This is a genomic window from Segatella sp., from assembly GCF_977051555.1.
The window spans coordinates 1-93,843 of sequence record NZ_CDRSSE010000008.1 but is presented as its reverse complement, the minus strand read 5'-3'; the positions used below and the strand labels follow the sequence as shown (position 1 = coordinate 93,843).

Annotated in this window: 75 protein-coding genes and 9 tRNA genes; 46 read left to right on the top strand and 38 right to left on the bottom strand. The window is 43.9% G+C overall.

The features are described 5' to 3' along the window. Positions 1–120 precede the first annotated feature (120 nt). Together ACWJAO_RS03540 and ACWJAO_RS03535 are read left to right on the top strand one after the other, a co-directional pair. The gene (locus ACWJAO_RS03540; protein ID WP_287799070.1) at positions 121–210 is read left to right on the top strand and encodes a smalltalk protein; all 90 of its coding nucleotides are present in this window, start codon (positions 121–123) and stop codon (positions 208–210) included. 16 nt (positions 211–226) lie between these two features. Next, complete coding sequence (locus ACWJAO_RS03535) at positions 227–664, top strand: N-acetylmuramoyl-L-alanine amidase (RefSeq protein WP_287838689.1); 438 nt, start codon at positions 227–229, stop codon at positions 662–664. 307 nt (positions 665–971) lie between these two features. Here ACWJAO_RS03535 and ACWJAO_RS03530 read toward each other — a convergent pair whose 3' ends face one another. Further along, positions 972–2,564 carry an AAA family ATPase gene (locus ACWJAO_RS03530; RefSeq protein WP_449139281.1) on the bottom strand — a complete coding sequence of 531 codons (1,593 nt, stop codon included), beginning with the start codon at positions 2,562–2,564 and terminating at the stop codon, positions 972–974. Positions 2,565–2,741: 177 nt separating this feature from the next. Beyond that, entirely contained in the window at positions 2,742–3,641 is a 900-nt protein-coding gene (locus ACWJAO_RS03525; RefSeq protein ID WP_006846749.1) for a YitT family protein, read from the bottom strand. A gap of 181 nt (positions 3,642–3,822) precedes the next feature. On the opposite strand from ACWJAO_RS03525, the gene ACWJAO_RS03520 reads away from it, so the two are divergent. Then, on the top strand, positions 3,823–4,419 hold the full coding sequence (locus ACWJAO_RS03520) for a phosphoribosyltransferase (protein ID WP_449139280.1): 597 nt from the start codon (positions 3,823–3,825) through the stop codon (positions 4,417–4,419). A 61-nt stretch (positions 4,420–4,480) separates the two neighbouring features. Here ACWJAO_RS03520 and ACWJAO_RS03515 read toward each other — a convergent pair whose 3' ends face one another. The 4 genes from ACWJAO_RS03515 to dapA all read right to left on the bottom strand — a co-directional run bounded on the left by ACWJAO_RS03515 (position 4,481) and on the right by dapA (position 9,245). Continuing rightward, positions 4,481–5,800: a YihY/virulence factor BrkB family protein gene (locus tag ACWJAO_RS03515; RefSeq protein ID WP_449139279.1), complete on the bottom strand. Its 1,320-nt coding sequence runs from the start codon at positions 5,798–5,800 to the stop codon at positions 4,481–4,483. 104 nt (positions 5,801–5,904) lie between these two features. Beyond that, positions 5,905–7,308, bottom strand: coding sequence for a glucuronate isomerase (uxaC, locus tag ACWJAO_RS03510; RefSeq protein WP_022121060.1), 1,404 nt, complete (start codon positions 7,306–7,308; stop codon positions 5,905–5,907). 137 nt (positions 7,309–7,445) lie between these two features. Further along, positions 7,446–8,333 carry an AraC family transcriptional regulator gene (locus ACWJAO_RS03505; RefSeq protein ID WP_449139278.1) on the bottom strand — a complete coding sequence of 296 codons (888 nt, stop codon included), beginning with the start codon at positions 8,331–8,333 and terminating at the stop codon, positions 7,446–7,448. A 24-nt stretch (positions 8,334–8,357) separates the two neighbouring features. Continuing rightward, a complete protein-coding gene (dapA, locus tag ACWJAO_RS03500; protein WP_449139277.1) occupies positions 8,358–9,245 on the bottom strand; it encodes a 4-hydroxy-tetrahydrodipicolinate synthase in 888 nt (295 codons plus the stop codon). A 223-nt stretch (positions 9,246–9,468) separates the two neighbouring features. On the opposite strand from dapA, the gene truA reads away from it, so the two are divergent. Then, positions 9,469–10,212, top strand: a complete 744-nt coding sequence (truA, locus tag ACWJAO_RS03495; protein WP_449139276.1) for a tRNA pseudouridine(38-40) synthase TruA — start codon at positions 9,469–9,471, stop codon at positions 10,210–10,212. A gap of 67 nt (positions 10,213–10,279) precedes the next feature. Next, positions 10,280–11,197, top strand: coding sequence for an EamA family transporter (locus ACWJAO_RS03490; protein ID WP_449139275.1), 918 nt, complete (start codon positions 10,280–10,282; stop codon positions 11,195–11,197). A gap of 60 nt (positions 11,198–11,257) precedes the next feature. On the opposite strand, the gene ACWJAO_RS03485 is transcribed toward ACWJAO_RS03490, so the two are convergent. The 11 genes from ACWJAO_RS03485 to ACWJAO_RS03435 all read right to left on the bottom strand — a co-directional run bounded on the left by ACWJAO_RS03485 (position 11,258) and on the right by ACWJAO_RS03435 (position 20,021). After that, positions 11,258–13,285 carry a M13 family metallopeptidase gene (locus tag ACWJAO_RS03485; protein ID WP_449139274.1) on the bottom strand — a complete coding sequence of 676 codons (2,028 nt, stop codon included), beginning with the start codon at positions 13,283–13,285 and terminating at the stop codon, positions 11,258–11,260. After that, a complete protein-coding gene (locus ACWJAO_RS03480) occupies positions 13,285–14,721 on the bottom strand; it encodes a sodium:solute symporter (protein WP_449139273.1) in 1,437 nt (478 codons plus the stop codon). Before ACWJAO_RS03480 ends, ACWJAO_RS03485 begins: the two co-directional genes overlap by 1 nt. Positions 14,722–14,779: 58 nt before the next feature. Then, positions 14,780–14,853: transfer RNA gene (locus tag ACWJAO_RS03475), tRNA-Asp, on the bottom strand. A 41-nt stretch (positions 14,854–14,894) separates the two neighbouring features. Next, positions 14,895–14,968 (bottom strand) — tRNA-Asp (locus ACWJAO_RS03470). Positions 14,969–15,003: 35 nt separating this feature from the next. Further along, positions 15,004–15,077: transfer RNA gene (locus ACWJAO_RS03465), tRNA-Asp, on the bottom strand. Between the two features lie 99 nt (positions 15,078–15,176). After that, positions 15,177–15,686, bottom strand: a complete 510-nt coding sequence (locus ACWJAO_RS03460; protein ID WP_118065578.1) for a GNAT family N-acetyltransferase — start codon at positions 15,684–15,686, stop codon at positions 15,177–15,179. Positions 15,687–15,745: 59 nt separating this feature from the next. Then, complete coding sequence (locus tag ACWJAO_RS03455) at positions 15,746–16,858, bottom strand: glycosyltransferase family 2 protein (protein ID WP_119227420.1); 1,113 nt, start codon at positions 16,856–16,858, stop codon at positions 15,746–15,748. Between the two features lie 30 nt (positions 16,859–16,888). Then, positions 16,889–17,323, bottom strand: a complete 435-nt coding sequence (locus ACWJAO_RS03450; RefSeq protein WP_144155377.1) for a hypothetical protein — start codon at positions 17,321–17,323, stop codon at positions 16,889–16,891. A 14-nt stretch (positions 17,324–17,337) separates the two neighbouring features. Next, positions 17,338–17,949: a recombination mediator RecR gene (gene recR / locus ACWJAO_RS03445; RefSeq protein ID WP_449139272.1), complete on the bottom strand. Its 612-nt coding sequence runs from the start codon at positions 17,947–17,949 to the stop codon at positions 17,338–17,340. Positions 17,950–17,958: 9 nt separating this feature from the next. Next, complete coding sequence (locus tag ACWJAO_RS03440; RefSeq protein WP_449139271.1) at positions 17,959–18,450, bottom strand: hypothetical protein; 492 nt, start codon at positions 18,448–18,450, stop codon at positions 17,959–17,961. A gap of 38 nt (positions 18,451–18,488) precedes the next feature. Then, positions 18,489–20,021, bottom strand: coding sequence for a carbon starvation CstA family protein (locus ACWJAO_RS03435; protein ID WP_449139270.1), 1,533 nt, complete (start codon positions 20,019–20,021; stop codon positions 18,489–18,491). A gap of 135 nt (positions 20,022–20,156) precedes the next feature. Here ACWJAO_RS03435 and ACWJAO_RS03430 point away from each other — a divergent pair, with 135 nt between their 5' ends. The 5 genes from ACWJAO_RS03430 (at position 20,157) to ACWJAO_RS03410 (ending at position 22,309) form a co-directional block, all read left to right on the top strand. After that, positions 20,157–21,857: a glycoside hydrolase family 10 protein gene (locus tag ACWJAO_RS03430; protein ID WP_449139269.1), complete on the top strand. Its 1,701-nt coding sequence runs from the start codon at positions 20,157–20,159 to the stop codon at positions 21,855–21,857. A gap of 94 nt (positions 21,858–21,951) precedes the next feature. After that, a tRNA-Lys gene (locus tag ACWJAO_RS03425) sits at positions 21,952–22,024 on the top strand. Positions 22,025–22,039: 15 nt separating this feature from the next. Further along, positions 22,040–22,113: transfer RNA gene (locus ACWJAO_RS03420), tRNA-Arg, on the top strand. 36 nt (positions 22,114–22,149) lie between these two features. Then, positions 22,150–22,226, top strand: a tRNA-Arg gene (locus ACWJAO_RS03415). 10 nt (positions 22,227–22,236) lie between these two features. Further along, a tRNA-Lys gene (locus tag ACWJAO_RS03410) sits at positions 22,237–22,309 on the top strand. Between the two features lie 210 nt (positions 22,310–22,519). Here ACWJAO_RS03410 and ACWJAO_RS03405 read toward each other — a convergent pair. Both ACWJAO_RS03405 and ACWJAO_RS03400 read right to left on the bottom strand, forming a co-directional pair. Further along, positions 22,520–22,669, bottom strand: coding sequence for a sulfate transporter (locus ACWJAO_RS03405; RefSeq protein WP_449139268.1), 150 nt, complete (start codon positions 22,667–22,669; stop codon positions 22,520–22,522). 44 nt (positions 22,670–22,713) lie between these two features. Beyond that, complete coding sequence (locus ACWJAO_RS03400) at positions 22,714–23,661, bottom strand: RluA family pseudouridine synthase (RefSeq protein ID WP_449139267.1); 948 nt, start codon at positions 23,659–23,661, stop codon at positions 22,714–22,716. A 230-nt stretch (positions 23,662–23,891) separates the two neighbouring features. Between ACWJAO_RS03400 and ACWJAO_RS03395 the strand changes: the two genes are divergently transcribed. The 16 genes from ACWJAO_RS03395 to rpiB all read left to right on the top strand — a co-directional run bounded on the left by ACWJAO_RS03395 (position 23,892) and on the right by rpiB (position 45,399). Continuing rightward, entirely contained in the window at positions 23,892–25,508 is a 1,617-nt protein-coding gene (locus ACWJAO_RS03395) for an ABC-F family ATP-binding cassette domain-containing protein (RefSeq protein WP_118151544.1), read from the top strand. Between the two features lie 143 nt (positions 25,509–25,651). Further along, positions 25,652–26,272: a nucleotide exchange factor GrpE gene (locus ACWJAO_RS03390; RefSeq protein ID WP_449139266.1), complete on the top strand. Its 621-nt coding sequence runs from the start codon at positions 25,652–25,654 to the stop codon at positions 26,270–26,272. A gap of 84 nt (positions 26,273–26,356) precedes the next feature. After that, complete coding sequence (gene dnaJ, locus ACWJAO_RS03385) at positions 26,357–27,520, top strand: molecular chaperone DnaJ (protein WP_449139265.1); 1,164 nt, start codon at positions 26,357–26,359, stop codon at positions 27,518–27,520. Positions 27,521–27,620: 100 nt separating this feature from the next. Then, the gene (locus ACWJAO_RS03380; RefSeq protein WP_449139264.1) at positions 27,621–28,859 is read left to right on the top strand and encodes a bifunctional folylpolyglutamate synthase/dihydrofolate synthase; all 1,239 of its coding nucleotides are present in this window, start codon (positions 27,621–27,623) and stop codon (positions 28,857–28,859) included. 111 nt (positions 28,860–28,970) lie between these two features. Further along, positions 28,971–30,056 (top strand): aldose epimerase family protein, encoded by a 1,086-nt coding sequence (locus ACWJAO_RS03375; RefSeq protein ID WP_449139263.1) that lies wholly within the window; start codon positions 28,971–28,973, stop codon positions 30,054–30,056. Positions 30,057–30,312: 256 nt separating this feature from the next. Beyond that, a complete protein-coding gene (locus ACWJAO_RS03370) occupies positions 30,313–31,638 on the top strand; it encodes an MFS transporter (protein ID WP_449139262.1) in 1,326 nt (441 codons plus the stop codon). Between the two features lie 94 nt (positions 31,639–31,732). Then, positions 31,733–32,893: a galactokinase gene (galK, locus tag ACWJAO_RS03365; RefSeq protein WP_449139261.1), complete on the top strand. Its 1,161-nt coding sequence runs from the start codon at positions 31,733–31,735 to the stop codon at positions 32,891–32,893. Between the two features lie 210 nt (positions 32,894–33,103). After that, positions 33,104–34,291, top strand: coding sequence for an aldose epimerase family protein (locus ACWJAO_RS03360; RefSeq protein ID WP_449139260.1), 1,188 nt, complete (start codon positions 33,104–33,106; stop codon positions 34,289–34,291). Positions 34,292–34,399: 108 nt separating this feature from the next. After that, a complete protein-coding gene (locus ACWJAO_RS03355) occupies positions 34,400–36,124 on the top strand; it encodes a sodium:solute symporter (protein WP_117693124.1) in 1,725 nt (574 codons plus the stop codon). Between the two features lie 204 nt (positions 36,125–36,328). Then, the gene (locus tag ACWJAO_RS03350; protein WP_117727018.1) at positions 36,329–37,009 is read left to right on the top strand and encodes an NUDIX hydrolase; all 681 of its coding nucleotides are present in this window, start codon (positions 36,329–36,331) and stop codon (positions 37,007–37,009) included. Between the two features lie 27 nt (positions 37,010–37,036). Then, positions 37,037–37,735: an L-ribulose-5-phosphate 4-epimerase gene (locus ACWJAO_RS03345; RefSeq protein ID WP_006846778.1), complete on the top strand. Its 699-nt coding sequence runs from the start codon at positions 37,037–37,039 to the stop codon at positions 37,733–37,735. A 66-nt stretch (positions 37,736–37,801) separates the two neighbouring features. Further along, a complete protein-coding gene (gene araA / locus ACWJAO_RS03340) occupies positions 37,802–39,343 on the top strand; it encodes an L-arabinose isomerase (RefSeq protein ID WP_449139259.1) in 1,542 nt (513 codons plus the stop codon). Between the two features lie 81 nt (positions 39,344–39,424). Continuing rightward, positions 39,425–41,017, top strand: a complete 1,593-nt coding sequence (locus tag ACWJAO_RS03335) for a xylulokinase (RefSeq protein ID WP_119237337.1) — start codon at positions 39,425–39,427, stop codon at positions 41,015–41,017. A gap of 79 nt (positions 41,018–41,096) precedes the next feature. Further along, positions 41,097–42,671, top strand: a complete 1,575-nt coding sequence (locus ACWJAO_RS03330) for an alpha-N-arabinofuranosidase (protein WP_006846781.1) — start codon at positions 41,097–41,099, stop codon at positions 42,669–42,671. Positions 42,672–42,777: 106 nt separating this feature from the next. Then, positions 42,778–44,799 (top strand): transketolase family protein, encoded by a 2,022-nt coding sequence (locus tag ACWJAO_RS03325; RefSeq protein ID WP_449139258.1) that lies wholly within the window; start codon positions 42,778–42,780, stop codon positions 44,797–44,799. A 156-nt stretch (positions 44,800–44,955) separates the two neighbouring features. Beyond that, positions 44,956–45,399, top strand: a complete 444-nt coding sequence (gene rpiB / locus ACWJAO_RS03320; protein WP_006846783.1) for a ribose 5-phosphate isomerase B — start codon at positions 44,956–44,958, stop codon at positions 45,397–45,399. 97 nt (positions 45,400–45,496) lie between these two features. Here rpiB and ACWJAO_RS03315 read toward each other — a convergent pair whose 3' ends face one another. The 3 genes from ACWJAO_RS03315 to gyrA form a co-directional block, all read right to left on the bottom strand. Then, a complete protein-coding gene (locus ACWJAO_RS03315) occupies positions 45,497–45,730 on the bottom strand; it encodes a DUF2442 domain-containing protein (RefSeq protein WP_449139257.1) in 234 nt (77 codons plus the stop codon). 1,076 nt (positions 45,731–46,806) lie between these two features. Beyond that, a complete protein-coding gene (locus tag ACWJAO_RS03310; RefSeq protein ID WP_449139256.1) occupies positions 46,807–48,015 on the bottom strand; it encodes a hypothetical protein in 1,209 nt (402 codons plus the stop codon). A 52-nt stretch (positions 48,016–48,067) separates the two neighbouring features. Beyond that, positions 48,068–50,704, bottom strand: a complete 2,637-nt coding sequence (gene gyrA, locus ACWJAO_RS03305; protein WP_449139255.1) for a DNA gyrase subunit A — start codon at positions 50,702–50,704, stop codon at positions 48,068–48,070. Between the two features lie 287 nt (positions 50,705–50,991). Between gyrA and ACWJAO_RS03300 the strand changes: the two genes are divergently transcribed. The 12 genes from ACWJAO_RS03300 to ACWJAO_RS03245 all read left to right on the top strand — a co-directional run bounded on the left by ACWJAO_RS03300 (position 50,992) and on the right by ACWJAO_RS03245 (position 65,869). Beyond that, positions 50,992–53,670: an ATP-dependent Clp protease ATP-binding subunit gene (locus tag ACWJAO_RS03300; RefSeq protein WP_449139254.1), complete on the top strand. Its 2,679-nt coding sequence runs from the start codon at positions 50,992–50,994 to the stop codon at positions 53,668–53,670. A gap of 169 nt (positions 53,671–53,839) precedes the next feature. Continuing rightward, a tRNA-Thr gene (locus ACWJAO_RS03295) sits at positions 53,840–53,912 on the top strand. 32 nt (positions 53,913–53,944) lie between these two features. Further along, positions 53,945–54,015 (top strand) — tRNA-Gly (locus tag ACWJAO_RS03290). Positions 54,016–54,144: 129 nt separating this feature from the next. Beyond that, the gene (locus tag ACWJAO_RS03285) at positions 54,145–56,748 is read left to right on the top strand and encodes an SLBB domain-containing protein (RefSeq protein ID WP_449139253.1); all 2,604 of its coding nucleotides are present in this window, start codon (positions 54,145–54,147) and stop codon (positions 56,746–56,748) included. 34 nt (positions 56,749–56,782) lie between these two features. Next, positions 56,783–58,321 carry an AAA family ATPase gene (locus ACWJAO_RS03280; RefSeq protein ID WP_449139252.1) on the top strand — a complete coding sequence of 513 codons (1,539 nt, stop codon included), beginning with the start codon at positions 56,783–56,785 and terminating at the stop codon, positions 58,319–58,321. Between the two features lie 206 nt (positions 58,322–58,527). Continuing rightward, positions 58,528–59,976 (top strand): flippase, encoded by a 1,449-nt coding sequence (locus ACWJAO_RS03275; protein WP_449139251.1) that lies wholly within the window; start codon positions 58,528–58,530, stop codon positions 59,974–59,976. A 5-nt stretch (positions 59,977–59,981) separates the two neighbouring features. Beyond that, positions 59,982–60,695 (top strand): CDP-alcohol phosphatidyltransferase family protein, encoded by a 714-nt coding sequence (locus ACWJAO_RS03270; RefSeq protein WP_449139250.1) that lies wholly within the window; start codon positions 59,982–59,984, stop codon positions 60,693–60,695. A 121-nt stretch (positions 60,696–60,816) separates the two neighbouring features. Continuing rightward, positions 60,817–61,836, top strand: coding sequence for a Wzz/FepE/Etk N-terminal domain-containing protein (locus tag ACWJAO_RS03265; RefSeq protein WP_449139249.1), 1,020 nt, complete (start codon positions 60,817–60,819; stop codon positions 61,834–61,836). Between the two features lie 236 nt (positions 61,837–62,072). Beyond that, a complete protein-coding gene (locus ACWJAO_RS03260) occupies positions 62,073–63,032 on the top strand; it encodes a ligase (RefSeq protein WP_449139248.1) in 960 nt (319 codons plus the stop codon). 7 nt (positions 63,033–63,039) lie between these two features. Next, on the top strand, positions 63,040–63,939 hold the full coding sequence (locus ACWJAO_RS03255) for a glycosyltransferase family 2 protein (protein WP_449139247.1): 900 nt from the start codon (positions 63,040–63,042) through the stop codon (positions 63,937–63,939). A 2-nt stretch (positions 63,940–63,941) separates the two neighbouring features. Continuing rightward, positions 63,942–64,730: a glycosyltransferase family 2 protein gene (locus ACWJAO_RS03250; protein WP_449139246.1), complete on the top strand. Its 789-nt coding sequence runs from the start codon at positions 63,942–63,944 to the stop codon at positions 64,728–64,730. Between the two features lie 26 nt (positions 64,731–64,756). Continuing rightward, the gene (locus ACWJAO_RS03245; protein WP_449139245.1) at positions 64,757–65,869 is read left to right on the top strand and encodes a glycosyltransferase family 4 protein; all 1,113 of its coding nucleotides are present in this window, start codon (positions 64,757–64,759) and stop codon (positions 65,867–65,869) included. Positions 65,870–66,100: 231 nt separating this feature from the next. Here ACWJAO_RS03245 and ACWJAO_RS03240 read toward each other — a convergent pair whose 3' ends face one another. Beyond that, a complete protein-coding gene (locus tag ACWJAO_RS03240; protein WP_449139244.1) occupies positions 66,101–67,663 on the bottom strand; it encodes an AAA family ATPase in 1,563 nt (520 codons plus the stop codon). A 116-nt stretch (positions 67,664–67,779) separates the two neighbouring features. Between ACWJAO_RS03240 and ACWJAO_RS03235 the strand changes: the two genes are divergently transcribed. Together ACWJAO_RS03235 and ACWJAO_RS03230 are read left to right on the top strand one after the other, a co-directional pair. After that, positions 67,780–68,883: an MraY family glycosyltransferase gene (locus ACWJAO_RS03235; RefSeq protein ID WP_449139243.1), complete on the top strand. Its 1,104-nt coding sequence runs from the start codon at positions 67,780–67,782 to the stop codon at positions 68,881–68,883. After that, the gene (locus ACWJAO_RS03230; RefSeq protein WP_449139242.1) at positions 68,880–69,509 is read left to right on the top strand and encodes a sugar transferase; all 630 of its coding nucleotides are present in this window, start codon (positions 68,880–68,882) and stop codon (positions 69,507–69,509) included. The genes ACWJAO_RS03235 and ACWJAO_RS03230 overlap by 4 nt, the downstream gene beginning before the upstream one ends. An 89-nt stretch (positions 69,510–69,598) precedes the next feature. Here ACWJAO_RS03230 and ACWJAO_RS03225 read toward each other — a convergent pair whose 3' ends face one another. Further along, the gene (locus ACWJAO_RS03225) at positions 69,599–69,751 is read right to left on the bottom strand and encodes a hypothetical protein (RefSeq protein WP_449139241.1); all 153 of its coding nucleotides are present in this window, start codon (positions 69,749–69,751) and stop codon (positions 69,599–69,601) included. A 1,226-nt stretch (positions 69,752–70,977) separates the two neighbouring features. Here ACWJAO_RS03225 and ACWJAO_RS03220 point away from each other — a divergent pair. Next, positions 70,978–72,141 carry a DegT/DnrJ/EryC1/StrS family aminotransferase gene (locus ACWJAO_RS03220; RefSeq protein WP_449139240.1) on the top strand — a complete coding sequence of 388 codons (1,164 nt, stop codon included), beginning with the start codon at positions 70,978–70,980 and terminating at the stop codon, positions 72,139–72,141. Here the strand turns inward: ACWJAO_RS03220 and ACWJAO_RS03215 are convergent. The 13 genes from ACWJAO_RS03215 to ACWJAO_RS03155 form a co-directional block, all read right to left on the bottom strand. Beyond that, positions 72,138–72,863, bottom strand: a complete 726-nt coding sequence (locus ACWJAO_RS03215) for a hypothetical protein (protein WP_449139239.1) — start codon at positions 72,861–72,863, stop codon at positions 72,138–72,140. The two genes, ACWJAO_RS03220 and ACWJAO_RS03215, sit on opposite strands and share 4 nt — an antisense overlap. Continuing rightward, positions 72,844–73,659 (bottom strand): metallophosphoesterase family protein, encoded by an 816-nt coding sequence (locus tag ACWJAO_RS03210; protein ID WP_449139238.1) that lies wholly within the window; start codon positions 73,657–73,659, stop codon positions 72,844–72,846. Before ACWJAO_RS03210 ends, ACWJAO_RS03215 begins: the two co-directional genes overlap by 20 nt. Positions 73,660–73,705: 46 nt before the next feature. After that, the gene (locus ACWJAO_RS03205; RefSeq protein ID WP_259297323.1) at positions 73,706–74,419 is read right to left on the bottom strand and encodes a tetratricopeptide repeat protein; all 714 of its coding nucleotides are present in this window, start codon (positions 74,417–74,419) and stop codon (positions 73,706–73,708) included. A gap of 202 nt (positions 74,420–74,621) precedes the next feature. Further along, positions 74,622–75,683 carry a 3-isopropylmalate dehydrogenase gene (leuB, locus tag ACWJAO_RS03200; RefSeq protein WP_006846817.1) on the bottom strand — a complete coding sequence of 354 codons (1,062 nt, stop codon included), beginning with the start codon at positions 75,681–75,683 and terminating at the stop codon, positions 74,622–74,624. 110 nt (positions 75,684–75,793) lie between these two features. After that, complete coding sequence (locus ACWJAO_RS03195) at positions 75,794–77,392, bottom strand: alpha-isopropylmalate synthase regulatory domain-containing protein (RefSeq protein WP_449139237.1); 1,599 nt, start codon at positions 77,390–77,392, stop codon at positions 75,794–75,796. Between the two features lie 2 nt (positions 77,393–77,394). Next, entirely contained in the window at positions 77,395–77,985 is a 591-nt protein-coding gene (leuD, locus tag ACWJAO_RS03190) for a 3-isopropylmalate dehydratase small subunit (RefSeq protein WP_006846819.1), read from the bottom strand. A gap of 112 nt (positions 77,986–78,097) precedes the next feature. Next, a complete protein-coding gene (leuC, locus tag ACWJAO_RS03185) occupies positions 78,098–79,492 on the bottom strand; it encodes a 3-isopropylmalate dehydratase large subunit (protein ID WP_118141592.1) in 1,395 nt (464 codons plus the stop codon). A 23-nt stretch (positions 79,493–79,515) separates the two neighbouring features. Beyond that, a complete protein-coding gene (locus ACWJAO_RS03180) occupies positions 79,516–81,018 on the bottom strand; it encodes a 2-isopropylmalate synthase (RefSeq protein WP_200757576.1) in 1,503 nt (500 codons plus the stop codon). A 457-nt stretch (positions 81,019–81,475) separates the two neighbouring features. Further along, entirely contained in the window at positions 81,476–82,975 is a 1,500-nt protein-coding gene (gene dnaB, locus ACWJAO_RS03175) for a replicative DNA helicase (protein ID WP_022120959.1), read from the bottom strand. Positions 82,976–82,977: 2 nt separating this feature from the next. Next, positions 82,978–85,449: a hypothetical protein gene (locus ACWJAO_RS03170; protein ID WP_449139236.1), complete on the bottom strand. Its 2,472-nt coding sequence runs from the start codon at positions 85,447–85,449 to the stop codon at positions 82,978–82,980. Between the two features lie 7 nt (positions 85,450–85,456). Next, positions 85,457–86,368: an ABC transporter substrate-binding protein gene (locus tag ACWJAO_RS03165; protein WP_449139235.1), complete on the bottom strand. Its 912-nt coding sequence runs from the start codon at positions 86,366–86,368 to the stop codon at positions 85,457–85,459. Positions 86,369–86,389: 21 nt separating this feature from the next. After that, positions 86,390–87,571 carry a class I SAM-dependent rRNA methyltransferase gene (locus tag ACWJAO_RS03160; RefSeq protein WP_144151436.1) on the bottom strand — a complete coding sequence of 394 codons (1,182 nt, stop codon included), beginning with the start codon at positions 87,569–87,571 and terminating at the stop codon, positions 86,390–86,392. 56 nt (positions 87,572–87,627) lie between these two features. Beyond that, on the bottom strand, positions 87,628–88,245 hold the full coding sequence (locus tag ACWJAO_RS03155) for a 3'-5' exonuclease (protein ID WP_186292203.1): 618 nt from the start codon (positions 88,243–88,245) through the stop codon (positions 87,628–87,630). Positions 88,246–88,358: 113 nt separating this feature from the next. On the opposite strand from ACWJAO_RS03155, the gene ACWJAO_RS03150 reads away from it, so the two are divergent. The 4 genes from ACWJAO_RS03150 to ACWJAO_RS03135 all read left to right on the top strand — a co-directional run bounded on the left by ACWJAO_RS03150 (position 88,359) and on the right by ACWJAO_RS03135 (position 93,092). Continuing rightward, positions 88,359–90,986, top strand: coding sequence for a DNA translocase FtsK 4TM domain-containing protein (locus ACWJAO_RS03150; protein WP_449139234.1), 2,628 nt, complete (start codon positions 88,359–88,361; stop codon positions 90,984–90,986). Positions 90,987–91,164: 178 nt separating this feature from the next. Beyond that, a complete protein-coding gene (locus ACWJAO_RS03145; protein WP_144151441.1) occupies positions 91,165–91,764 on the top strand; it encodes a LolA-like putative outer membrane lipoprotein chaperone in 600 nt (199 codons plus the stop codon). A 273-nt stretch (positions 91,765–92,037) separates the two neighbouring features. Further along, positions 92,038–92,487, top strand: coding sequence for a Fur family transcriptional regulator (locus ACWJAO_RS03140; RefSeq protein WP_449139233.1), 450 nt, complete (start codon positions 92,038–92,040; stop codon positions 92,485–92,487). 44 nt (positions 92,488–92,531) lie between these two features. Beyond that, a complete protein-coding gene (locus tag ACWJAO_RS03135) occupies positions 92,532–93,092 on the top strand; it encodes an NADH peroxidase (protein ID WP_022120967.1) in 561 nt (186 codons plus the stop codon). 131 nt (positions 93,093–93,223) lie between these two features. On the opposite strand, the gene ACWJAO_RS03130 is transcribed toward ACWJAO_RS03135, so the two are convergent. Continuing rightward, positions 93,224–93,364, bottom strand: a complete 141-nt coding sequence (locus tag ACWJAO_RS03130; RefSeq protein ID WP_449139232.1) for a hypothetical protein — start codon at positions 93,362–93,364, stop codon at positions 93,224–93,226. A gap of 19 nt (positions 93,365–93,383) precedes the next feature. Here ACWJAO_RS03130 and ACWJAO_RS03125 point away from each other — a divergent pair, with 19 nt between their 5' ends. Further along, positions 93,384–93,521: a hypothetical protein gene (locus tag ACWJAO_RS03125; RefSeq protein ID WP_449139231.1), complete on the top strand. Its 138-nt coding sequence runs from the start codon at positions 93,384–93,386 to the stop codon at positions 93,519–93,521. Positions 93,522–93,843: the final 322 nt, after the last annotated feature.

The window sequence follows — 93,843 nt, the reverse complement described above, 5'->3', positions numbered from 1 at the left end:
CAGTTCCTCCCCCGCCCTTCTTCATTCCAAAGACGCTTACTGAAACTAAATTTCAACCACTAAAACAAGCATGTGACTATCATTATCCACTTAGTATTAATCATTAAAAAACAAAGCAAAATGAAAAAAGTAAATTGGAAAGCCATCATCAACTTCCTCATCACGGTATTAACAGCTGTAGCCAGCTCATTCTGTGTACAGAACTGCTAAAAGAAGGGAGGTTGCCATGACACAGAAACATCGTAGCATTTCACTCATCGTGATTCATTGTTCAGCCACGAGAGTGACTCAGGATTTCACATTCGAGCAGTTGGAGGCCTGCCATCTTGCCCGCGGTTTCAAGAGTATCGGTTATCATTATTACATCACGAAGGATGGTGTGGTATATCCGGGTCGTCCGGAATCGGAAGTCGGAGCCCATGCCCGTCATTACAATGCCCACAGCATCGGCATCTGTTATGAGGGAGGTCTCGACAAGAACGGCAAGCCTGCCGATACGCGTACTCCAGCCCAGAATCAGGCTCTGTATTCGCTTCTGGAGAGCCTCTGCCTCTCCTATCCTGATGCAGAGATACTGGGCCACCGCGATTTGCCGAACGTTCACAAAGACTGTCCGTCGTTTGATGTCAAGCGATGGCTGAAGGTGGTAGATTTCCACATCTAGCCGATTTTCGGAAAGGATTTCATCATATTTATTTTTTTAAGTTGATTCAAGCCCGACAGGAAGCTGCAACGCTCTCCTATCGGGCTTTAATTATTGTGTAAAGAAGAGAAATTCAAAAAAAATATGGAAAAGGATTGCATTGTATTTATTTTTTTAGTTGATTCAAGCCCCACAGGTAGTATTCCTGCGGGGCTTTTTCATCGGAGTTATATGAACTGTTTTTCAGAAAAATTACTGAGCTTTCGCAAGTTTTCGCCACACGCCCTGAAGGGCAAAAGCCTTATAAATGACTCGGTTCTTTAAAGCTTTAGCCCTTAGACTTCCAGTCGTCAATCGTCCCAGTCTTAGACGAGAAGTTGCAGCCTATCAGGTAAATCGTTCTGTTGTCTGTAGCATATTCACGGGCATATCCTTTTTCCTCGATTTGTTTCAAGGCTTCAGTTGCTGACCCATCACGCTTAAATTCGAAGATATACACAAACATTGGGGTCTCAATAATGCAATCAACCCGTCCTTCACTTTGCTCCTTTTCTATTAGAACGGTAAAACTGCTTATCATGCGAATCACCAGATAGAAGGTATATTGGAAGTATCGCTCTTTTTCCCGCTCGTCATCTTTGCGTCGCTGACTATATGGTATACTGGCGAAGAAGGAGGTGAGTAATTTCTCCAATTTGTCGCAATCTCCTGTCTTCATCGTGTTAACAACTTCTACGACCCATGCATCAGGCGATTCCTTGGGCTTCAGATAGTTGGCTGCCACCATGGTTACGAAACCAGCTTTTACTTCATCGTTTGGAAAATCCAAGAGATAAGAATCGGTATCCATGTTCCAATCCTTAATGGTGAGATAACCACTCTGGTAAATCATTGGCAATGGTGCCTCTGTATCCGCCTTGTAATCTATAAAACTGCTGGTAGGATAAAATTTCCCTGTCAATTCATTGAGGTTTTCGTCGAAGTGAGCTAATAGGCGAACCAGGTAGGTAGGCGAACCAGTACGGAACCAGAAATCACTCAGGATTTTCTTGCTCTGTGAGTTCAATATACTGAAAGGATTGTAGATATCGAGCATGTTTGGGCTAAAATGGTAACCATCGTATTTACGTTTGAGCCGGTATTTCATCTCATCCTCAGATACTTTATATCTTGCAGCCATAGCCTTGATTTGCTCATCAAAGACAGAATACAGTTCCTCTTCCGTGATGCCGCAAAGAGCCTCGTAGCGGTCGTCCATGCTGATATCATCTGGTTGGTTGAAACCGCTGAATACACTTACTTGCGAGAACTTGGTAACACCTGTCAACAGCACGAATTTCAAATCTTTGTCAGCAGCCTTGAAGACACTGTAGAAACCTTTCATGATTTCACGATGTCGGTCTTCCAACAAACGTTCGTTGCCTTCAGAATCGAAGGTCTTTAACCCTGTGTCTAAAACATCCAATAAAGGTTTGTCATATTCATCTATCAGGACAACGGCGCCCAATCCTGTCTTTTCGTGGGCAGCTTTCAAAACAGCCATGAATCGGTCTCCCAAGGTGTTGGCCAATGGGTTTCTGCCATAAATCAGTTCTTGAGTTTCAACAAAAGTCTGCAAGGTTTTTTCCAATTCGCCAGCCTGCGTAAAATCCTTGCCGTTGAAATCTATATGAAAAACAGGATATTGTTTCCATTCTTTTTCTAACGGTTCGATGGCAAGTCCTTTAAACAGTTCTTTCTTTCCTTGGAAGTAGCATTCCAAGGTAGAAATCAACAACGACTTTCCGAATCGTCTTGGACGACTCAGAAAATATATATTCCCATTGTGTACTAAATCATAAACCAAGTCTGTCTTGTCAAGATAGACATAACCATCATTTCTGATTTTTCCAAAGTCTTGTATTCCTATAGGATATTTCATATTGTTGCTTTATTTGATTTTTTGGCAAAGTTACGAAAAAAGTTGGTATCTGCAAAATAATGCGGAATAAAATGTCTTATTTTCAGATAAAAGCAATTTTGGAAAGGCTTGCATTTTATCTTAAGTAGTTAAAAGAGGGTGTGTCATGGATTTATGACACACCCTTTTTCTGTTTATCTATTTCTTCTTCGGCAAACCAATCTTCTTGCCTACCTTGAAACGGTCGAAACCTTCGCCATAAACACCGATGACGGCACTCTGGCTAACAAAGGCGGTAGGATCAATCTCATCGATAAGACGGAATATCTTCTGAGACTCACGCTGACGCGCCAATACAAAAAGCATGTGGACATCCTTGCCACTGTAACAGCCATGACCATCCATCACCGTACAACCTCGGTCGGCGGCGGTATTGATGGCAGCACTGAGCTCCAGATACTTGTCACTGATGATGAAGAACTGAACCGAACGGCGCAACGCATTCACCACATGATCTACACAGAGCGACTGCACAAAGAGGCAGACATAACCGTAAATCACCATCTCCCAATCGCGCAATACCAGATAAGAACTGGTGATGATACACAGGTCGCAAATCATGATGGCATGACCCAGGGAAATGTTCCAATACTTGTTGATCATCGCCGCTACGGTATCAGAACCACCCGTAGAACCATTGCAGGAAAGACCCAGACCGGCACTGCTGCCCATGAAGAACGCACCGATGACCGTTGCCATGAACGGCTGGTCGTGAAGCAGCGGCGTCATGCCTACCGTATGCGTCTCTATCAGACGGGTAGTTAAGGCAAAGATACCAACACCATAGATGGTCTTCAGACAGAACTTATAGCCCAGAATGCGGAATGCGATGAGAAGCAGGAACACATTGAGCGCCAGATAAGATACAGATGCCGGGATGCCAAATCCCCAGTAAAGGATAGAAGCGATACCTCCTACGCCACCCATCGTAATGTGATTGGGAAGCAGGAAGATGTTCAAACCGATACTACCTTCTATCATCGCCAGGGCAATGATAACGTAGTCGCGGATTTCATGAAGTTTTGTTTTTCTCGTCATATAAATATACGTATTTCTTAAAATGCGGTGCAAAGGTACTAAAAAATAAGTAAAAAACGGGCAGCTACGTGAAATATTACTTAAAAAACAAATCTTTTTTATGAAACCGGCACCTTAATTCGAAAAGATTTCCTATTTTTGCAGAAACTAAGCATTATTAATTATCAAAAAATTCTAGTCTATGGCTAATTACGAAAATGAAATCAACTCGTGGCCAGTCCTGAAAAACGGACTGCACTACAAATGGCTTGTCGACTACGCTGCATTCAGCGCCTTCGGTACTTTTGAACTCACAGCAGAGGAATGGGAAAAACGCGACCTTATCGTCAACTTTAAAGGTAACTCTGAACTCACTACGGAGATGGACCATCAGGAAGCCCTGAAGAAGGCTATCGAAATGGTATCAGACAAGCTGAAGAGTCTTTTGGGCGAAGAGGCAGCACAGTTTACCCTGGTCTGCATTCCTGCAGCTCTTGAGGCGCATACCAAGCGCCGTTTCAAGGAGTTCAGCGAGGAGATATGCAAGGCTACGGGCATGACCAACGCCTACCCTGCCTTCAGCTACACGCATGATGTAGATGAAGATGGCGATCCTGTAGATGAACTCCATATCGACGAGGCTTTCTTCCAGGGCAAAAAGCTTATTCTCTTTGATGACATCATCGCATCCGGCAATTCGGTAGCCAAATTTGCCGACCAGCTGGAAGGATATGGTGCCAAGGTTATACTGGCGATAGCACTGGGAAAAAAGATTTCTGACGGATATGACCAGAAATAAGATATTTTATAAATTGATAGTTTTTTAGGCACGGATTACCTTGCCTAAAAAACACCATTTATTAACAGAAAGCAATTTGCTTTCCCTTTTCTATGAACTCTGCATTCACGATGTCGATATCCTTCCACATCGCCATATCCGACTCCAATGCGGCCAGGCTTAAGATATCCTCGCCATAACTGAAGAGGCGCTCTATCATCACACCATAGGTAAGATGCTCTATCTTCTCTATCGGATGAAGAACCACCGATTCCTCAAAACTGCCTTTCTTACCATTCCGGATTTCTACCAGCAAACGGGCACGTAGGAGTTCTTTAACCGACTGGTTAATAATCTGTTGAGGTATCTTCGTTAAATCATGAATTTGCTTCGGAGTATACGCCTGCTCGCCCTGATTGAACCGGTGACATACCAGATGCATCACCAGCCCACATACCTTGATGCGCTGCACCAGTTTCAGATGGTCATACTGCAAATCGCCATCATAATAATGGATGTTCTGGTTGGTATGGCAGAGCAAGGCGCCAAAGACCACGATGGCCCAGGATATCTGGAGCCATAACAGGAACAGTGGTATGGCTGCCAGCGAACCATAGATGACATTGTAGCTGGAAAGAAAAACCTGCAGATAGATGTAACCATATTGTAGCGCCGTCATGCAGACACCCGCCAGGAACGAAGGCACCAGGGTACTGCGAACCCGGATATAGGTATTCGGGATGACATAATAGCAGAACACGAAGAACAGGAACATCGGAACAAATGCCGCCAGATGGAGAATGAACGAAGGAATGGTATCGCCGATATCCGCTATCCTATCGACATTGTCCACCATATTCACCGTCCATACATTGATGCTCGAAGCAAAGAGTATCAGCAGTCCCAGACCAAACAGGATGGTAGGATATTCGGTAACAATCTGCTTCCATGAACGCTCGCCCGTATGCCAGATATCATCGAAGGTAAGCTCTATCTTCTGCATCAGCGAAACGATGGTATAGAGAAACATCACGATACCCGTACCGATGATATAGTTGCTCTGCGTATTCTCGATATAATTATGAACGAAGTTAACGATGGTCTGCGCCACAACGGGCTGTGCCTCGAAGGTGGTAGAGAGCCAGGATTCGAGCAGAGAGGCATAGCCAAAACCACGGGCTATGACAAACATCATCGCCATGAAAGGTATCAGAGCCATGAAGGAGGCGAAAGTCAACGCAGCCACATCCCTTGCCCACATATCCTTGAGATAGAAGATGCGACCGGCAAGCATACCCATCTTGATCCAAGACTTGAGTCTGCCCCGGAAGTCTTTGATATTAGAAGAATTGAACTCTCTGATATCTTCGTAAAAACCTAGTATTCTGTCTATTACCCCCATAAGTTTAAAGTATTGGTTTCACGATAAAACATCAAATCCCTCCACAACACCACCGGGATGCCGTGAAGGGATTTGTCTTAGTAGAATTGCTTCAGTTCTATGGATTAATAGAACTTGAAGTAGTTGCGAGCATTGTTGTAAGAGATGTCCTCTACCATACGAGAGAGGCTCTCCATGTCGTTAGGAAGCAAGCCCTTCTCTACATCATTGCCGAGGAGGTTGCAGAGCAAACGACGGAAGTACTCGTGACGTGGGTAGCTGAGGAATGAACGTGAGTCAGTCAACATACCTACGAAACGGCTCAGGAGACCCAATACAGAGAGTGCGTTCATCTGGCGGGTCATACCATCGAGCTGATCGTTGAACCACCAGCCAGAACCAAACTGGATCTTGCCTGGGCAAGAACCATCCTGGAAGTTACCGAGCATGGTAGCGATTACCTCGTTGGCACATGGGTTCAATGTATAGAGGATAGTACGTGTAAGCTTACCCTCCATGTTGAGCTCATTGAGGAAGCTGCTCATAGCCTTGGCTGTAGTGAACTCACCGATAGAATCGAAACCGGTATCAGCACCGAGCTTGTTATACATCAATGTATTGTTGTCGCGGATAGCACCATAGTGGTACTGCTGTGTCCAGTCGGCAGCGTAATCCATCTCAGCGCAAACCTTGAGGAATGCATGCTTGTACTGACGGATTTCGAGAGCAGAAAGCTGCTGGCCACGCATAGCCTTGGCAAAGATAGTCTCAATCTGAGAATCTGTGTATGGCTCATCGTAGAACTCCTCGATACCGTGGTCGCTCAACTTACAGCCGTTCTCTGTGAAGAAGTCGTGACGCTTCTGGAGGGCATCAACCATATCCTGGAATGTAACGAGGTTAACACCTGCTACCTCACCGAGCTTGTTCATATAGTCAGCGAAATCTGGCTTCTCGATGTTCATAGCCTTGTCAGGACGCCAAGCTGGAATCATCTTGATTTCGAAACCGCTCTCACGTGTCTGCTTGTGGTAACGCAGGTCATCGATTGGGTCGTCTGTTGTACAAACGCACTCAACATTATAATGACGCATCAAGCCACGAGCGCTGAACTCAGGCAACTGCAACTTCTCGTTACACTCATCGTAGATTTCACGGGCTGTCTTAGGGCTGAGCTGCTTATCGATACCGAAAGCAGTCTTGAGCTCCAGGTGAGTCCAGTGATAGAGAGGGTTACGGAAAGTATAAGGCACAGTCTCAGCCCACTTCTCGAACTTCTCCCAGTCGCTGGTATCAGTACCTGTGCAGAAGCGCTCATCTACACCATTGGTACGCATAGCACGCCACTTGTAGTGGTCGCCACCGAGCCAAAGTTCTGTAATACTCTTAAACTTGTGATCATTTGCTACCATCTCAGGGATGAGGTGGCAGTGATAATCGATAATTGGCATTTTAGCCGCATGATTGTGGAAAAGATCCTGTGCAGTCTTAGTGTCGAGCAGGAAGTTTTCATCCATAAATTGCTTCATAATTCGTTATCGTAGTTTTTAAATGTTTATTTATTCACTATGAATTGTAGCGCAAAGATACAACAAATATCGGAAAAAAGAATCGTTTAAGCGAAATATTTTTGATTATTTCACTTAAACGATTACGTTGGGTTGTATTATACAATGATTCTTGTCTTATGATAGCTTTCGCGGAATTCACTTGGCGAGCATCCTTTCTTCTTCTTGAAGATACGGTTGAAGTTGCTGAGATTGTTGAATCCGCAATCAAAACCTATCTCGCTTATACTCTTGGCGGTATCTACCAGCATACGGGCTGCATAACCCAGACGGAGGTCGATGATATACTCTGAGATGTTTCTGCCGGTGTGGAGCTTGAAGAAACGACTGAACGCACTGCTGCTCATACCTGCCAGCGAAGCAAGCTCCGGCAGACGGAGTTCATCCATATAGTTCTTGGAGATATAATTCTTCACCTTCAGAATGCGTCGGCTATCGTCTTCTATCGTTACCTTGGCATAACTGCTGGAAGCCAGCGTACGGGCATTTTCGCAGCGTGACAGTTCATAGAGAATGGTCAGGAACTGCTGCACGGCATAGAAACCATCTTTCACTGAACTTAAAGAATCGAGCATTCCGTATACCTTCATGATAGCCTGCATCGGAAAGACAAGTCCCTTCTTCGCTTCCTGCATCATGCGGGTGATGCTGGCGTAGGGATTTCTTCCGAAGAGCGTTTCATCACCCATGGAGAAATCAAACTGGATGGTAATCTCACGGATGTCTTCGCTGTGGCATTCGTTCTGTTCCCATACATGCTCCAGATCAGGCGATGTGATGAGACAGAGGTCATAGTCGCCTATCACCTCCTGCGAATCGCCAACGATTCTCCTTACTCCCTTTGCATTCTCTACAAAGTTCAACTCGTACACCGAATGGTTATGGATAGGATAAGTAAACTCCTTCTTGTGTCTGTCTGCAATATAGAGCACATCCTTACCCATCAGCGGTGTTATCTCGTGTATGATTCTTCTATCTTCTGCCATGGTACTTAAGGATTAATCACTATTCTAGATATTCAAAGTCTTGAGAATGTCGCTCATCTTCTGCTTGGTAGCGATACGGGTAGGAACCAGAGGCAGACGGAGCTCGTTCTCGATGAAGCCCATATCATTGAGCAGCGCCTTTACGCCGGCAGGGTTACCATCCACGAAGAGCAGACTGTAAAGCTCGGTGAAAGAATGATGAATCTTACGCGCAGGCTCATATTCGCCACGGAACTCGAGACGGATCATACGGCTGAATGCCTTAGGCAGAGCATTGCCGATAACAGAGATAACGCCGGCTGCACCACTGGCAATCATAGAGAAGGTAAGCGCATCATCGCCACTGATAACATCAAAATTATCAGGCTTGTTCTTGATAATCTCATCTACCTGCTCCAGGCTGCCACTAGCCTCCTTCACGGCTACCACATTAGGGAAGTCGCGGGCGATACGGCAGGTGGTTTCAGGCTTCATGTTGATACCGGTTCTGCCAGGTACATTGTAGAGCACGATAGGCAGCGGACTAACCTGGGCGATGGCCTTGAAGTGCTGATAGAGACCTTCCTGAGAAGGCTTGTTGTAGTAAGGACAGATACTGAGGATACCGTCGATGCCACTCCAATCGGTGTTCTTGATTTCTTCAACGACAGCAGCAGTATTATTACCACCACAATATTTCAATATCTTGACGCGACCCTTGTTCACGTCTTTCACCAAATCTGTGATTTTATCTTTCTCTTCCTGTGTAAGACATGGAGCCTCACCAGTTGTGGCAAGGATGCAAAGGAAGTCTGCACCATTGTCAATTTGAAACTCTACCAATCGCTTGAGCGACTGATAATCAACCGAGCCATCGGTGTTGAAAGGAGTAATAAGGGCAACACCTAAACCCTTGAATATGTTCTGTGCCATAATCTATAATATCAAAATCGTTGGCAAAAGTACACAATTATTGTCAATTTGCAAAATAAAAATGAACTTTTCTTTCAAGATTGTACCATTTTTGAAAAAAATCTGTATTATTATACCATATTTCACGTTTTTTTAGTAACTTTGCACCCGAATTAAGCAAAGAACGAAGAACAAATCAAAGCTCAAAGTTCATAGCAAAAACAAAAAAAATCAAAGATAGCACATGAGATATTTCATATTCTTCGGTTACGACGGCACCAACTATCACGGCTGGCAGATTCAGCCCAATGCCAATTCGGTGCAGCAGGAGTTGCAGCGCGCCCTCTCCATCCTTCTGAGAAAGGAGATGGAAGTGGTGGGAGCCGGAAGAACCGATACCGGCGTACATGCCCGACACATGGCAGCCCACTTCGATACAGACAGGATTCCGATGGAACCCGACCAGCTGGTATACCGTCTGAACCGCATCCTGCCCCGCGACATCGCCGTATACGAAGTTAGGGAGGTAGCCCCGGAGATGCATGCCCGCTTCTCTGCCACCTCGCGCACATACCATTATTATATCCATACGCGGAAGGATCCGTTTGAGCGCCATTATTCACTGCAGATGAACTATCCCCTCAATTTCGATAAGATGAACGAGGCGGCACAGCATTTTCTGCATCACGAAGACTATGCGGCGTTCTGCAAGGCGGGTGGAGATAACAAGACCACCATCTGCCATGTAACAGCCGCCCGATGGGTACAGACCTCTCCTACCACCTGGTATTTCGAGATTACCGCCAACCGTTTTCTGAGAAACATGGTGAGAGCCGTAGTGGGCACGCTCATCGATGTAGGCAGAGAAAAGATTACGATGGAACAGTTTCTCGATATCCTGCACAACGGCAGCCGCAGCGATGCAGGCGAAAGCATGCCGGGCAACGCATTGTTCCTGGAAAGCGTAGGGTATGATTTCAAAGAATAAATGATTAGAAACACAAGGGCGCGAGCCTCATTCAACATTTAACATTCAACATTTAACATTCATAAAAATGTGGTTAGTATTAGCATTTCTCTCAGCAGCGCTGCTGGGATTTTATGATGCCTTCAAGAAGAAGGCACTTTCAGGTAACGCAGTGATTCCCGTGCTCTTTCTGAACACGCTCTTCTCATCGCTCATCTTCCTGCCGTTCATCATCTTGAGCTATACAGGAAATTCGCTGGATGGAACGATGTTTCATGTAGCAGAAGGCGGATGGGAAGTTCACAAGTACATCGTGCTCAAGAGTTTCATCGTATTGAGCAGCTGGATCTTCGGTTATTTCGGCATGAAGCACCTGCCGCTCACCATCGTAGGACCTATCAACGCCACCCGACCGGTAATGACGCTCGTGGGTGCCCTGTTGGTTTATGGTGAGGTACTAAATCTCTACCAGTGGATTGGTGTCATACTTGCTATCATCTCCTTCGCCATGCTTTCGCACAGCGGCAAGAAAGAGGGTATCGACTTCAAGCACAACAAATGGATTTACTTCATCGTGCTGGCTGCCGTGCTCGGTGCAATAAGCGGCCTCTACGACAAGTATCTGATGGCTCCACCCGAGAATGGTGGTGTAGGATTAGACAGAATGATTGTGCAGAGCTGGTACAACATCTACCAGTGTTTCCTCATGGGAGCCATGCTGCTGATGATATGGTGGCCTACCAAGAAGAATTCTACCCCATTCCACTGGCACTGGAGTATCATCTTCATCAGTATCTTCCTTTCAGCAGCCGACTTCGTATATTTCTACGCATTGAGTCTGCCTGGCGCCATGATCAGTATCGTGAGTATGATCCGCCGCGGTTCTGTCATCGTCAGCTTCCTCTTCGGTGCAGCCATCTTCCATGAGAAGAATCTCAAGGCGAAGTTCGTGGATCTGCTCCTGGTATTACTCGGAATGCTCTTCCTCTATTTCGGAACAAAGTAATGATTATAAAAAAGTCTTGCAAGCATATAGCCTGCAAGACTTTTTTTATGTTTTATGTTTTTACCAGATATGTGCACGCTTGTTCTTAGGAACAAAGAGCTTGTCGCCCTTCTTGATGTTGAATGCCTTATACCATGAATCCACCATTGGGAGGGCACCGTTTACACGAGCCTCGTTTGGAGAGTGAACATCCACGGTCATCAGATACTGCAGGTACTCAGGACGGGCATTGCCTGCCCATACACGTGCCCATGCCAGGAAGAAGCGCTGTTCTGGAGTAAATCCATCCTTCACACCCAACTTCTCTGTCTTCATCACATTCTGAAGTGCACGGAAAGCGATGTTCAAACCACCATTGTCACCGATGTTCTCACCCAGGGTCATCTGGCCGTTAACCTTCTTGCCAGCCAACTCAATCTTGTTGAAATGGTCAACCAGGATCTTGGTGCGAGACTCGAAGTTCTTCTTGTCAGCAGCAGTCCACCAGTTGTGCTGGTTACCGGTCTTGTCAAACTGGCTGCCCTGATCGTCAAAGCCATGACTCATCTCATGACCGATTACACCACCGATACCACCATAGTTCATCGCATCATCGGCTGTTGGGTCGAAGAATGGAGGCTGGAGAATAGCTGCAGGGAAGCAGATCTCGTTGGTAGTTGGGTTATAATAAGCATTGATAGTCTGAGGAGTCATTCCCCACTCAGTCTTATCTACCGGCTTGTTCACCTTGCGGGCGATTTCATCCTTTGTAAAGAACTCAGAGATATTTGCCATATTCTCGTAGAGAGAAAGGCTGTCATCTACCTGCAATCCGCTATAGTCCTTCCACTTGTCAGGATAGCCGATCTTGATGATGAAGTTCTCCAGCTTATCCTTAGCCTGTGCCTTGGTAGCAGCACTCATCCATGTAGCCTCGTCGATGCGCTGTGAAAGCGCAGTCTGGAGATTGTGAACCAGGTCGAGCATACGCTTCTTGCTGCTCTCCGGGAAGTACTTCTCTACGTAAATCTTTCCGATAGCCTCGCCCAGCACGCCGCTCACGGTACTTACAGCACGCTTCCAGCGAGGACGGTCCTGCTGAACACCGCTCATTACCTTGCTCAACTCAAAGGATACGGCACGGAAATCATCGCTCAATACGCTGGTTGCACCAGAAATCACCTTGATCTCTGCGTATGTCTTCAGATCATCCAGAGAGGTCTCTGCGAGAATCTTCTCAACCTCGTGGATTGGTTCAGGCTGACCCACGCAAATTTCCTTGAAAGCAGGGAAACCGGATGCCAGGAACACATTGCCCCAGTCGATACCAGGATAATCGAGCACGAGCTGGTTGTAGGTCATCTTGTGATAGTTCTTGTCGATGTCGCGGAGCTGTACCTGGCTATAGCTTGCCTTAGCGATGCGGGTCTCGATAGCCATCACAGCCTCCATCTTCTTCTGGGCGGTAGCCTCGTCGTTGCCTACCATCTGGAAGAGCTTCTTCATATAAGCCTTGTATGCATCACGAATCTTCTTGGTCTGCTCGTCATCGTTTACATAGTAATCGCGTACACCAAGCCCAAGACCACTCTGTCCTACCTCAACGAGGTTGTTGGCGGCATCACGAAGGTCGGCGCCCACACCGATGCCATACATCATGGTACCCTCGCCACGGAAATCGAGCTGAGCGGTAACGAGCTGATACTCTCTGCGGTCCTTGATGGCTGCAATGCGGTCGAGAGTTGGCTTGATAGGTGCCCATCCCTCCTTGTTCAGGCGAACGCTGTCCATACGGAGGTTGTAGAGCGAACCGATCTTCTGTCCGAGTGACCCCTTCTGCTGTGGCTTGGAAGCATATTCAAGGATGATGTCCTGGATGCGCTTCTGGTTCTGCTCAAAGAGATCGGTGAAAGCACCATTGTCGGTATGCTCGGCATCGAGTGGATGATTCTTCATCCAGTTGCCTGCGGCATAGCGATAGAAATCATTACCCGGCTTGATGGTCAAGTCCATGTTGGTCTTGTCAATACCGGAGCCCAACTTCTCCTGCTGGGCAAAAGCAGTTGTTGCACTGAGCAACAATGCTGCAAATAATACTTTTGTTCTCATTATTGTTTGTATTTAACTGTTTCTTTTTTTATAAGGGCGAGACCTGCAAATGTCAGGGCGCCATTCAGCATCAGAAGCTCATAGCCGAACTTATAGCCCACATACTGCGAGGTAAGGGTATCGATGGCGAAGCAGATGAGCGGACTGGCGATGCAGACCCATGGCGACCAGCGGTCGTTTACCTGACGCTTGGTGAGCAGACTGAAGGCAAACAAACCCAACAGCGGACCGTAAGTATAAGAGCAGAGGATGTAGATGGCATCTATCACGCTCGTAGAATTAATCGCCTTGAAAGCAATGATGAAGAGCATGAAGACGAAAGCCACCAGCAGATGCATACGCTTGCGGAGCTTCATATCCTCTTTCCTGCCCAATATATCCACACAGAGACTCGTAGTAATAGCGGTCAAAGCAGAATCGGCACTGGAGAAACTTGCCGCCACAATGCCAATGGTAAACAAGACCACCACCAGGTTTCCCATCACTCCCGAAGCCGCAAACATCGGCAACAGATCATCCGGAGCATCAGGCAAAGCCACTCCCTGTTTCTGAGCCAGCATCACCAGCAACACACCCAGACTCAGGAAAAGCAGATTGGCAGGCACAAAGGCAAAACCATAGCTGCAAACATCCTTCTGGGCCTCACGGAGCGACTTGCAGGTAAGATTCTTCTGCATCATGTCCTGATCAAGACCGGTCATCACAATCACTACAAAGACACCGCTGAGGAACTGTTTCCAGAAATTCTGTTTCGACATCCAGTCATCAAAAACAAAAATACGGGAATGACTGTCGTGAGCAATCGCAGTGATCGCTTCGGAAGGAGTCATGCCCAACGCCGACATCACCTGACAGATAATGAGGATGAGCGCAGCAAACATACAGAGCGTCTGAAAGGTATCCGTCCACACCAGCGTCTTGATGCCACCCTTGCGCGTATAAAGCCAGATAAGCAGTACCATGACAGGAACCGTGACCCAGAACGGAACACCAATCCCATCGAGCACGAAACGCTGCAAGAGGATACAGACGACAAAGAAACGGACCGCCGCACCAGTCATCTTGGACAAGAGGAAGAACGAAGCTCCAGTCTTATACGAACGTTCCCCCAACCGCTGCTGCAGATAACCGTAAATCGTAGTGAGATTATAGCGGTAATAGATAGGAAGCAAAAGAAAGGCAACCAGGAAATAACCCAGGATGAAACCGATGCACATCTGAAGGTAGGTCATATCCGTTCTCATCACCATGCCCGGCACACTGACAAAAGTGATGCCCGAAATAGACGCACCCACCATACCGAAAGCAACCATATACCAAGGCGAACGGCGGTTGGCACGATAGAAAGTTTCATTACCTGCCATTTTACGGGCAGTAAGATGACTGAAGAGCAGCAGCACACAGAAGTATGCCAGAACTGTGATAACGATAGCCATATTCTCTTAAATTTATATAAAAACAAAAAACCTCCGAGATCACTCTCGAAGGTTTCTGCGGTGTGTACGAGACTCGAACTCGTGACCTCCTGCGTGACAGGCAGGCATTCTAACCAACTGAACTAACGCACCATTATTATTATGGAGGAGTCGAAATGTTCAAATGAAATTAGCGGTGCGTACGAGACTCGAACTCGTGACCTCCTGCGTGACAGGCAGGCATTCTAACCAACTGAACTAACGCACCAAACTATTTTGGCAAACCAGCAAGATGATTTTGAGCGGTGCGTACGAGACTCGAACTCGTGACCTCCTGCGTGACAGGCAGGCATTCTAACCAACTGAACTAACGCACCAATCATGAAATCAAATTGAATGGCTTAGCGCTCATTTTTCATTTGCGAGTGCAAAGGTACTACTTTTTTTTGGTTCTACCAAATTTTTATGTAACTTTTTTACAGAAAATATTGAAAAAACATCGCATCCTCATATCCAACTGGGCTACAAAGCCATTGTTTCAGGACATTATTTCCCTCAAATCCAACAGATTGCAGCATTTTAGCCGCTTTTTGGTTTCTGATACCTACAATAGCATAAATCTGCTGAAGATGAAGTATATTCCGAGCATATTGCAACAAGCGTGACACAGAAGCCTTCGCGTAACCCTGCCCCTGGAACTCCTTTTTGATGACAATTCCGAGTTCGGCACGGTGATGACGGGGATCAAAATCTGTAAGATCCAGGATGCCCACCTGCTCATTCTGCTCATTCTCTACTATCAGGCGCACCTGATTGTCTACATAAATATCTGCCGAAGCACTGGTTATATAGTCGAGCAGCACCCGGCGCGAATATGGAACATTGGAAACACCCAGTTCCCAAAGCCGATCATCATTCTCTATATGGTAGAGAAAATCTAGATCTTCCAACTCTAAAGCACGTAATCTAATATTCGGTTCTTTCATAAACTACACTTATTAATAATGTACGCGCGTACCTTAATAATATAGAAATAAATCTATCCTTATAAATAACCAAATTCATCCTTATCCATCACCTCCCTATCCGTAATCACCTTACCGATGTCCTTCGTATAGGTAGCCAGTTTGATATTCTCGTCAGACCGCTGCGCAAGCTGATGCAGCATCTCTTCATAGCTCATCTCGTCAGCATCAAACAATACCTGGTTTGACAGGTCGACATGAGAAGGAGAAAAGAATCCCAGACTCTTTCTGATTCTCGCAGTCATCATCTGCGTAAAGGCTACAGAGGCACGGGCATAGATGGCAAATTTGATAGGAATACTCAAGAGATGCGACATACCCGAATAATGTTTACGGAAGAAGATAAGCATCGCCTCGTAAAACACATGAACATAGCGGAAGCTCGACTTCTGAGTACTTTCACCTTTGTAATGCAGGATATCTACAGGCAGATAATAGTTCTGATAACCACCCTTCAAGATACGGTAAGAAAGATCAATATCCTCGCCATACATGAAGAAATCCTCATCCAGCAACCCCACCTTCAGCAAGGCTTCACGACGAATCATACAGAAAGCACCGCTCACAACCTCTATCTTTGCCGGCTTATCCCATGGAAGATAACCCATGTAATAATGACCGAAACTGCGATGCTGAGGAAACCGGCTGCACAACCCCATCATCTTATAGAAAGCCACCATCGGAGAAGGTAATCCTCTCCTACTCTCAGGAGCTGGTTTGCCATTGGCTCCCAACATCCTTACACCCAGTGCACCGGCATCAGGATGAGAACGCATAAAACTGACAGCATCCTTGAGAACATGCTCGCCGATAATGGTATCCGGATTCAGCAAAAGAACCAGATCACTCTCGCTCTTGCGGATAGCAAGATTGTTGGCACGGGCAAATCCGTTATTATGCGTACAGGCTACAACATGGAGATTAGGATATCGGGAAGCCGGGAAACACTGTTCGAGATATTCCACCGTTCCATCCTGAGAATGATTATCAACCACGATAATCTCTGCCGTATCGCCACTTGCATCACCCTGCTGCCCGCACTCCAACACGCCGATAGCTTTCTCTACCGAACGCAGACACTGGGCAAGATAGTACTTCACATTATAGCTTACTATGACAACACTGAGTTTCATATCGAATATCAAATATTAGATACTGAGAGTTTAACCTTCCGCCTCTGTTGTTTCGTCCTCACATCTTCCGACAGAAGGATAGACAAAGAAGAGACAGAGAAAAAGGATGATAGCCATATATCCAAAAGCAGGCGCCATCGTCTGATAATACATAAACGTATTGATCAGCATTGGCAAGCAGAGCATATTCAAACGGGCAGTGCCCAGAGGAAGAAGTGCATCTCCCTTACGGGTTACCAACTGACGGTGAATCGCCTTGAAACTGAAGAGTTTGAGCGCCAAAGGAATTACGGCAATGGTAAGAAACTCCATCGCTACGGTTATTACATAGACCAACGTGACATCCCCTGCCAGATTAGTAGGTTCCAGAATTTCGGTCTCATAGAGCAAGACCAGCAGGAATCCTACCAACAGGACAAAGAGGAAATTGGTCATCAATATTCGTTGTACTTGTTTGATTTTCATTTTGTTGTCTTTTGTTATTGTCCAAATGGAGTTCTGTTCAGAATACTCCGTCCGAGAGTCACCTCATCAGTATACTCCAATTCATCACCCACCGAAATACCACGGGCGATAACAGAGAGTGTGACCGGATAATCAGCAAGTTTACGGGAGATATAGAAGTTGGTAGTATCACCCTCCATCGTACTGCTGAGAGCAAAAATCACTTCCTTCACCCCACCTTCAGCCACACGCCGAACCAGCGAATCTATCTCTATATCCGAAGGTCCGATACCATCCATCGGCGAAATGATGCCGCCCAAGACATGATAGAGTCCGTGAAACTGCTGCGTGTTTTCTATCGCCAGCACATCCTGCACATTCTCTACGACACAGATGGTAGAAGCATCACGCCGGGAATCAGAACAGATCGGACAGACATCCGTATCGCTGATATTATGACAAACCCTGCAATATTTCACTTCACGGCGCATCTTGGAAATGGTATCAGCAAACAACTCCACATCCTCACTCTTACGCTTGAGCATAAAAAGTACAAGGCGCAAAGCTGTTTTGCGCCCTATACCAGGCAATTTGGAGAACTCCGCCACTGCCTTTTCCAACAAAGCCGAAGAAAACTGTTGTTGCATCTTACCGGTTTAGAGATAAATACCAATACCCAGCTTCAAACCTACGGTAGAATAATCTACATGCTTCTTGAAACTCTGATCGTAGTAGACGGCTGGTTCGAGGGTAACTGACTTGCCGAGGAAGAAAGCATAACCTACCTCAACCCCTGGCATGAAATCATTATAACCACCTGAATGAGCCAACTTAACGCCGCCACCCAGATACAGACCATTCTGCTCGATATAATAGCGCGCCTGAGCACCTACTGAGAAGTAATCCTTCACGCCTTCAAGACCGGAATGATTATATTCTACCTGACCCAACAGCATCCAATCGTCTTCTACAAAGTATCCGGCCTTAGCCTGAATACCGAGATTAAGGTCCTGAGAACCATTATAACTCAAGTTTAAGCCCGTCATCGACGCACCGATATACTGTTTTCCACTTTCAAACTGAGCATGGGCAGTTGTCGAAACGACAAGTGCCAATGCTGCAATAGCTAATTTTTTCATTCGTATCATATAAATGTACGTATATTGATTAATACTTATATATAAATCTATTGTTTCTTCTGATAGCTGCGATACCAACCCAGAAACCAGACCAGGGCAATCACCAGAATAATGACACTGCCCGTATATGCCACGCTCTCACTCAAGGCCAAAGCTGTTGGCGAAATGAGGAGGAAGGTTGAACATATCACAGTCATAAACAAGGCTGGAACCAGCGTCATCACAAAAGGTTTCTTCTTCTGTACCAGATAAACCGTCAATGTCCAGAGTGTGAACACAGAAAGTGTCTGGTTAGCCCAACCGAAATACTGCCAGATGATATTGAAACCATCAGGATTCTCCATCTGCCAAACCAGAATGCCCACCGTAAGAGCAAACAAAGGAACGCAGATATAAAGACGCTTGCGCATGGAGCGCTGCTCCAAACCGATAAACTCGGCGATAATCAGACGGGCACTTCTCAAAGCCGTATCACCACTGGTAATAGGTGCTGCAACAACACCCAGAAGAGCCAGGATTCCACCAGCCACACCCAACCAGCTGGAACATACTATCTTCACAACGGTAGGAGCATCGAAGTTCTGGATAAGCGACTTGCCGCCATCAAACTGAGCGATAAACTGCTGAGCCACCTCCGGACTAACACATTCACGCCATCCACCATAATAGAAGAAATACATGGAAACCGTAGCCCATATCAAGGCAACAACACCTTCTGTAATCATGGCACCATAGAAAATAGGGCGACCCATCTTCTCATTCTTCATGCATCGGGCCATGAGCGGACTCTGCGTATCATGGAAACCACTGATGGCGCCACAGGCTATCGTGATAAAGAGGCAAGGGAAAATCGGACTCTTCTGTACAAAAGACTCCGTTCCCAACCAAGCCGGATTCTCATTGAGGTTGCAACTCTGCAAATTGCTCCAAAGTTCAGGCAATGAAGGCCACTTCACAAAGAGACCTATCATCAGAGCACCCGCCATAAAGAGAAGCGAGAAGGCAAAGAGCGGATAAACCTTACCGATAATCTTATCGATAGGCAGTAATGTAGCAATGACGTAATAAACGAGAATCACCACAATCCAAAACATCTGGCTGCCCCAGAATGCATCCGTATTACAAATGCCACTCATAATGATAGCCGGACTGTATACAAACACAGCTCCCACCATCATCAGCAAAAGTACCGAAAAGACCAACATCACTTTCTTGGTGCGTCCACCCAAATACTTACCTACCAATTCCGGCAAACCAGCTCCACCGTTACGGATACTGAGCATACCGCTCATGTAATCATGCATGGCTCCTGCGAAGATACACCCGAAGATAATCCACAGATAAGCTACCGGTCCGTACCAGGCACCCATAATGGCACCGAAGATAGGACCCGTTCCTGCAATGTTGAGGAACTGAATCATGAAGATTTTCCAACTAGGCAGTACCATAAAGTCGACCCCATCGGCTTTGGTCACTGCAGGCGTAGGACGGTCATCAGGACCGAACACATGCGCCACAAACTTTCCATAAAGAAGGTAACCCAATACAAGGGCGACCAAACTAATAACGAAACTGACCATTTTTCTTTTATTGCTTAAAAATTTCTCTCTTTTCGGTGCAAAATGCACTTTATTTTAATATTTCAACCGCAAAAGTAATATTTTTATTTGAAATAAAAAAAAATATTGGTATCTTTGTCGCCAAATTGTAAGATTATGAAGAGATTTAAGATATTTTTTATCGTTTTATGCTCTGTTTTGACCGCAAAAGCCCAGAGTATCGTGTTCAATAACCAGGTGCCGAAACATGAAGTAAGAGCTGTATGGCTGACAACCATAGGAGGTATCGACTGGCCACACTCTTATGCCCAGTCTTCTTATTCTGCCGAAAAGCAGAAAAAGGAACTGACGGATATACTGGACCGGTTACAGCAGGCTAAAATCAATACCGTACTGATACAGACCCGCGTGAGAGGTACCATGATTTATCCGTCGGCATACGAACCTTGGGATGGATGTCTGTCAGGATTTCCGGGCAGAAGTCCGGGCTATGATGCCCTGCAGTTTGCCATCGACGAATGCCATAAGCGCGGTATGGAACTGCATGCCTGGGTGGTAACCATCCCTGTAGGAAAATGGAACGCACTCGGCTGCAAAACCCTCAGACAGAAGATGCCGAAACTCATCAAGAAGATTGGAGTTGACGGATACATGGATCTGGAAAACAGCCGGACAGGTGATTATCTGTCAAACATCTGCAGAGAAATTACACATAAATATAATGTAGACGGTATTCATCTCGACTACATCCGTTATCCGGAAACCTGGAACATCAAGGTGAGCCGGGAACAGGGACGCCAGTATATCACTAACATCGTAAGAAAGATTCACGATGCAGTGAAGGCAGAGAAACCTTGGGTTAAGATGAGCTGCTCACCTGTAGGAAAGTCTGATGACCTGAGCAGATACCGGAGCTTTGGATGGAATGCATACACGAAGGTTTGCCAGGACGCACAGGGCTGGCTCAAGAGCGGTCTGATGGACGAACTCTTCCCTATGATGTATTTCAAGAACGAACACTTCTACCCTTTTGCCATCGACTGGCAGGAACAGAGCCACGGCAAGATTGTGGTTCCAGGGCTGGGCATTTACTTCCTCGACCCGAAAGAAGGAAAGTGGAGCATCAATGACGTGACGGCAGAAATGTATCACATCCGAAACCTCGGAATGGGGTATGCTTTCTTCAGAAACAAGTTTCTCTTGGACAACAAACAGGGTATTCTCGACTTTACCCAACGTTTCAATCCATACCCTTCATTGGTTCCGCCGATGACCTGGGCAAGCAAGAACCAGCCGGAACAGCCACAGCAATTATCGGTAATCACCACCGGCAACAAGGTATCAGTTTCCTGGAATAATCCTTCAAACTATACAGATGGCACTAAAATCGCAACCCCTTATATATATAATAATGTATACGCGAGCAAGAAATATCCGGTTGACATCACCAATGCGCGCAATCTGGTTGCCACACGAATCATAGGAAATTCGTTCAAAATAGAAAATCCTGATGCAAAACATCTGTTTATTGCCGTAACTTCAATGGATGGATATGGCATAGAAAGTCTGCCTACCCAAGAAAAAGAGGAAGAGAATCCACTTTTTGCCCAAAGCACGGGAGCAGCGAAATTACTCGAATGTGACGGAAAGAAGGTATATCTTGCAGAAACTACCAAAAATCTCGTTTTTGACGTCCTGATGATCGAAACCCTGCAAGGATGCTATATCCTGCACCTCCAAACAAAGGATAACACACTAGATGTTAGAAACTTAAAGGATGGAACGTATCGCGTGGTAAGCATCAACAAGAAGGGGTATAGGCATACATTAGGAACCTTCAAAATGAAGAAAAGTTGATTTTTTTCGAAAAAAGTTGCGAAAAAATTTGGTGGAATCAAAAAATAGTAGTACCTTTGCACTCGCAATTCAGAAATGAGGCATTTTAAATGCTGCACCCTTAGCTCAGTTGGTAGAGCAACTGACTCTTAATCAGTGGGTCTAGGGTTCGAATCCCTAAGGGTGTACAAAAGATAAGAATTGGCTCCGTAGCTCAACTGAATAGAGCACTTGACTACGGATCAAGAGGTTCAAGGTTTGAATCCTTGCGGAGTCACTCTCCTATCAAAGCTTCACTGAAACAAACGGTTTTGGCTCCGTAGCTCAACTGAATAGAGCACTTGACTACGGATCAAGAGGTTCAAGGTTTGAATCCTTGCGGAGTCACCAACAAACAGTTGCACCCTTAGCTCAGTTGGTAGAGCAACTGACTCTTAATCAGTGGGTCTAGGGTTCGAATCCCTAAGGGTGTACAAAAAGAGCATTTCTTTATTGAAATGCTCTTTTTTGTTTATACACCTCTCTATCGTTTTAATATCACCTTTTAATATCACTTTATATCTCTTTAAATATCACTATAAAAAAGTTGCAGCCATCCAAAGTTTACACCCAGACAACTGCAACCAATTTACCAATCAAAAATATCTAAAATCTTATCTCGTCATCATCATACAACTCTACTATCAACAGAAGAGCCAGTAAAGAACTGCCAGCACGACAACCATCACCACAGCCACCATTGCTTTAATCATGCAGGTAGCTACCTTCTTCAATATAAACAGTCCTACAACCAGAACTACCAATACCAGTGCATAATATCCAAAATCATTCATATCACATTATATATACAAATTACCAATCAATATCCATCACCCTATTAACGATCATTCTTCAATGCCCTGCGGAACTCTGCCGGTATCGGAGTTTCAAATTCCATCGGCTGATGTGTAACGGGATGATAGAAACACAGTACATAGGCATGAAGACACAAACGCTGGCATGGATCATCACCATTACCATATTTGATATCACCACACACCGGATGCCCCATATCGGCTGTATGAACACGAATCTGATTCTTACGGCCCGTTTCGAGTTTGAACTCGACCAGAGAATGAGCCGTAGTACGCTCTAATGTATGGAAATGGGTAACAGCATACTTGCCGCCATTATCCGTATCGCTACTGTAAGTAATATACGCCTTATTATCTTTCAGCCAGTTGGCAACGGTACCTTCATCTTCTTCCATCTCTCCGGAAACCAGAGCCACATACCTGCGGTCGTACACATTATGATGCCAATCATCCTCCAAAGCTAACTCCGTCTGCTTATCCTTGGCATAAATCATCAAGCCCGAAGTATCACGGTCCAGACGGTGAACTACATGCGCCTGACAATTCTGGCGAGTCTTATGGAAGTAATCATCAAGTACCGTTTTCACATTCAAAGTAGAATGACCGGCTGCCATACTCAAGATACCAATGTTTTTCTCGACAACAATCAGATATCTGTCTTCATAAACAATCTTAAGGTATCTGCTTTTAAACACCTCCTGGTTCTTCTTTGTCTTGCTCACACTTACCTTCATGTCTGGTTTCAGGGCATAATCAAACTGAGTGATGGTCTTTCCATCCACCTTGATTCCCCTACCCTGCAGAGTCTGCTTTACCTTGGTCTTGCTAGGACCTTTCACATTCTCCATCAGCCATTCCAGCAACGGAGCAGACTTCTCCACCTTATAGTGGTCGTACTCATTGGGGTTTCCGTAGCCATAAGCATTATTGGCATGCTTATTAAAATTTCCTTTTCTATTTTGTTGTCTCATATTGTTATCGATATCATTTTCTTAACACGAAAAACACAGAATCAATGCTGCATTTTCTCCGTTTCAGCCTACAAAAGTAAGACTTTTCTGCAAAATAACAAAAAGCCACCATGTTTTTAACTAAAAATTAGTAACTTTTGCCAATAAATCATTGTGTTTCAAATATTTTTTTGTAATTTTGCAGCTGAATTAATGATATAATCAGAATAAAAGATATTTAGGAACAAATAATGATTACAGTACAAAATCTTGCGATCCAATTCGGAAAGAGAGTGCTTTACAAGGATGTAAACCTCAAGTTCACTCATGGTAATATTTATGGTATCATCGGTGCTAACGGCGCCGGAAAATCTACTTTCCTCCGCGCTATCAGCGGCGACCTTGAACCAAACAAGGGTACAGTAGAAATGGGACCAGGCGAGCGCCTTTCTGTCTTGGAACAGGACCACTTCAAATATGACGATTTCCGCGTGATGGATACCGTTCTGATGGGCCATCAGCCATTATGGGAAAACATGAAGGAGCGCGAGCGCCTCTATGCTAAGCCAGAGATGACAGAAGAAGATGGTAACCTCGCTGCTGAGCTGGAGCTCAAGTTTGCAGAAATGAATGGTTGGGAGGCTGAAAGCAATGCCGCACAACTTCTGCAGAACCTCGGCGTAAAGGAAGACCGCCACGACAAACTCGTTGGAGATCTCTCTAACACAGAGAAGGTGCGCGTGATGCTGGCAAAGGCACTCTTCGGCAACCCAGACAACCTCCTTCTCGATGAGCCTACCAACGACCTCGACCTCGACACTGTTGAGTGGCTGGAAGACTATCTCAGCAACATTGAACAGACCGTACTCGTAGTATCTCACGACCGTCACTTCCTCGATGCTGTAAGTACCCAGACCGTAGATATCGACTTCGGTAAGATTACGATGTTTGCAGGTAACTACTCTTTCTGGTATGAGAGTTCTCAGTTGGCTCTCCGCCAGGCTCAGAACCAGAAGATGAAGGCTGAAGAGAAGAAGAAGCAGTTGGAAGAATTCATCCGCCGATTCTCAGCTAACGTTGCCAAGAGTAAGCAGACAACATCCCGCAAGAAGATGCTGGAGAAACTGAACGTTGAAGAAATCCGTCCTTCAAGCCGTAAATACCCAGGCATCATCTTCCAGATGGACCGTGAGCCAGGTAACCAGATTCTGGAGGTAGAGGGACTGAAAGCATGCGACGAAGACGGAACAGTGCTCTTCGACAATGTAAACTTCAACATAGAAAAGGGCGAGAAGGTAGTATTCCTTTCTCACAACCCTAAGGCGATGACCGCACTCTTCGAAATCATCAACGGCAACCGAAAGGCTGACGCAGGTGACTACAAGTGGGGTGTTACTATCACAACAGCTTATCTCCCACTCGATAATACAGAATTCTTCCAGAGCGACAAGAACCTGGTAGACTGGTTGAGCCAGTATGGTCCAGGTAACGAAGTTGCCATGAAGGGCTACCTCGGAAGAATGCTCTTCAGCGGCGAAGAAGTACTGAAGAAGGTAAATGTCCTCTCCGGAGGTGAAAAAATGAGATGTATGATTGCACGCATGCAGTTGCAGAACGCCAACTGCCTGATTCTTGATACACCAACCAACCACTTGGACCTGGAGAGTATTCAGGCATTCAACAACAACCTGGTAGGTTTCAAGGGCAATATTCTCTTCTCTAGCCACGACCACGAATTCATCAACACCGTGGCAAACCGCATCATCGAGCTCACTCCATCAGGCACCATCGACAAGCTCATGTCTTATGATGAGTATATCTACGATGAAGCTATCAAGGAGCAGAAGGCTAAGATGTACGGATTCTAATCAAGAAAGTCATTCAGCTGTTTTAAACAGCAACCACAAATTATCTTATAATTTAATAGTGCCAATTCGATGAGAATCGGGTTGGCACACTTTTTGTCAAACAACCAATAATAAGAATTATCATGTTTAAAAAATTTAAGACTATGTCAAAAGAAAAAGAAATCAATATAGAGGACGGAAACGTTCAGGAGACTGTTCAGAACGAAAATAATGAGCAGACAACACAAAATGAGAATACTGAGGAAAATCAGAATACTGACAACAAGGCAGAAGAAGGTGACAGCAATACAGACGCTGCTGACAAGAAGGCAGAAGAGATTGATCCTTTAACAAAAGCACAGCAAGAGGTAGAGGAACTCAAGAAACTGTTGCTCTATAAGACTGCTGAGTTTGAGAATTACCGCAAGCGTACCCTCAAAGAGAAAGCAGAACTGATTTTGAATGGCGGCGAGAAGACTGTAGCTGCTATTCTGCCTATTCTCGACGACTTTGAGCGTGCCATCGCTGACAAGAGCGAAGACCCTAAGGCTATCAAGGAAGGTGTCCAGATGATTTTCAACAAGTTCGTAAAGACACTCGAAGGTCTTGGCGTAAAGAAGATTGAAACCAACGACAAGGATTTCGATGTAGATTTCCACGAGGCTATTGCTATGGTTCCGGGAATGGGCGATGACAAGAAGGGAAAGATCATTGACTGCGTCCAAACAGGTTATACGATGAACGACAAGGTGATTCGCCATGCCAAAGTAGCTGTAGGTCAGTAAGAAAGAAATATCAAGAATTATTTTTCAAAATCCAGAACATTCCATTAGAATTCTGCAAGAAAATTCAATATTTGAAATAAGCAAATGGCTAAGAGAGACTATTATGAGGTGCTGGGCGTAGACAAGTCGGCATCAGAAGACGAAATAAAGAAGGCGTATCGAAAGATAGCCATCAAGTATCATCCAGACCGCAACCCTGGCAACAAAGAGGCGGAAGAGAAATTCAAGGAAGCTGCCGAAGCTTACGAAGTTCTCCACGATGCCCAGAAGCGCCAGCAGTATGACCAGTTTGGTTTCGACGGCCCACAAGGTGGATTCGGCGGATTCGGCGGTGGTGCCAGCATGGACATGAACGACATCTTCTCTATGTTTGGAGATATCTTTGGCGGACACGGCGGTTTCAGCGGCTTTGGTGGCGGCGGATTCGGTGGCGGCTCACAGAAGCGGGTTTACCAGGGTGGCGACCTTCGCGTAAGAGTAAAACTGACTCTCCAAGAGGCAGCAACAGGTGTTACCAAGCGCTTCAAGATTCGCAAGGATGTAACTTGCTCTGCATGTCACGGAACAGGTTGCGAAGGTGGTGCCCAGCCGGAAACATGTCCGGAATGTCATGGAAGCGGCTATGTCTTAAAAACGGTGCGCAGCATGTTCGGCATGATGCAAACTCAGGCTGCATGTACAAAGTGTGGCGGTGAGGGAACTATCATCAAGAACAAATGTAAGGAATGCGGTGGCGACGGAATCGTGAAGGGCGATGAACTCGTAGAAATCAACATTCCTGCAGGTGTCGACAACGATATGGTTGTTACCGTTGAAGGAAAGGGTAACCAAGGCAAACACAATGGTCTCTACGGAAACCTACAGGTAATGGTAAGCGTAGAAAAGAACGATGATTTCGAGCGTGTTGGTCAGGACTTATACCATAATCTTGTTCTTGACTTTGCAACTGCCACTTTGGGTGGCGAGGTAGAAGTCCCTACCTTGGATGGCAAGACTAAGATCAAAATAGAACCAGGCACACAACCAGGCAAACAGATCCGTTTGCGTGGCAAAGGTATGCCGGCTATTCAGGGATATGGTTATGGCCGTGGTGATATTATCGTCAATATTACCGTTTTCATACCAACCTCTCTGACCAAAGAAGAAAAGGATCTTGTTGTGAAATTCAAGGAATGCGATAATTTCAAAGCAGATAATGCAGAGAAGAAATCTCTCTTTGAAAGTTTCAAGAATCTCTTTAAAAAATAAACAGTAAAGAGCAATCCCCGAAGAGGGCGAACTATCTTCGAAAGAACGGTTCGCTCTTTTCGGGGATTATCTGTATATATAATAAGGTATAACATATAACATGAATTATCAAGAAACAGTTGAATATCTTTTCACCAGCACGCCGGTTTTTGAAAAGATTGGAGCCAAGGCATACAAACCTGGGCTTGACACGATGTATAAAATGGATGAACACTTCGACCATCCTCATAAGCAATATAAATGTATCCACATTGCAGGAACCAACGGAAAAGGTTCATCATCTCATACCCTTGCAGCAATCCTACAGAGCCAGGGCTATAAGGTCGGCCTGTTCACATCTCCACATCTTGTAGATTTCAGAGAACGCATTCGCGTAAATGGTGAGATGGTAAGCGAAGAGTATGTAATCGACTTTGTAGAAAACAACCGGAATTTCTTCGAACCGCTACATCCTTCGTTCTTTGAATTGACCACCATGATGGCATTTCAGTATTTTGCAGATCAAAAGGTAGACTTTGCCGTCATCGAAGTTGGATTGGGAGGAAGACTGGATAGTACCAACATCATCACTCCTATCCTATCCGTTATCACGAACATCAGTTTTGACCACACCCAATTCCTCGGGAATACACTCGGCGAGATTGCAGGCGAAAAGGCGGGTATCATCAAGCCACAGATTCCTGTCGTTATTGGCGAATGGAACGAAGAGACCCAACCTGTGTTCATCAAGAAAGCCCATGAGCAGAATTCTCCTATCCATTTTGCACATACAACTGACGCAGACATGAACTTCGAACTGAAAGGCAACTATCAGAAAAAGAACTTCTGCACCATATCCGCAGCCGTAGAATGCCTGAAAGAAGAAGGAATAGAAATAAAAGATGAAAGCATCAAGAACGGCTTCGAACATGTATGCGAGTTGACAGGCTTACGTGGCAGATGGGAAAAGCTCAACGAGCACCCTCTCACCATCTGTGATACAGGACATAATCTTGCCGGATGGGAGTATCTGGAACCACAGATTGCATCTATCAAAGCCGATACGAAACATATCGTATTCGGAATGGTTGACGACAAAGATGTAGAGCATGTAATGGGACTTTTAGAAAAGTTGCCAAAAGAAAGCACTATTTTCTATTGGACACAGCCATCAACAAAAAGAGCAATTCCTATAGACAAATTATACGGATACGCACAAAAGCACGGCTTGAGCGGAACATGCTATCAAACTATCGCACAGGCATTTAACGCAGCAAAAGCAAACGCAAAAAAAGATGATTTTATCTTTATTGGCGGATCTAGTTATGTCGTTGCCGATTTGCTCTCAGAATCGTTTTAGGATTTTTTAAATCAAAAAGTTCATAAAATATTTGTAATACTCATTTTTTTTTAGTTACTTTGCAGTACATTACTTAAACCAAAGTAAGGTAACTAAAAAAAGTGAGATATTATGAATACAGAACCAGCAAATAAGTGTGGTTTGAAAAGAGAAGATTTTCAGACCACAGTGAATGGCAAGAAGACTGATCTCTTCGTGTTGAGAAACAAGCAAGGCAACGAAGTTGCAGTGACAAACTATGGTGGAGCAGTCGTAGCCATCATGATGCCAGATAAGGACGGCAACTATGCCAACCTCATCCAGGGTCATGACAACATACAGGACGTCATCAACTCACCAGAGCCATTCTTGAGTGTGCTCATCGGTCGTTATGGCAACCGTATCAAAGAAGGCAAGTTCATACTTCACGGCAAGGAGTATCACTTGGCATGCAACAATGGTCGCAATCACCTGCATGGCGGACCTACAGGTTTCCACACCAAGGTTTGGGATGCAACCCGCATGAGTGATAGCGCTGTCGTGTTAAAATATACGAGCCCTTATGGTGAAGAAGGCTTCACAGGTGAGTTGACAGTTTGGGTAGCTTACACTTTGACCGACGACAATGAGTTCGTTATCAAGTATCAGGCTACAACCAACAAGACTACCATCTGCAATCTGACACACCACGCTTTTTTCTCAATCCAGGGTATTGCTAATCCTACCCCAACAGTTGACAATATCATCTGTGAGGTAAACGCAAACTACTATCTCCCTATCGATGAGTATTCTATCCCTACAGGTGAGATTTTGAAGGTTGAGGGAACACCATTCGATTTCCGTACACCAAAGCCAATTGGTCAGGATATCGATGCAGACAACGAGCAGATCAAGAACGGTCAGGGCTATGACCACAACTATGTATTGAACAAGACTGAAGAAGGCGAGCTGAGTTTCGCTGCCCGTATAAAAGACCCTGTAAGCTGCCGTACCATGGAGGTTTATACCACAGAGCCAGGTATGCAGATGTACACAGGTAATTTCCTTGAAGGTATTTCAGGACAGTTTGGTGCAACATTCCCACGTCGCAGTGCAGTCTGCTTCGAGGCACAGAAGTTCCCAGACACTCCAAATCATACCTATTTCCCAAGTTGCAGATTAAATCCAGGTGAAACATACACCCAGAAGACAATCTATAAATTTGGAATAGACAAATAAATTAGAATAAATCATGGAGCAGGTACTCTAAACAGCACTTGCTCCTTTTTCGCGCTTGAATGACAAAATCCATTCAGCACGATAGCAATCTTAAAGAGAAGTCTTAGCGTCTTTAAAGAAGAAACAACCTCTTAGAAGAAAAGAGTATCAACCTCTTCTACAATAAAAGAGAATCTATAACCTCTTCAAAAAGAATACGAACAAGCTTTTCGCAAATAATAATAATAACAAATAACAATATCAACTATCAAAAAAAATGGAAAACCAAAGTAAAAATGGCAATATCATCGCCATTATCACGATGATGTTCCTCTACGCCATGATTTCGTTCGTAACGAATTTGGCTGCTCCTATCGGAGTTATTTGGAAAAATGTATTCGCTGACAGCGGAAGTGCCAACATGATCGGTATGTTGGGTAACGCCATGAACTTCTTGGCTTACCTCTTCATGGGTATCCCTGCAGGTAAGTTGCTCACCAAGATCGGTTACAAGAAGACCGCCCTCACCGGTATCGCTACCGGATTCGTAGGCGTGCTCATCCAGTTCCTTTCAGGAAAGTTCGGTGCCGACATCTCAGGCTTCGCTATTTACCTCTTCGGTGCATTCATCTCAGGTTTCGCAGTTTGTATTTTGAATACTGTCGTAAACCCAATGTTGAACCTTATCGGTGGTGGTGGTAACCGCGGTAACCAGCTGAACCTCATCGGTGGTACATTGAACAGTTTATCAGGAACTTTAACCCCAATGCTCGTTGGTGCCCTTATCGGTACAGTTACTGCTAATACCAAAATGGTAGATGTAAACCTCGTGCTTTACATTGCCCTTGCCGTATTCGCAGCAGCATTCGTTATCTTGAACTTCATCCCTATCCAGGATCCAGAGATGGGTAAGACTACAGACAAGACTGTATTCGAGCATTCACCATGGGCTTTCCGCCACTTCAACCTCGGCGTTATCGCAATCTTCGTTTATGTAGGTGTTGAGGTAGGTATTCCTGGAACATTGAACTTCTACATTTCTGATACTACAGCAAATGGTGGTGGCTTCATCAATGGTACAGCCTTGGCAAATGCAGCAGCTATCGGTGGTTTCGTTGCAGGTACATACTGGCTTCTGATGCTGGTTGGTCGTCTTTGCTCTAGTTTTATTGCTGACAAGGTGTCTAGCCGCATGATGATGATTATCGCCAATGGTGCAGGTATGATCTTTATCGTCCTCGCCGTACTTCTCGGCAAGTCAACGACAGTAGAAATGCCTGTATTTACAGGTACATCATTCCAGATGGTAACAGTGCCTATCGCTGCCATGTTCCTGGTACTCTGCGGTCTCTGCACATCTATCATGTGGTCTTCTATCTTCAACCTCGCTACTGAGGGACTTGGCAAGTATACAGCCCAGGCTTCAGGTATCTTCATGATGATGGTAGTAGGTGGCGGATTGATGCCATTGGTACAGAACTTCATCGCAGACAACGCTGGCTATATGGCTAGTTACATTGTGCCTCTCATCTGTATGGCATACATGTTCTTCTATGCTGTAGCTGGTTGCAAGAACATCAACAAGGATATTCCTGTTGATTAATAACACTAAATAAACTAGCCCTAAGGCTTAATAGTCTTGGGGCTAAATCTTATAATAAATCTTTAGTAACAACACAACAAAAACTTAACTAATTATGGATATTGAAAAAGTAAGAAGCCGCTTCATCAAGCATTTCGATGGTAAAACAGGTAACATCTACATGTCACCAGGTCGTATTAACTTGATTGGCGAGCATACCGATTATAATGGTGGATTCGTTTTCCCAGGTGCAGTAGATAAGGGTATTATGGCAGAGATCCGTCCTAACGGAACAGATACCGTCATGCTCTACTCTATCGACTTGAAAGATCGTGTAGAATTCAAGGTTAATGATCCAGAAGGTCCACGCGCTTCATGGGCACGTTACATCTATGGTGTTTGCCAAGAGATGAAGGCTTTGGGCGTTGACGTGAAGGGTTTCAATGCAGCATTCTATGGTGATGTGCCTCTCGGTGCAGGTATGTCTTCTTCTGCTGCTCTTGAAAGTTGTTTTGCTTTTGCTTTGAACGACCTCTTTGGTGACAACAAGGTTTCTAAATGGGATCTCGTTCTCGCTGGTCAGGCTACTGAGCACAAGTATGTAGGTGTTAACTGCGGTATCATGGACCAATTTGCTTCTGTTTTCGGCAAGGACGGTAAGTTGATGCGCCTCGATTGCAACAGCCGCGAATTTGAATACTTCCCATTCGAGCCTAAGGGCTACAAGCTCTGCCTGGTAAACTCTAAGGTAAAGCACGAGTTGGCAGGTTCTCCATACAACGACCGTCGCAACTCTTGTGAAAATGTGGTTAAGCACATTGCAGCTAAGCACCCAGAGGCTAAATTAGAAACTCTCCGTGATTGTACATGGGAGCAGTTGGAAGAGGTTCGCGCTGAGGTAGGCGAAGAAGACTACAGCCGTGCTCACTTCGTATTGGGCGAGAAAGACCGCGTTTTGGCAGTCTGCGATGCTCTTGAGAAGGGTGACTACGAAACTGTAGGCCAGAAGATGTACGAGACTCACCACGGCTTGAGCAAGGAATACGAGGTAAGCTGCGAGGAACTCGACTTCTTGAACGATGTTGCCAAGGAGAACGGTGTTACTGGTTGCCGTATCATGGGTGGCGGCTTCGGTGGCTGCACCATCAACTTGGTAAAAGACGACATCTACGACAAGTTCGTTGAGGACGTTACAGCTAAGTTCACAGCCAAATATGGTCATGCTCCTGAGATTTACCCAGTAATCATCTCTGAGGGTTCACACAAAGTTTGCTAATATATACATTATATAATTTAAGGAACTGCAGTTAGTATTTGCTAACTGCAGTTTTTTTTGTCCCAATTTAGCCAAAAACAGGCGTTTTCATACAAATAGTGTTAAAAAGACACTTTAGAAGAAAAAAAGTTAGGGAAAACGCTTGCAGATTCGAAATAAAATTGTAATTTTACACCCAAAATGAATAGACAATTTAAAAACAGCCTAAAAATGAGTACATTTAAGACCCTATTTATGGGAGTTGGCTTTGCGGCAATCGCTACCCTCTCAGCTTGTTCATCAAGCAGCAATGCAAGTCTCACACAATCTGGTTTGAATCCAGCAGATTTCGATTCAACAGTATTGGGCAAGAAGACTGAGTTAGTAACTCTCAAGAATGCAAACGGCATGGAAGTTTGCCTCACCAATTATGGTGGACGCGTCGTTTCCATTTCCGTTCCAGACAAGGACGGAAAGCCAACAGATGTGGTTCTTGGTTACGATAACATCCATCAGTATGCTGATACCCTCAACTCTCCTTCAGATTATGGTTCTTCTGTAGGACGTTATGCCAACCGTATCAAGGATGCTAAACTTTCACTTGCCGGTTCTACATACCAGTTGAAGGCAAATGATAATGGCAACTGCCTGCATGGTGGTGGTGCTACAGGATGGTTGAACCAGGTTTACGACATCACAGAGAAGAACGACTCATCCGTTACCTTCACTATCAATGCGAAGGATGGCGAGAATGGTTTCCCTGGCAACGTAACAGCAACAGCTAAGTATACCGTCAAGAGTGACAACACACTCGATATCGAGTTTGGCGCCACAACAGACAAAGAGACCGTTGTCAATATGACCAACCATAGTTACTTCAACTTGAATGGCGATCCATCTAAGGAAGGATTCGATCAGGTAATGTACATCAATGCAGATAAGTTCACTCCTGCAGATTCACTTTACATCCCAACTGGTGAAATCAAGAATGTCGAGGGAACCCCTATGGATTTCCGTAAACCTGCAGAAATCGGCAAGAAAGTTGATTATAACTTTGATCAGATTAAGAACGCCACAGGTTACGACCACAACTGGTGTTTGAACACATATAAGAATGGTAAGGGCGATGACAAAACAGTTTGCGCAAGCCTCTACTCACCAAAGAGCGGTATCCTTCTTGAAGTATTTACCAACGAGCCTGGTATTCAGGTTTACACCGGTAATTTCCAGGGCACAGGTATTGCCTGCAAGCATGGCATCAAGTATCCTAAGCACGTCAGCGTTTGCTTCGAAAGCCAGAAGTATCCTGATTCTCCAACAAAGATTGCTCAGGGCGTAAAGGGCTGGACAGATGCAACTTTGAAGCCTGGAGAGAAGTATTACTCTCACCTCGCTTACAAGTTCAGCGTAAAGAAATAAGGAATGGAAAAGCGGCGGATTGCAAATCCGCCGAACTCCATAGGATAAAACATTCAATAAAAGAAAAGAATAAACAAATAATAATAAACAAACAATCTTATAGTAATTATGAATTGGAATTCAACAGAATTCGTATGGCTTGATTGGGCTATACTCGCCATTGGTGTAATCGGCGTTATTTGGGCTGTCTGGCACGCAATCGTGAAAGACAGAAAGGCTCAGAAAGGTGAAGACTCTTCTGCTTATCTCTTCGGTAAGGGTGAGCCATGGTATGTAATCGGTATGGCTATTTTTGCTGCCAACATTGGTTCTGAGCACCTCGTTGGTTTGGCTGGTACAGGTGCCAAGAGTGGTGTCGGCATGGCACACTGGGAGATGCAGGGTTGGATGATCCTCATCCTCGGTTGGTTGTTCGTACCATTCTATCAGTTGCTCATCAATAAGATGGGTAAAATCATCACTATGCCTGACTTCCTGAAGTTCCGCTATACACAGCGCACAGGTTCATGGCTCTCTATCATCACCCTCGTAGCTTACATTCTTACTAAGGTGAGTGTTACAGCCCTTACAGGTGGTATCTTCTTCGAATATCTTTGGGGCTTGAACTTCTGGGTTGGTGCTATCGGTCTGATTATCCTCACCACCATCTTCACCGTATTCGGTGGTATGAAGGGTGTGATGACCCTGTCAACCATCCAGACTCCAATCCTCGTCATCGGTTCTTTCCTCGTGCTCTTCCTCGGTCTCTCTACCCTCGGCGGTGGCAGCATCTCTGCAGGTTGGGCTGACATGATGGATTACTGTGGCAAGTTGAACAATGGTTATGGTACAACCCACATGTTCCACTGGGAGGCTGGTGACTCTATGTATCAGGAGTATCCTGGTTTCGTAGTATTCATCGGTGCAACCATCATCGGTTTCTGGTATTGGTGTACTGACCAGCACATCGTTCAGCGTGTACTCGGTCAGGTTCCTGGCGAGAGCAACGTAGAGGTTATGAAGCGTGCTCGCCGCGGTACTATCGCAGCCGGTTTCTTCAAGGTACTTCCTTGCTTCATGTTCCTCATCCCAGGTATGATCGCAGCAGCTTTGGCTCAAAAGGGCGCTATCCAGATGAACGAGACTGATGCAGCCTTCGCCATCATGGTAAAGACCGTACTTCCTGCAGGTATCAAGGGTATCGTAACTATCGGTTTCATCTGTGCATTGGTTGCTTCATTGGCAGCATTCTTCAACAGCTGTGCTACCCTCTTCACCGAGGACTTCTACAAGCCATTGAAGAAGGGCATGTCCGAGGCTCACTACGTACTCGTTGGCCGTATTGCTACCGTAGTAGTTGTAGTTCTCGGTTTCGCATGGTTGCCAATCATGATGAAGATGGACACCTTGTACAACTATCTCCAGGGTATCCAGTCACTCCTGGCTCCAGCCATGGTAGCCGTATTTGCAATGGGTATCTTCTTCAAGAAGATTACTCCAAAGGCAGGTGAATACACCATGATTACAGGTTTCCTCATCGGAATGCTCCGCCTCGTTACCAACGTCATCACTGATACTGGTAAGGCAACAATGGATGGTGCATTCTGGGATTACACCGCATGGTTCTGGCAGACCAACTGGCTCGTATTCGAGTGCTGGTTGCTCGTCTTCCTCATCATCTTCATGGTAGTAGTGAGCTGCTTCACTCCAGCTCCTAGCAAGGAGCAGGTAGAGGCTATCACCTTTACATCAGACTTCAAGAAGTCTATCCGTGAAAGCTGGGGTGCCTTCGATATCATTGGTACACTCGTCGTAATCGGCCTCTGCGCAGCATTCTACGCATACTTCTGGTAAAATATTATTCCCGTCAGGAGTAAGAAGTGAGGAGACTGGAATTTTCTCAAAGATCAGACGAAACTGTTTCTGTAGAAAAAATCCGCGATCCTTTCTTCTCCTTCTTACTCCTTGATTTTCCTCTCGTAGCCGCTCTATGAAGAGCAAGCAAAAAAATACAACTATACATACATTGAATCATTACATCAAAACAACAAAAAGACCATGACCCAGTTTTATAATGAATACTCCAAAGTATTAGTATCCGTCGATTGTATCATTTTCGGTTTCGACGGAAGTAACCTCCAGGTACTGATAGGCAAACGCAAGATGGACCCGGGAAGAGGCGAATGGTCACTCTATGGTGGATTCGTTGGCGCAACAGAGAATCTCGAAGATGCAGCCAACAGAGTCATCCTGGAACTTACTGGAATGAAAAACCTCTATATAAGACAAGTAGGAGCTTTCGGCCGCATCGACCGTGACCCAGGTGAGCGAGTTATCTCTATCGCCTATTGCGCTCTCATCAATGTAAAAGACTATGATGACAGCCTCCGTGTAGAACACGGATTGGAATGGGTTAGTCTGAATGAACTTCCAGAACTTTACTCAGACCACAAACTCATGATTCGCAACGCTATCGCACAGATACGCCGCCGTATCAATCATGAGCCATTAAGCTTCAAACTCCTCCCCGACCTCTTTACGCTGACACAGCTTCAGCACGTATTCGAGGCAGTAATAGGCGAAGAGATTGACAAGCGCAACTTCCGCAAACGCGTGAAGGATATCGACTTCATCGAAAAGACAGAACTCATCGATAAAGTCAATTCGAAACGAGGTGCCGCCCTCTACCGCTTTAACAAGAAAGCATACGAGGAAGACCCATCGTTCAACTTGAAATAGAATAAACAACTTAAAACAAAATATATTATGTTAGAAGAATTAAAAGAAAAAGTGTTCAAGGCAAACCTTGACCTCGTCAAGCACAACCTCGTGCTCTTTACATGGGGTAATGTGAGTGGCATCGACCGCGAAAAAGGTCTGGTTGTCATCAAGCCATCAGGCGTCGATTATGACACCATGAAGGCTAGCGACATGGTAGTGGTAGACTTGGAAACAGGTAAGGTAGTAGAAGGCGATCTGAACCCTTCATCTGACACTCCAACCCACTTGGTTCTCTACCGCGCATTCCCAGAGTTGGGTGGCGTAGTTCATACTCACTCTACTTATGCTACAGCTTGGGCACAGGCAGGTTTGGACATCCCTAACATTGGTACAACTCATGCTGATTACTTCCACGATTGCATCCCTTGCACTGATGCGATGACAGAGGATATGATGGCAGAATATGAGCACAACACAGGTGTTGTCATCGTTGACCGTTTCAAGAAAGACAACATCAACCCGGTTCATACTCCAGGCGTATTGGTTAAGAACCATGGTCCTTTCACATGGGGTAAGGATGCAGACCAGGCTGTTTATCACGCAGTAGTAGCTGAACAGGTAGCAAAGATGGCTTTCATCTCATTCTCTGTGAATCCAAACACCACCATGAACCCATTGCTCGTAGAGAAGCACTTCAACCGCAAGCACGGTCCTAACGCTTACTACGGACAGAAAAAGCACTAATTCAATGGTGCTTCAAATAAAGATAATAAATTACATAAACAATAACAATTAATACAACAAACAATCATGATTAAAGCATTTGAAAATTTAGAGGTATGGTTTGTAACTGGTGCACAACTTCTTTACGGAGGCGAGACAGTTAAAATAGTAGATGGTCACTCAAAAGACATGGTAGACGGTCTGAACAACAGTGGCATCATTCCAATCAAGGTAGTTTACAAGGGCACAGCTAACTCTTCTGCAGAGGTAGAGGCTGTCATGAAGGCTGCCAACAACGACGAGAAGTGCGTAGGTATCATCACATGGATGCACACCTTCTCTCCAGCTAAGATGTGGATCAAGGGCTTGCAGGCTCTCGAGAAGCCTCTCCTCCACTTCCATACTCAGTACAACGCAGAACTCCCTTGGGATTCTATCGATATGGACTTCATGAACCTCAACCAGTCAGCTCACGGCGACATCGAGTTCGGTCACATCTGCACCCGTATGCGCATCCCTAGAAAGGTAGTTGTTGGTTACTGGAAGAGCGAAGAGGCTCAGAAGCAGATTGCAACTTGGGCTCGCGTTGCAGCAGGTGTTGCTGATGCTCACAACGTACGCTGCCTCATGTTCGGTATGAACATGAACAACGTAGCCGTAACAGATGGCGACCGCGTAGAGTTCGAGCAGCGCCTGGGTTACCACGTAGATTACTACCCAGTATCTTCACTCATGGAGTACTACAAGAAGGTAACTGATGCTGAGGCTGATGCACTCGTTGAGGAGTACAAGAAGGAATATACTATCAAGATTGATGAGTCTGGCGAGGAAGTATATTGGGAGAAGGTAAAGAACGCTGCTAAGGCAGAAATCGCTCTCCGTCGCGTATTGAAGGATGAGAATGCAGTAGCATTCACAACCAACTTCGATGACCTCGGTGACGCTAACATCGACAATCCAAACTTCTGCGGTTTCGACCAGATTCCAGGTTTGGCTTCACAGCGCCTGATGGCAGAGGGTTATGGTTTCGGTGCAGAGGGTGACTGGAAGACAGCTTGCCTCTACCGCACACTCTGGGTTATGAACCAGGGCTTGGAGAAGGGTTGCTCATTCCTCGAGGACTACACACTCAACTTCGCTGCCGACCGCACATCTAGCCTCCAGAGCCACATGCTCGAGGTATGCCCATTGATCGCAACAGACAAGCCAAAGCTCGAGGTTCACTTCCTCGGCATCGGTATCCGCAAGCAGCAGACAGCTCGCCTCGTGTTCACATCTAAGACAGGTAAGGGTGTTAAGGCAACTGTAGTTGACCTCGGCAACCGTTTCCGTCTCATCGCAAGTGAGGTAGAGTGCATCGAGCCAAAGGCAATGCCTAAGCTCCCTGTAGCTTCAGCTCTCTGGGTTCCACAGCCAACCTTCGAGATTGGTGCAGGTGCTTGGATCCTCGCTGGTGGTACTCACCACAGTGCATTCTCTTACGATATCACTGCTGAGTACTGGGAAGACTTCTGCGAGATTCTCGGTATTGAGTTCGTCAACATCGACAAGAACACAACTATCAGCAGCTTCAAGCAGCAGCTCCGCAACAACGAGATTTACTACATGCTCAACAAGGCGTTGAGATAATTTAAGTGAAGAGTGAAGAACGAAGAGTGAAGAATTCCATTGCTTTTCTCTTTGTTCCTTACATTAAAGAAAGAATCAATAATGAGCGCAAAAACTATTATAGAATCAGGTAAGGCCATTCTCGGTATCGAGTTTGGCTCTACCCGAATCAAGGCTGTCTTGATCGACACCGACAACAACCCTATCGCACAGGGTAGCTTTGAGTGGGAAAACCAGTTGGTTGATGGTCTCTGGACTTACAGCATCGACACAATCTGGAAAGGTTTGCAGGATTGTTATGCCGACCTCCGCAAGAACGTGAAGGCTGAGTACGACTGCGAAATCAAGCAGTTGGCAGCCATCGGTATTTCTGCGATGATGCACGGCTACATGGCTTTCGGTAAGGATGAGAACATTCTCGTTCCTTTCCGCACATGGCGTAACACCAATACAGCCAAGGCTGCAGCTGAACTTTCAGAGCTCTTCCACTTCAACATCCCATTGCGTTGGAGTATCTCTCACGTATATCAGGCTATCCTGAATGGTGAGGACCACATCAACAAGATTGACTTCCTTACCACTCTCGCCGGTTATATCCACTGGCAGCTCACAGGCAAGAAGGTTTTGGGCGTAGGCGATGCATCAGGTATGCTCCCTATCGACTCTAACACCAACAACTACGATGCAGAGATGGTAGCCAAGTTCGATAAGCTCATCGAGCCTAAGAACCTGGGCTGGAAGATTCTCGACATTCTCCCTGAGGTACTGAATGCAGGCGAAGATGCTGGCGTATTGACCGAGGAAGGTGCAAAGAAGCTCGACCCATCAGGCACACTCCAGGCTGGCACCCCACTCTGTCCTCCAGAAGGTGATGCAGGTACTGGTATGGTAGCTACCAACGCTGTACGTCAGCGCACAGGTAACGTCAGTGCAGGTACATCTTCTTTCTCTATGATTGTATTGGAGAAAGCCTTGAGCAAACCTTACGAAGTCATTGATATGGTGACTACTCCAGACGGCAGCCCTGTAGCAATGGTTCACTGCAACAACTGTACTTCCGACCTCAATGCATGGGTAGGTTTGTTCAAGCAGTATCAGGAGTTGCTCGGTGTTCCAGTAGATATGAACGAGGTATTCGGCAAGCTCTACAACCACGCTCTTGAAGGCGATGCTGATTGCGGAGGATTGATTGCTTACAACTATATCTCTGGTGAGCCTGTAACAGGTCTTGCAGAAGGTCGCCCTATGTTCGTACGTTCTGCCAACGACCACTTCAACCTTGCCAACTTCATGCGTGCCAACCTCTATGCTTCAGTAGCTGTACTGAAGATTGGTAACGATGTATTGTTCAAGGACGAGAAGGTACAGGTAGATCGCATCACAGGTCATGGCGGTTTGTTCAAGACCAAGGGTGTAGGCCAGCGCATCCTCGCTGCAGCCATTAACTCCCCTATCTCTGTCATGGAGACAGCAGGCGAAGGTGGTGCATGGGGTATCGCCCTGCTCGCAGGTTATCTCGTTAACAACGAAGAGAAGTTGAGCCTGGCAGATTATCTCGACAAGAAGGTATTTGCAGGCAATACTGGTGTAGAGATTGCACCTACTGCCGAAGATGTAGCCGGTTTTGATAAATATATTGAAACCTACAAGGCTGGTCTTGCTATCGAAAAGGCAGCAGTTGAGAACAAAAAGTAAATAAACGATAAATACGTTTGTGGGGATTCTACCTCCACAAACGTATTATACTTAAAATCGACAACAATTAATAAAAACAATGATGAAGAAACTATTCGCTACCACATTGCTTTCAACAGCAGTTGCATTCTCAGCTCAAGCTCAGGATGTTACAGGAACAATCCATGCCAACCAGGGAACACAGAAAATCAATAAAGAGATTTATGGCCAGTTTGCCGAGCATCTCGGAAGTTGTATCTATGGTGGTCTTTGGGTAGGTCCTGATTCTAAGATTCCTAACACTCAGGGCTACCGCAACGACGTGCTCCAAGCCCTCAAGGACCTGAAAGTGCCTGTATTAAGATGGCCTGGAGGATGCTTCGCTGACGAGTATCACTGGATGGATGGTATCGGTCCACGTGAGAAGCGACCAAAGATGCAGAACAACAACTGGGGTGGAACCATTGAGGACAACTCTTTCGGCACACACGAGTTTCTGAATCTCTGCGAGATGTTGGGTTGCGAGCCTTACATCAGCGGTAACGTGGGTTCAGGCACTGTTGAGGAATTGGCAAAGTGGGTGGAATATATGACCAGCGATGGAGATACTCCTATGGCAAAACTCCGCCGACAGAACGGCCGCGACAAGGCTTGGAAGGTAAAATACCTCGGTGTTGGTAACGAGAGTTGGGGCTGCGGTGGCAACATGCGTCCTGAGTATTATTCAGATCTCTTCCGCCGCTACTCTGTTTATTGCCGCAACTATGACGGGAACCAGCTCTATAAGATTGCATCTGGAGCGAGCGATTACGATTATAACTGGACTAAGGTATTGATGGACCGTATCGGCAACCGTGCCAACGCCATCTCTCTACATTATTATACAGTAACAGGCTGGACAGGCAGCAAGGGTTCTGCCACCAAGTTCAACAATGAGGATTACTACTGGACCATGGGCAAGGCGCTCGGCATAGAAGATGTCATCAAGAAGCACGAGGCTATCATGGACAAGGCTGATCCAAAGAAGCAGGTAGCCCTCCTCGTTGACGAATGGGGAACCTGGTGGGATGAGGAGCCTGGCACGATCAAGGGCCACCTCTATCAGCAGAACTGTATGCGCGATGCCTTCGTTGCTGCACTCTCGCTGAATGTATTCCACCGCCATACAGAGCGTGTGAAGATGACCAATATCGCACAGATTGTCAACGTACTCCAGTCAATGATCCTGACAGATACAAAGGGAACAGGTCACATGGTTCTGACTCCAACCTATCATGTATTCAACATGTACAAGGACTTTCAGGAGGCAACCTATCTCCCAATGGATGTAAAGTGCGACTCTATGGATGTTCGCGGCGATGATCACGCAAGAGATGGAAGAAAGATTCCACTGGTATCTACTTCAGCTGCCAAGAAGGCAGATGGAACCATTGTGGTTGCTCTTGCCAATGTCAGTCTTGACAAGGCTCAGCAGGTAGAGTTTAATCTGGATGGTGCAGCTGCTCCAAAAACTGTAACAGGACAGATTCTTTCCTGCAACAAGGTGAGCGATTACAACGACTTTGCACACCCGGATGTAGTGAAGCCTGCAGTTTTTAAGGATGCAAAAGTAAAGAAAAACACCCTTAAGGTAAAAATTCCTGCAAAATCTATCGTAGTTTTGAAAATAAAATAGTATCTTTGAAGGCGAAAAAAGGAAGTATCCTTCTTTTGAGTAGCCTTCAGAGCTAGAAAAACAAGAATATTTCAGCAGAAATAACAACAATAATTAATATAAAATTATGAACGACATTAAAGTAATGAATCATGCAGCTGATAACATCCGTATCTTGGCTGCTTCAATGGTAGAAAAGGCAAATTCCGGTCACCCAGGTGGTGCTATGGGTGGTTCTGACTTCATCAACGTGCTCTTCTCTGAGTACCTGGTTTATGATCCAGCAGATCCAACATGGACTGGCCGCGACCGCTTCTTCCTCGACCCAGGTCACATGAGCCCTATGCTCTATGCTGGTTTGGCTTTGCGTGGCTTCTTCTCAATGGAAGACCTCAAGCAGTTCCGCCAGTGGGGTTCTGTAACTCCTGGTCACCCAGAGCTCGACCTTCAGCGTGGTATCGAGAACTCATCTGGTCCTCTCGGTCAGGGTCATGCCCTCGCAGCTGGTGCAGCTGTTGCAGAGAAGTTCCTCGAGGCTCGTCTGGGTTCAACCATGATGCAGCACAAGATTTACGCATACATCTCTGATGGTGCTGTAGAGGAAGAGATTTCTCAGGGTGTTGGTCGTATCGCCGGTAACCTCGGTTTGAACAACCTCATCATGTTCTACGATTCTAACGACATCCAGCTCTCTACAGAGTGTGGCGTTGTAATGAACGAGGATACAGAGATGAAGTACAAGGCTTGGGGTTGGAATGTCATCAAGATCAACGGTAACGACGTAGCTCAGATTCGTGAGGCGCTCGATGCTGCCCAGAAGGAGCAGGACCGCCCTACCCTCATCATCGGTAAGACCGTAATGGGTAAGGGTGCTCTCCGCGCAGACGGCACAAGCTACGAGGCTTGCATCAATACTCACGGTGCTCCTCTCGGTGGCGACGCTTACATTAATACCATCAAGCACCTCGGTGGTGATCCTGAGAATGCATTCGTTATCTTCGACGATGTAAAGGAAATCTACGCTAAGCGTGCTGAGGAGTTGAAGAAGATCGTAGCTGAGCGCAAGGCTGCAGAGGCAGAGTGGCGCAAGGCTAACCCAGAGAAGGCTGCCCAGATGGATGAGTGGTTCAGCGGCAAGGCTCCTAAGGTAGACTGGAGCAAGGTTGAGCAGAAGGCTGGTTCAGCTACACGTGCCGCATCTGCTGCTTGTCTCGGTGTTTTGGCAGAGCAGGTTCCTAACATGATCTGTGCTTCTGCTGACCTTTCTAACTCTGATAAGACAGACGGTTTCTTGAAGAAGACCAAGAGCATCGTTCGCGGTGACTTCTCTGGTGCTTTCTTCCAGGCTGGTGTTGCAGAGTTGACTATGGCTGATATGTGTATCGGTATGATGCTCCACGGTGGTGTGGTTGCAGCAATGGGTACATTCTTCGTATTCTCTGATTATATGAAGCCAGCTGTTCGTATCGCAGCCCTGATGCAGGTTCCAGTTAAGTTCATCTGGACTCACGATGCATTCCGCGTTGGTGAGGATGGACCTACTCACGAGCCAGTTGAGCAGGAGGCACAGATCCGCTTGATGGAGAAGTTGAAGAACCACGCAGGTAAGGACAGCGTCCGCGTATTCCGTCCAGCTGATGCTGACGAGACTACAGTTTGCTGGAAGCTCGCTATGGAGAATGTTGAGACTCCTACAGCTTTGATCTTCTCTCGCCAGGGCATCGCTAAATTGCCAGAGGGAACAGACTATGAGCAGGCAGCCAAGGGTGCTTACATCGTAGCAGGCAGCGACGAGAATCCAGACGTTATCTTGGTAGCTAGCGGTTCTGAAGTTTCTACATTGGAGGCTGGTTGCGATGCTTTGCGTGCCGACGGCATCAAGGTTCGCGTGGTAAGTGCTCCATCAGAGGGCTTGTTCCGCAGTCAGAGCAAGGAATATCAGGAGAGCGTATTGCCAAAGAACGCTAAGATCTTCGGTATGACTGCCGGTCTTCCTGTAACACTCCAGGGTCTCGTAGGCGCTAATGGTAAGGTTTGGGGTATGGAGAGCTTCGGTTTCTCAGCTCCTTACAAGGTACTTGATGAGAAGCTCGGTTACACAGGCGAGAACGTTTACAAGCAGGTAAAGGCTTTCTTGGCTGAGGCTTAATTAGCATAAACTAAACAGGAGTTGGAAGCTGGAGTTGGAGATCTTGCCGGATGGCAGATTTCCATTTCCGGCATCCGACTCCTTTCACTCTTTTAACATTAACCTTGTGAAGGATAAGGGTTTACACCGGTTTCTTCACTTAAAAACTTAAGTATTATGGAAGTAAAGACAGTTGGTATTGCATGCGATCACGCAGGTTTTCCATTGAAGCAATTTGTATTGGAATATTTGGAAAAGAAGGGTTATCCTGTAAAGGATTATGGTACATACAGCGATGCGAGTGTAGACTATCCTGACTTCGGTCATGCTCTTGCTAAAGGCATTGAGAGCGGCGAAGTATATCCAGGTATCGGCATTTGCGGCAGCGGCGAAGGTATCGCCATGACATTGAATAAGCATCAGGGTGTACGTGCCGGATTGGCATGGTGCAAGGAGATTGCTCATTTGGTTCGTCAGCACAACGATGCCAACGTATTGGTACTTCCAGGTCGTTTCGTAGACAACAAGACAGCCGAGGCTATTCTCGACGAGTTCTTTGCCACAACATTCGAGGGTGGCCGTCACGAGCGCCGCGTCAAGAAGATTCCTGTTCAGCAGTAAAGTTCTGAATGGATTAAAAGATTTAAGGCTGAGTCATCGCATGATGGCTCAGCCTATTTTTATGGAAAGGCTGACTGTCTTTCAACCTAAGAAATCTTTAAGCCATAACACCATTATCATAGAGATATTCCGGAGCAATATCAGCTCCATTATACCAGAAGATAGTTTGGTCTAGTCCGAATTGAACGAACTTTTTCCTGTCCTTCAATTCTGCAAATGCCGGATATTTCAAAAGAGGCTGCAAATCAACCTTCTTCGTCACTCCGTCATTAAATGTACAAAGAAGAGTATAATCTCCTAAATAATCTACATCTTTAACTGTTAGTATCATAAGCTTATTTATTGATGGTCAAAAGCATAAATATAAATCAATATACCTTGTATAACATATACTGCACCCATATATTTCCCGTTTTAAACCTATATACGCTTGCAAAGTTACACTTTTATTTGGAAATCGCAAAGAAAAACGAGATTATTTTTTGTCAATCTCTCTGCAAAAATACACAGAAGTTTTCAAAATACCAAATATTTTCAGGCAAATCTACAAAAAAGCTGGTATTTCCTTTGATTTTCAGTGGATTATTAGTATTATTGCATTATTAAATGCACGCAAGAGTATGATGTCAATGCAAAATACGGTTAAAGGAATCACAGAATACGGTTAAAGGAATCGCAGAATACGGAAGAAGTTGTTGGAAAAGACAGATGAAGTTGTCGGAAAAGATAGTATAGGTTTTCGGAGAAGTAAGCTCCGTAGACCGCACAACAGCTGTTGTGCGCTTGCATAACAGCTGATATGCGCTCGCACAACACGTGTTGTGCATGCGTTGACCAGCTGATGGGCGCTAACTGACAATCCAACCACCTCTCTGTTGGTTTTACCAATCTGTTTTGTAAAAAGATATAACCGAAATTTAGATATTGATTACTAACCAATCTAGAGATAGAAATAGAGCAATTAAGCACTTCATTTGCCATATTACCTGGTTTTCAAAGAAAGAAAAATCTATAGTTGTACGACTATAACCCCTATAGTTGTACAACTGTAAAGCTATGGTCGTACAACTATAGCACCTATAGTCGTACAACCGTAGAGTTATAGTCGTACAACTATAGGTCATTTAGTCGTACAACTAATAAATCACAGCAAAAGCCGCTTTCTAGCAAAAACTTAACTCATTGTTTATCAGACCATTGCGAATTTTAGCCATATTCCAATATTCACAGAAAAATAAGAGCCGGATGAAAATACGGGAATCTCAGCGGGGGATTTGTCATAAAAAACTATAGTCACATTCGTATCAAAACTTTGGTAAAACAGAGAACAAAGCCTAGGTCAAAGAAAAGCAAAAAAGGGATGCCACACTAGGTGACATCCCCATATGAGAATCAAATACTCAATCTTTACTTGCTCTCAGCCTCAGCCTGCTTGGTCTCTGCTGCGTTAGGACCATAGTAGCCATAGTAAGCCTGGTAACGGGTGTAACCCCAGTTAGCCTGAGCCTTCTCTGGATCGAGCTGTTTAGCCTTGTCGAGAACCTTGATAGCCTCCTGGTAAACAACCTTGCGGCCGTTAGGATCCTGGATATCACCAGCCTTGCTGTTGTAGCAAGCACCCAGATAAGTAAGAATAACTACGTTATCCTCCTTAGCAGCAAGAGCCTGCTTCAAACACTTGATAGCGTTGTCTGCATCGTTCTTCTGGATATACATCATACCCTTGTTAGCAAGAGCTACGAAGTTGTTAGGGTTCTTTGCGATAGCATTGTCCAAAAGTTCAGCCTGCTCCTTCTCCATCTTCAATGAAGAATACATAGAGTTCAAACCATCAAGAACAACCTCATTGGTCTCATCCTGAGCAAAGATATCCTTGAGCTTGTTAACGTAGTTGAGGGAATCCTCACGAGTCTTCAAGCCATCCTTCATCACATAGAGCTTGAGGTTGAGGGCATCCTTAGCCTCCTTCTCGCTCTTCATAGCGATGTCGCAATACTTCTCACAACGGGCTACATCCTTAGCCTGATATGCATAACGGGCTGCGAAGAGAGCAACCTGACCGATATACTCCTTCTCGCCATCCTTCTGCTTCTGGTCTACAGAAGCGAAGAGAGGTTCATTGTCTGTATCGAGGAATGCACCCCAATACTTCAATACGTCAGCCTCCTTGTTGTTCTGAGCTGCAGTCTGACCCGCATTAACGAGCTGAACACGAGCACCCCATACACGGCTAGCGTTGTTATTAAACTTAGGAGCAACCTTACCCTTAGCGTTAGGAAGCTGGTCGTACTTGTAGCACTCAATAGCATTGATCAATGCATTGTAAGCGCCCTCAGACATAGCAGCCTCGTCAACCGGGTCGTTCTTCTTCATGATCTGATTGGTCTGCTGGATGCTCTGCTGGTCGTTGAACTGCTTCATAGCGAGATCTACGAGCTTGTTGTAAGCCTTGGCCTTTTCTGCATCGTCAGCCATCTGACCCAAATTCTGCTTAACCAAAGCCTCAGCCTCGGCATAAGTCTTAGCCTTCATGACAGCCTTGAGAGCGTCACTGTCGCCTGCGAATGCTGATGTGGCACCTAGTACCATCATAGCAGCTACTAAAAACTTTTTCATTTTCTTAATGAGTTTAAAAGTTGTTGTTATTTATTTTTTACGCGTCTTTTCTTTATTCGAAATCTACGTTGCCCGAATCGGTATTCTCTGCATCAGATGCTTCGTCAGCGAGATGAGCCTCAGCCTCGGCAGCCTCTTCGGCAGTCTTGGCACCAACGGTATCATTCTCTATCTCCTCGCTCTTCTTAGCCCAAGCAGAACGGCTCTCCTCTTCTACAGAAGCCTCGAGTTCTGAACTCATCACCTTGCATACGCTGGCGATGACATCATTCTTCTTGGCAAGGTTGATAAGGCGGACACCCTGGGTAGCACGGCCCATGACACGGCAATCGGCTACGGCAAGACGAATCACGATACCACTCTGGTTGATAATCATGAGGTCGTTATCATCGGTTACGTTCTTGATAGCTACCAGTCGGCCGGTCTTATCAGTAATATTCAGAGTCTTCACACCCTTACCGCCACGCTTGGTTACACGGTAATCGAGTACATCAGAACGCTTACCATACCCCTGCTCGCTCACTACCATCACGGTTTCCTTCTCAGGATCGTTGACAACAATCATACCTACTACAGCATCGTCACCCTCATCGAGGCGCATACCGCGAACACCGGTAGAAGTACGACCCATTGTACGGATCTCGTTCTCATCGAAACGGACAGCACGACCATTGCGGTTGGCAATAATCAGCTCGTTATGACCATTTGTCAGACGAACATCTACCACCTCATCGCCCTCTACGATGTTGATAGCAATCACACCGTTGGCACGTGGACGTGAATATGCCTCCAGACAGGTCTTCTTCACAGTACCGTTCTTGGTAGCGAATACTACGTAATGGTTGTTGATGAACTCAGCATCATTCAGACCTCTCAGACGGAGGAATGCGTTCACCTGATCATCGTTCTCGATATTGAGGAGGTTCTGGATAGCACGGCCCTTAGAATTGCGGTCGCCCTCAGGAATCTCGTAACACTTCAACCAGTAGCAGCGACCCTTCTTGGTGAAGAACAACATGGTCTGGTGCATGGTAGCAGGATAAATATACTCGGTGAAGTCCTTATCACGGGTACGGGCACCCTTAGAACCTACTCCACCACGAGCCTGCTCACGGAACTCAGACAATGGGGTACGCTTGATATATCCGAGATGACTCACGGTGATAACCACTGGGTCGTTTGGATAGAAGTCTTCTGGGTTGAACTCATGGTCGTCTGGCTTAATCATGGTCCGACGTGCGTCACCATACTTCTCCTTCACCTCGTTGAGTTCATCCTTCATTACCTTCTTGCAGAGTTCAGGATCGTTCAAGATCTGATTCAAGTAGTCGATGGTCTTCATCAACTCGTTGAATTCATTATGCAACTGCTCCAGACGCAAGCCTGTCAACTGGCTGAGTCGCATATCCACGATGGCCTTACTCTGAAGTTCATCGAGTTCGAAACGCTTCTCCAAGTTGCGCTGTGCATCAGATGGAGTCTTGCTGGCTCTGATAATATGTACCACCTCATCGATGTTGTCGCAGGCGATGATCAAGCCCTCGAGAATATGAGCACGCTCCTGCGCCTTCTTCAGTTCGAACTGGGTGCGGCGGATAGTAACATCATGACGATGCTCTACGAAATACTTCACACACTCCTTCAAGCTCAAAAGACGTGGGCGACCATTAACAAGAGCGATGCAATTCACTGAGAATGAGCTCTGAAGAGCAGTCAGCTTAAAGAGCTTATTCAAAAGAACATTAGCATTAGCATCACGCTTTACATCTACCACGATACGCATACCCTGACGGCCAGACTCATCGTTTACGTTAGCGATGCCATCTACTCTGCCTTCCTTGGCAAGGTCAGCAATAGCCATTACGAGCTGCTCCTTGTTAACACCATAAGGAATCTCGGTGATAACAATCTTATCATGGTTTTCACCACTTTCAATCTCGGCAGTGGCACGAACCACGATTCTGCCTCGACCCGTTTCGTATGCATCCTTCACACCCTGGATACCATAGATGGTAGCACCGGTTGGGAAGTCAGGAGCAGGGATATACTGCATCAATCCATCGGTATCGATGTCAGGATTATCGATGTATGCACAGCAACCGTCAATCACCTCACCCAGGTTGTGGGTAGGCATATTGGTAGCCATACCTACGGCAATACCGTTACCGCCATTCACCAGAAGATTAGGAATCTTGGTAGGCATCACGGTAGGTTCCTGCAAGGTATCATCGAAGTTGTTGGTCATATCAACCGTTTCCTTGTCAAGGTCATCCATGATATGCTCACCCATCTTAGAGAGGCGGCACTCAGTATAACGCATGGCAGCAGGAGAGTCACCGTCAACAGAACCGAAGTTACCCTGTCCGTCAATCAAGGTATAACGCATGTTCCACTCCTGTCCCATACGCACCAGAGCGCCGTAAACAGAAAAGTCGCCGTGAGGGTGATACTTACCGAGCACCTCACCTACAACACGCGCACATTTCTTATAAGGTTTGTCACTGGTGTTTCCAATGCCGAGCATACCGTAAAGAATACGGCGGTGCACAGGCTTGAAACCATCTCGTACATCAGGGAGGGCACGAGCCACGATAACTGACATCGAATAATCGATGTAGCTCGACTTCATCTCCTCCTCAATGTTGATTTTCATGATTCTATCATGATCCATTGTCTGATTTTCGTCCATTTCTTATATTAATGTATTATTATTTATTCATTACTTCCAAAAAAACGCCTGTTTTCTATCCGAAAATCGCGTTTAAGGGCATTTCCTTGCGTTCTAAGACGTTTTACCCTTTTGAAATTCTCGACAAAGATACAAAAAAAAATGATACCAAAACGCTTTAGAGGCGAAAAATCGCATTATTTTAGCATTATTTGTATTTTAACAAAGCAAAAAAGTTGGCATATCATTTGCTATTATTGAAAATAATGTGTACTTTTGCACTGAGATTTTTAAAAATATAAGCAAATATGATAAATCCGTTTTCACATATACAGGACATACTGAACAGAAGCAGCAAAGAAGCAGCACGCACCTTGGGTAGCGAGATCTGCGTGGAGCATCTGATGATAAGTCTGATCAGTCAGAACGACAGCGATGTCAACAAGCTCCTGGAGGGCGCAGACATCAGTCCGATGGCTTTCAGCGATGTCCTTACCAGCAAACTGGAAAAGCATTTGGAAGAAACTCCTTCCGATAACGTGAAGGAAAACAACCATATCCCGTTCAATCAGATAACAGACAGCATTATCAGAGACTCTATCCGCGAGGCCAACAACTATGAGCACTCCAAGATAGTAGAGCCAAGACATCTGCTGCTTGCCATTCTGAGAAACGACAAGAACCCTGTTGCCAACTGGCTTCGTCAACTGGGCTTAAGCTACGACCGTGCCATCGAAATTCTCTATCCTTCTGATAAGGATGACGAGCAGAAGGCAGAAGAGCCGAAGGATTTCAAAATGGAGCCTCAAACACCAGATTCAGAAACACCTGCTGTAGAAAAGCAGGAGGAAGCAGAGAACCTGGAGATGGCTGGCGGAATAGAAGCTGAAGATGACTACAACGAGCAGAACGACATGATGGAACCAGACGAAGAGCCATTCGATATGGACAAGGACCAGAATCCGATGAGATTATCTACCCGTCCGAATGGAGCTCCGCATAAAAAGAGCAGCACCCCTACCATCGACAAATTCAGCTTCGACCTGACCAAGGCTGCTGGCGAAGGAAAACTGGACCCGGTTGTCGGCAGAGAGAAAGAAATCCAGCGCGTGCTCGAAATTCTGGGACGCAGAAAGAAGAACAACCCAGTATTAATAGGTGAACCGGGCGTAGGAAAGAGCGCCATCGTAGAAGGACTGGCACAGCTCATCAACAACCAGGAAACATCGCCTATGTTCTTCAACAAGCGACTGGTAAGTCTCGACCTGACAGCCATCGTTGCAGGAACCAAATACCGTGGACAGTTTGAAGAACGTATCAAGAATGTAATCAAGGAACTGGAGAACCATCCGGAGATTATTATCTTCATAGATGAGATTCACACCATGATAGGCGCCGGCTCAGGCGAAGGAAGCATGGATGCAGCCAACATCCTGAAGCCAGCCCTGGCAAGAGGAGTCATCCAGTGTATCGGTGCCACCACGCTCGACGAGTATCGCAAGAGCATCGAGAAGGACGGAGCCCTGGAACGCCGTTTCCAGAAGGTTATCGTTGAACCTACAACACGAGAAGAGACGCTTCAGATTCTGCACAACATCAAGGAACATTACGAGAAGCACCACTGTGTGAGATATACAGACGAGGCTCTTGAGACATGTGTCAAACTGACAGAACGCTATATCACCGACCGCCACTTCCCAGACAAGGCTATCGATGTGATAGATGAAGCCGGCTCGCGCGTACATATTAATAATGCAAGTGTTCCTGCTCCATATATCAAGCTGGAAAAAGAACTGAAAAAGATAATCAGCAAGAAACAGCAGGCAGTAGCAAACCAGAACTTCGAAATGGCTGCCTCATGCAGAGATGCCCAGACCAAGATCGAGAAAGAGATTGAGGACATGAAGGCGCAATGGCAGCAGGGAGAGATTGGCGAATATGTTGAGGTGACAGCCGAAGATATTGCCAACGTTATCAGCATGATGACCAGCGTACCGGCCCAACGCATGGCTGAGGGCGAAAGCAAACGTCTGAAAGATCTGGAACGCAACCTGAAGCACAAGGTGATAGCTCAGGACAATGCCATCAACAAGATGGTAAAGACCATTCTGAGAAACCGTGTAGGCTTGCGCGACCCTAACCATCCGATTGGCGTATTCATGTTCCTGGGTCCTACAGGCGTAGGTAAAACCTATCTTGCCCAGAAGCTCGCCGAAGAAATGTTTGGTTCGAAAGATGCACTCATCAGAATAGACATGAGCGAATTCTCTGAGAGCTACAACACCTCCCGTCTGGTAGGTGCGCCTCCAGGATACGTAGGCTACAACGAAGGTGGACAGCTGACCGAAAAGGTACGCCGCAAGCCATACAGCATCGTATTGCTCGACGAAATAGAGAAAGCCAACAGCAAGGTATTCAACCTGCTCTTACAGGTACTCGACGAAGGCAGACTTACCGATGGCAATGGCCGACTCATCGACTTCCGCAACACCATCATCATCATGACCTCGAATGCAGGAACCCGCCAGCTGAAAGATTTCGGCAGAGGCGTCGGCTTCACTTCTGCAGGCATAAAAGGCGGATTGGCGATGGACGAGAAAGACAAGGAGTATGCCCGCAGTATCGTTCAGAAGAGCCTCAGCAAGCAGTTTGCGCCAGAGTTTCTGAACCGTCTCGACGACATCATCACCTTCGACCAGTTAGACCTCGATGCCATCAAGCGCATCATCGACCTCGACCTGGAAGGTCTGATCAAGAGAATAGAAGACCTGGGATTCCATTTCCAGATTACCGAAAAGGCAAAGGAGATGGTAGCCAAGAAGGGATACGATGTGCAGTTTGGTGCCCGCCCACTCCGCCGCGCCATCCAGACCTACATCGAAGACTCCGTTTGCGAGCTGTTGCTCGATGGCACAATGAAGCCAGGCGACACCATCTCGGTAGGCAAGAATCCGAAAAAAGAAGAATTGACATTCAAGAAACTATAATCAGGAGAGGGTGTGTCATAAGTCCATGACACACCCTCTTTTTTGTTATGAACCCGGTATAGCAACCAACTAACTTTAGTTAATAAGAGTTAACCACAAGAAAAGTTTAGGCAATAATTTCTTATTTCAAAAAATATTCATTACCTTTGCATCTGCTTTCGGGCAAAAAGCCATGATGGCTCAGTTGGTAGAGCAACGCATTCGTAATGCGTGGGTCGCGGGTTCGAGTCCCGCTCGTGGCTCTTTCTTGTGAAAGGAGTTAGTATTTTCCTTCGCGAGATTAGCACATCGGTAGTGCACGGGCTTCCCAAGCCTGTGAGGCGGGTTCGACTCCCGTATCTCGCTCAGAACATCAGTAAACCCAGGGTTCAGCCCTGGGTTTCTTGTTTTATTAACATCTTTTCAATCTTCTACTACAACAAAATCGCTCATTTCGAGTTATTATATAAATAAACTTAAGATAAAAGAATAATAATGAAGAAACATATCATACTTGTACTGGCGCTCGTCCTGTCTTCAGGGCCTCTTTTCGCCCAGAGTTCACACATGACCGATGATCAGGTGATGAGCTTTGTGGTGAAAGAACATGAGCGTGGCACAGCCAATTCGCAGATTGTTACCAAACTGATGCAGCAGGGCGTAGACATCTCCCAGATTCGACGTGTACGCAATAAGTATCAGAAGATGTCGCAGCAGAACGAACTCTACAGCACATCCGCTGCAGGAAATGCAGGCAACAAGAGAATGCGTACCAACAATGGTAAACAACGAGAAGATTACCAGGACAAGGATAATGAGAAGCAGGCTTCAACCTATAGCAACTATCGCATCCAGAGCAAGCAGAACGACAGCTACTACTCATCTTATGATGAAACCAACCCAGACTATGATGATTTCAGCAAGGAGATGAACGCCCTGGTTCCCGATACAGCTACCATGGTAAAACAGTTGCAGGCAGAGCTCAACCTCAAGCGCAACAAGGTATTCGGCCGCGACATCTTCAACAATAAGGATCTCAGTTTCGAGCCAAATATGAACATCGCTACCCCACAGAACTATCGTCTGGGACCTGGCGATGCTGTCATCATTGATATCTACGGTGCCTCACAGAAAACCATCGAGAGCACCGTTTCGCCAGATGGCGAAGTAACCATCGAGGGTTATGGACCAGTCAGCGTTTCAGGCTTGACTGTAGCTCAGGCTAATGCCCGCCTGCGCAATACCTTGGGCAGCAGATACCGTTCCAGCCGCATCAAGCTTACCGTAGGACAGACCAAGACCATCATGGTAAACGTGATGGGCGAGGTTAAGATTCCGGGCACCTATACCCTCTCAGCCTTCGCTACCGTATTCCATGCACTCTACATGGCTGGCGGAACTAACGATCTGGGTACATTGCGAAACATCAAGGTATACAGACACAATAAGCTGGTAACAGTTGTCGACATCTACGACTACATCCTGAACGGCAAACTGACGGGTAATGTCCGTCTTGCCGACAACGATGTCATCGTAGTTGGTCCATACGACTGCCTCGTAACCATCACCGGAAAGGTAAAGCGCCCGATGATTTACGAAATGAAGAAAAACGAGAGCGTCAATTCCCTTCTGAAGTATTCCGGCGGTTTTACAGGCGATGCTTACAAGAAATCAGTAAGACTGAACCGTAAGACCGGCAGAGAACGTGCTGTATATAATGTAGAAGAGTTCGACTTCTCCAGTTTCCGTATCGATGATGGCGACTCAATCAGCGTAGACAGCATCCTGCCACGCTACGCCAACACCGTAGAGGTGAAAGGAGCCGTATTCCGTCCGGGCATGTACAATCTGGGCGAGCAGATTAATAGCGTACGCACCCTGGTAGAGCATGCCGAAGGATTGACCGAGGAAGCCTTCACCAACCGTGCCGTAATGCACCGCATGAAGTCTGACCGCTCACTCGAAGTAGTAAGCGTAGACATCGCCGGCATCATGAACGGCAAGACACCAGATATCCCATTGAAGGAAAATGATGTACTCTTCATCCCTACCCGACAGGAAAAGATTATAGAGCGCACCCTCACCATCCGTGGCGAAGTACAGTATCCAGGCGTCTATCAATATGCCGACAATGAGACCCTCGAAGACTTCGTTCTTCAGGCAGGCGGCTTGACCGACAAGGCTTCAACCGTTAATGTAATGGTAAGCCGTAGAGTTATGGATGCCAAGGCTTTACGTCCAGACAGCGTTATCGCCAAGACCTACACCCTATCTCTGAAAGACGGCTTCGTTATCGACGGCACCCCAGGCTTCAAGCTGATGCCATTTGACGAGGTAATGATTCGTCAGAGTCCGGCGTATATAGAGCAGCAGAACGTATCAGTTACGGGTGAAGTAATGTTTGCCGGTCTCTATACATTAGACCGTCGCAACGCCCGCCTGAGTGAACTCTTCAAGAAGGCAGGTGGCGGAACAGATCAGGCATATCTCAAGGGAGCCCGCATCATCCGCAAAGCTAACGAACAGGAGAAGCTGCGCATGGAGGCAGTATTGAAGATGCAGCGCGAAGAGATGCAGAAAAACCTTCTGCAGCTTGCCTCCAGCAGCAACAATGCCAGTGCCATCACCCAGAGTTCAAAGGATGTAGAGCGCACCAACATAGAGAAGTTCAATGTACCTAGCGAATATCCTGTAGGTATCGACCTTCCAGAAGCATTGGCGAACCCAGGCAGCGATGCCGACATCATTCTGCGCGAGGGCGACCGTCTGGTTATCCCTCAGTACAATGGTACAGTAAAGATCAATGGTGCCGTAATGTTTGCTAACACGGTAGCCTACGAAAAGGGCAAGAAGGCAAGCTATTACATCGATCAGGCAGGTGGTTTTGCCTCAGATGCATTAAAGAGCAAGGCATACATCATCTACATGAATGGCAAGGTAGCCAAACTCTCTCATGGTGCCAAAGTGCAGCCAGGCAGCGAGATTGTCATCCCAGCCAAGCTGAAGCGCAAGATGAGTACCGCCGAAATGATGAGTATGGGAAGCAGCATGAGCAGCATCGCCGCCATGATTGCTACGATTGCTAATATGAGTAAGTAAGAATAATCAAACCCTATAAAAAAGGAGTCATTCAATGAAATATCCTATAGGAATACAAGATTTCGAAAAGCTACGTACAAATGGATATTCGTATGTAGACAAGAGCCGATTCGTGTACAAGTTGGCGACAGAGGGAGAATACTATTTCCTCAGTCGCCCACGCCGATTCGGAAAGAGCCTCTTTCTGTCTACTTTGGAAGCATACTTCCAGGGTAAGAAAGAACTCTTCAAGGGCTTAGCCATATATGACTTGGAGACCGAATGGAAGAAATATCCTATCTTCCATATCGATCTCAACACAGCCAACTTTCGAGAGAAAGACAGCCTGTATACAGTTCTTAATGACTACCTCACAACTTGGGAAAGCAAATATGGAACCCGTGAGTCAGAAGCCACACTTGCCCTTCGTTTCAAGGGTGTGATAGCAAGAGCAGCAGAGAAAGAAAGATGTGGTGTCGTTATTCTTATCGATGAATACGACAAGCCTATACTTCAGACCCTGCGCGACCCAGAGTTACAGGCAGAACACCGTGCACAGCTGAAAGCATTCTATTCGGTATTGAAGACTCAAGACCGATATATCAAGTTTGCATTCCTCACAGGTGTAACCAAGTTTGGCAAGGTTAGCGTGTTCAGCGACCTCAACAACCTGACGGATATCTCAATGGACCACCGTTATATCAGCATTTGCGGAATGACAGAAAAGGAACTGCTTACGAATTTCAAGGAAGGTATCAGCGAACTTGCCGAAGCCAATGGCGATACAGAAGAAGCCACAACAGCAAAACTGAAAGCAAGATACGACGGATATCATTTCGAGGAAAATACAGTAGGAATCTATAACCCATTCAGCGTACTGAACACTTTGTCAAGACTTCGCTATAAAGACTACTGGTTTGAGACTGGCACACCCACATTTCTAGTTGACTTACTGAAAATGCACAACTATCGTTTGCCAGACATGACAAAGGAAAGAGTATCAGACGATGTAATCAACAGCGTGGATTCACTGTCAACCAACCCGATACCTGTGATATACCAGAGTGGTTATCTCACTATCAAAGGCTATGACGGAAGGTTTAAGAAATACCTTCTAGGTTTCCCTAACAGAGAAGTGGAAGAAGGTTTCCTTAACTTCCTGCTGCCGCTATACTGTTCTGCAGGTGATCGTTCCGCCTTTATGGTCGATGAGTTTGTAAAGGATGTGGAAGCAGGACATGTTGAACAATTTATGAATCGGCTTACCGCTTTCTTTGCAGATAACAGCTATCAGGTAGCAGGCGAAGCAGAACTTTACTTCCAAAATGCCCTATATCTCATTTTTAAGATTATGGGATTCCACACACAGGTAGAAATACCGACAAGTGAAGGCAGGATGGACGTTCTCATTCAAACTTCCGACTACATCTACATCATTGAATGCAAATTAGATGGAAGTGCCGAAGAAGCTCTGCAACAGATAGAAGACAAAAACTATGCAGCTCCTTTCGCTATGGATAAGCGAACAGTTGTCAAGCTAGGCATCAACTTCTCCAGTAAGACAAGAGGAGTTGAGAGTTGGAAGCAGGGATAAGTTAGCAGCATCGCCGCCATGATTGCTACGATTGCTAATATGAGTAAGTAAGAATAAACAAACCCTATATTATCAAATAAAGTTGCACAAAATAAACAAACATTTCTAAATACTACAGTTTACAAGACATCGATAAGATACGTATTTTATACTTATCTCACCGATGTTGATGTTAATTGCATAATCATTAAACTTATGATAAAAGTATGAAGAATTCCATTATATTAAATACTATATCTAAGAGTGCACTAAATGTATTCAATATTATCGTGCCTCTGTTAATATATCCATATATCTACAGAATTTTTTCAGCAAATACTGTGGGTAAAATGGATTATGCAACTACTATTTTTACATATTTTAGCCTAGTTGGTCTTCTAGGCATATACAACTATGGCTTGAGAGAAATAGCACGCAAAAGAGACTGTGAAGAAGAAACCAATTCCATTTTCAAAAATCTCTTTGTTTTAGGACTCATTAGCAACATAGTAGTATTTATTATTTACTTTCTATTTGTTTATTACACGATAAATGATCCTGTGCTAAAAAAAATTATGTATGTTCAAGGATTTGGTATTATAGGACAGATTTTATACATTGAATGGATTAACGAAGCGTTTGAAGACTACAAATTTATAACATTTAAGACTATTGCTATTAGAGTATTCAGTTTATGTGCCGTTTTTCTATTTATTAAAAATGACGGAGACTATTATAAATATGTTGCAATAACTACTGCTACAGTCGTTGTAAATAACATTGTTAGTTTTGTTCATATTCACAAATACGTAGACTTATCATTTAGTAAGTTGTGTCAAAACATACACATTAAGCCATTAATAATTCCACTATTTACGATTCTTATACTAAACAACACAAATCTCCTCTTTACTGTGGCAGATAAAACAATTCTAGGAATTTACCAACCTTCTGAAGAAGTCGCATTCTACGGAGTTGGTCAAAAGATTTCTGAGATGATAAGAATACTTTTTTTATCTCTCGTATATGTTATGATACCTCGCTTATCATATTACCTTGAGAATGATTTTTGTGCATACAAAACAGGAATTAAACAGATGATTCGAATAAATTTTTTAGTAATAGCTCCTGTTTCTGTTGGTCTTTTGGCATTGTCAAAAGAGATAGTTTTGATATTTGCAGGAAACCAATACGCAAACGCTATACCATCAATGCAATTGTTTGCTCTACGAGTTTTCATACTATCAACAGAAGCAATTGTATACAATCAAGTTATATTTTTGTTTAGAAAAGAAAATTTCTTGATGAAAGCAAATGCACTATGCGGTCTATTGAATGTAGTATTTGACTTTACGTTATGCCAGTGTATAAATTCATCAACTGCAATATTGACAACATTGATATGTGAAGGATTGTTCCAAATCATGTGCTATATTTACATATACAAAAAATTACAGCTAGATATTGGACTGTTTAAATTTGCAAATTTAAAATACATAATAATATCGATGTTGTTCATACCAACAATATGGTTTGTCAGATCATTTAAACTTTCAGAATTGTTAACTGTTATAGTTGCTGTATTCTCATGTATGACAATCTATATACTATTATTAATTCTGAACAAAGACTCTGCAGCGAATATGATAATCAATAAAATAACTATAAAAAAATAAGAAAAATGAAACCAACTTACAAAGAAATTGTAAAAGCAACAACATTTGGTCCTATCAGATCAAGACAAATATCAGAATATATCTGTATGGCATTGTCCCCATTCTTCTCTAGATATTTCATCCATTTCCATATACGCCCTAACACCATCACGATTTTCATGATTATATCAGGTGTTTTAGGTGCAATCTTCTTTGCTGCACCGAATATCATTTGTAAAATAATTGGAATACTTCTGCTATTTCTATGGTTTATTATGGATAGTTCTGATGGAGAAGTTGCAAGATATACTAAGACTTTTTCACGTTATGGAAAAGAAATGGATTACCTAGCACACATAATTGACCATCCATGCGTAAATCTAGCCATGTGGTTGACATACGTTCAGATAGGCACATATAATATATATATAATATCTGCGTTATTCATCACATTTATATCTACAGAATTGATTACTAGAAATCTTATACTTATAGAAGTATATGATAAAAATAAAAATGAGAAAAGTAGCACTATTTTTAATCCATCATGGGCAAAATGGCTATTCTTACAACTTGTATACTATCCTAATATAGTTTTGTTTCTACCTATTATTATTCTAGGTGACTTTGTGGGCTTATATAATTCATTATATATACTTGCAATCATTTTTGTAGCAAATCTACTCAATACAGCAAACATGTATCGCAAAACATTAAAGAAATGCTATAAAACATTATAAACAATAAGAAATATATAATAAATACATTACGTATGCGTTATTATTTATATTAATAGTAGATAATCAGTTAATTTAACATCATTATTATAATGGTACTGATTTAAGATAAAACAAAAAAGACATGGAATTAAAGGATATAATACAATTGTTTATGTCTAACAAAAAGACATATGGCATAATAACTCTTATTGCTCTAGTTTTTGGAATAATTGTGGCTATAAGTATTCCCAAACAATATACTGCAAAAGTAATGCTGTCTCCTGAAACCAATAATGATATGTCAAAACTTGGCGGATTAGGAAGTATCGCATCTAGCATGGGCTTAAATATGAATAGCAACAATACTGATGCTATAGGCCCACAGTTCTACCCAAATGTAATAAGTTCAACTTCATTTATTGTAGGACTATTTGATATTAAGATTAAATCTGATGATGGCAAAATTCGAACTACCCTATATGATTACCTGAAGAATTACCAGAAATCTCCTTGGTGGTCAATGTTCAACCCATTAGGATGGATTACAATAACTGAAAAATCAGACAATAACAACAAAAAGATAGACGCTTTTCGTCTTACAGAAAATCAAACAAAAATTGTGACGAATTTAAAAGGAATGATTTCCTGCAGTGTCGATCAAGAAACAAATATAATTACTATCAAAGTAACTGCACAAGATCCTCTAATATCTGCAGTACTTGTTGATTCTGTAAGTAACAGACTTCAAGCCTTCATTACAGATTACAGAACATCAAAAGCAAAACACGACTTAGCATATACAAAGAAATTATACGTGGAAGCTCTTGCTGATTACAAGAAATCACAAGAAAAGTTTGCTGCATATTCTGATGCTAATGAAGATGTTATCTTGCAGTCGTATAAATCTAAACAAGACGAGCTTGAAAATGACATGCAATTAAGATACAATATTTATACACAACTTGTCCAACAACTTCAGCTAGCAAAAGCAAAGGTGATGGAAAGGACTCCAGTATATGCTGTAATAGAAGCGCCCACAGTTCCAACACGTCCATCGGCACCTCACAAGCTAATTCTACTGGTACTCTTTTTAATTGTTTTCAACGCAGCTTATACTGCATTTTTAATAACAAAAGCATTAAAAGTTCAATACAAACAATGATAATACATTCTATCACAGATAAAATAAGGACACAGATAGGCAACCTATTTTTTTGGTTGCTTATCTTTGTTATCTTATTCGACCCAACAGGAACTATGCTTCATAAAAAAGACTTGATGTTTGTATTAGTTGTTGCGTTCAACATTCTATTTTACAAGCCAGACTGGAGCAAACTACCCTGGATTTTATTATTATTTTGTGCTATAACAATACCATACTTAATATCATGCATGCGCATGACATTAGTAGATGAAACAGAAGTTTTAGCCGTCTATAAAGCTATTTCACCAGTGCTGCTTCTTTTATGGATAAGAAATTATGATCTAATAAGCTTATCAAAAGGGCCTGTTGTAATATGCTGCATATTGATGACCATGCTTTTTTTTCTGATATTATACTGTCCTCAATTAGAAGCACCTATTTATTATTGGCAAGCTACAGCTGGATTTCCTATCATAATAAACCATCGTACATTTCTAGGTGTTAGTATGTTTGTAATGTATTTAAAATCATATGTAGCTTTTGTTTTTATAATAGCTTACTATTTTTATGTAGTATTTTCAGGGATCCATAGAAACATTTTAACATTTATATACTTATTCTTTATCTGCTTTGCATTTTCTGTTAGTGGAACAAGAAGTACAATGTTATTACCTATATTTATATTTATTATAGTAGGATATGTTACAGGTGCAAACAAGAAATATGCAAAATATATACTTTACCCTATTATCTTTATAATTGGGATTGCATTCATCGTTTTATTAATTGCACTCATTTCTGACACGGGAGAGGCTTCAAATGCGGTCAAATATGGACATATACCATCTTATATACAACTATTTGAAGAACATCCTGAATATATTCTTATAGGGCAAGGTCCTGGTGCCTATATGTATAGTGAAGGATTCAATAAAGTTGTTTTTAAAACAGAATGGACATATTTAGAGTTATTAAGGAATTACGGCTTATTTTCGCTTATTATTATTGGAGTCTTCGCTAAGCCTCTAATTACTATGTGGAAATATAGAAGAGATGCTTTTTGCAAATGCATGTTTTTCGCTTATCTTTCATATTTACTCATAGCAGGAACAAACCCATTACTCCTATCCTCCACAGGAATGATAGTTTTACTAATGGCATATTCATATGAAGAAAGCATTACTTCACTAGATGTAAACAAACAACAAAAGTAACTTTATTATGAAAGAAATAACAGTTTTAATGTCTACGTATAATGGAGAAAAGTTCATTAAAGAACAAATAGATTCCATACTTAATTCAAAAGATGTAGAACTTCAATTACTGGTTAGAGATGACGGCTCAAGTGATCAAACGCTCTCAATTCTCAATGACTATCAATCAAGAAATAAATTATCGTTTTACCAAGGACACAATGTTAGACCTGCTAAAAGTTTTATGGAGCTTTTGTACAAAGCCCCTAACAGTAAATATTATGCATTTTCGGATCAAGATGACTATTGGTCACAAGATAAACTTTCAACAGCCATAAATTGCATAAAAAGTTATGGGCAAGAACCCGCACTATATTTTTGCCAAACGCAATTGGTAGACAAAGATTTAAATTCAATGAAGACTATTTATATTAATCCACGTCTTACTTTTGGTGAAGCATTAACATATCAATTTATAGGTGGATGTACAATGGTGTTTAATCAGTCGCTTAGAGATATTATATTAAAATTTGCTCCAAACTATCAACCCATGCATGATGTATGGATATATAGTATTGCTCAAGCAATTGGCGCACATATCTTTTTTGACCCCCAACCACATATATTGTACCGTCAACATTCACATAATGCAATAGGACAAGGCTATAGTAGGTTTGAAGAATGGAAAAGAAGATGGAAAAGAATCTCTAACAGCGAACATGAAAGACTGAAACGCGCGAAAGAGTTAAAAATAGGATATTATAAAATGATGAGCCAAGAGAACAAGTCAATACTTGACAAAGCAATCTTATCTGGTGAAGGTAATCTTTGGCAACGTATCATTGCATCAAGTGACAAAAGGCTAAAATGTTCATCTAAAATTACATATGTACTTTTCAGAATATCAGCAATAATTAAAACATTTTAAAAATGAATAATCAACCCATTATATCAATTATAACCGTATGCTTCAATAGCGAGAAGCATATAGAAGACACTATAAAAAGTGTACTTTCACAAAAATACAATAACTTACAGTATATCATTATAGATGGTGGTTCTAAAGATAAAACCATGGACATCATCAATAAGTATAAAAATGAAATTAGCACTATTATATCTGAACCAGATAAAGGCATAAGTGACGCATTTAATAAGGGAATTCAAAATGCTAAAGGAGATCTCGTAGGTATCGTTAATTCTGATGATATACTTTTGCCAGAATCACTCTTAGCTATAGCAACAAGTTATCAAAAGGGCGAATATGACATTTATAGAGGTAATTCTATAATTTGGAATCCTATTACCAATAAAAAATACAGAGAATATCCATCATTGAAGTTCTCTACTACTCCTATTTTTGTAAACGTTGCTCACGAAAGTACCTTTGTCACATTAGATGCCTATAAAAAGTTTGGAACATATGATATAGATTTACATTATACCATGGACTTAGACTTCTTTATCAGAGCATACAAGTTGGGAGCTAAGTTCAAACATGTAAATCATGACATTGTCCAATTTAGATTAGGAGGTGCGACAAGCACATCGATGTTAAAAAAACGTAAAGACTATATAAAAATGGCTTACAACAATAGTGCTAATAAGTTACATGCACACTTATATTTTTTAGGAATGATACTAATTGATCTTGGAAAAAGAGTTCTTGATTTATTTGGACCAGACTTAAAAAAGAAAATTAAATATTTTAAGTCTTAAATATAGATACAAATTTTAGTAAGGAAATGGAAAGAAAAAAAATTATATTCTCAGACAACACTTTGTGGGGACTAATTAATTTTAGGGGTAAAGTGATAAAACACTATGTTAGCAAAGGATATAAAGTCATAGTGATTGCACCTCAAAATGAAGTTTCAGAACTACAAACTGAAATTCCTGATTATGTAACATACATACCAGTTGATATGGATAGAAATAAGACTAACCCTATTGCTGACATTAAATATTTTTTTAAAATATATAACATCTATAAGAAAGAGAAGCCTGATTATGTATTCCATTACACAATCAAGCCCAATATCTATGGTTCTATTGCCGCAAGACTCAATCATATAAAGTCAGCTTCAATGATGGCTGGTCTTGGATATGCTTTTAAAAATAAAAACCTGATATCTTTCATCGGTAGAACTCTTTACAAAATTGGCTTAGCATGCACTAATAGCCTTTTTATACTAAACAATGACAACAGAAACGAAATAATAAGAAGGAAATTATGTGATAAAAAGAAAATTATTTTATTAAAGGGTGGAGAAGGTTTAAACCTTAATGACTTCCCCTACATGAACAATGAATCTGATATAATAACATTTTTATTCATTGGTAGAGTTTTATACGAAAAAGGTTATAATGAGTTTATAGAATGTGCAAAAGAAATAAGAGAAGAATATTCTAATGTGAGTTTTGAAATTCTTGGAACAATTGATCCGAACTATCCTAATAGTGTCTCGAAAGAAATAATTAAGGAAGACGAATCTAAAGGTTACATAAAATACATCGGTTTCACAAAAGACATTTTAAGTATACTCAAGAGAAAAGGTATAGTGGTTATGCTTCCGTCGTACTATGGAGAAGGTTTAAATAGATCTCTTATGGAAGCATGTGCAACAGGAAAGCCAATAATAACAACAACCAATCCAGGGTGTATCGAAACTGTTGAAAATGGAATTAACGGATATCTAGTAGCTCCCAAAAACAAGGACGCTCTTGTTAAAGCTGCAAAAAAATATCTTAAACTCACAAATGAAGAAAAAAAAGCAATGTCAAAAGCAAGCAGAAAAATTGCTGAGAAAAAATTTGATATCAATAATGTAATACAGGAATACGACAAATTAGTATAAATAAGTTTTAAGAAAATATCACACTTTCAGCAGCAATAGAACTTAAAAAACGAAAGAATATAAGCCATATGTTAAGAGAGAAGAAAGTATTGTAATGTACCTTTGCAATTCTCAGACATTCTTAAAAATTGTTTTAAACAATTCTGAAAATCTTGTAGTTTTTTGTAATAATCTACAAGATTTTCAGAGAATATGCAAGACGGAGTTGCTAACATCAGCTAAAAATATCCTTCATAATTTCCTCCAATCTATCAGCACCCTACTCTGCTTATCAAACTCAAGAGCAAGTGAGATAACAGGTTTAGAGGATGCAGCATAGGCATCAGCATAATGACGAGAATCGATTTGATGTGAGGCTGAAACAACGCCGCCATTATCTGACATCTTAAGTTCCAAAATGTAGATATTTTCTGAGGTTTCAACTGCCAAATCTATTCTACCTGCAGACATCTGTTGCTCTTCTGAGACCTTAAAGCCACAGAGATAGAAGATGTTCTTCAGGATAAAACGGAAATGCTCCTCAAAAACAAAGCTCTCCTTCTTTTGTGTGCTATAAGGAGTGCCAGCAACCAACTGCTTAAGACAAAGCATACTCCTATCTATATTAGCAGCCAACATCGAAATCTTCAATTCCTGAATAGCATTGCTTACTTGCGAAGACTCCTTATGCAACATAATCGGGAGAATCATACCAAACATCGCATTTCGTACTTCCCGGTTAGGATAGCCTAACATATAGCTGCTACCAACCACCTTCTTGATGGTAAGGTAACCTGACTGATAAAGAAAGAGCTTAGGATCATTCATATTGACATCACTCATTTCCAAATAGTCAGAATCTATCAAGCAATTGTCCAACTCAGGAATCTCGTCGATGAATTTACGCAAAACTTTAAGTAACATCTCGTTAGAGCCAGAGGCTATCCAATAAGAATTAAGGCGCAGATTAGCCAAGGCATTACATACACTAAAAGGATTGTAAACACCAATGAGACCACGGGAGAAATGGTAGCCGTCATAGATAGAACTCATTGTATCCATAAGGGCACTCTTCGTGATTGCATAGTTATCTGCCAATTCTGATAGCTGTTCTGAAAAATAGAACTGAATTTCATCTTTAGTCAAACCACATATTGTAGCGTACTCATTACGAAAGCTGACATTAGTTAATGTATTAAGCATACTAAACAAACTTATCTGAGTAAACTTTGTAATGCCAGTAATAAAGACACACTTGATGCAGTAACCATAGTCCTTCAATCCAGTAAAGAAATTGCGGTATATCTCACGGCATGCATCATGATGATTGGTCTCATAAGTATGCTGCAAAGGAACATCATACTCATCAACAATAATGGCTATCTGTACTCCTGCCTGTTCGTATGCTCTTTGGATAATACCATTTAAACGATTACCTAAAGACTGCTCATCCGGATTTCTGCCATATATCTTCTCGTATGAAGACAACACATTGTTCAAATATTCAGTAAGCGTCTGAGCAGAAGAACCACCCAAACTCATACTAAGATAGATAACAGGACGTTTTACCCACTCCGTTTCAAGTTCCATAATTTTGAGACCTTCAAAGAGTTCCTTTCTACCCTCAAAATAACATTTTAGGGTAGAACACAAAAGAGACTTACCGAAACGGCGTGGACGGCTCAGGTAATTGTATTTAGTACCATTAGCCAATTTCCAAACCATATCGGTCTTATCAGCATAGATATAATGATCTCTACGCATCTCTTCAAAATCCTGTATGCCTAAAGGCAATTTTCTATTCAGTTGCGTCATATTGTTTCATTTTTCTGCAAATATACTCCTTTTATATGAAACAGCCAAACTATTTTTATGTTTTATGCAATATTCACGTACCTTTTCAGTTTATATAATAAAATGAAGATATAAATATGTTAACAGAAATATTACCAATCATAGGAGCATTCATACTGAGCATGACATGTGGTGCATTTTTCATTCCATCAGTGCTGAAATTCTGCAAGAAAAAAAAGTTGTATGATATTCCAACCCTAAGAAAAGTGCATAGCGCACCTATACCACGATTGGGTGGCATTGCATTCATACCAAGCATGATGATTTCAGCTGTAGCTGTATTGCTTATCATAGCTACAAATAATATTCAAGACAAAATCTCTCTCAGTATGTGGAGCGTAGGTTTTATCTTAAGTCTGTCGATTATCTACTCTGTAGGAATCATTGACGATTTAATCGGTCTTAATGCTAAAGTGAAATTTGCCGCTCAAATTCTCGCTGCCAGCATCATGCCTATATGTGGGCTCCAGATTAATGACCTCTATGGTTTGTTTGGTATTTACGAGATACCTTCGAGTATTGGTATTCCTCTCACAATCTTTACATTTGTATTCATAGATAATGCACTCAATCTGATAGACGGCATTGATGGTTTGGCAACAAGTCTCTCCATCATTGCTCTGCTTGGTTTCTTTTATTGTTTCATACCATACGACTTGATTGCTTATGAAGTGATGATTGCAGGTTTGGTTGGCGTACTGATAGTATACCTATATTATAATATGTGGGGAAAAGTAGAAAAAGGAACCAAGATATTTATGGGCGATTCGGGCAGCTTAACATTGGGATTTTTCTTGGCATTTCTATTTGTCAAAGCAATTGCCGTAAATCCAAATATTATGCCAATGTCTCCAAAACGCGTGCTGATAGCATATAGTCTGCTCATCATACCTACTTTTGATGTCGTAAGAGTAGTGTTACATCGCATCAGAAACAGGAAACCAATCTTTGATGCAGACAAAAGCCATATACATCACAAGATATTGGCTATGGGATATAACCAACACTATACGTTATTCTTTATCATCCTACTAGCCCTAACTTTCGTTGGCACCAACGTAATACTTGGCAATATGAATGTAGGATTAACAGGTATTTTACTTATCGATATAGCCCTCTATACGATGCTACACATCGGTATCAATCAAAAAATCAAACTAAAGAAAGAAGTAGAGAAATGACCATACAAAACAAAACAGAAATCAAGAATAGAAACAACAGAATGGAGCGTTTCGTAAAACGTTCCACAGATATTCTTTTATCTCTACCTTGTCTCATACTATCTTCTCCTCTATTTGCCATTATCTCATTAGCCATTAAGTGGGAAGACGGATTACCAATCATCTACAAGCAAGAGCGTATAGGTTTGCATGGGAAACCTTTCAACATCTATAAGTTCAGATCGATGAAGGCAGATGCTGAAAAAGATGGTCCAAATCTACTAGAGATTGAAGGCGACACGCGACTCACTCATGTCGGTAAATTCATTAGAACTCATCATTTAGATGAACTTCCACAATTATGGAACATTCTAAAAGGAGATATGTCATTTGTCGGTCCGCGTCCTGAACGCAAATACTATATCGACCAGATTATGGAGCATGATCCTCGATATACTTATCTGTATCAGATTCGTCCGGGAGCTACTTCTTATGCCACCTTATATAATGGATATACGGATACGATGCCGAAGATGCTGAAAAGACTCGAACTTGACCTCTACTATCTGGAGCACAGATCCTGGTGGTTTGATGCCAAGATTCTATTCAAAACTATGGTGAACATTCTATTTGGCAAAATATTCTAAGGTTAGCTACTGATGCAATAAAGGGGTGAATACTTATAATATAGTGTATTCACCCCTTTATTGTACCTTCTTCCTAACGAAATCCATATTTAACTGTTGGGAAGACTCATGCCCAACATCGCATTTCTCACTTTTCGAGTAGGATAACCCAACATATAACTGCAGTCAACCACCTTCTTGATGGTAAGGTAACCTAACTGATAAAGAAAGAGCTTAGGTTCATTCATATTGACATTACTCATCACCTGATACAAAAAAAGAGTCACTGTGAAGTAACCCTTTCCCGACCGGGGACACCCCAATCCTGAATAAAGAAGCCTTTATCCGATTGCAAAGATATGGTAATTCTTTTATATATGCAAATAAATAGATGATTACTTATTGATTTTTTAAAGAATTAACATAAGGAAAAAGTAACAGATCTGACTCTGTTTGTTTAATCTTAAAGGAGTTAGCACTTGTAATTCGCTTCGTAAGCCAGTGGATTACGGGGCGTAAGTAACTGACTTTTGCATCGCAAGTAACTGACTTTTACTTCGTAAGCAACGGCTTCAGGGTGACGGGTGACACTGGTGACAGTGATTTCTGAAGATTTACTCTCGCGCGGGCAGGCAGGAACTTTCGGCCTGATTTTTCCTGCCTGCCCGCGCGCGAGGCGAAAAGTTGAAAAACTAGTGTCACCCTGTCATCGTGTCACCGTGAACACTGAGCAGAGAGAATGCGCCGTATAGCTCTCTTGCTATGGGCATAAACTCTCCTGTCTCCGCCTCCGTTGGCTTTCGGAAGTAGAGATCCACACATTACTGTTTCTGTCGCGGCGCCTCCAAAGTAGGTAATAAGGTTCTAAATTGTGTCACACGGTGCAAAGATAGCAAAAATAAAATAAATGAGAGTTCCCACTATGGGAACTCGTAAACGACAATTATTGTTTTTTAGATTCTTTTAAACGACAAAAGGCTGAAAAATATATCCAATTCTCGAAAGTTGCAGAAGAAATTGGTGCGAACTGTATGGTTGAAACGGACTGAAGGGCGTAATGGGTAATTTCAACCGTACATATCGAAAGATTTTAGACATCGAACGCTGTGAAAGGGAAAAAGGAGGTTTTGTGACAGATTTTCTCTTTCTCTGCTTTATTATTTGGCATTATTTATATAAAAATCTGTTTTCTCGTACAGATAGAAAATGCTCTACAAAGGTATTTAAAACTTTTTTTTAAGTTGATGGTAAATTTGTTGCCATTTTATTTTTTTGTTTCATTTTTTTTTAGTACCTTTGCAAACGTTATCCTGAATACAATCTTTTTACCTTAAAGAAAACTAATACCTATTGAATGTAGAGCAGTTGTCTGAGAAGATAGCTGCTCTTGTCTTTTTTATAGCTCCCCATATAATAAATACCGCAAAACATCCGTTTTTATTTATAGAAACAAGTTTTATTACTTGTATAAATCATCACGCAAGAAACAATGGAAACAGAAGTAAAGAAGATTCCTTATCTCGACCTGAAGGCAATCAATGAGCCATACGAGAAGGAGATAAAGGATGCTATCAACAAGGTGGTCAACAGCGGATGGTATCTGCAAGGTGAAGCCGTAAAGAGGTTTGAAAAATCGTATGCACAGTTTATCGGTACAGAATACTGCATCAGCTGCGCTAACGGGACGGATGCGCTCAAACTGATGCTGATGGGCGAACTGGCTATCGGAAATCTGCAGAAAGGGGATGAAGTGATCGTGCCTGCCAATACTTATTTCGCTACCGTACTTGCCATCAGCAGCGTAGGACTGACTCCTGTATTGGTGGATGCCAATATCGATACATTACAGATAGATGACCGGCTGATAGAAGCACGAATCACACCGAAGACCAAAGCCATCATGATTGTTCATCTCTATGGCAAACTGGCGTGGACTCCGAAGATAGCAGAAATCTGCAAGAAGCATCATCTCTTGCTTTTCGAAGACAATGCGCAGGGATTCGGATGCTCCACTACCCTATCTGATTCTTCTGAAAAACTATCGAAAAGAAGATATACCGGAAATCTTTCGGATGCTGCCGCTCACAGTTTCTATCCTAGCAAGAATCTGGGAGCCTTGGGAGATGCCGGAGCGGTAACTACCAACAACAGGGAGTTGGCTGAAGCCATCATGTCACTACACGAATATGGAAAGATAGAAGACGGCATTTTCAGATACCAGGGCGTCAACTCGCGTATGGACGAGATTCAGGCTGCGGTACTGAATGTGAAACTGCAATATCCTGAGAACGAACAGAAAGCGAGATACAGACAAGTACAGCTATACATGGAGCATCTGGATGATAGTATCAAGGACAGATGCATCGCTGCGAAACTCCTCTCTCCAGCTCATGAGAATGTTTTCCACGTCTTCCCTTTCCTTACCCCGAAGCGAGACCAACTGAAAGCTTTCCTGGCAGAGAATGGGGTCGGCACAAAGATTCATTACTTCCGCCCACCCTATCTGCAGCCATGCTATCCGGAAATGAACCATCTGGAATTTCCGGTAGCTAAGAGAATAGCTGACGAAGAACTGAGTCTGCCTTGCAACTCTTCGCTCAACGATGAAGATATCATCAGAGTAAGCAAACTCATCAACCAGTTCTTGGCTTAAAGGTACTGCACCTTGGCACCGATAGAAAGGCCGAAGACATCCCAGAAACCGGCATTGCCATTACGGTAGAAACGCATAAAGTAGATATCCGTTGTACCCAACTCATAGAAGAACGTGATACTCTTGATACGCTTACGTTTATTGTGCGGAATATCATACTTAAAACGTTCACCCAAGGCGATATTAGGACGGACTCTGGTAGAGAACGGATAGTAGCCGCTTTCATACTTGGTAGGCTGCTTAGTCCAGAAATCATGTCCGAACACCGTATTGAAATACAGGCTGCACTCCAGAGGTTCAAACCACCAGCCCTTACCGATATTGTGACGCCAAGGAATGAAATTCTCCTTGAGCGTCATAGTTAACTTCTCATCGTCAGAACTGAACTTCGGGATGTAGCCAAACAAGAGCTGCGTTTCCCACTGGCGGCGCTTACCATATTCCCATCCGATACCCAGCGAAATGATACCCATATTGCCACAGGTCTGAATGATGCCACTAGTAGGTATCAGCAAATCCCAATGCTTACGGTAGCGCATGACGCGGCGGTCATATCGGGTCAGTTTGCCATCCGCCAACACCAGAGTATCATGAACGATACTATCCTTCTGTTCCAACTCCTCACTTTTCCCGGTAACCTCACCGGCAGCATGAACCTGTACAGAACCTGCAGCAAGCAAAGCTCCCAGAATGAATATATGCTTAAAACTCAATAACTTCATAACGATAACCTTTTGGAGTAATGGTGAATATATAGTACTGATGCTTAGCGGCATTGGCCACCTGATAATAGATGATGCCATCGCCATAAATATCTTCTTGCTTGGTATGATGACCATGACCGCAAAGGCAGAACATCAAACCAGGGAACTGATGGGTATAAAAATTGAAGACCTTAGCCACATTATTATTAAACTGCTCTGAATAAGGGGCAGCATGCATACAGACAATGGTACGCGAAAAGTCATCTGCATCTGCCTTAACCTGCTCTTCCATGAAATCGAAATTAGGTACAGGGCGAGAATAGTCAAACTCTATGGCATTGGTATTGAGACAGACAAACTTTACCTTACCGGCGATGAAACTGAAATCCGGATTACCAAAGATTTTCTGATAAGACTGGTTACCTGTTCCTAAACAGTCATGATTACCCAGCAGAGCCACGAAAGGTATCTTCAACTTCTGAAGATGGTCACGGGTCCACTGAAACTCACGGGTAGCACCAAAGTCGGTAAGGTCTCCACAATGAATCACGAAATCGAGGGAATCACTGCGGCGATTGATATCATTAACCTCACTCTTCAAATCATCCAACCACTGGTGTGAATCGCTGATCATAGCAAAACGGATTGTATCTTTCGATTTTACTGCAGCCTCAATTTTCTGAATATTTGTAACATTCAGATTTCTATCGCCGTTGATTTGCACATCATAAGGATGAACATCGAAGACGGTATCGCAGGATGCCACCATACAGAGACAACAGGCAGCCAGAATATAGGGAATAATTTTATGCATTCTTGTCTTATTATCTTTAAAAACTCTTTTTTATAACTCTTAAATACTACTTTTTCTTCTTTTTCAACCTTGCATAGAAACCTTGCAACCTGCCTGGCTGGCAACCGGCATCGAGCAGTTTCTTCAAATCACGATAGGCTTCGTCTTTTCTTCCAAGCAGAATCAGGATGTCTACATGATTGAAAGCAAAATCCTCATTACCGGCATCCAACTCCATCGCCTTGGCGTAATCAAACTCTGCCAGCTCAAGCATACCCCTCTCCTTCTCCATGCCACCTCTTGCAGCATAAGCCATCGCACTGTCAGGGTACTGCTCTATCAGACTGTTAATGCCATCGTAAGCCTCGGTATAATGCTTATCTTTCTCATTGAGCAAAGCCAGACCGAGTTGCGCCTGAAAGTTGCCAGGAACAAGTACCAGAAGATTCTGATAATCGAGACGCGCAAAGTTATAACGGAGCAACTTCTCATTGACAAAGGCACGATAGAACAAACCGGCGATATTGGTATTGTTCAGAAAGAGTACCTTATCAAGATCATCCTTGGCATATTGCCACTGCTCCAACTGGATATTCCAAGCAGCCTTTTTCAGTCGCAGATCGATACTGTCTGGATGATATGCAAGCACTTCTGTAGCCTTGGAGAGTGAATCGCGCAAGGTTTTATTCTGAGCAGCACGTGGCTTGTCGGCATCTACGTTCTGCGCAGATACAGATAAAGAAACCATCGATGCCAATAATAATGTATAAAAACTTTTCATGGTGCAAAGTTAAGAAGACTTTTGCAAACTGCCAAATAAAAAACTATAAAACTTATTTGAGTTTACAAAAAGAACTAAATTTCAGAAAGACAGGACAATCAACAAGAAAAACCTTAAGAGAAAGAAACACTCCTCTTAAGGCTTTTATCTATAAAGCATCTGGATAGAAAATTCACCCAGCGCCGGAAAATCCATTTACAGATTAAGCATTCTTAATCCAGTTAACGATCCATGCGCCAACCTCAGTTGTGCCATACTGAGCACCACCCTCAACCTGAATTTCAGGTGTGCGGACATTGGCATCGAGAGAAGCATCTACTGCCTTGCGAATCAAGGCACCCTCCTCGTTCAAGCCAAAGTGCTCCAACAACATAGCTGCAGAAAGAATCTGAGCTACCGGGTTAGCCAGGTTCTTGCCAGCTGCCTGTGGCCATGAACCATGAACAGGCTCGAACAATGGTGTGTGCTCACCGAGAGAGCTAGATGGCTGCAAGCCCATAGAACCGGTGATGCAAGAAGTCTCATCGGTCAGGATATCACCGAAGGTATTCTCTGTAACGATAACATCGAAGAATGTAGGCTCAGTCAATACGCGCATAGAAGCGTTGTCGATGAACATATAATCGGTGTTTACCTCAGGATACTGTGGCTCCATCTCCTTGGCAATCTGACGCCAGAGACGAGAAGATGCCAATACGTTTGCCTTATCTACTACTGTCAAGTGCTTGTTGCGCTTCATGGCAAACTCGAAAGCTACCTTCAGGATGCGCTCAATCTCAGGACGGGTATAGATATCTGTATCGTATGCCTTATCGTTATCCTGATACTTCTCACCGAAGTACATACCGCCAGTTAACTCGCGAATAACTACAAAGTCAGCACCCTTCAGGAGTTCATCCTTCAATGGTGACTTGTGGAGCAGGCAATCGAATGTGGCTACTGGGCGAACATTGGCGAAGAGGCCCAACTTCTTACGCATAGCGAGCAAGCCCTGCTCAGGACGAACCTTGGCTGTAGGGTTGTTGTCGAAACGTGGGTCGCCAACGGCTGCGAAGAGCACTGCGTCAGCATCCATACAAGTTTTGAAGGTCTCCTCTGGGAATGGATCACCTACCTCGTCGATAGCGTGAGCGCCGCAGATAGCCTCGTTGTAAGTAAACTCGTGGTTGAACTTCTCTGCAATGGCCTGCATAACTGCTACGCCCTGCTTCATAATCTCTGGTCCGATACCATCACCGGCGAGAACTGCAATGTTTAATTTCATCTTATTTGATTTTTTAATTGTTTTATTGTTTATAACCTTCGGAGATAATTCTGTAATCTTCGGAGATATTTTCGTAACCTTCGGAGATATTTTCGTAATCTTCGGAGATATTATTCCATATCCAGATTTCGAGGCGACGCTGGCTGTTCATCGCTCTTATCTGCCTCATACATATTAAGCATTTTGAGCGTTGCCTTGATAGCTGCCTCCGTCTGGTCGGCATCCAAGCCTCGGGTACGCCAGATACGGTCACCTTCACGCCAGGTGATGACTGTCTGAACGAGGGCATCGGTACGGCCACCAGGTGGGATAGTTACCTGATAGTTGTCGAGCTTAGGGAAGGTTTTGCCGAGCTTCACCTTGTAGATATTGCGGAGGGCTTTCACGAAAGCATCATACTGACCATCACCGGAGCTCTGGTCTTCATACTCCTTGCCATCGATTTCTACCTTTACACTGGCTATTGGCTTCAAACCATATGAGGTTGATACCATGTAACTTACCAGTTTCACCTTATCCTCTGGAGCTCCATGCTTCAATACATCACTCACGATGTATGGCAGGTCGTCCTGGGTTACCAGTTCCTTGCGGTCGCCGAGTTCTGTGATCCGCTTGGTCACCGCCTTGGTCTGCTCAGGCGTCAGTTCCAATCCCAGTTCATTGAGGTTCTGCACAATATTCGCCTTGCCAGAGTTCTTACCCAACGCATACTCACGATGTCTGCCGAAACGCTCAGGTACCAGGTCGTTGCAATAAAGCTTGTCTTTGTTGTCACCATCGGCATGCACACCAGCTACCTGGGTAAAGACGTTGTCTCCTACTACCGGAGTATTCGGAGCCACGGCAATGCCACTATATCCTTCAACCAATCGGGAAATATCGTTCAAACGGTCTTCCTTAATATTGGTCTTTGCCTCGAACATGTCTTTCAGAATCACCTGAACACTTGCCAATGGTGCATTGCCACAACGCTCACCTAGACCATTCACGGTAACGTGGAGACCCTTGGCGCCGCTCAATACGGCAGCCAGCGAGTTGCTCACAGCCAGATCGTAGTCGTTATGGGCATGGAAGTCGAAGTGAGAATTCGGATAACGGCGCACCATCTGGCGCATATACTCCACACACTGCAATGGGTTCAGAATACCCAACGTATCAGGAAGAAGGAAGCGCTTGATAGGCAGTTTTACCAACTCATCCATCATCATGAAGAGATAGTCACGGCTGTCGCGCATACCGCTCGACCAGTCCTCCAAGTAGAGATTCACGGTGAATCCCTTGCTCAAAGCATAGTCGATGGTCTGCTTGATATGAGCGAGATGCTCCTCAGGCGACATCTTGAGTTGCTGGGTACAGTGCTTGTAGCTACCCTTAGCCAAGAGGTTGATGACATGACCGCCGCATTCAGCAATCCAATCCACACTCTTGTTGTTATCCACGAATCCCAATACCTCAACGGAATCCAGTTTACCTATAGTCTTGGCATAACGGCAAATTCGAGCGACAGCATCCTTTTCACCTTCTGACACACGCGCTGAAGCCACCTCAATGCGATCTACATTGATGTCGTGCAACAGCATTCTTGCTATCATCAACTTCTCGTGAGGAAGGAAACTGACACCATTGGTCTGCTCGCCGTCGCGCAGCGTGCAGTCCATGATCTCAATCTCCTTGATGCGGGAATTATCTCTCTTTGCGTTAACGTTCATAATTACTTGTTTTTAGCTTCCCAAGCCTCAACCTTGTCGCGGTTCTGAACGAGGAAGTCTACATCGTCCAAACCATTCTCCAAACAGTGTTTCTTGTAGCCGTTGATTTCAAAGTGCTCGCTCTTGCCGGTAGCAAGATTGGTCACGGTCTGGTTAGGAAGATCTACCTTCACCTCTGTCTTGTGATCCTTGTCGATGCTCTCGAAGAGTTCCTTCAGGAATTCCTCGCTTACTACTACTGGCAATACGAGGTTGTTCAACTCGTTGTTCTTGTGGATATCAGCAAAGAAAGAACTGATAACCACACGGAAGCCTGCACCTGCGATAGCCCAGGCAGCGTGCTCACGGGAAGAACCGGAGCCGAAGTTCTTGCCAGCTACGAGGATGACACCACTGTATGAAGGATCGTTCATCACGAAGTCTGGCTTTGGAGTTCCGTCGGCATTATAGCGCCAATCGCGGAAGAGGTTGTCGCCCATGCCCTCTTTATCGATGGCCTTGAGGAAACGGGCTGGGATGATCTGGTCTGTATCTACATTCTCCAATGGAAGAGGAATGCAGCTTGATGTAATTACATTGAATTTCTGTTTCATCGTTGTTGAAATGTTTAATTTTAAATGTTTAGTGTTTACTTGATTAGATAGTGATTAATAGTTATAAAGCGAAGCCCAACTAATCACTAATCACTAATCATTAATCACTATATTACATAAACTCTCTTGGGTCGGTAATCTTACCAGTGATAGCGGCAGCTGCTGCTACGTATGGGCTGGCAAGGATGGTACGGGAACCTGGTCCCTGACGACCCTCGAAGTTACGGTTGGATGTACTTACAGAGTACTTGCCTGCAGGAATCTTATCATCGTTCATTGCCAGACAAGCAGAGCATCCTGGCTGACGGATTTCGAAGCCAGCAGCCTCAACAATCTTATCAATTCCCTCTTCACGTATTTGTTTATCAACCAACCATGAACCTGGTACAAGCCAAGCAGTTACGCCATCTGCCTTCTTCTTTCCTTTAACAAGAGAAGCGAAAGCACGGAAGTCTTCGATACGACCATTGGTACATGCGCCCAAGAATACATAATCGATAGGATGACCCTCGAGTTTCTCGCCTGGCTGGAAGCCCATGTAGTTCAAGCTCTTCTTGAAACCAGCCTGCTCTTCCTCTGGAATCTCATCGAGAGTTGGGATATTTTCTGTGATACCGATACCCATACCAGGGTTGGTACCGTAAGTGATGCGTGGTTCGATATCCTTTGCCTCGAAAGTCAACTCCTTGTCGAATACAGCGTCATCGCCACTCTTCAAGGTCTTCCAGTAAGCTACAGCCTTGTCCCACTCTTCACCCTTAGGTGCATATTCACGACCCTTGATGTACTCGAATGTTGTCTCATCAGGAGCAACGAAACCACCACGGGCACCCATCTCGATAGAGAGGTTACAGAGAGTCAGACGACCTTCCATAGACATATCCTTCACTACATCGCCACTGTACTCAACGAAGTAACCGGTAGCACCCGAAGTAGTGAGTTGGCTCATCAGATAAAGAGCAACATCCTTAGCTGTTACACCCTTGCTGAGCTTGCCGTTGATGCTGATACGCATAGACTTTGGCTTGCTCTGGAGAATACACTGTGAAGCCATCACCATCTCCACCTCAGAAGTACCGATACCGAAAGCTACAGCACCCATGGCACCATGGGTAGAAGTATGAGAGTCACCGCAAACGATGGTCATACCAGGAAGAGAAAGACCCTTCTCAGGACCTACTACGTGGATGATACCATTATCCTTTGTGTTCATGGCAAAGTGAGTAACACCGAAATCAGCGGTGTTCTTTGCCAAAGTATCTACCTGCTTCTTTGAGATAGGATCCTCGATTGGTTTATCCTGATCGTGGGTTGGAGTATTGTGGTCAGGCATACAGAAAATCTGGTCTGGACGGAACATCTTGAGTCCGCGTGCTCGCATACCAGCGAATGCCTGAGGTGATGTTACTTCGTGACAGTAGAGACGGTCGATGTAAAGCTGTGTAGGACCGTCCGGAACAATCTGGACAACATGCTTGTCCCAAATCTTGTCGAATAATGTATTCATAATATCTCTTGTTATATATATGTTTATCTAATCTTAAACTTGTTAATACAATCAATGTAAGCCTCAACAGAAGCAGTAACGATGTCGGTATCTGCGCCGAAGCCATAATAAACATGACCATCGTATTCTACCTGCATGTGAACCTTGCCCACATCGTCTGAACCCTTGTCGATAGCCTGGATGGTGAACTCCTTGAGGTTCATCTCCTTGGTGATGACCTTCTTGAGAGCATTGATAGCAGCATCTACCGGACCGTTACCAGATGATGCAGCCTCAAACTTCTGACCTGCAATATCAAGACCGATACTTGCCACGCTCTTCACGCCCTTACCTGTAGTAACCTGCAACCAGTCGAGCTGAACACCATGCTTATCAGCAGAATCAGCACCGGCAAGCATCAAAACATCCTCATCGGTAACTTCCTTCTTCTTGTCAGCCAACTGGAGGAACTTCTTGTAAATCTTGTCGAGCTTCTCCTCATCATTAATCTCTACACCATTGACATGGAGACGGTACTTCAATGCTGCACGACCAGAGCGGGCTGTCAGAACGATAGCGTTATCATCCAATCCCACTTCCTTAGGATCAATGATTTCATAAGTCTGGACATTCTTCAAGACGCCATCCTGATGGATACCAGAAGAATGAGCAAAGGCATTGCGGCCCACGATAGCCTTGTTAGGCTGAACAGGCATATTCATCAAGCTGCTCACCATGCGTGAAGTAGGAATAATCTTGGTAGTATTGATGTTGGTATCAATATTGATATGCTTGTGACACTTCAGAATCATAGCAATCTCTTCGAGCGAAGTATTGCCTGCGCGCTCACCAATACCATTGATGGTAACCTCAACCTGGCGTGCACCATTCAAAACACCCTGCAGGGTATTGGCAGTAGCCATACCGAGGTCGTTATGACAGTGGGTAGAAAGACGAGCCTTGTCAATGCCATCAACATGCTCCATAAGATACTTGATTTTGTCACCATATTCATCAGGCAGACAATAACCTGTAGTATCAGGAATGTTCACTACAGTAGCACCCGCCTTGACAACAGCCTCAACGACACGAGCCAGATACTCATTATCGGTACGACCTGCATCCTCAGCATAGAACTCAACGTCCTCAACATACTTTTTTGCATACTTGACAGCAGCTACAGCACGTTCGATGATTTCCTCACGGGTAGAATTGAACTTATACTTGATATGACTGTCGCTGGTACCGATACCGGTATGGATTCTCTTATGCTTAGCATACTGCAAAGCCTCAGCAGCACAATCAATATCCTTTTCTACGGCACGGGTAAGTGCACAAATAGTAGGCCAGGTTACAGCCTTAGAGATTTCTACCACTGAATTGAAGTCGCCCGGACTTGATATAGGAAATCCAGCCTCAATTACATCTACGCCCAACTGCTCCAGTTGCTTTGCCACCTGAATCTTCTCAACTGTGTTCAACTGACATCCCGGAACCTGTTCGCCATCGCGGAGGGTCGTATCGAAAATGTATAATCTGTCACTCATATCTTTAAAATTTTAAATTTACACCTTATTATATATATAAGAGCTACACATTCAGAACGCACTACGTTTATATAGCAATCCGTGCAGAAGCATCAGATAAAGTAAAAAGCCTTCCCCCACTCCATAGACGGAAGTGTAGAAAGGCTTTTAATATCTTAAGCGATGAACTATACGCACACCTTATCACTTCCGCCCACAAACTGCAGTCGAAGTCGAATAATAATGCTTGTAATGTTCAACAATGTTGTTCTCATATCTATCTTATTATGTTATATTCTTAAATTCGCATGCAAAGGTAACACTTTTATTTGATACTAGCAAACAATTTATAACTTTTTTAATAGAAATGATAACAAATTCTTATATTCTTATAGATTTTTCACCCAAAAACGTTAATTCTGTGCAAGAATTTGGCAAAAATGCCGGTTTCTGAGCGAAAAACTGACAAACGCTAACCTTAGAAAGGCAGATTCTCAGCAGGCGGCGGTGGTAGCGGACTACCATCCTGTCCTCCGCCATTCATCCTAGAGCCTACAATTTCACCACCTTCTTCGACAGGTGCCGCTGCAGCATCCTGCGGATCCTGGAATCGGGTAAATTCTCCACGGAAGTTCAGGAGAACATCTCCAACAGAACCCTTACGGTGCTTGGCGATGATAATCTGTGCCATACCATGAAGGTCATTACCCTTTTCATCCTGATAGATGTGATAATATTCCGGGCGGTGAACGAAAAGCACCATATCGGCATCCTGCTCGATGGCACCGGATTCACGGAGGTCACTCAACTGAGGTCGCTTTCCTTCCAAACCCTCACGGTTCTCTACATTACGGGAGAGCTGCGAAAGAGCAAGCACAGGAATATTCAACTCTTTGGCAATACCTTTGAGCGAACGGGAGATGGTAGAAACCTCCTCCTGACGGCTGCCAAACTTCATACCATTGGCATTCATCAGCTGGAGATAGTCGATCATCAACAGTTTAACACCCTTTTCCCTTACCAGTCGGCGCGCCTTGGTACGGAGTTCGAAAACAGAAAGACCAGGCGTATCATCAATATAAATAGGTGCACCTGTCAGTTTTCTCAGTTTTTTATCCAACCGTTCCCATTCTGGCTGTTCCAATTGTCCGTTCAGTATTTTTTTACCCGAAATCTCGCAAACATTCGAGATGAGTCGGTTCACCAACTGAACGTTATTCATTTCCAGAGAGAAGAATCCGATAGGCACATCATAATCTACCGCCACATTCTTGGCAATACTCAATGCAAAGGAAGTCTTACCCATGGCAGGACGACCGGCGATAATCACAAGGTCGGACGGTTGCCAACCTGATGTCATATCATCCAACCCACGATAACCCGTAGGAATACCGGTAAGACCACCCGAGTTCTGAGCAGCGCGCTGCAAGATGGCAACAGCCTCCTTTACAACCGGATCAATCTGTGTATAATCCTGCTTCATATTGTTCTGCGAAAGCTGGAAGAGTTCACCTTCAGCTTTCTGCATCAGTTCATCCACATCCACACCTTCTTCATACGCCATCGTCTCGATGTCGCCGGCATAATGAATCAGCTGGCGCTGCATATATTTCTGCGCCAGGATACGGGCATGCGACTCTACATGGGCAGCCGAAGCCATGCCTGCAGAAATATCCATGAGATATTGTGCTCCTCCCACCTTATCCAGTTCGCCAGTCTTGGCTAACTGATCGGCAAGAGTCATGATATCCACAGGCCGTTCCTCCATGTTCATCACCTGGATAGCCTGATATATTCTCTTATGACGCGGGTCATAAAAAGTATCCGGCTTGAGCAACTCCGACACCACCGAAAAAGCATCAGAATCTATCATCAAGGCACCCAGTACCGCCTGCTCCACATTCACAGCCTGCGGCTGCAAATGGGCGTAGGTTGGATCTATCTGTACCTTATTCTTATTTTTATTATTCTCCGCCATCTTTATTGTTTTTTCCTTTCCTCGAAAACTTTTTTTGTTATAAATTCCAATTCTATAGGCGCAATACCACGATCATCGAGCCAATCTCCCATCTCGAGCAGACCGAATGCATCTATATCTTCCTTAGGGGAAAAAGCTGCATGACCAGATGCTTCATCCAAAAATCTGATAGCTGCAGTTCCTCCCTTTTTCACGAGAACGCAGAGTCCATAATAGAAAAATTTCATAGCCTCCCATCTGTGGTCTTGTGGCTTGGAAACTCTGTTCACCATCGCAGATAACATTTTCATGAACATGCGTTTCTTATCATCCTTATCCATATCTGTCATGTCAGAATTCAACATTTCCCTGATTTCATTATCATCACTATTTTGCAGATAAGGTTCTATTAAAGCCATTGCATGGTCAATGTTTTTATCGCCTTCCGATTCTGTAAAGAGCAAAGAGAAAGCCAGTCTGCATTCAACCTGTTCTTCCTTAGGATACTGTTCATCCATCTGGAAAGCCCATTCCAAAGCCTCTTTATAATGATGGAATTTCAATAAGAGATCGGTCTTTTTCAGCTTGAGCTTAAACTGCTTACTCTCATCTGATTCTTCTTTAATCAGGCAATTCAATGATATTAAAGCCGCCGGGTCTTTTATCTCTTCTTCTATTTCTAATTTCAACTCCGTGGCAGCCTTATAAGTTGGGCTTGTTTTCTTAATCACATAGAGATGTTCAAGCGCTTCATCATATTTTTCCTCCGATTTGTATGCCAATGCAAGCATCATATTCTCTTCGTCGGTATATTTTTCCAGATTACGCAAAATCTTGCTAACAAAGGCATAGTCACCTCTTTTAGCAGAGAAACGGGCCAGTGACAGGCGATACTTGTCATATTCCGGTTTAGCAAACAGTCCCGTAGTAAAGAAAGGAATTTCCTTCTGCACTTCGAAAGGATTATCAAATGCCTTCCTCATTGGAGAGAGAGTATAGAATCGGTAGAGGTCCTGCACATAGCGATGACGAACCCTAATTGCACGTTTCTTCTTTTCCTCTTCAGAGAGATTCTCTTCATGTTCCATTACCGAATCAAGCAGTGTGACATTTTCAGAATCCATTGCTTCTGTAGAATCAGTCTCATCCTCTACTGGCTCTTCGGTATTCTGCTCTTTTTCCACCTCATCTTCTTCGTCATAAAAAACAGGACCTGACACCATATTTTCTGGGGCAACATCCAATGATTCAATAAATTCCTTAGATGTATTATTCAATGAAAGAATGATGCTATACAGATCGGTATCACACATAGAGGCACCTTTCAAGAGATTGTTGATGAAATTGCGATGCTGTTTCATCGTAGCCCGAACATTCTTGAGCGTAGAATTACGGACATAGAAAGGAACAAACCAATTATAGAGTGAATGGAAATGACCGAAGCTCTTCTGGTTGGCAAACTGATGATAATAGACATCAACTCCTATATCTTCTGAATTCAACATATAGTCAAAGGCTCCCTTAAGGGCATCATCAGGATTCTCCCCATCTGCTGAGAAGCAATCAAGTCCCAATTCACCCGTTTGGTCTATCTTTTCGGCCAAATCCTGAGTAAAAGAAGTGAGCATGGTCTTCACCACGGAATGCATCATCTCCTTGCTATCCTTTTTACTTGTAAGACATAGACGCATCTGGCGTTGTAGATCAACACAGGCTGCCAAAAATTCATCGTCCATGATCAAGCCAGCTGCAGAATCCCAATATTTCTGTTTTTCACCCGAATTGGTTATTGCAGAGAAAACGAAACCCACCAAAGCTCGCTGACGAACACTGCATGTACAGTCGTCAGACTTGATTAAGCGCATCAAGACTGCAAGTCTAGGGGCATCCATGAATACAGAGCATGACAATGAAACAGCCGAAACTATCATATTGATGGTGTATGGATCTACCAAATCGGAAGCGATGATATCAAGTATATTCTTGACAAAATCATCATTCCATTCATCAGTTGTCAAAATATAAGAAAACACCATATTGCGATAGGCATTAAGCTGCTCTTGTATCTTTTGTCTTTCCTCGTCTATCTGTTCTTCAGACAAGTCTACCCTCAAACTTAGCATAGCTTCATCTGTAGCAAATTTCTCAAAGGTTTCCTGTACCTCATCAAAACTTGTCAGATTCTGAGCTCTTTTGCGAAGTGCAACAAATGTAGACTCATTAGCCAAAATCCATTCGTAGCGCATTTTACTATAGAACTTGTCTATATCCATATCCAAATCTGAAGCAAGATCATAAAGTTCCCGATGTTTAAGTTTGCCATCTATATAATCATGATATAAAGCATCATATCTTTGTTCAATTTCCGCTATTCCAGGCAGACATGGCTCCAAACCCACTTCCTGGTCAATTATCTTGCGAATTGCCTCTATTCTGGATATCATAGTGACATTTTCATGCGAAAACTTTGTCCAGCTAAAATCTTCTCTTTTCATAAGCCGCTTATTTTTGTGCTACAGCCAGGTCACGACGTCTTGGTTCCATAGCGTGTTCATATTTAAGTTTTGGAAGATTACTGATGGTTTTAGCATCGGCACCCGTATATTTTGTGATGATACTTGCATAATACTGTACCCCACGACTGTTTATGCTATCAACAGCAATATTATACGCCTTGATAAACTTGGCAACTTGGTCTTTACGGCGCGGCTCTAAAAGTATTTTCTTGCGGAAAGCAACAACACCTAACTGCAAGTTCTTTTCTCTGCTGTCAAAGAGTTTTACATGCTGTTCAAGTCGGGCTTTGGTAGCTTGAGGTTCTGGCAGCAACATGGCATCCATCTCGTTGTTAAGCAACATACGCAGACGGATGTTCAAATCGTTGATTTGAACCTTATAAGCATCATATTTAGGCTTACCGCTATCGATTGCTAAAGTAGCCAGATAATCAGTTGCAGAGTAGCGGGTCATTGCCACCATCTTATCTGACAGTTGTTTCAGTTCGGATATACGCGAACGCTTATTAGTGATAAACTGCCAATAAAGATTGGTAGAAATAGGGTACGTCAAAGCAGTACCCCGTTTCTCTATATGATGTGCACGAATCAGATCGGTCACGGCTCCCTCTACGCGCTTGCGCTCGATAGCAGTATCACAATCCATTTGTGCAGTATATCTACGCAAATGTACGTCTACACCTTGCTGCTCGAAGATACTGTCATCACATGCCAGAAAGATTGGCAGGCAGTCCATTGTTGGCATCACCGCAATCTTCAGCGCAGCACGGTCTAGGCTATCCAATCTAGCCTTTTCCTTCTTGCTCAAGCGATGACGTTCTGCTTCCGACTTGCCACATCCTGCAAATCCTATAGCCAGCAAGAGCATCAAGGCTGTAAACGTTTTGAACTTATTCATTATCTATCCTTTAATCATTTGTTATTCTACATAGAGAACCAATCCCTTCAAATATTCACCTTCAGGATGATAAATATTGATAGGATGGTCGGCAGGCTGGTGCAACTGGTGCAAGATGCGGACCTTTCTTCCAGCCTGCGCTGCAGCAGTAAACACAGCATTGCGGAACTGATCCTTCGTAACCACCTGAGAGCAACTGAAGGTAAAAAGGATGCCGCCCTTCTTAATACGCTGCAAGCCCTTTACGTTCAGGCGGGTATAGCCCTTCAACGCATTGCGCAAAGCCGCACGGTGCTTGGCAAAAGCAGGAGGATCAAGAACAATCAGATCATACTGCTGGTCATGTTCATCAAGATACTTGAAGGCATCTTCGCAGAATGCCTCATGGCGTGCATCTCCAGGGAAATTGAGCGCAATATTCTCATTGGTCAATTCTATCGCCTTGGCACTGCTGTCTACGGAGTGAACAGCCTTAGCCTCGCCTCTCATCGCATAAACAGAAAAACCGCCGGTATAGCAGAACATGTTGAGCACGCTCTTACCCTTGGCATAATGCTCGAGCAGCGAACGGTTCTCACGCTGATCTACGAAGAAACCCGTTTTCTGACCACGCAACCAGTCGATATGGAATTTCAGTCCATTCTCTACAGCAACATCGTCAGCATCACCTCCCAGTATAAAGCCATTTTCCTGTCTGAGGTCAGCCTTATACGGTAAGGTTGTCTCACTCTTATAGTAGATATTCTCCAGTGCTTCGCCCATCACCTTCTTCAAGGCTTTGGCTATCTCCATGCGGCAAACATGCATACCCACACTGTGAGCCTGCATGACAGCAGTAGGACCATAGCAGTCGATAACAAGTCCCGGCAAGTTATCACCCTCACCATGAACTAAGCGATAAGTAGTATTGGATGAATTACCGGCAATACCCAAAGCGAGTCTCATCTTATATGCCGAATCCAATCTGGCACACCAGTACTCCTCATCAATCTCAATATCTCTAAAAGAAAGAACACGTACAGCGATAGAACCGATCTGATAATGACCTATAGCAATGAATTCACCACTACGGGTAAACACTCTCACAATGTCGCCCTCCTCTATGCCCTCATCCATTGCCTGGATAGCACCCGAGAAGATCCATGGATGAAAACGCTTGAGCGATTCTTCCTTACCTTTCTTTAAATATACGCTTTTATACATATTTTTATATATGATGTTTCTTACGATTATCAATTTCTATTCCTTACCACCTTATATCATGCCCTGAGTTCATCAAGCTCGTAATCGCCTGTAGCAGACAAGCGTTTGAATTCCTCATACAGATTAATGCAGCACCAGGCATCTGTAGCTGCATAGAGAGCCTGCGATTCCTTCAAATCGCTAGCCTCCCAATTGCTCAACCGTTGCGCCTTGCTGATTTTCTGGTGAAACAGGTTCGCATACAGTTTCTGCAGACTCATGTCTGCGATACCAAAGTTCTTTGCAACATCCTGCAACTCGATAAAGTAGCCAGCCTTAAAAGCAGCTCGCTTATGGAGCTGCAGCAAGTCATCGTGCCAGGAAAGTCCTACTTTTGGCACGGTGGTATCTTCGAGCAAGCGAATGATGGCAGGAGTCATGCCCGTATGATGCAGGCGGAAGAGATAACAAGTATCATGTGTACTCACCTGCAACAACGAAACATGGTAAGCCTGACCACGCTTGAATGATGGACGCGTTTCTGTATCCACACCCAGTATATAATGGCTAAGTAGGTCATTAACAGCCGTTTCTGTATCTTCAGGCTTGTCAACGACTACGATTTTGCCAGGAAACAAAACTCTTGGCAAATTCGTGATTGCCGCCTTGTCGAAACTAGTGAAAATAATCTTCATTATGCTTTTTATTCTTTACAAGTTGCAAAATTAGAAAAAAAAGATGAGAAAAAGAATTGTTTTCTCAATTATTTTCGCTAATTTTGCAGATAAATTATTCAAAAATATATAAAATGGCTAAAAAAAGAACTGAAAAAAAGACCAAAACCTTTAGCGAAGCTATTGGTTTACAGTATATTTTCAACAATACTATCACCGACTTTTTCATAGGATTAGCCTTGGTAGTCATTGCTGTGGTTATCATCATCGCTATGATCTCCTTTCTCAACACAGGAGCCAATGACCAGAGTTTGCTCGAAAATCTTAAGCCGGGCGAATGGACCAACACGGAAAAACAGTTTCAGAACTACTGCGGATCCTGGGGAGCCATTGTATCCTATTGGCTCATTGCCATGAATTTCGGATTTCCAGCCTTCATGCTCCCATTCTTTGTTATTATGGTGGGATTGCAGATGATGCATGCCTACAAGCTGAACCTGTGGAAATGGTTCTTTTGCATGATTGTGGTCATGCTATGGATGTCGGTAACCTTTGCCAAGTTCATCGCACCTATCATGCCAAGCCTCATCTTCAATCCGGGCGGAAAGCACGGACTCTATGTCGTGCAGAATCTGGAGAACATCATGGGTCCTCCAGGACTTACTGCCATTCTTTTCTTCGTGGCAGTAGCATTCCTCACCTATCTCACCACTGAAACCATTACGGTAATCAGAAAAGCACTCAACCCTATCGGTTATATATCAAATAAGGTGAAATTTGAGATTACTAACCATGGAAAGAACCGGAAAGATACGGAAGCTATCGACGAGGTATACGCCAGCGCAGCATATGGTGCTGGCACAGAGGATGAGAAAGAAGAATATAAGGAAGAAGAACCTGCCAAAGTCATCGACCTGAATCTGGATCCGGACCAGACTTTCGCAAACCCAGACATGCCTTCTACGTCTGTTGAGCCAGAGGCAAACGGACAGGAAGCTACAGGAACAGAAAGTGATACAGAAAAAGATAAAACCATCGGTATAGCCAACGGCACGCAGAACGAGAATATGTCACTCATTGCACGTCAGCGCGAACTCCGTACAAAACGGGCAGAACAGGAAGCATTGGAAAAGCAAGCTGCCGAGGCTGCTGCAGCTTCTGAGCATATAGGTATGGACATCTCTGTAGCCACAGCCGACGAGAAGGCTACAGGCAACACCTTGAGCAATGCAGAAGTACTGAATACTCCTATCAATCCGAAGGAGCCGTTCACCAGATATAAATATCCGGTACTCAACCTTCTGAAGAAGTATGAGGATGACGGCGTATCCATCGATGAGGAAGAGCAGCGCGCCAACAAAAACCGCATCATCGAGGTGCTGGGCAACTTTGGCGTACAGATCAAAACCATCCGTGCTACGGTTGGTCCTACCATCACACTCTACGAAATCCAGCCTGCAGAAGGCGTACGTATCTCTAAGATCAAGAATCTGGAAGATGACATCGCCTTGAGTCTGGCAGCTCTCGGCATCCGTATCATCGCTCCTATCCCAGGTAAGGGAACCATCGGTATTGAGGTACCTAACGCAAAGGCGAACATCGTTAGTATGGAAAGTACTTTAAACTCAAAGAAATTCCAGGAAACCAAGATGGAGTTACCTATCGCTTTGGGTAAGACCATTACCAACGAAGTGTTTATGGTTGATTTGGCAAAGATTCCTCACCTGCTCGTTGCGGGTGCTACCGGACAGGGTAAATCTGTAGGTCTGAATGCCATCATCACCTCTTTATTATATAAGAAACATCCAAACGAACTCAAACTGGTTCTCATCGACCCTAAGAAGGTGGAGTTTAGCGTCTACTCACGTATCGCCAACAAGTTTATGGCTGCGGTTCCTGATGAGGAAGAACCTATTATCACCGATGTAACCAAGGTGGTTAGAACCCTGAACAGTCTGTGTGTACTGATGGATAGCCGTTACGACTTGCTCAAAAAGGCAGGTGCCCGTAACATCAAGGAATACAACCAGAAGTATATCAACCATAAGTTAAAACTGACTGACGGACATGAGTATATGCCATACATCGTGGTAATTATCGATGAGTTTGGCGATTTGATCATGACAGCCGGCAAGGAAGTAGAACTTCCTATTGCCCGTATCGCCCAGCTGGCCCGTGCCGTGGGTATCCACATGATTATTGCCACCCAGCGTCCTACAACCAGCATCATCACGGGTAATATCAAGGCTAACTTCCCTGGCCGTATCGCCTTTAAGGTTACATCTGCCATCGACTCAAAGACCATTCTTGACCGTACAGGAGCCAACCAGCTGATTGGTCGTGGTGATATGCTCTATCTCTGCGGCAACGAACCTGTCCGTGTACAGTGCGCCTTTGTTGATACACCTGAAATCGAGCGCATCAACGAGTATATCTGCGAACAGCCTGGTCCTATCGAACCTATGGAGTTGCCAGAACCAGCTAATGATGAAGGAAGCGCAGGTGGAAGCGGCAGCATCAGTGCCCGCGAACTGGATCCGTTCTTCGAAGAGGCAGCCCATGCGATTGTTCTTTCGCAGCAGGGTTCTACCAGCATGATACAGCGACGGTTCAGTATCGGCTATAACCGTGCAGGACGACTGATGGACCAGATGGAAGCTGCAGGCATTGTAGGTGCAGCACAGGGCAGCAAGCCTCGTGAGGTACTGATACAGGATGAAAACCAGCTTAATAATCTGTTAATGGCACTTCGAAACTCTTAATTTTAGTAAAGAACTAAGGGTATGAAAGAAGATAATATTGGAAAAGGTTAAATTATTAAACCCTGAAGCCATGAAAACGTCTATGAGAGAAAAGACGTTTTTACAGCTTTATGATAAAGTATAAAATTTTAGAAGATATAATATAACATAGAATTTTAAAAGAAAGGAAAAGATAAAAATGAAAAAGATTTTAGCATTGGCTTTCGTTGCAATGATGAGCATCGGAGCCATGGCGCAGACTGCGCAACAGGTACTCGATAAGACCGCTGCCGTTATTGGCAACAAAGGTGGAGCTAGCGCCAACTTCAAGATGAGCAGTTCTAAGTATGGATCAGCAAGCGGCAGTATTGCCATCAAAGGCAACAAGTTTAACGCCCGTACCCCGCAAGCCATCGTCTGGTTCAACGGCAAGACCCAGTGGACTTATCTAAAGAAAACCAACGAGGTGAATGTCAGCAACCCTACACAGGCTCAGCAGATGTCCATGAACCCTTATACCTTTATTAATATATATAAGACTGGTTATAAGTCAACGCTCAATACAGCAGGCAGTAACTATGTAGTACATCTCGTTGCCGATAACCAGAAACGTTCTGTAGCCGAAATGTATATCACCATCAACAAAAAGACACATATTCCATCAGTTGTCAAGATGCGACAGGGCAATACCTGGAGTACCATCACGGTAAGTAACTTCAGAGCCAAGAGCGTTTCTAACAGCACATTCAATTTCAACAGCAAGGAATGTCCAGGAGCTGAAGTCATCGACCTGAGATAATCGCCTGAAATATCGTATAAAGTTTATTTTCAAATAAGATTCCCCGCCACAACACTCCGGTAGCGTGACGGGGAATTACTTTTTCCAAAAGGGTTCTAGTATCAATAATTTCCAAAAGCAAATCATAGACTCCCCCTTTTTAATACAACAAATCTTAAAACAACTATGCAATTGTAAAATATTCAAAAACACTTTGGAATTTTTGCAAAAACATTTGGCGGATACAAAAAAATTGCTTACCTTTGCATCAACAAAATATAAAAACAAGTAATTATGAAGCAGACAGAAGCCTATCAAAGACTCGTGGAAAAAGGTATCCGACCATCACTCCAGCGTATTGCCATTATGGATTGGCTCATCAAGCATCCCACTCATCCAACTATCGAAGATGTGTACAAAGGATTAGCCGACCGCATCCCAACATTGAGCAAGACAACTGTTTACAACACACTCAGAATGTTGAGTGAGCACAATGCGGCTCAGATGATCACAATCGATGAACATCGCGTATGTTATGATGGAAATATTAAAAGCCACGTTCACTTCTATTGCAGGAATTGCGGCAAGGTAATTGACTTTTTCGGCGAACCTGCTCCAACAGTGGAACCAGGAAAGGAAATTGAAGGAAACATCGTATTGGAAGAACAGCTCTACTACAGAGGAATCTGTGCTGAATGCGCTAAAAAAGGCGTAAAGTCACCTCTCACAGAGACTGTTCACTAATTAAAAAACAATAATTATACAACAACATTTAAAACAAAAGCATTATGAAGAAAAAGTTTATTTGCACCGTTTGCGGTTACATTTACGAAGGTACAGAAGCACCAGAAAAGTGCCCTATCTGCAAGGCTCCAGCCAGCAAGTTCAAAGAGATGGAAGATGCAGTAGATGACGATATGACATTTGCTACCGTTCACGTTCTCGGCCAGGCATATAAGGATGGCGTTAATGAAGACGTTATCAAGGGTTTGAAGGACCATTTCAATGGTGAGTGTGGCGAGGTAGGTATGTATCTTGCTATGGCACGTCAGGCAGATCGTGAAGGCTATCCTGAAATTGCAGAGGCTTACAAACGTTATGCCTATGAGGAGGCTGATCACGCTTCTCGTTTTGCAGAACTTCTCGGTGAGGTTTTGGGTGATACCAAGAGCAATCTCGAGGCTCGTATTGCAGCAGAGAAGGGTGCTTGTGAGGATAAGTTCCGCATTGCCAAGCTTGCTAAGGAGCAGGGTTCAGATGCTATCCACGATACCGTTCATGAGATGGCTAAGGATGAAGCCCGCCACTGTGCAGGTTTTGCAGGTCTTTACAAGAGATACTTCAAGTAATAGATTTTTAATGACGTAACTTTAAAAATTATAATACGATTATTTAGTATCGTAAGTCAAGAAAACAGGAAAGCCGATTCTTGTATAGTAATATACTTGAATCGGCTTTCTTTATGTGATGATAAATATTGTTACTTTGTTTCAGGAACCAGGAACTTGTCTCCTGTTTGCTTAATAAGTTCCTTGGTATATTTCTCAGGATATCCAGGACGATCGGTATCTGCTACGAGGGCGGTTTGTCGCCGAGCGGTTGCATCTCTGATACCCCGCACGCCAGCTCAGAAGGAGGCGATGAAGCTTCTCATCCTCCGCCTTCACCGTGAGTTTCGGGGCACCAAGACCATTCTGGGTCATCGCGATTTGCCGGGCATGCAGAAAGCCTGTCCCTGCTTCGATGCCACGAAGCTTCAGCCTCTGCTGGCTTCATAGCATCCTCTATTAAGATACAAGTTCTCCCTATAAGTCAGGCGTCCTCTTTTCCAGACATTCTGGCTAACTGCTATTGACAATAATTATGTTCATAACTCATTTTTTATTTTCTCCGCCAGTAAGAGCCCTACGACCGCAGAAAAGTGAGAAGCAATATTTACATAATGCTACTGTATAGAAGAACTTCATTAGATGTTTTCCAGAAAAATAACGCCTAAAAAAGCAAGAAATAGCAGAATGATGCTTTTATTTTGAGTTTCAAGTGGTTGTGGCAGTTGTTGGCTTTAAGTGACGTTCGTGAGGAAATGCGAAAATGGCGGAT

What these genes read in the sequence shown, in the direction of transcription:
- ACWJAO_RS03540 (WP_287799070.1), top strand. Translation starts at nt 121, where the DNA reads ATGAAAAAAGTAAATTGGAAAGCCATCATCAACTTCCTCATCACGGTA.
- ACWJAO_RS03535 (WP_287838689.1), top strand. Translation starts at nt 227, where the DNA reads ATGACACAGAAACATCGTAGCATTTCACTCATCGTGATTCATTGTTCA.
- ACWJAO_RS03530 (WP_449139281.1), bottom strand. Translation starts at nt 2,564, where the DNA reads ATGAAATATCCTATAGGAATACAAGACTTTGGAAAAATCAGAAATGAT.
- ACWJAO_RS03525 (WP_006846749.1), bottom strand. Translation starts at nt 3,641, where the DNA reads ATGACGAGAAAAACAAAACTTCATGAAATCCGCGACTACGTTATCATT.
- ACWJAO_RS03520 (WP_449139280.1), top strand. Translation starts at nt 3,823, where the DNA reads ATGGCTAATTACGAAAATGAAATCAACTCGTGGCCAGTCCTGAAAAAC.
- ACWJAO_RS03515 (WP_449139279.1), bottom strand. Translation starts at nt 5,800, where the DNA reads ATGGGGGTAATAGACAGAATACTAGGTTTTTACGAAGATATCAGAGAG.
- uxaC (WP_022121060.1), bottom strand. Translation starts at nt 7,308, where the DNA reads ATGAAGCAATTTATGGATGAAAACTTCCTGCTCGACACTAAGACTGCA.
- ACWJAO_RS03505 (WP_449139278.1), bottom strand. Translation starts at nt 8,333, where the DNA reads ATGGCAGAAGATAGAAGAATCATACACGAGATAACACCGCTGATGGGT.
- dapA (WP_449139277.1), bottom strand. Translation starts at nt 9,245, where the DNA reads ATGGCACAGAACATATTCAAGGGTTTAGGTGTTGCCCTTATTACTCCT.
- truA (WP_449139276.1), top strand. Translation starts at nt 9,469, where the DNA reads ATGAGATATTTCATATTCTTCGGTTACGACGGCACCAACTATCACGGC.
- ACWJAO_RS03490 (WP_449139275.1), top strand. Translation starts at nt 10,280, where the DNA reads ATGTGGTTAGTATTAGCATTTCTCTCAGCAGCGCTGCTGGGATTTTAT.
- ACWJAO_RS03485 (WP_449139274.1), bottom strand. Translation starts at nt 13,285, where the DNA reads ATGAGAACAAAAGTATTATTTGCAGCATTGTTGCTCAGTGCAACAACT.
- ACWJAO_RS03480 (WP_449139273.1), bottom strand. Translation starts at nt 14,721, where the DNA reads ATGGCTATCGTTATCACAGTTCTGGCATACTTCTGTGTGCTGCTGCTC.
- ACWJAO_RS03460 (WP_118065578.1), bottom strand. Translation starts at nt 15,686, where the DNA reads ATGAAAGAACCGAATATTAGATTACGTGCTTTAGAGTTGGAAGATCTA.
- ACWJAO_RS03455 (WP_119227420.1), bottom strand. Translation starts at nt 16,858, where the DNA reads ATGAAACTCAGTGTTGTCATAGTAAGCTATAATGTGAAGTACTATCTT.
- ACWJAO_RS03450 (WP_144155377.1), bottom strand. Translation starts at nt 17,323, where the DNA reads ATGAAAATCAAACAAGTACAACGAATATTGATGACCAATTTCCTCTTT.
- recR (WP_449139272.1), bottom strand. Translation starts at nt 17,949, where the DNA reads ATGCAACAACAGTTTTCTTCGGCTTTGTTGGAAAAGGCAGTGGCGGAG.
- ACWJAO_RS03440 (WP_449139271.1), bottom strand. Translation starts at nt 18,450, where the DNA reads ATGATACGAATGAAAAAATTAGCTATTGCAGCATTGGCACTTGTCGTT.
- ACWJAO_RS03435 (WP_449139270.1), bottom strand. Translation starts at nt 20,021, where the DNA reads ATGGTCAGTTTCGTTATTAGTTTGGTCGCCCTTGTATTGGGTTACCTT.
- ACWJAO_RS03430 (WP_449139269.1), top strand. Translation starts at nt 20,157, where the DNA reads ATGAAGAGATTTAAGATATTTTTTATCGTTTTATGCTCTGTTTTGACC.
- ACWJAO_RS03405 (WP_449139268.1), bottom strand. Translation starts at nt 22,669, where the DNA reads ATGAATGATTTTGGATATTATGCACTGGTATTGGTAGTTCTGGTTGTA.
- ACWJAO_RS03400 (WP_449139267.1), bottom strand. Translation starts at nt 23,661, where the DNA reads ATGAGACAACAAAATAGAAAAGGAAATTTTAATAAGCATGCCAATAAT.
- ACWJAO_RS03395 (WP_118151544.1), top strand. Translation starts at nt 23,892, where the DNA reads ATGATTACAGTACAAAATCTTGCGATCCAATTCGGAAAGAGAGTGCTT.
- ACWJAO_RS03390 (WP_449139266.1), top strand. Translation starts at nt 25,652, where the DNA reads ATGTCAAAAGAAAAAGAAATCAATATAGAGGACGGAAACGTTCAGGAG.
- dnaJ (WP_449139265.1), top strand. Translation starts at nt 26,357, where the DNA reads ATGGCTAAGAGAGACTATTATGAGGTGCTGGGCGTAGACAAGTCGGCA.
- ACWJAO_RS03380 (WP_449139264.1), top strand. Translation starts at nt 27,621, where the DNA reads ATGAATTATCAAGAAACAGTTGAATATCTTTTCACCAGCACGCCGGTT.
- ACWJAO_RS03375 (WP_449139263.1), top strand. Translation starts at nt 28,971, where the DNA reads ATGAATACAGAACCAGCAAATAAGTGTGGTTTGAAAAGAGAAGATTTT.
- ACWJAO_RS03370 (WP_449139262.1), top strand. Translation starts at nt 30,313, where the DNA reads ATGGAAAACCAAAGTAAAAATGGCAATATCATCGCCATTATCACGATG.
- galK (WP_449139261.1), top strand. Translation starts at nt 31,733, where the DNA reads ATGGATATTGAAAAAGTAAGAAGCCGCTTCATCAAGCATTTCGATGGT.
- ACWJAO_RS03360 (WP_449139260.1), top strand. Translation starts at nt 33,104, where the DNA reads ATGAGTACATTTAAGACCCTATTTATGGGAGTTGGCTTTGCGGCAATC.
- ACWJAO_RS03355 (WP_117693124.1), top strand. Translation starts at nt 34,400, where the DNA reads ATGAATTGGAATTCAACAGAATTCGTATGGCTTGATTGGGCTATACTC.
- ACWJAO_RS03350 (WP_117727018.1), top strand. Translation starts at nt 36,329, where the DNA reads ATGACCCAGTTTTATAATGAATACTCCAAAGTATTAGTATCCGTCGAT.
- ACWJAO_RS03345 (WP_006846778.1), top strand. Translation starts at nt 37,037, where the DNA reads ATGTTAGAAGAATTAAAAGAAAAAGTGTTCAAGGCAAACCTTGACCTC.
- araA (WP_449139259.1), top strand. Translation starts at nt 37,802, where the DNA reads ATGATTAAAGCATTTGAAAATTTAGAGGTATGGTTTGTAACTGGTGCA.
- ACWJAO_RS03335 (WP_119237337.1), top strand. Translation starts at nt 39,425, where the DNA reads ATGAGCGCAAAAACTATTATAGAATCAGGTAAGGCCATTCTCGGTATC.
- ACWJAO_RS03330 (WP_006846781.1), top strand. Translation starts at nt 41,097, where the DNA reads ATGATGAAGAAACTATTCGCTACCACATTGCTTTCAACAGCAGTTGCA.
- ACWJAO_RS03325 (WP_449139258.1), top strand. Translation starts at nt 42,778, where the DNA reads ATGAACGACATTAAAGTAATGAATCATGCAGCTGATAACATCCGTATC.
- rpiB (WP_006846783.1), top strand. Translation starts at nt 44,956, where the DNA reads ATGGAAGTAAAGACAGTTGGTATTGCATGCGATCACGCAGGTTTTCCA.
- ACWJAO_RS03315 (WP_449139257.1), bottom strand. Translation starts at nt 45,730, where the DNA reads ATGATACTAACAGTTAAAGATGTAGATTATTTAGGAGATTATACTCTT.
- ACWJAO_RS03310 (WP_449139256.1), bottom strand. Translation starts at nt 48,015, where the DNA reads ATGAAAAAGTTTTTAGTAGCTGCTATGATGGTACTAGGTGCCACATCA.
- gyrA (WP_449139255.1), bottom strand. Translation starts at nt 50,704, where the DNA reads ATGGACGAAAATCAGACAATGGATCATGATAGAATCATGAAAATCAAC.
- ACWJAO_RS03300 (WP_449139254.1), top strand. Translation starts at nt 50,992, where the DNA reads ATGATAAATCCGTTTTCACATATACAGGACATACTGAACAGAAGCAGC.
- ACWJAO_RS03285 (WP_449139253.1), top strand. Translation starts at nt 54,145, where the DNA reads ATGAAGAAACATATCATACTTGTACTGGCGCTCGTCCTGTCTTCAGGG.
- ACWJAO_RS03280 (WP_449139252.1), top strand. Translation starts at nt 56,783, where the DNA reads ATGAAATATCCTATAGGAATACAAGATTTCGAAAAGCTACGTACAAAT.
- ACWJAO_RS03275 (WP_449139251.1), top strand. Translation starts at nt 58,528, where the DNA reads ATGAAGAATTCCATTATATTAAATACTATATCTAAGAGTGCACTAAAT.
- ACWJAO_RS03270 (WP_449139250.1), top strand. Translation starts at nt 59,982, where the DNA reads ATGAAACCAACTTACAAAGAAATTGTAAAAGCAACAACATTTGGTCCT.
- ACWJAO_RS03265 (WP_449139249.1), top strand. Translation starts at nt 60,817, where the DNA reads ATGGAATTAAAGGATATAATACAATTGTTTATGTCTAACAAAAAGACA.
- ACWJAO_RS03260 (WP_449139248.1), top strand. Translation starts at nt 62,073, where the DNA reads ATGACATTAGTAGATGAAACAGAAGTTTTAGCCGTCTATAAAGCTATT.
- ACWJAO_RS03255 (WP_449139247.1), top strand. Translation starts at nt 63,040, where the DNA reads ATGAAAGAAATAACAGTTTTAATGTCTACGTATAATGGAGAAAAGTTC.
- ACWJAO_RS03250 (WP_449139246.1), top strand. Translation starts at nt 63,942, where the DNA reads ATGAATAATCAACCCATTATATCAATTATAACCGTATGCTTCAATAGC.
- ACWJAO_RS03245 (WP_449139245.1), top strand. Translation starts at nt 64,757, where the DNA reads ATGGAAAGAAAAAAAATTATATTCTCAGACAACACTTTGTGGGGACTA.
- ACWJAO_RS03240 (WP_449139244.1), bottom strand. Translation starts at nt 67,663, where the DNA reads ATGACGCAACTGAATAGAAAATTGCCTTTAGGCATACAGGATTTTGAA.
- ACWJAO_RS03235 (WP_449139243.1), top strand. Translation starts at nt 67,780, where the DNA reads ATGTTAACAGAAATATTACCAATCATAGGAGCATTCATACTGAGCATG.
- ACWJAO_RS03230 (WP_449139242.1), top strand. Translation starts at nt 68,880, where the DNA reads ATGACCATACAAAACAAAACAGAAATCAAGAATAGAAACAACAGAATG.
- ACWJAO_RS03225 (WP_449139241.1), bottom strand. Translation starts at nt 69,751, where the DNA reads ATGAGTAATGTCAATATGAATGAACCTAAGCTCTTTCTTTATCAGTTA.
- ACWJAO_RS03220 (WP_449139240.1), top strand. Translation starts at nt 70,978, where the DNA reads ATGGAAACAGAAGTAAAGAAGATTCCTTATCTCGACCTGAAGGCAATC.
- ACWJAO_RS03215 (WP_449139239.1), bottom strand. Translation starts at nt 72,863, where the DNA reads ATGAAGTTATTGAGTTTTAAGCATATATTCATTCTGGGAGCTTTGCTT.
- ACWJAO_RS03210 (WP_449139238.1), bottom strand. Translation starts at nt 73,659, where the DNA reads ATGCATAAAATTATTCCCTATATTCTGGCTGCCTGTTGTCTCTGTATG.
- ACWJAO_RS03205 (WP_259297323.1), bottom strand. Translation starts at nt 74,419, where the DNA reads ATGAAAAGTTTTTATACATTATTATTGGCATCGATGGTTTCTTTATCT.
- leuB (WP_006846817.1), bottom strand. Translation starts at nt 75,683, where the DNA reads ATGAAATTAAACATTGCAGTTCTCGCCGGTGATGGTATCGGACCAGAG.
- ACWJAO_RS03195 (WP_449139237.1), bottom strand. Translation starts at nt 77,392, where the DNA reads ATGAACGTTAACGCAAAGAGAGATAATTCCCGCATCAAGGAGATTGAG.
- leuD (WP_006846819.1), bottom strand. Translation starts at nt 77,985, where the DNA reads ATGAAACAGAAATTCAATGTAATTACATCAAGCTGCATTCCTCTTCCA.
- leuC (WP_118141592.1), bottom strand. Translation starts at nt 79,492, where the DNA reads ATGAATACATTATTCGACAAGATTTGGGACAAGCATGTTGTCCAGATT.
- ACWJAO_RS03180 (WP_200757576.1), bottom strand. Translation starts at nt 81,018, where the DNA reads ATGAGTGACAGATTATACATTTTCGATACGACCCTCCGCGATGGCGAA.
- dnaB (WP_022120959.1), bottom strand. Translation starts at nt 82,975, where the DNA reads ATGGCGGAGAATAATAAAAATAAGAATAAGGTACAGATAGATCCAACC.
- ACWJAO_RS03170 (WP_449139236.1), bottom strand. Translation starts at nt 85,449, where the DNA reads ATGAAAAGAGAAGATTTTAGCTGGACAAAGTTTTCGCATGAAAATGTC.
- ACWJAO_RS03165 (WP_449139235.1), bottom strand. Translation starts at nt 86,368, where the DNA reads ATGAATAAGTTCAAAACGTTTACAGCCTTGATGCTCTTGCTGGCTATA.
- ACWJAO_RS03160 (WP_144151436.1), bottom strand. Translation starts at nt 87,571, where the DNA reads ATGTATAAAAGCGTATATTTAAAGAAAGGTAAGGAAGAATCGCTCAAG.
- ACWJAO_RS03155 (WP_186292203.1), bottom strand. Translation starts at nt 88,245, where the DNA reads ATGAAGATTATTTTCACTAGTTTCGACAAGGCGGCAATCACGAATTTG.
- ACWJAO_RS03150 (WP_449139234.1), top strand. Translation starts at nt 88,359, where the DNA reads ATGGCTAAAAAAAGAACTGAAAAAAAGACCAAAACCTTTAGCGAAGCT.
- ACWJAO_RS03145 (WP_144151441.1), top strand. Translation starts at nt 91,165, where the DNA reads ATGAAAAAGATTTTAGCATTGGCTTTCGTTGCAATGATGAGCATCGGA.
- ACWJAO_RS03140 (WP_449139233.1), top strand. Translation starts at nt 92,038, where the DNA reads ATGAAGCAGACAGAAGCCTATCAAAGACTCGTGGAAAAAGGTATCCGA.
- ACWJAO_RS03135 (WP_022120967.1), top strand. Translation starts at nt 92,532, where the DNA reads ATGAAGAAAAAGTTTATTTGCACCGTTTGCGGTTACATTTACGAAGGT.
- ACWJAO_RS03125 (WP_449139231.1), top strand. Translation starts at nt 93,384, where the DNA reads ATGAAGCTTCTCATCCTCCGCCTTCACCGTGAGTTTCGGGGCACCAAG.